Genomic DNA, 115343 nt, shown 5'->3' with positions numbered 1-115343 from the left:
CACGGCCCTGCCGGTGGCGAAGTCCGCCTGCTCGCCCACGCCGCGGGCGAGCACCTCGTCATCGATGTCGAGGACGACGGGCCCGGCATTCCTCCCGCGCAACGCGAGCGCATCTTCGACCGCTTCACCCGCGGCGGCAGCACCGACGACGGCGGCACCGGGCTCGGGCTCGCCATCGCCCGCTGGGTGGTCGACCTGCACCACGGCTCCATCGCGGTCGCCGACCCCGGCTCACGGATCCGCGTGATACTCCCGGCCACCGCGCCGCACCACCCCTGACATCCCGAATCTCACAGCCCGCCAGACCGATTCGGTCGCGGGCCGATACCGCACACCCTCAGGAGGACCAGCCGTGCCCGAAACACCCACATCCGACCCCACACCATCACCGGAACCGGTGGACTCCGCCGGACGCGAGCGTCCCCGGCACCCCGATGCCGCAGCGCAACCAGCGGAATCGGAGCGACCGGCACATCCAGCGGCATCGGACGACACCCTCGTTCCCGAAGCCCGGCCAGTTGCCGAAATTCCGGGCGGAGCGTCGCACGGCTGTCCCACTGCCGGCGCCTCGGCAACAGCCGGGCGCGACGAAGCGCCGGTGTGGTCACGTGACGCTGGGACGGCCGTGGTGGTGGTAGCCGACCCACCTCGCCGGGGCCCGGCGGACGATCGGCTCACCGCGGACGGCGGGGCGCCGATACCCGTCGATGCTCCCGGCACGGGGGTACATCCCGGGTCCGCGGCGACCGTTCCGGCCCGCGCGCGACGGGTCGTCTACCCGGCGGGCGTGCTGCCCGCCGCCGGGGTCGCCGGTCTGGTCGCGGCGGCCACCGTGCCCCTGGACCGGCCCGGAATCGGCTGGCTGCTGGCGGGTTCCGCCACCGCGGTCGCGGTCGGCACCGTCCATCGGCGCGCCACGAACCGGTCGGAAACACCCCCGGAACGCCGGATCCGGCCCGGCCGCTGGTGGGCGGCCGCCGCCCTCGCGCTGCTCGCGGTGGGCACCTTCCGGGCCGCGGGATGGTTGTTCGTCCTCTGCCTGATCGCGGCGGCCGTGTGCGGGTCGCTGGCAGTGGTCGGGCGGCCGTCGGCGCGCGGAGCGCTCCACGACGCGATCGCGGTCCCGCTCGCCTCGGCCGGCGCCCTCGCCTGGGTGTACGCGGCGCAGCGCAGGCGGCGGGGCAGCCCCGGAGCACGGCACTGGCGCCTCGGTGCGTCCGTGGTTGCCACGGTGGTGATCCTGGCGGTGTTCGTGCCGTTGCTCGCCGGCGCCGACGCTACCTTCGCCGCCATCGTCACCGGGTTGGTGCCGCGCATGGACGCCGCCACCACCACTCGATGGATCGTGGTGTTCCTGCTCGCCGGTACGGCAACCCTGAGCGCGTTGTACATGCTGGCCGGTCCCCTGGCTCCGGCCGACGCACGGACCCGACCCGCGAAACGCACACTGGCACGACTGGAATGGGCGCTGCCGGTCGGGGCGCTGACGGTGTTGTTCGCGTCGTTCCTCGGCGCGCAGCTGGTTGCCCTGTTCGGTGGCGACGACTATGTGCAGCGCACCGCCGGTCTGACCTACGCCGACTACGCGCGCAGCGGATTCTGGCAACTGGCCGCGGTCACCCTGCTCACACTCGCCGTCATCCTGCCCGTACTGCACCGGGCCACCAGGGATTCGGCGACCGACCGCATCTGGCTGCGCGGCCTGCTCTGCACGATCAGCGGACTCACCCTGGTGATCATCGCCTCCGCGCTCGGTCGCATGTGGACCTATCAGCAGGCATACGGGTTCACCGTGCTGCGTCTGCTGGTCGGAACCTGTGAACTCTGGCTCGGCGCCGTCTACCTGCTGGTGATCGTCGCGGTCCTGCGCCTGGAAACGGCGTGGCTACCGCGCACCACCCTCGCGACCGCGGTGGCCGCGCTGCTGGTGCTCGCCGTCGCGAATCCCGAGGCGCTGGTCGCGTCGGAGAACATCGACCGCTGGCAGCGCGGTGAAGAACTCGACGTCGACTATCTGTCCGGGCTGTCGGCCGATATCGTTCCCGTCCTCGATCGTCTCCCGGCACCGATCCGCCTCGACCTGCGGCAGCGGCTCACCCACGGAGCCGACGACGAAACCTGGAACAGCTGGAACCTGGCCCGGATGCGCGCGGGCGAATGACCGGGCGCACCGCGGTGACGCCGCTACTCAGATGCCGAAGTCTCGCAAGGCTTCCAGGACTTCGTCCGCCAGCTCCGGCCGGCAGATGAGCAGATCCGGGAGGTAGGGGTCGGGCTGGTTGTAGATCAGCGGTGAACCGTCCAGGCGCGAGGTGTGCAGGCCCGCGGCGGCGGCCACCGCGACGGGTGCGCAGGAGTCCCATTCGTATTGGCCGCCGGAGTGGGCGTAGATGTCGGCTTCGCCGCGCACGACCGCCATCGCTTTGGCGCCGGCCGAACCCATGGGGATGGTGTCGGCGCCGAGTGCGGCGGTGAGGTGGTGCACGCAGGCGGGTGGGCGGCTGCGGGAGACGACGATGCGCGGCGGGCCGTCGTGGGCGGGCGGAAGTACCGGCGGCGCACCGGTTTCCAGCACCAGCCCGGGCACCGGAAGCGCGACGGCACCGATTTCGGCGCGGCCGTCCACCGCCAGCGCCACGTGCACGGCCCAATCCGCCCGCGGCGGCTGCCCGTATTCGCGCGTGCCGTCGAGCGGGTCGACGATCCAGACCCGGCTGCGGGAGAGGCGAATCGGATCGTCGGTGCTCTCCTCCGAGAGAACCGCGTCGTCGGGCCGCAGCTCCGCCAGCCGCTTCAGCAGCAGTTCGTCGGAACGCCGGTCCCCGACCGCACCGCCCTGGTCACGAATCTCGAGCAGGAGCTCACCGGCTTCCCGGGCGAGCTCGGCGGCCACCGCGTGGTCGTCCATATTCGGTTCTCACTCTCCCGCCGGACGGCGAACCGACGCCGACCGGGCGCACCTGGCACGCCGGCGTTCGGCCGGCGCTCGCATCGCCCCGCGGTGATCGGCGGGACCCTTGCAGTGTGCCAGCCGGTGCCGGCCGCGGCGGTGTGCCCCCTGCCGCTGCGGGTCGATCAGGAGCCGGGAGCAACCGATCAGCAGGCGGGGGCGGTGCCGCCCTGCAACTTCAGCAGGGCGCAGAAGGTGGTGGCGGCGACCTTCCACTGTCCGTTCTCCTGCACGGCCTGCCCGGCCTGATCCGGAAGCACCGGATTGCCGCCCATCAGCAGCGTGTAGGTCACGTCGGCATGTCCGGCGTCGACGGTGGTGACCTTCGAGACCGTCGCGGAGGTGCCCTGTGCCTGCGGGTTGCCGGCCTGGGCGGTGAGCACCGGCGCGAACACGTCGCCCTTCTCCACGGCGGCGGCGCGCTTGTCGGCGGGCTGTTCGGCGTCGAAGAACAAGACGTAGGCGTCGGTGACCGCCTTGGTGGTCGCCGGATCGGCCGCCGACGATCCGGCGGCGGGCGCCGCCGCGGAGGTGGTCGCGGCCGCGGCCGTCGTGGTGGTGGCGGTGTCGTCGGACTTGTCGTCACTACAACCGGTGACGGTCGCCGCCGCGATCACCGCGATGCCGCACAGACCCGCCGCACCGCGAATCATCTTGTTGCGCATGGATATGCCCTTCACTCGATCTTCTGTTTCATCTCGTCCAGGTTCACCAGAATCGGATAACCGTTGACGCTGAGCGCATTGCCGTGCCCGGTCTGATGCACGTCGAACACCGACTGGATGGCCGCGTAGAAGCCCTGTACATCGAGGGTCTGATTGACCGCGCGCTTGGCCTGGCGCAGTCCGAACGGCGGCATCGCGGCGATGCGTTCGGCCAATGCCCGGGTCTGCGAGTCCAGTTCGTCGCGCGGGACGACGGTGTTGACCATGCCGACCTGTTCGGCTTCCCGCGCGGTGATCGGGCGCCCGGTGAACAGGATCTCCTTGGCCTTGCGCGGACCCAATTCCCAGGTGTGCCCGTGATATTCGACCCCGCCGATGCCCATCAGCACCACCGGGTCGGAGAATTGCGCGTCCTCGGCGGCCACGATCAGATCGCACGGCCAGCACAGCAGCAGTCCACCGGCGATGCAGCGGCCCTGGACCGCGGCGATCGACGGTTTGGGAGTGTTGCGCCAGCGCAGCGAGTACTCCAGATAGCGCCGCGACTCGAGGGCGTAGATGCGGTCGAGGGTGATCTTCGACGGGTCCGGCCACGACCGGTCCTTCAGATCGTGGCCGGCGGAGAAGTGTTTTCCGTTGGCGCGCAACACGATCACCGACACCTCGTCGTCGGTGGCGGCGCGGGTCCAGGCGGCGTCGAGTTCATCGAGCAGTTCGCCGTTCTGCGCGTTGGCCGCCTCCGGCCGGTTCAGGGTGATGGTCGCGATTTTGTCGGCGGCCTCGTAGGTGATGTACACGACGGCTCCTCAGCCTCGGGGCAGGCCGAGCACGCGCTCGGCGATGATGTTGCGCTGGATTTCGGATGTGCCGCCGGCGATCGTCCCGGCGAAACTGCGGGTGTAGCGCTCGAACCAGCCGGCGCCGAAGGCATCCAGATTCAGCGGGTTGAACGGCGTGGTCCGCGCCGGATGGATCAGGCCGCCGGCTCCCTGGGCGCGCAGGGCGTGTCCGGAGGCGGTCTGCACCGCTTCGGAGCCGAAGACCTTCAGCACCGACAGCGCCGCCACATCCTGTTCGCCGCGCGCGGCGCGGGCCAGCGCCGCCGAACCGAGCAGCCGCAGGGCGTAGCTGTCCATGATCAGCGTGGCGTAGTGATCGCGATCGAGCACCGTCTCCGGGGCGAAATCGGCGGCCAGTTCCTCGAGCCGGTCCGCGTAGGACAACCACAGCAGTGTGCGTTCGTGTCCGAGCGAGCCGTTCGCGACGCCCCATCCGCCGTGCAGCGGGCCGACCAGATTCTCCGCCGGCACCCGCGCACCTTCGAAGAACACCTCGTTGAAATCCAGATCGTGCGGACCGCAGACCGAGGCGAACGGTCGTCGCGTCACGCCGGGGGTATCGGTGGGAATCAGCAGCACGCTGATCCCCTTGTGTTTCGGCGCGTCGGGATCGGTGCGCACGAAGGTCAGCAGCACATCGGCGTCGTGGGCGCCGGAGGTCCACACCTTCTGCCCGTCGACGACGAATTCGTCACCGTCGCGCACGGCCCGGGTGCGCAGACCGGCCAGATCCGATCCCGCCCCGGGTTCGCTCATACCGAGCGCGGCGGTGATCTCCGCGCGCAGAATTCTTCTCGCCCACCGGGTTTTCTGCTCCTCGGTGCCGAACGACAGCAGCGACGCGGCGACGATTCCGACGCCCTGCGGATTGAAGCTGTGATAGATACGCCGGTCCGACAACTCCTGTAGATGGACGTACTGCTGCAGGATGCCGGCGTTGCGCCCGCCGAATTCGGGCGGGTTGCCGGGTAGCAGCCAGCCGTGATCGAACTGCAGCCGCTGCCAGTCGCGCGCCCATTCGGGGACGTCGGCGCTGGAATGCGACCGCCGCCGGCTCGCGGTGGCCGCATCGGGCAGATGGGCGTCGAGGAAGGCCACGAATTCGGCCCGGAACTCCTCGACGTCGTCGTCAAATCTCAGTTGCACGGCACTCCTCGGCGATCAGCGCCCGGTGTTCGGCCGCACCGCCGAGCATCAGCTCGCCGGCATGGGCTCGTTTGAGCGCGAACTGCAGGTCGTTCTCCCAGGTGAAACCCATGGCCCCGAACAGCTGTAAGCCGTTGCGGAACACCACGTTCTGACACTCCCCCGCGCCGGCCTTCGCCATCGAGGCCGCCAGCGCCCGGCGTGGGTCGTCCTCGGCGATGGTCAGCGCCGCGAAATAGGCCAGCGCCCGGGCCCGCTCGATCGCCACATGCATATCGGCGGCCTTGTGTTTGACCGCCTGCAGCGAGCCGATCGGCACACCGAACTGGTGGCGGGTGCGCACATGGTCCAGCACCAGGTCCAGAATCCGCTGACAGGCGCCGACGACGGTCAGAGCCATCCCGGTGGCGGCGAACTGGCGCGCCCGCGCCACATCCACCGTGCTGCGCCGATCGTGTCCGGCGCGCACGCCGTCGAAGCGCACCTCGGCGATGTGCAGCACCGGATCGAAGACCGCGCTGCGGCGCACCTGCACCTCGGCCGCCGGCACCACGAACACGCCCGCTTTGGTCACCACCGCGAACCGTTCGGCGCGGTCGCCGTCGAGGATGTGGTGGGCGGTGCCGCCGAGCACCCAGCCGTCGGCGTCGAGGACCGCGTCCACACCCTCGTACACGGCCGTGCCGGCCACCGCGGGATCGGTGAATTCCGTTGCCAGTGGGGCGAATTGGGTCATCGTGGCCAGATACGGCGTGGGATCGGTGGCCCGGCCCAGTTCCTCGAGGACGATCGCCAGCTCGACAGCGGCCGCGTCGCCGGTCAATTCGGTCCAGCCCAGCTCGATGTAGGTGCGCCACAACGGCATCGGGTCGCCGTCCTTGTCGGCGATCTCGCGGATCAGCGACGCCGGACACTGTTTGCCGACCGCCTCGCGCACGGTGTCGCGCCAGAGTCTTTGTTCGGAGTCGAACTCCACAAGCATCCCGGACCGCCTCTCTGGCCGCTAGACCGCCTACCGACGCGAGAATATCATTCTCCACAACAGAAAGTAACAGTCTCTCATGCCGTTCCCGAACACGCGCCCTCAGTGCCCGGGAACATGACATTCTCCGGTACAGTGCATTCATGTTCTGCACACATAACCAAGGACCGAGCCGACCGTGAGCAGCCCCAGCGAAGAGCCCGCCTGGAAGCAACGCGCCGTCGAGCGCTCGATCCGGACCGCGAAATTGCGTGCCGAACAGCGAGTGCAGCGCTTCCTCGACGCGGCCCAGGCCATCATCACCGAAAAGGGCACCACCGATTTCACCGTGCAGGAAGTGGTGGACCGCTCCAAGCAGTCGCTGCGCAGCTTCTACCTGCAGTTCGACGGTAAACACGAACTGCTGCTGGCCCTGTTCGAGGATGCGCTCGGCCGCACCGCGGACCAGCTCCGGGCGGCCGCCGACGGGCAGGACGATCCGATCGACCAGCTGCGGGTGACCATCGAGCTGCTGTTCGAACTGAGCCGTCCGGATCCGACCGCGCAGCGCCCGCTGTTCACGGATTTCGCTCCGCAGCTGCTGGTTTCGCATCCCGCGCAGGTGAAGGTGGCGCATGCGCCGCTGCTGAGCCTCATCACGGAGTTGATGGAGAAGGCCCAGGAGCAGGGCCGGTTGCGCAAGGAACTCAATGCCCGCCGGACCGCGGCGATGGTCATGCAGACGGTGATGTTCACCGCGCAGTCCACCGGCGGCATCGACGAGGAGACCACCCACCCGATCACCGCCGAGGAAGTTTGGAACTTCTGCGCTCACGGCTTTGCCCAAGGCTGAGAATTCCATTCTCCCGATAGAGAAGGTCGCTTACACTCGGACTCATGCCCGATCTGTGGAGCGACCTTCTCGCTTGTCTCGACCTGCGTTCGGTTCCGGCCGGCGACGACCGCGATACCGCGGTGTTCTCCGGCCCCAACCAGAGCCTGGGGTACTACCGGATCTTCGGCGGCCAGTTGCTGGCGCAATTCGTGCGCGCCGCGCAGCTGACCTGTCCGGACAAATCCGTCAAATCGCTGCACGCGCTGTTTCCCCGCGAGGGTAAACCGGACGAGGCGCTTCGATACCGTGTGCAGGTCCAGCATCAGGGGCGGACCTTCGCCTCGGTAACCGTGCTGGCCGAGCAGGCCTCGGGAATCGTTGCCACCGCGGCGATGTCGCTGCACGCCGCCGATGACGGTCCCGAACAGCAGGCGACCGCGCCGATCGGGCCGCTGCTCTCGGCCGAGCACAAGGCCGGCTTCGACATCATCCCGTGGGAGACACGGACGAACGTCGACCTCGACGACACCGGTTCGGCCGCACCGGAATTCGAGTTGTGGATGCGGACGCCGGCCGCCGACGCCGCGCTCGCGCCGGCGTTGACCGGCTACGCCACCGACCTCACGCTCATCGGTACCGCGCTGCGCCCGCTCGAGGGAGTGTGCCAGCGCGGCAACGGCACCGCGTTCCGCTCGGCGGTCACCAGCCACACCCTCTGGTTCCACCGGCCGTTCCGCACCGACGAGTGGCTGTTGCTGCGCCAGGACAGCCCGGTGATGGCGCAGGGCCGCTGCTTCGGCCGCGGGGACGTGTTCACCGAGAACGGTGCGCTGGTCGCCTCCTTCGCGCAGGAAGCCATGGTGCGATTCCCGTAGCCGAATACATTGCCGCACAGCCCATCCCGTGCGACGGCACACGAGGTGGTCACTTGCCGCACGGGGACAACTCGATCACCGGAATCCGCCGGGCCGTCCGCTTCTGATAGTCCGCGTAGCCCGGATAGGCCCGCACCACCTGCGGCCACCGCGCCTCGCGTTCGGCCGGGGTGAGTACGCGCGCGGTCATGGGACGTGCCGCCCCGTGCCGGAAGGACACCTCGACGCGCGGCTCGGCGCACAGGTTGTGGTACCAGGCGGGCGAGACGGCGTCCCCGCCCCGCGACGCTACGATCAGATAGCGCTCGCCGTCCACGATCGGGACGGTGAGTACCACGGTGTGCGGGCGCCCGCTGCGTCGGCCGACGGTGGTCAGGGTCAGCGTGGGCATGTTCTTGAAGCGGGTACCGATGCGGCCACCGGTCACGTCGAGCAGTGTGCGGTGCAGGCTGGTCACGGTCTTCAAGCGCAGGTCGGTGGCGATACGGCGGGTGTCGGGCACGGGAGCTCCTCGGGTCGGAAGGCGGTCGGGTACCGACGATCCGGATCCTGCTTGTGAGCGACCAGTGACCGATCAGTGGTCGAGACGCGCGCGAGCGGCGTCGATCCACCCCTGGTTCACGCAAGCCTCGGCGATGCGCAGGGCGGCGCGGTGGTGTCCGGCGGCGAGATCCGGATCGCCGCACCGCGTTGCCAGGTCTCCCAGCACGAGATCGACCGGGCCGACGGTGAACGACCCGGTGTCGGCGCCACCGAGTCGATCGCGGTATCGCACCAGGTCCCGGTAGATCGCGGCGGCCTCCTCGGCCGTGCCGAGCGCCGCGATCACCATGCCGCGCAGGGTGAGGAACAGCGAGCGGAACAGGTCTTCGGGAACCGGTCGTGCGCGGCGCCGGATGCGGGCCGCCGCAGCCCGGTCACCGGCGGCGAGCAGGACGAGCGCGTGGAAGTCGACGGTCGCGTCCGCGGTGTCCGCCGAGGCGCTTCGGATGAATTCCTCGATCGCCTCGGCCAGTTCCCCGGCCCGGCCCTGATACAGGCGGACCGTGAACAGCGCCATGAGCGGGAGCGTACCGGCATTGAAAATGCCTGTGCGGGCGAGCAATTCGGCGGCCTCCAGGTAACGTCGCTCGGCGTCGTCGGCGTCGCCGCCCACCAGTGCCAGCAGTCCCCGGGCCATCGCGTTCGCCGCCTGGGCTTGCCGCCACTGATATCGGTCGGCCGGCACGGTGGCCGCCTCGAGATGTGCGCGGGCCGCCTCGAGGTCGCCGGCGAAGGCGGCGGCCTGCAGCGCGACGGTGTGGCCCAGCAGCAGGTAGGCATGGTGATCGTTGCGCTGCCCGATCTCGATCAGTTCGGCGCCGAGCGCACCGCGATCCGGACTGTCGTAGAGCGAAGCCCGGGCCTGCAGCGCCGGTGCGAGCAGTGTGTCGTCGCCGAGGTCGCGGGCGAGGGCCTCGGCGTCACCGGCCACCCGGCGCGCCCGGTCGAGTTCGGCGCCACCGATCTCCTCCACCAGCGCGACCGACAGCCGGCACCGGTCGGCGGATGCCAGCCCCGGATACCGCAGCGCGGTCTCGAGGCGGGCGACCACGGCATGGTCGACGACACCGTAGCGCCGGTTCATCCAGGGCGTCGGGGCGTCCCAGGCGGTGAACGCCCGCACCAGCAGGTCCGGCCGGTCGGCGTCCTCGGCCAGCGTCGCGGCGCGGTCACGGGCGGCGCGCGCGGCGACGCCGGCGCCGCAGACGAGGTGGCTGCGTCCGGCTCGGCACAGCAATGCCACCCGCTCGTCGACGGTGTCGCCGCCGGGATGGCGTTCGAGCGCGTGGGCCGCGCGTTCGTATCCGGCGGCGGCGACGTCGTGGGCGAAGCGCTGCTCGGCGCGCTGCGCCGCGGCCACCGCGTAGTCGGCGGCTCGCCGCGCGGTCTGCGGTGTCACCGATTCCCCGTAGTGGTAGGCGAGGGCGGTGAGATCGGCCGGGTCGAGCTCCTCGACGGCGGCGCCGATGCGGCGATGCCAGCGGTCGCGGCGGATCCGCGACAGATCCCCCAGCAGCGTGTCCCGCACCAGGACATGGGCGAAACGCGCTCGCCCGCTGCCGGGTTCGTGCAGGAGCCCGGCGACCACTCCGGCCTCGACCGCGTCCAGCACCTCCTCCTCGCCTACCTCGGCGGCCCGCACCAGAACCTCGAGGTCGAATTCGCGGCCGATCACCGCGGCCAGGCGCAACACGGCCACGGCCGTCTCCGGAAGCCGGGACAGCCTGCGGCGCAACACATCTCGGACACCGTCGGGGACCTCGGACGCGGCGACCAGCTCGCCCTCGCTCTGCAACAGGCGCGCGATCTCGATGAGGTAGAAGGGATTGCCGCCGGTGCGATCGTGCAATGTCGCCACCACCGAATCCGCGGGTGCGCGTCCGATGAGTGCGCCGACGAGCCGGGCGCTGTCGGCTGTCCCGAGGCCGCGCAACCGGATTCGCGCACGGACGGTGGTCGCCGAACTCGCCAGCGCATCGGCCAGCGCGGGCGGCACCTCGTCGGGCCGGTAACCGATCACCGTGAAGACCGGCGCCCGGATGGCCACCGCTGCGAGCAGCGCGGCGGTCTCGGCATCACACCGATGGGCGTCATCGAGCAGAATCGCCAGCGGCCGCACGTGCGCGACCGCGGTGAGATAGTCGATCACCGCCCGGTGCAGCAGGAAACGGCCGTGCGCGCGGTCGGCCCGATCGGGCCCCGCGCCGTCGGTGAGCAGCGGAGCGAGGGTGGGCGCCAGTTCCCCGGGATCGTGTTCGCCGGCCAGGGCACGCAGGATCTCGACCCACGGCCACGCCGACGGGGCGGCCTCGTCCTCCGGGCAGCGACCGATCACCACGCGATATCCCGCGCCGCACAACTCGTCGCGAAGACGGTGCAGCAGAGCGGTTTTCCCGCTGCCCGCCTCACCAGTCACCGTCGCCGTCCGTGGTCCGTCGCCCCGGGCTGCCGCATGTAGCGCGGCGAGTTCGGCGTCGCGGCCGAACAGTAGCGTCGCCGTGGACGCCGCGGCCGGGCGCGGCGGGAGCGACTCCGCGATCACCTTCTCCTGCACCGGGATTCGCTGGGCGAGGATGTCGGATTCCAACCGCGTCAGGGCAGGTCCCGGATCGATGCCGAGTTCGTCGGCGAGGATCTCGCGCGCCTGCCGCAGTGCGGCGAGTGCGTCCGCTTGGCGTCCGGCCCGGTAGCGCGCCAGCGCGGTGAGCCGCCAGGCCTCCTCACGCAACGGATGCTCGCGGGTCAGGACTTCGGCTTCGGCCGCCGCCAGCGCGGGTTCGTCCTGGTCGAGCAGGGCCTCCGCCAGCTGTTCGCGCGCACTGAGCCGCAATTCCTCGAGTCGCGCCGCCTCCGCGGTCGCCCAGGCCTCCTGCGCATAGGCTCCGTACGCCGGCCCCTGCCAGCGTGCCAGCGCCTGCTCGAGGGCGCCCCGCCGCCGCTGTGGATCCATCTGTCGCGCGGCCAGATCCAGCTCCGCGCCGAACAACCAGGCATCCACCGCCTCGGTGTCGAGCCGCAGCGCGTATCCGGGGGCGCGGCTGACCAGGACCGCTGCCGGTGCACGCGGCGCCCGCTCCGGCTCCAGCAGCCGCCGCAGATTGGATACGTAGGCCTGCAGCGAGCCCAGCGCCCGCGGCGGCGGCTCGCCGCGCCACAGGTCGTCGATCAGTCGGTCGACCGGCACCACCTCGCCCCGGGCGACCAGTAGCCGGGCCAGCACGCCGCGCTGTCGCGGACCGCCGAGATCGAGTTCACCGCGCTCGTCCGACGCGGTCAGTGCTCCGAGGACCCGAATCCGAACCATGATGCGCAAAGTCTAGGACGGCGGCCGCCAAGTGCGTCTCGAGTCGGCTGCAAGCGGCACGCGTCACCCTCATCGCAGTTCTCGACACCGACAGGAGCCGCCATGCCCACCGCCGTCGCACCCCTCCGCCCCGACACCTTCGACATGCTCGTCGTGCACAACGCCTTTCGCAGTCACTTCCGCGCGCTTCCCGGCCTCGTCGCCCGGGTCGACGCCGGCGAGGTCGAGCGCGCCCGGCAGCTCGCGGCATTCCTGGACGAGCTGTGCACCGGGCTGCACGAGCATCACACCGGCGAGGACGAGCTGATGTGGCCGCTGCTGCTCGAACGCGCCCCGATGCATGCCGGCGCGGTACTGCGCATGGAGGAACAGCACGAACGCATCGCGGAGCTGGTCCGGCGCGCGCGGCGTGATGCGGGCGAATTCGTCACGGCCGCATCGACTTCGGTGCGCGATCGGCTCGCCGAAACGCTACGGGCGCTCGCCGCCGCGCTGGACGAGCACCTGGCCGAGGAAGAACACCAAGTCCTGTCCGTGGTCGAGGAGGTCATGACCGTCGCGGAGTGGCGGGCTCTCGGCGAACGCGGCCGCGCGCACATGCCGAGGAACCGCCAACTGGTCTTCCTCGGCTTCATGATGCACACGGCGTCCGAATCCCAGCGACGCAAACTTCTCGCGGAGATGCCGCCGGCGGCACGCCTGGCCTGGCGGGTGCTCGGGCGGCGCAGCTTCGCCCGGGAGTACCGCGCGATCTACCGCCGCGATCCCGAATGGTGAGCGACCACCCGCGGCGCGCTCACCACCGAATGGCCGGCGCCGGAACGGCGGCGGACCGTGGCACCAGCCGTTGCGCGGCGGTGTAGGCATCCAACGTCCCCGCGGCGACGTCCGCGGCGAGGCGGTCCAGATCCGGATGGGCTCGCACCCGGGTGTGCACCAGCGACAGGATCTGCACGCGGGCGCGGGCGATGCGGCGTTCCGGGTCGTCGCTGCGCTGGTGCGCGTCGATGGCCCGGGCCAGTTCGGGTATTCCGGTGCCGTTCTCGGCGACGAGGGTGAGGATGGGGGCCGGCGATTCGCCGCGCAGTTCCCGCACCGTCCGGTCCGCGCCGGGCCGGTCGGCCTTGTTCACCACGAGGATGTCGGCGACCTCCAGCAGCCCCGCCTTGGCGGCTTGAATCGCGTCTCCCGCACCGGGATTCAGGATGACCACGGTCGGATCGGCGACCGCGGCGACCTCGATCTCCGACTGCCCGACCCCGACCGTCTCGACCACGATCCGGTCGTAGCCGAGGTCGGTCAGCAGCCGGATCGCGGCCGGCACCACCGCGGCCAGGCCGCCGATATGCCCACGGGTGGCCACCGAGCGGATCAGCACACCGGGGTCACCGACGTGGGCCGACATCCGGATACGGTCACCGAGCAGGGCGCCGCCACTGTAGGGCGAGGACGGATCCACCGCCAAGACGGCCACTCGCGCCCCCTGCGCCCGGTAGGTGCCGACCAGCGCCGCCACCGTGGTCGATTTCCCGGCGCCCGGCGGCCCGGTCACACCCAGGACCCTAGGCGTGGCGGCCGAGCCGAGCAGCGCGAGAACCTCGTCGCGGCTACCGTTCTCGACCATGCTCAGCAGCCGCCCGGTGGCTCGCAGCGAACCGTCCCGGGCGGCGGCGAGCAGCCGCTTGGCCTCCCGCCCGGCGGTGGTCACGGGGCCGGCACCTCGACCACGGTCGCCGACCCCATTCCACCACCGGCACACAGCGCCGCGATACCGAATCCCCCACCGCGACGGCGCAATTCGTGAACCAGGGTGACGATCATACGCGCGCCGGTGGCTGCCACGGGATGTCCCAGCGAGCAACCGCTCCCGCTGTAGTTCACCCGCTCGGGATCCAGGTCCAGCGCCTTGACCGCGGCCAGCGGGACCGAGGCGAAGGCCTCGTTGATTTCGATCAGCTTCACCTCCGACAGTGAGATACCCGCCCGCGCAACAGCTTTGGTGATCGCCTCGATCGGCGCCAGGCCCGTGTCGGCCGGGTCCACTCCCACCGAGGCCCACGCGCGGATGACACCCAGCGCCGGCAGGCCCAGCCGATCCGAGGCGATCGCCAGCGCGGCGGCGCCGTCGTTGGATCCGGAGGCGTTACCCGCGGTGACGGAGAACCCCTCGATCTCCGGATGCAGCACCTTCAGTCCGGCGAGGCGTTCCAGGCTGGTGTCGCGGCGCGGATGTTCGTCGACGCAGAATTCGCCGTGCGGCGTCTCGATCGGGACGATCTCCTCCTCGAACCGGCCCTCGTCGATGGCCGCGATCGCGTTGCGGTGCGAACGCAAGGCCCAGGCGTCCATCTCCGCGCGCGAAATTCCGGCCTTGACGGCGGTGTTCCAGCCCACGGTGATCGACATGTCCAGATTCGGCGCGTCCGGGCGGTTCGGATGCGACGGCGAGACCCACGGGTCGATCCATTCGTCGGCACCGACCCGGAACCGCACCCGCGGCCCGGTGGAATCGGAATTCACGCCGCCGGCGATGACGAGTTCGTCCATCCCCGCCCGGATTCCGGCTGCCGCGCTCTGCACCGCGGCCATTCCCGCCGCGCAGTGCCGGTTGGCGGCCAGACCCGGCACCGTGGTGAGCCCCGCCGTGACCGCCGCGTGGCGAGCCAGCACCCCGCCACCGTAGCGGCCCTCGCCGAGGACGACGTCGCCCACCATGCTCGGGTCGATATCGCGCGCGACCGCCGCGACCACGTGGTGGGCGAGGTCGAAGGCGTTGGTGTCGCGCAGCGTGCCCTTGCGCGCGGTGCCGATGGGGGTCCGCACGGCGGAGACGATGACGGCTTCAGGCATGGGAGCTCTCCGATTCGGCGACGAGATTGCGGCGCAACAGTTTTCCGGTTTCGGTCTTGGGCAGTTCGGCGCGGAACACGATCGTGTCGGGGGTCTTCGAGGACCGCATCCGCTCGCGCACCCACCGCTTGATCTCTTCGGGATCACCGGCGCCCACCACGACCGCGACCAGCCGCTGCCCCCATTCCGGGTCGGGCACCCCGATCACCGCGGCCTCGCTGATCCCGGGATGGGTCAGGAGCACGTCCTCGATTTCGGCCGGCGCGATGTTCTCCCCGCCGCGGATGATCGTGTCGTCGGCTCGGCCCTCGATGAACAGATAGCCGTCGTCGTCCAGCCTGCCCAGGTCGCGGGTGCCGAACCAGCCGTCCGCGTCGAGTGCGGTGCGCGCACCGTACTCCCCCGAGATCTGCTCGCCGCGCACGAACACGAGGCCGGTCTGCCCGATGGGCAGCGATTCTCCCGCGGCGCTGCGGATGTCGAATTCGACGCCGGGCAGCGCCCGGCCGACGGAGCCGAGCCGCTCGCGGATGGCGGGATCGGTCGCGGCCAGCGCGGCGCGGTGATCCTCCGGGCCGAGCACCGCCACCGAGGAGGCGGTTTCGGTGAGGCCGTAGGCATTGGCGAAACCGGTGCCGGGGAACATCGCCAGCGCTCGTTCCAGCACCGGTCGCGGCATCCGCGAACCGCCGTAGGCCAGGCTCGCCAGTGTCGGTGTGTCCGCGGTGGCACCGTCGGCCGCGGTGACGATACGGGCCAGCATGGTCGGCACCAGCATGGCGTGCGTGATCCGTTCGGCCCGAACGGTATCCAGCCAGCGCTGCGGATCGAACGCGGGCAGATACACCACCCGGCGGCCGCTGTAGAGATTGGACAGCAGGTTGGTGAGGCCGGCGATGTGATAGGGCGGCACCGACACCAGGGCGGCGTCGGATTCCGCGGCCGCGCCGAATTCCATCGTGTTCAGCAGGTAGGCCATCAGATGGCGGTGCCGCAGCAGCGCCGCCTTGGGTTCGGAAGTGGTGCCGCTGGTGTAGATGATCGCGGCCACCGCCGCACCGTCCCACGGCGCCGGCCGCGGTTCCGGATCCGGCTGTGCCGCATCGGTTTCCACCAGGGCGTCCAGATCCTCGGGCCGCAGCACCCGCGCACCCGGATGCCGTGCCAGCAGTGCCGACAGCTGGTGTTCGCCGAGTCGATAGTTCAGCGGCACGAACGGCACCGCGGCCAGGACCGCGCCGAACAGCGCCACCGGATAGGCCAGGTGGTTCGCGCCCAGATACAGCACCGCCGAACTGTCGGCGAAGTCCGCGGCCGCGCGGCGCGCCAGCCGGAGCAGCTGCGCCGCCGTGAGGGATCGGCCGTCGACGGTGATCACCGGCCGGCTTCCGGCCGAGGCCGCCATCTCGAGGATCATGCTAATGTTCATGAGAACATTATTCTCTCAGTAAGAGAGTGTTGATTTCAAGAGAGGGCAGCGTCATGGAGATCAGCGGTAGCTCCGCGATCGTGGTGGGCGGAACGGGCGGACTGGGCGAGGCGACCGTGCGGAGGCTGCACGCCGCGGGAGCCAAGGTGGTGGTGGCCGACGTCGCCGACGACAAGGGCAAGGAGCTGGCCGCCGAACTCGGTATCCGCTATGTGCATACCGACGCCACCAGCGAGGAGTCGGTGCAGGCGGCGATCGCCGAGGCGCAATCGCTGGGCCCGCTGCGCATCTCGGTGGACGCGCACGGCGGGCCGGCCAGCGGTGGCCGATTGGTCGGCAAGGATGGCAGCCCGCTCGCGTTGGACGGCTTCCGCACCACGATCGAGTTCTATCTCACCGCCGTGTTCAACGTGCTGCGGCTCTCGGCCGCGGCGATCGCGCAGTCGGAGCCGGGTGAGGAGGGCCGGCGCGGTGTCATCGTCAACACCGCCTCGATCGCCGCCTACGAGGGCCAGATCGGGCAGTTGCCGTATTCGGCGGCCAAAGGCGGCGTGGTCGGCATGACGCTGGTCGCCGCGCGCGACCTGTCGCCGCTGGGCATCCGGGTGGTGACCATCGCACCCGGCACGTTCAACACCCCGGCCTACGGTAAGGCCGCCGATCAGCTGGAAACCTATTGGGGCAAACAGGTTCCGCATCCCAAGCGGATGGGCCGCTCCCCGGAATACGCGCAATTGGTGCAGTCCATCGTGGAGAACGATTACCTCAACGGTGAGGTGATCCGCCTCGACGGCGCGCTGCGGTTCCCGCCCAAATGACCGCTCTGACGGGCAAAGTCGCGTTCGTGGCGGGTGCCGGCCGCGGTATCGGCGCCCCTCCGGGCGCTACGGCCGCGCGGCCCGCAGGCCACCGATGACCGCGTCACCGAATTCGGCGAGAGTCCGCGGCTGCGCGAAATCGGTGAACCAGACGTAGAACCGTTCGACGCCCTCATCGACAGCATCGGCGAAGTGGGCGATCAGCTCCTCGGCGTCCCCGCACACCAAACCGCTTGCCAGATGACCGAATCGGCGCAGGCTCAGCGCACGCACCCGGTCGGGATCGGCACCGCGCCCCGCGAAACCCACCAACTGCTGGGTGGACACGCGCGCCGACCCCGCGTTCGCCCGCAGTCGCGGCAGCCGGTCCAGCTGGTTGGCCGGCAGATTCCACCAGTCCGCGTAGCGGCGCACCAGCGCCATGGTGGCGGGACCGGACCCGCCGATCACGATCGGAATCCGCGAGGTGGGCGCGGGTGCCAGGGCGAGTTCCCCCGCACCCGCCCAATACCGCGGCAGCAGCGCCAGTGTGTGTTCCAGCCGGGCCCGGCGGGCGGGGCCGTCCTCGTGGTTGATGTCGAAGTCGGCCAATTCCTTCGGCACCGATCCGGAACCGAGTCCGAGTTCGAACCGGCCACCGCTGGCTTCCTGCAGCGCCACCGCCTGTTTCGCCAGCATCGCGGGATGGCGCAGCGCGTCACAGAGCACCAGGTGACCGATGCGCAACCGTTCGGTGCGCGCGGCCACCCAGGCGGCCACCGTCATCGCCTCCCACAGCGGCTGCTGTTCGGCGCCGGGCGCCCGCACGTGATCGATGAAGGCGATACCGTCGAATCCGCCGGCCTCCGCCGCCCGGGCCCGCGCCACGATATCGGCCATATCGAGCCGGATCTGCGGGAGGAACAGATACCACTGCGGATCGCCCTTCTGTACCACGGCTACTTCTTCGCGCCGTTCTTCGGCGCCGACAACCGGGCCAGATTGGCGCGGAGATCCTCCGATTGGAAGGTCAGATCCTCGGCGGTGAGCGCGAAGTCGAGCGTGGCCAGCACCGCTCGCTCGAGGTGCAGGTTCAATATCCGTTTGGTGGACTCGACTGCCTGCCTGGGCAATCGGAGGATCCGCTCGGCGCAGGCGTGTGCCTCGGCGACCGGATCGGCGACCACGTGATTGACCAAGCCCATCTCCCGCGCCCGCTCGGCCGGGATTCGGTCGCCGGTCAGCGCGTACTCCTTGGCCAGCAGCAGGCTGGTGTGCAGCGGCCAGGTCAGTGGGCCACCGTCGGCGGCCACCAGACCTACCTGCACGTGCGGATCGGCCAGATAGGCCTGTTCGGCGATGTAGACGATATCGCTGAGGGCGACCAGGCTGCAGCCCAAGCCCACGGCGGGCCCGTTCACGGCGGCCACGATCGGCACCCGGCATCGCGCCATCCCGAGCACGATATCGCGGCCGTGCGCAATGGTTTTCGCGCGCAACTCGGCGTCGCGGCTCAGTTCGCCGAGGTAGGAGAAGTCGCCGCCGGCGGAGAAAGCGCGCCCGGCGCCGGTGAGCACCGCGACGCGGGCCTCCCGATCCTCGCCGAGCCGGGGCCACAGCCGGGCCAGCCCGGTGTGCAGTGCGTCGTCGACCGCGTTGAGCGCGTCGGGACGGTTCAGCGTGACGATGCGAATCGGGCCCTCGGCCCGGACGTCGACTTCGGCGGGCAGGTCGTACATGTCAGGCTCCCAATCCGAGTATGCGGGCGGCGATGATGTTCTTCTGAATCTGCGAGGTGCCGCCCATGACGCTCTGGGCGCGGCTGTAGAGGTAGGTGCCGAACATGTCGGCGTCGTCGGTGCCGGCGATGGTCAACGCGGCATGACCGACGGCCTGATCCACCCAGGTCATGAGCAATTTGTCGAGTGAGCCGCCGGGGCCGTGCGAGACACCGTCCAGCTGTTCGGACAAACGCCGCCGCACATGCAGCCGCAGCATCTCCGATTGCACCGCCGCCCAGGTCAATTCGTCGGGCACCGGCCCGTCGACGCGGTCGGCCAGCACGCGGACCGTCTTGGCGTAGCGAGCCGAATAACCGAGTGTCGACGGTTCCCGTTCGTGACCGACCACGGTCATCGCCAGCTTCCAGCCGTCACCCGGCGCGCCGACCATCCGGTCGGCGGGCACGATCGCGCCGTCGAAACCGACCTGCCCGAATTCGGTGGTGATACCGCTGATCATGCGCAGCGGCCGCTGCTGCACACCCGGCTGCTTCATCGACACGATGAAGGCCGAAATCCCTTTGTGCCGTGGCGCTTGCGGATCGGTGCGGGCCAGTAGCAGGCACCAGTCCGCGACATCGGAGTAACTGGTCCAGATCTTGTGGCCGTGGATCACATAGTGGTCGCCGTCGAGGGTGGCGGTGGTGGTGAGTGCGGCGAGATCCGATCCGGCGCCCGGTTCACTGAAGCCCTGGCACCAGCGTTCGGTGCCGTCGATCATGCCGGGCAGGAATCGCCGCTGCAGTTCCTCGCTGCCGTGGCGGCCCAGCCCCTGGATCAGATACCCCAGACTCGGCCGGGGCGGGGCGCCCGCACGGGCCAGTTCCTCATCGACGATCACGTCGTAGACCGGCGGCAGATCGTGTCCGCCGAACTCCTTCGGCCACGACGAGCCGAAGAAACCGGCCCCGTACAGGGCACGATGCCACTCCCCCTGACGGGCCCAGTATTCGTCCCCGGAGGTCGGGAAGTCACCGGCGACCTCGGACAGCCAGCGGCGCAACCGATCCCGGAATTCGGCCTCGGCCGGTGAGTCACGAAAGTCCACGGGCGATCTCCTCCAGACGGACGGGAAACAGTTCGGTCGAGACCAGGACGCGGCGAAGATAGATGTGCGCCAGGCATTCCCAGGTGTTGCCGATGCCGCCGTGCACCTGGATAGCGGTTTCGCAGACCGTCCGGGCGGCGCGGGCGCAATAGATCTTGGCGACGCGGGCGGCATGCACCGCCTCGCCGGGCGCCAGTTCGTCCACTCCCCAGGCGGCGTAGCGCAGCACGCTGACCGAACCTTCGAGCAGCGCCTGCGATTCGGCGAGCAGATGCGCGACGGCTTGGTACGAGCCGATCGGCTTGCCGTACTGCGCACGGACTTTCGCGTAGTCGACGGCCAGCCGCTGCGCGCCCCGGGCGGCGCCGAGCAGATCCGCGGTGGTGCCGACCAGCGCGAGCGCGAACCATTGCGACGCCTGATCGTCCGACAGTTCCCCGATGTGTTCGAGCCGTCCGTCGAGGTCGGCCGCCGTCCGGGTCGGATCCGCCAGCGGTGCGGCGGGCCCCAGCCGGGCGGCCAGCACCTGGCCGTCGGCGAGCACCACCGCCCGATCGCATCCGGCCGCGTCGACGGCGCGGCCGCGCACCCCCAGGGTCCAGCGCCCCTCGTCTCCGGCCGGGTGACCACGCAGATCGTCGGCCAGCACCGGTCCCAGAAACGCCACATCGACCAGTCCCCGCGCGAACTCCTCGGCCACCAGCGCCACTTCCACACCCGACGCGCCGTCGGAGCGCAGGGCGCGCCATCCGGTCAGCTCGACGGTCTTGTCCAGCCGCGTGATCCGCTCCCGATCGGCCAGGTCCGTCACCGAGCCGGGGCCCAGATCGTCGGCCAATTTTGCTGCGGCATCACGCAATTGGCGCTGTTCACTGGTCAGACGGACGTCCATAGCGCTCCTCGAGAACTCGGCGCAGCACCTTGCCGGACGGCAGGCGCGGGATTTCGGGGACGAAGACCACCCGGCGCAACCGCTTGTATCCGGCCAGGCGATCGGCGACCAGCGCGGACAACTCCTCCGCGGTGACCGGCGCTGCGGCCGACACCGCGGCGACGATCGCCTCGCCGTCGGTGCCGTCGGCCACACCGAAGACCGCGCAGTCGGCGACCGCCGGATGCCCGTGCAGGACGGATTCGATTTCGGCGGGCGCGACCTGGAAGCCGCGGACCTTGATCATCTCCTTCACCCGGTCGGTGATGCGGACCCAGCCGTCGGCGTCGATCCAGCCGACGTCGCCGGTGCGGTACCAGCCGTCCACCACGGCTCCCGCGTCCGCGCCGGCGGGCAGATACCCCGCCATCAGCGACGGCGACCGTGCCTGGATCTCCCCGATCTCCCCGGGCGGCAACGGTTTTCCGTCATCGAGCGACGCCGTCCGCAGGCACACCCCGGGCGCGGCTCGTCCCACGGTGTCCAGCCGGGCGCCCTCGATCGGATTGCAGGCCAGTACCGGGAGTTCGGTGGCGCCGTAGGCCGGCAGCCAGCGCACGCCCGTGCGGCGGGTGACGGTTTCGGCCACGCTGACCGTCACCGGCGTCGCGCCCCACATGATGTAGCGCAGCGAGGACAGATCGAACGATTCCAGCTCCGGATGCGAGGCGATGGCCAGTGCGATCGGCGCCACCGCCATCTCCACGGTGATCCGGTCGCGTTCGATGCTGCGCAGCATCGACTCCGGATCGAAGCGGCGATGCAGCCGCATCCAGGCGCCGACGCGCAACGCGGTGACGATGTTGAGCAGGCCGAGGATATGGGACGGCGGGGTCAGGATCTGGATTCGGTCAGCGCTACTCAGCTCGAGCACCTGCTGCCAGTCGCGCACCGCGGCGTCGAAGGAGGCGTGGGTGTGGCGCACCGCCTTCGGCAAGCCGGTCGTGCCGGAGCTGAACACCAGCACCGCATCCGATTCCGGATCCGGCGGGTCGAATTCCTCGCCGCTGGGCGTGATCGGTTCGTCGAGATCGAGCATGGGCATCAGTTCGGCCAGTACGGGATGGTCGCCGATCGCGAATCCCGGGGTGGTGATCGCGAGCGCGTGCTCGGCCTCGGCGCGCCGCCACGCGGGGCTCAGCAGGACCACGGCCGCGCCGAGCTTCCACGCGGCCAGCACCGCGAGGACGAATTCCGGGCGATTGGACGACATCACGGCGATCCGGCTGCCCGCCCGGACGCCACGATGGCGCAACGTCCGCGCCAGTCCGCCGGCCAGCTCGTCGAGCTGCGACAGGCTGTAGTGCCGATCGTCGAACACGATCGCCGTCGGCTCGGTCATGAGAAAATCCCATCTCGTTCAGGAGAACGCTATTCTCTTTGTATAAGAATCTTAATACCAGGAGAGGCGTCCCATGGCGAGTCCCCCGATGTTCCGGCCCGCGACCGTGACCCGGATCGTGAAGGAGTGCGCCGATGCGCGGACCTTCGTGCTGGCCCCGCACGACGGCCCGCTCACCTATCGCGCCGGACAGTTCTGCACCTTCCGGGTACGGGTCGACGGCACCGAGCTGTACCGGTCCTATTCGATGTCCAGCGCACCGGAAACCGACGCCGAACTGATGACGACGGTCAAACGGGTTCCGGGCGGCAAGGTCTCGAACTGGTTGCTGGACACCGTGTCCGAGGGCGACGAGATCGACATGGGCCGGCCCACCGGCCGATTCTGCCTGCGCGACACCGAGGTTCCGCTCCTGGGGTTCAGCGGCGGCAGCGGCATCACGCCGGTGTTGTCGCTGGCCAAGAGCGCGCTGGCCACCACCGCGCGGCGGGTGCGGCTGCTGTGCGCGGACCGCGACGCCGAATCGGTCATCTTCGGCACCACGCTGCTCGAACTGGCGGAGCGCTACCGCGGCCGGCTGCAGGTGGTCCGGCATCTCGACAGCGTGGCCGGACTACTCGATCCGGCGGCGGTGCGTGAGTTCGTCGGCGCGGACGGTCATGCCGACAGCTATGTGTGCGGGCCGGAGAAGTTCATGGAAATGGTGGAGGGGGCGCTCCCCGGCCCAGGGGCGATCTTCAGCGAACGCTTCGGCGCACCGGTTCCCGAACTCGCCGACTCGACGATCGAGGCAGCCGTGACCGAATCCGGCGCCAGCCGTGGCACCGTCACGATCTTCCTCAACCGCAAGAAGGCCACGGTCCCGCGCCACGCCGGCGAGACACTGCTGGAGAGCGCCCGCCGCGCGGGCCTGACCCCGCCGTTCTCCTGCGAATCGGGTAACTGCGCCACGTGTATGGCCCGGCTCAGCGAGGGCAGTGCCACGATGCGGGTGAACGACGCCCTCGCCGACGACGAGGTCGAGGACGGATACGTCCTCACCTGCCAAGCGGTACCGGAGACCGAGTCGGTGACCGTGCATTACGAATGAGCGGCCGACGCCGGCGGTCGTCCCCGGGCGACCGCCCCGGTTTCCGCCCGGTGGCGAGGGCGATGTAGCGGACGGTACCGTCGGCCCGCTACCGGCTCGAGGCAACGGCTACGGACCGTCGTGCTCGCCCAGCCCGGGCGGCGGGCCGTATTCCGGTGTGTAACCGTCGATTCGGATGGGCGAGGCCACCAGGCGGTACGTCCCCGCCGCAGCCACCACGTCGGGAGTGGCGTCGAGCGCTTCGGGCAGCGTGCGCACCGCCGCGGCGGGAATGCCCAGCGGACGCAGTCGCGCCTCCCAGCTCCGGGCATCGTCGCGGGCCAGCGCGGCGGTCACCGCGGCGAGCACCTCGGCTCGGCGGGATACGCGTTCGGCCATGGTGTCGAATCCCGTCACCCCGGCCTCGGCGGCGAAGGTCTTCCAGAAGCGATCATGCGTGACGAACAACGCCAGGTAACCGTCGGCGGTCGGAAAGAGCTGCGCCGGAACGTAATACGAGTGCGCGCCGAACGGTCGCCGCTGTGGGCGCTTCTGCTCGTTGAGATAGGCCGCCGCGTGATAGTTCAACTGCGACAACATCACATCGCGCAGGCAGACGTCCACCTGACCGCCGCGTCCGGCCACGATCTGCGCGAGCAGACCCAGCGCCGCGGTCAGCCCGGTCGAGTTGTCGGCGGAGGAATAGCCGGGCAGTGTGGGTGGTCCGTCCGGATCGCCGGTGAGCGCCGCGACCCCCGTGGCGGCCTGCACGATGTAGTCGAAGGCCGGATCGTCGCCGCCGTAGAGGCCGAATCCGGTGATCGCGACGCAGACGATGGCCGGGTTGAATTCCCGCAGCGACGCATAGGTCAGGCCGAGCCGGTGGATCGCGGACGGTTTCAAATTCACCAGTAGCGCATGCGAATTCGCGACCAGCTCGCCCAGGCGATCCCGGCCGTCCACACTGCCGGGATCGAGCCGGATACTGCGTTTGCCGCGGTTCAGACTCGCGAAGTAGCTGTCGCCGACCTGCCGGGAGATGTCGCCGCCGGCCGGCTCCAGCTTGGTGACCTCGGCGCCCAGGTCCGCGAGCATCATCGTCGCGTACGGACCGGCGAGCATGGTTCCGACCTCGAGAATGCGAATCCCCGCCAGCGGGCCGGAGCTGTGCTGCGGTGAAGCTACGGTCCGCCGGTCCGAGCCGGGGTCCGGAGAAGCGTTGGTGCTCATCGTAATTCCCGGGCCAGTCCCGCGATCATCTCCCGGGTGCGGCGCTTCGATGCGATCAGTTCGTCGCGGCTGTCGCCGATCGGCAGCAGCCGGATCGAGACATCGGTGGCGCCCGCCTCCGCGAAACGGCGCAATCCGGCGGCGATGGCGGCCTCGTCACCGGCGACACAGATGTCGCCGACGTCGCGGGCGTCTCCCTGTTCGAGCAGGCGCTGATAGTTGGGCGAGATCTCCGCCTCGCCGAGAATGCGATTGGCCCGTGCCTTCGCCTCGTCGACCTCTCCGGCCCGGCACAGGCAGACCGGCAGTCCCGCCACGATGCGCGGCGGTTTCCGGCCCGCATCGGCCGCGGCCCGGGTGATCTTGGGCGTCACATGATCGGCGATCGCGCGTTCGTCGGCCATCCACAGAATCGTTCCGTCGGCCTGCTCCCCGGCGATGCGCAACATCACCGGTCCGAGCGCGGCGACCAGCACCGGCACCGGAGCGACCGGGCCCAGATCGAGCGGATTGTGCACGGTGAACGTGTCGTTCTCCACGTCGACGGCGCCCGGGCCGGTCAGTCCCGCCGCCAGCACGTCCAGATAGTCACGGGTGTAGGCCGCCGGCCGCTCGTACGGCAAGCCGAGCATGTCCCGCACGATCCAGTGATGCGACGGACCCACCCCCAGCGCCAGTCGCCCACCCGCGGCGGCCTGCGCCGACAACGCCTGGCGGGCCAGCGCTATCGGGTGTTGCGCCTGCAGCGGAACCACGGCGGTGCCCAATTCGATGCGGCGAGTCCGCAATCCCATTGCCGCCACCGTGATCAGCGCGTCGAAATCGCTGGGAATCTGCGGAATCCACGCGGTGTCGAGCCCGGCGTCCTCGGCCCAGGCGATGTCGTCGAGCATCCGGCTCAGCTTGCGCGCGGAATCCCCCTTCTCCGGTCCGATCATCACTCCGACACGCACGAAGACCTCCAACCCGCCGCTACGCCGGGCGACTACGTCACCCGCTGATGAATACGGTACTTGCGAAAAAAGAGAATGCCAATACCGCTACGGCGGCCACTCGTTACCGGCGGTCATCGAATGCGCCGCCGACCCATCACCTCGCGCGGCGACTACGAGCGACTTCCGACCGGCCTTCCGCCCAGGTCACGACAGGTGCGAACCCGTACGGCATATCCGCCCGCCACATGGGTCCGCGCGGGCACCGAACAGCGCTCCCGCCGCGTCGCCGAGCGATGAGTTCCGGCATAAGTTCCATACGCCGCCAGGGCAGCGGAACCGACCGTGGCCACGACGACAATCACCAGATACAGCAACACCGCGTCTCCTCCCGTCCGAGAGCGTGTTACCCACGATCGACGGCTACCGACCGTGGATCCAGCAGGTCGCCGGAGCAACCCGCACACCTTGTCGATCGGAGTACCCCGCCGAATAGTTACGTGAGTTAAGCAACCGCTGGTGGGTGGGAGCGCCCTGTGAAAACCGTTGCCACCGACCTGATTCGACCGTCCGATCGGCGCGCGATGCCGGGCCGGGAGGCAACTCGCCGGCGGGAGGCGTCCGCGCCCTCGGAACCCGCCATCGACTCGGCCGCAGATCCTGAGTGCAGACTGAGAACAACAGACGAAATACCGGATAACAGAAGCGTCACGCTAGCATCGGCGACCGTGGTCGACACGATGGTGAGGGCGGACGGTGCGCCTACTGCAGGCGCGACACCCAGGACCTCGGGTAGACAGCGCGGCGATTGGGCCGGACCGATAGCCTTCCTCGCCGGGCTGCTGGGCGCGTTGTGCGCCGTCGCGGTGCCGTTGCTGCCGGTGAAGGTGGACCACACCACGCTGTCGTGGCCGCAACGGGACTCGGCCCGCAGTGTCGACGCGCCGCTGGTCACCTACGCGCCGCTGACCTTCGATGCCACCATTCCCGGCCGGTCGATGGCGCAACTGAGCGCACATGGCGGAGTACTGGCATCGACGCTGCCCGCCGGTGCGCCGCAACTGGAGAAGTACGGGTTCGTCGCGCGTGTGCGACCGGCACAGGACGGTAAGCCCGCGCAACTCGAGGTCGTGTTGCGCAATCAGTCGCTACTCACCACATCGATCGATGCGATCGCCGACGGCACCTTGACCGTGCACGCCGATATGTCGTCGACCAAGGTCGGTATCACCGGATCGGATATCGAGGCCGCCACCTTGCCGCCGGGTGACTGGCGGCCACAAGTGGTCGGCATCTTCAGCGATCTCCCCAGGGCCGAGGGCGCCAAGGTCGTCGCGCAGGTCGACAGCCGGTTCTCGGTGACGCCGACCGTCGGCAAGCGCGCGGCCGAAGTCCTGGCGGTCGTGTTCACGCTGATCGCGCTGGCGGCGCTGTACCGGCTGGACCGCACCGACGGCCGGCGTTCGAGGCGGCTGCTTCCGCAGCGATGGCGCACGTTCACCGGCGTCGACCTCGTCGTCTTCGCCACGCTGCTGGTATGGCATTTCATCGGGGCCACCACCTCCGACGACGGTTATCAGTTCGGGATGGCACGGACCTCGCTGGTGTCCGGATATATGGCCAACTACTTCCGGTTCTTCGGCGTTCCGGAGAATCCGGTCGGCACGCCGCCGTACGACATCATCGCGCACATGTCGGAGATCAGCGTCGCGAGCCCGTGGATGCGGTTGCCGACGCTGCTGGCGGCCGTGGTCACCTGGCTGGCGCTGAGCCGGGAGGTGATCCCGCGGCTCGGTGTGGCCGTGCGCCACGACAAGGTGGCGGTGTGGACCGGCGCGCTGGCGTTCCTGGCCGTGTGGCTGCCCTACAACAACGGGCTGCGGCCCGAGCCGGTGGTCGCCGTCTGCGTGTTGCTCACCTGGTGCCTCGTCGAGCGCGCCATCGCGACGCACCGACTGCTGCCGTATGCCCTCGCGATCCTGATCGCCGCGTTCAGTTTCACCGCCGCGCCCTCGGGCATCATCTGTCTGGCTCCGCTGCTGGCGGGACTGCGTTCGGCCGTGGGATTCGGTGTTCCGCGAGCGCGTGAACTCGCCCGTGCCCGGCGCGGCACCCCGGTGCCGGCCGGCGCCTGGGTCCGGGCGTACGGGGCGCTGCTGGCGCCGCTGGCCGCGGCGGGAATGCTGGTGCTGGCCTTCGCTTTCGCCGTCGAACCGCTCTCGGCGATGTTCGAGATGCAGCGCGTGCACAACATCGTCGGCCCCTCGGACCCCTGGTACAACGACTACCTGAACTACCAGTGGCTGTTCATGCCGTCGGCCGACGGTTCCATCGCCCGCCGCTTCGGCATGGTCGCGATGTGGCTGAGCCTGCTGGTCTGCGTCTTCGTCCTGCTGCGCAAGGGCGGCCGCATTCCGTTCACCGCGCCCGGACCGGCACGGCGGCTGCTCGGTGTGACCTTCGGGGCCATGGTGCTGATGGCGACCTGCCCGACGAAATTCACCCATCACAACGGGGTGTACGCCGGCCTGGCGGGATCGGTGGCCGTCCTCACCGCGGTCGCGGTGGGGCCCCGGGTGATGCGCTCACCACGCAACCGCGCCCTGTTCGCGGCGGTGGTGGCGCTGGCGATGGCGCAGATCTTCACCAGCGTCAACCAGTGGTGGTGGGTCTCGAGTTTCGGTGTCCCGTGGTGGAACGAGCCCCCCGCCGTTCTCGGTGTCGGCTTCAGCAAGATCTTCCTGATCATCGCCGCGCTGTGCCTGCTGCTGGCGATCTGGTGGCATGTGCGGGCGCCCAAACCCGGCATCCCGCACCGGGTTTCACCGCGCGCGTGGCGTCTGGCGAAGTTCCCGCCGCTGATGGCGGCCGCGGCGATCCTGGTGGTGTTCGAGGTGTTCTCGTTCACCGCGGGCGCGGTGGCGCAATATCCGGGATTCTCGCTGGCATCCTCGAATATCCATGCGGTAGTGGGCAATCCGTGCGGGCTGGCCAACAAGGTCCTGGTCGAAACCGATCCCAACGCCTCGATGATGCAGCCGCTGGTCGGCGACCAGTTCTCCACCTTCACCTCCGGTGCGCGCGGATTCGTGCCGAACGGCGTCGGTGACGTCATGTCTCCCGATGAGAAGGAGGAGACCAGCAGCATCGCCAAATCCTTCGGCGACAAACCCGGCACCGGCGAGTCGGCCACCCAAACCGGCGGCGCCCCATTACCGTACGGGCTCGACGCGGCGACCACGCCGGAACTCGGCACCTACGGCGAGGAGCAGCCCGCCGATCTCGTCACCGGCTGGTACCGTCTGCCCGCCCAGCACGACCGCAGCGACATCGTCTCGATCGCCGCGGCGGGGCGCATCCAGGCGGTGGGTCCTAACAACGGATATGTCGGCGGTGAACCGGTGGAGATCGAATACGGCAGCACCGACTCCCCGACCAGCGCACACGCACTCGGACGGGTGACCCCGATCGACATCGGCCCGGCGCCGTCGTGGCGGAACCTGCGCGTCCCCTTGGACCGGATTCCCGCCACCGCCAACGTGATCCGCATCGTGGCCAAGGATCACAACCTCGATCCGCAGCGCTGGGTGGCGCTGACGCCCCCGCGCATACCGAAGACGCACACCCTCAACGACCTGGTCGCTTCGAAGCAACCGGTACTCCTGGACTGGGCCGTGGGCCTGCAGTTCCCCTGCCAGCGCCCCTTCGACCACAAGGACGGCATCGCCCAGGTGCCGGACTGGCGCATCCTGCCCAACCGTCTGGGCGCGGCCGACACCACGATGTGGGAAAGCCACGCGGGCGGCGGTCCGCTGGGCTGGAGTCAGCAATTGCTGCGCTCGCAGACCCTGGCCACCTACCTCGCCTTCGACTGGGACCAGGATTGGGGCGAACTGCAACGCCTCAGCCCGATCGACCCCTCGGCCGTCCCGGCGACTCCGACGATCACCCAGGAGACTCACAGCGGTATGTGGTCACCCGGGCATATCTACACCTGGTAACCGCGTCGGCGCCGCCCGGGTGCGATCGGATTCCTCGGCGTCTGGCACCGCCGCGGGCCGGGCAGCCCAGCGCGTCGCGCCCCCGAGCAGGACGACAATGGCCCCATGACCGCAAGTGTCGAGCTGCGGGTGTATGCCGAGCTGAACGACTTCGTGCCGCCGGGCGCACGGTACGTCGCGCAGCGGCGGCCGATCCGTCCGCATCAGACCGTGAAAGACATCGTCGAGGCCGCCGGCATCCCGCATTCCGAGGTCGACCTCATGCTGGTGAACGGTGAATCCGTCGACTTCGGTCACCACCCGCGGCCGGGCGATCGGCTCGCCGCCTACCCGGTGTTCGAAACCCTCGACATCGGGCCGTCCACCCGGGTCCGTCCCCGCCCGCTGCGCGATCCGCGTTTCATCGTGGACGTCAATCTCGGCGGGCTCGCCCGGCTCATGCGGTTGATGGGCCTCGACGCCCGAGTCCCCGCGGACACCGACGATGGCGCGCTGGCCACGGCCGCCGCGGACGAACACCGGATCATCCTCACCCGCGACCGCGGACTCCTGAAGCGACGCACCGTGACCCACGGAGTCTTCGTGCGTTCGAACCGGCCCTTCGATCAACTCCTCGAGGTGATCCGCCGGCTCGATCTGGCCGATCGGCTGATGCCGTTCAGCCGCTGCCTGCCCTGTGGGGGCCTCCTGACCGACGTGGCCGAACAGGACGTCATCGACAGGCTCGAACCTCTCACCCGCAAGTACTACGACACCTTCAGAGAATGCCGGGACTGCCGCCGGATCTACTGGGAGGGCTCGCACCAGCGGCGACTCGACGACCTCGTCACCAGAATTCGAGCCGCGGTCGGATCCGATGGAGAGGTGCATCCCACTCCGGAGTAGATGCGACGGACTTTTCAGGACCACAAGGGCGACAGGCTTTTACCGGCACCGGCGCAGCCGGTGCCGGGCACCCGTGTCACGCTAGACGCAGAAGCTGACGCTCGCCGATCCGAGAGGTAGGTTCAGGCAAACGGAGAGCCACTGAATCTGCGTCGCCTGAGCAGCTGTGTCACTGGTCGCCGGTGGGGCGGTCGCAGGCGCCGCGGCCGAGGCGATCGCGGGGGCGGCGGCTCCCAAGGTCAACGTGGTGACAGCTGTGGCGACGGCAAGACCAATCCTTCGAGACATCACAATTTCTTTCGCCGGAGTTCGGACTACCACTCACCGATTCTCCGCCCGGCGCCGCATCGATCACAAGGGTCGCTCCGCCCGCCGCACGGTACCGGGGCATGTTTCATCTCGGTCGCTGCCCCCGGTACGCCCCCGTGCCGCGAGTAGACTGCAGCTTGCTCGCAGATGTCCACAAGGTGAACTCAAGGGAGTGACGATGGACCTTCTCGAGGGTGGGGTAAAAGCGATTTCGTGGACGGCCGATGCGACGACATCCGCGGCCGGGGCGGTGGGCGGCGCTGCGGTCAACGGTGTTCTCGGCGGTATGCAGGGCGTCATGTCCGGCGTGCGCAGCGGACTGAGCAGCGGCAGTCATTCGACGCCGGCGGCCGCACTCACGCTGGCCGCGATCGGAGCCACCGGAGTCGTGGACTGGCCCGTGCTGTTGGGCGTGGGCGGCACCGCACTCGTGATCCGGAAGCTCATGTCGCACCCGGACCAGCAACCGACATCCGCCACCGATGCTCCTGCCGCGCGCGACGAGCAGCAGGCATCCGGTGAGCGGCCGGCCCTCCCCAGCGACGACGAGGGGAAGACGACCGCCGGGAACACCGCGACGGGATCGCGGCACGCATCGAGCAAGGCTTAGGCCGCAGCGGTGTCGCCTCACGGCGTAGCGTGGGCCGATCAGCGTGATGATTCGCCGACGACGTCGATGACTCCCAGGCGCCACAACACCGCGTACAACTCGCGCAGCGGAACGGTCAGCACCTGCGTCAGTGCGCCCGTCAACGGATCACGGCCGCCTACATCAGATGTCCTCACGACGGACATTGTGCCGAACCCAGGCGTCGAGACCCCGAATATCACATGACCGGGAGGCAACATATGGCCGACGAAACGCACACCAGCCACCGGAACGCGGTCGACAAGGTCATGGCCGCGCACAGTTTCGCGGTGGAACTTCCACTGCTCGGCCGAGTACCGGTCCCCCGCCCCGAGCAGCTGGCCTACTACGGCGCACTCGGCGCACTGGCCGCCGCGGAGATCATCGAATGGCCGGTCGCGCTGGTTCTGGCCGGCGGACATTGGCTCGCGGAGAACCAACACAACCGCGTGGCACACGAGATCGGCGAAGCCCTCGAAGACGCCTGACACCGGGCAATCGGGCTACCCGGGGCGGCTGCGCGGCGCATAACGAGCGGGATGTATCCGCCCCGCGAGAGACCCGACGGCCAGGCCGCGCTCGGCGCACTCGTCCACGATTCGCGGGATCGCGCCGAGGGTCGCGCGCCACGCGCCGGATGCGGATGTGCAGTCGGAGTCGTGTAGCAGCACGGTGGCACCGGGCCGAAGTTCGCGAACCACCCGGCGTGCCACGGTGTCCGGCGTGGCGGTCCGGACCCAGTCCTTCCCGCACGCCGTCCACAGCACCGGCGTCAGTTCCAGCCGCCGGGCCGTGGCCAGCGCCGCGGCCGAGAGAATCCCGTACGGCGGTCGATAGTGCCGTGGCCTGCTCCCCGTCGTCTCCGTGATCAGGTCATACCCGCGGGCGATGTCGCGGTAGGCCGATACGGGCCCGCGCGCCAGCAGGCAGCGGTGACTCCACCCGTGCACCGCCACCTCGTGCCCGGCGGCGACGATCTCCGCACCGAGCGCGGGTGCCCGCTCGAGCATCGAGCCGAGCAGAAAGAATGTCGCGTGCACGCGCGCGGCGGCCAGTGCGTCGAGGATGGCCGGCGTCGATTCCGGATCCGGGCCGTCGTCGAAGGTCAATGCGACTGTGCCGGTGTCGGAGTATCCGGACAGGCCGGGGGTCAGGCGGGTGCGAACCGTCGAGATCGCCGTGACCGAGGGGAGAGCATTCAGCACGACCGCAGCGGCACCGGCGGTCGTCACGTGCGCGACAGCGGATTTCATGTGCCCGTCAGCCCGCCTCGCACACCACACCGGGCTTCCCATTCGCTGCCCAGCATCTCCGCCAGTCCCAGCTGCGCCCGCCACCCCAGTTCGTCGCCGATCCGTGCGATGTCGGCGATCACACGGGGCGGATCCCCCGGCCGTCGGTCGCCGACGATATGGCGGAACCGTTCGCCGGTCACCGCGCGGGCGGCATCGAGAATTTCGAATACCGAGTATCCGCGCCCGGTTCCGACGTTGTAGACCGACGTACCCGGCTGTCCGCACTCGAGCCGTTCGGCCGCGCTGACGTGTGCGTGCGCGACGTCGAGCACGTGCACGTAGTCGCGGACACAGGATCCGTCCGGCGTCGGGTAGTCGGCACCGAAGACGATCGGGGGGCGACCGGACGAAATCGCTTGCAGGACATTGGGTACCAACCCGGTCGCATTCCGGTCACCGAGCCCGGGGCCGCCCGCCCCGGCGACGTTGAAATAGCGCAGAACGGTCGAGTTCAGCCTGTCGAATTCCGCGGCGGCGTCGGCGACGATCCACTCGCAGGCGAGTTTGCTGCGCCCGTACGGGTTGATCGGGCGCGGCGGTGCCTGTTCGCCGACCGATCCGTCGCCGGTCTGCGAACCGTATACCGCTGCGCTGGAGGAGAATACGAGATGTTCGACGCCGGCGGCACGCATCGCGGCGAGCAGGGTGCGCGTTCCACCCGTGTTCTGCTCGTAGTACTCGAGCGGATGGGTCACCGAGTCCACGGCGGATTTCCGGCCGGCGAGGTGGGCGACACCGGTGATCTCGTAGTCGCGCAGGACGGCGGTCACGGCCGCGAAGTCGGTGATCGACGCCGCGACCGTCGCGACGTCGTCGGGGATCACCGTACGGCGGCCGGTCGAGAAGTCGTCGAGGACGACCACGGGCCTTCCGGCCGCGAGCAGAGCGCGTACCACGTGCGATCCGATATAACCGCCGCCGCCGGTCACGAGCCAGGTCACCCGGTACTCCTCGTGGTCAGGTCGGTGTCCGCCTCGATCCCGCGCGCGGCCGCGGCGCGGTCGCGACCGAGACAGGTCACACCGACGGATATCGCCACCAACGCGACCGCGAAGGCGGCGCCCGCCCGGCCACCCGGTACCTCGTCGCCGAGCACGGCGATCCCGAGCACGACGGGAACGAGCGAGGACACGACGCTGGTGACCGGGAAGGTGAGCACGGCCGCGCCAGCCTGCAGCCCGCGCTGGAGCAGGCTGATCGCGAGCAGCGAGCACACTGCCAGCACATACGGTGTCGGGGTGGCGAGCAGCCGCCAGGGGTCGTGGACATCGAAGGTCAATCCGAACTGTCGTGTCGCGACCGTCGCGATGCCGTAGGCGATTCCTGCCGCGGCGCCGAAACCGAGCGCGGCGACCCATGCCCGGCCGGTTCTCGACCCGAGATCCCCGGCAACCGCCCCGGCTCCCGCGGCCACCACGCCCACGACGGCGAACAGCACCATCTGTGCGTCCGAAGCCGGGGAACCGAGGGATGATTCGCCGGCGAACGCATACGCCATCAGACCGGTGCCGAGCACCATCGCGACGATCCCGTACCGGCCCACGACGGCCAACCGCTCACCGAGCCCGCGCCGGGCCAGCACGACCAGGAACACCATATCCAGGGTCAGCAAGGGCGCGACCAGCGTCGCCGGCGCGATCGAGAACGCGTATGCCTCGGCCGCGAAACCGCCTATCTCACAACCCAACCCGAGCAGCCACAGGGGCCGCACGGCCAGCCGGGCCAACAGCGCGAGCCCCAGGCCGCCGCCCGGGGCGGTCTGCCGCGCCGCCGCGGCCTGCACCACCGGCGCGCAACCGTACAGCGCCGCGGCCACGACCACCGCGGGTAATCCGTAGGCCAGCGACTGATTCACGGCGCGGGCGCCGCCCAGCCGGCCGGCCCGACCCGTTCCAGCATGGCGCCGAACGCTTCCTCCCACGCCGTGGGCTCGCCGGCGACCCGAGCCGACGATGGTTCCACCCGCCGCAGGCACGCCGAAACGGAACGCCGGATCGCCTCCGGCTGCGCGGACGTGACCGCGGCGCCGCCGCGCACGAGCTCCTGGTGCAGGTTTTCCCGGCCGTGTCCGGGCACGACGTCGAGCAGCAGCAGGTCCCGGCCGATGACTCTCGCCTCCGCGCAGGTGTCGCCCGACGAGGTGACGACGAGATCGGCAGCGGCCATCAGCGTGGGGATCTCGTCGGTGAAACCGAACGGGACGACCCGGTCCGTCGCCGCGGCCAGCGATCGCAACCGCGATTCCAGTCCGGCATTGCGGCCCGCCACCGCGAGCACATGGACACCTGCGCGCGCGATCGACTCGGCCGCCTCGACCAGCGGGCCGACACCCCAGGCCCCCGATATGAGCAGCACGCACTCCGCGTCCGGAGGCACGCCCAGCGCCTCCCGCGCCGCGGCCTGCGACGGCGCCAGGTAGAACTGCGGGCGCACCGGCGCGGGCACCACCGTGATCTCCGCGTCCGGGTCGAAGCGCCGGATGTAGCGGGCCGCCGGATCCGAGGTGACCAGGTACAGATCGGTGTTGTCGTGGACCCACAAGCGGTGGGGACAGGTGTCGGTGCAGAACACCGCGTTCACGACATCGGGATGGCGCTCCTTGATGCGGCTGGCAGCGGCGGCGCCGGTCGCGAACACCGACACCAGCAGCTCGACCGGCCGGTCACGCAGCCGTTCGTCGAGGGCGGGCACGAGGTAACGGCAGGATGCCGCGTCGATGAACCGCGCCAGCCGGCCTCCGGAACGCAGTTGCCCGAAGTGGAAGGCGTCGTACAGGCCCGGCACCGCGAGCATGCCGCGAAACACCCCTTCCCCGAGCCCACCTCGGCGGTGCCCCATCATGCGCATGCTGTCGACGGTGTCGGTCGTCCAGCCACGCCGGCGCAGCGACACCGCGCACGCTTCGGCCATCACGTCGTGTCCCATGCCGAGCGAGCCGGACAGCAGCAACGCGGAGGGCGTCGCCATGGCTACCCGTTTCCGGGTGCGGCTGCCGAGTCGGGATGCTCCGCCAGATACCACTCGACGTACCGGCGGACACCGTCCTGGAACGAGGTCGTGGGCCGCCATCCGACCAGTGTCCGCGCCAGTGCGTTCGACACATCGATGCCCCGGAAGTCGCCGGGCCGCGCCGGAACATGTTCGATCGTGGTACCGGGGAACCGCGCCTGGACCGCCTCCGCCATGTCGAGGACACTCACGCGCTCGTTTCCCTCCAGCGCTATCACCTGGTTCTCGGCAGCGTCGTCGAGCACCAGCGCATGCGCGTCGGCGAGGTCCTCGACGAATACGTAGTTGCGGAACTGTTTGCCGTCTCCGGCGATGGTCAGGGGTTCACCCGCGAGGGCTTTGCGGACGAATCGGGCCAGTACGAGTTCGTCTCGCATGCCGGGCCCGTACGGCACGCCGTAGCGCAGGATCGTGAACGGCACCTCGTAGGTCTCGGCGTAGCTGTGGATCAGCATTTCCGCCGCGATCTTCGTCGAGGTGTAGATGTGGCCGGCCTTGGCCAGCGCCATCGGCGCCGCCTCCGTCAGCGGCTCGGTCCCGCCGGAGGTGTCGTACGCGGCGCCGTACACCCAGACCGTGCTCGCGAACACCATTCGGCGCAGGCCGTGGACACGCACCGCTTCCAGAACATTGGCCGTGCCGTCCACGTTCAACCGGACCGTCCGCAGCGGATCATGTTGCGCGACATCGACATTCGACATCCCGGCCAAGTGGAAGATCACCTCGAGATCCGACGACGCGTCGAGCACGGCAGCCGGGTCGAGGACGTCGAGCCGGCGGAACTGCGCACGCGGGTCCGGCGTCGGCGGCGCCACCGTATCCAGGGCGTACACGGTATGCCCGGACTCGGCGAGCCGGCGAATCACGTGGGCTCCGATGAAGCCGGAGCCGCCTGTCACTCCGATCCGCATAAGTGTTCAGCCTCCCGTCAGCGTGTCTCGGACCTCGCGCAGCGCCGCCAGCACATGGTCGACCTCGGCATCGGTCATGTCCGAATGCAGCGGCAGGCAGATGTGGCGGGCACAGATGTCGTCGGCGACCTCGAGCCGGCGGCGGGCGTAGCGCTCGAACACCGGTTGCCGGTGCAGCGGCGCCTCGTACACCTCACCGCTCAACGACACGTCGAACCGCTCCTTGACCGCCTTCTTGAACTGCGCCCGGTCGATGTCGTCGGTGGGCAGCACGATGTATTTGTAATAGTTGCTGCGCCCTTCGGGGCCGACGACGAGCCGCTCGAATCCGTCCATGGCGTCGATCGCCGCGTCGTAGCGTCGCGCCGCGGCGTGGCGCACCCGGAGAAAGTCGGGAAGGTGACGCAGGTGGACCAGACCGACCGCGGCGTGGAGCTCGCTCATCCGCCATGCGTAGCCCTCGCGGATGTGGACGTTGCCGAGAAAGCCGGCCTTCCCCTGATCCCGGTGGATCACCGCTTCGTCGCGGATACGCTCGTCCCCGGTCACGATCATGCCGCCCTCGCCGCTGGTGAGCACCTTGGTCGGGTAGAACGAGAACGCGCCCGCCACTCCGAACGAACCGGCGAACCGGCCACCGTAGCCGCAGCCGTGCGCATGCGCCGCGTCCTCGACCAGGGCGATCCCGCGCTCGTCACACAGCGCCCGCAGTGCCGCCGCATCGGGCGAGACCAGTCCGCCGATATGGACCAACACGACGGCCGCGGTGTCGGGAGTCAGGGCAGCCGCCACGGTGTCGGGCGACAGCGCGAAGGTATCGCGGTCGACGTCGGCGAAGATCGGGTTGCCACCGGCACGCAGCACCGAAAATCCCGTGGCCGCGAAAGTATTCGCCGGCACGACGACGTCACGGCCGGCCACATCGATACTGCGCAGGATGATCTCCAGCGCGGCGGTTCCGCTGCTCACGGCGACGGCGTAGGGCGCCCCGTGCGCAGCGGCGAAATCGGATTCGAACTCTCTCGTATTGGGCCCGAGAGTCAATGCGCCGGTACTCAGCGCCGTGGAGACGCGACGGGCGATTTCGTCTCGGTCATCGTCGGTGAACAGGATTCGCGCGGCCGGTATCTGCATGCGAGCCTTCCCTCGTCAGCGAAATATCCGTCGTCAGCACGGCCGGACTCCGGCCGCGGCACCACACATATCGACCAATCAGTACGCCATCCTACATGGACAGCGCCTCTACCAGCGATTATTCGAGCGGTTCCGGCCGCGGTCGCGCGGGTCGCCGGAGCGACTTCGCGAATCGACCCACGTGTGCCTGATGTCATCGACGGCGATCGTGGGCGTCATGCCCACGCGCGCAACGGCAGATCAGGCCCTGTAGTTGGATGGCCAGCAATTCACGGACCGCGCCGGTCGTCTCGACGGGGAACGTCGGCTGGTTCGACCATGCCGACACCGCGGTGACGACGGCGTGGAATCCCGCGACCAGCTATGCCTGGTCGCGGGCGCGTAGTTCGACGCCGAGGGCGGCGGTGAGGATGCGCGCCAGCTCGGCCTGGTCGTGACGTCCCTGCTCGCGGCACCGCTCGCATGCCGCCTGCGGCATCGGGTACTGCAGCAATTCCACCGAGGCGGCGATGAGCCGCGTGAGGATCGGGCGCTCGGCGAGCTCGCCGGCGACGATCGCCGCCACCTGATCGACGTCGAGTGGTCCGCGATGCTCTCGCAGTGTTGTTTCCAGATGCGGGGTCCACGCGCGGTACTCCACGTCCATCAGGTCGAGCAGCAACGCTTCGCGAGAACCGAAGTAGCGCAACATGTTCGAGCTCGCCAAGTTCGCTTCGCGCGAGATCGCCCCCAACGACAGCGATGTCACGTCGACAGTTGCGAGCAGTGCACGAGCCGCCGCCAACACGGCGTGCACTCGCTCGGCACGCTGCGCAGCGGTACGCGCCGTGGAAGCGGTTCCTGCTCCGGTTCCTCGGAGGTCTGGCCGAGAACCTCTTCTCCGCGGCAGCCGAACCCCGCCCTCGATGAACAGCGCCACCCGGGCCCGGGTCCCGGCGGAGCGCCGATCACGCATAACGCTCGACATGCCCGACGGTGACGAAGCCGAGGCGTCGGTAGATCCCTTCACCGTCCGGCGAGGCGGTGAGTACGACCCGGCGAGCACCCGCTTCGAGCGCCAGGACAAGGGCGTGCCGCGTGAGCGCGCTGCCGATGCCCTGTCCACGACGATCGGCTCGGGTCACGATGTGTTCGAGCGATGCGCCCGCGGCGCAGCTCACGACCGCGGCACAGCCGAGCACCTCGCCGCCTTCACGCCAGAGCAGGTAGCGGGTGGAGCCTCGCTCCATACCTTGGCGCAGACCGGCCACGAGGGCAGCGGTGTCGGTCGCACCCGACCAGAGACCTGCCCACTCGGCGAGGCCGGCATCATCGGTCACGGCCTCGATCCGCTCCGGCTCTTCGCCCTCCCCGTGCGTGATCCGGCCCGGATCGGCGAGCATCATCAGCGGTTCGGTCTCGAACAGCGCCAACCCCTTCCGGCGCAGAAGGTCGGCAATCTCCGGCGAATCGACGTCTCGCCAGACATGCCAGCTCGCGGGCACTCCGTCCAACAGCGTTCGCAACCGCTCGATCTCGTGCGGACTCGCATCGCCCACCCGGAGCACGCCGTTGAGTTCCTCGCTGGGCGCGCCGGTACGAAACCAGCTCGACAGTGCGCCACCGCTCGACCGGTCCGCTCGCACCACATGTGTTGCGGCAAAGATGGTTACGGCCTCATGGCACAGTCGGGGGTGGCTCGTTCGTCGGGTCACGGCCTCCTCCTCGTGCCCGGTGTCGCGCGGTCGCCGAGATCAGCCACGATCCGGCGATTCCGGAGGGAGCAGCGATTCGTATTCCGCGCGGAGGGAAGTGAACTTCGGCCAGAACGCATCGGGTGGAGATGTCGCGAGTCTGGCTTGCAGGATGTCCAGATGGGTATGCCAGCCTGTGGCGATATCGAGCATTTCGCCGCGAGTCGGGATCCGGCGGTGGGTGACGGTCAGCCGGACCTTGTCGGCGACCTGCTCGAGCAGGCCGCCGGCCAGCCAGGTCGCGCGCTTGTCGACGTCGGTCAGGTAGGCCCACACCCGTTCGATCGGTCCGGGCAGTAATCGTTCGATGCGGACCGTGCCCGGCTCGACGACCTCGCCGTAGTCACTCATCTCGCGGATCCTCCTGTAGCAGTGCGGCTTCCAGAGCGTCGAGACTCTCACCCCAGAAGCGCTCGTAGAAGTTCACCCATTCGGCACACTCTCGCAGCGGGCGCGGATCGAGCCGGCACAGATGTGTGCGCCCGCGCACGCTGCGTCGCACCAGCCCCGCCCGCTCGAGCACCTTGATGTGCTTGGACGCGGCCGCGAGTGAGATGTCGAACGGGGCCGCGAGCTCCCCCACACTGCACTGGCGCCGCGCCAGGGTGCGCAGCATCGAGCGGCGCGTGGAGTCCGACAGCGCATGGAACACCACGTCGAGCTGTTCCGAGGAATTCTCAACCACATGGTTGACTATCCCGCCTCCGGACGCCTACTGTCAACCCATCGGTTGAATATCACGGCCGATTCACCCATCCTTCCGGGAGAACCCATGACCGACCAGCATTTCTCGACGACCTTCGCCGTCGACCGGACCCCCGAAACCGTCTTCGACGCCGTGCGCGACGTGCGTGGCTGGTGGTCGAGAACTCTCACCGGACGCAGCGAAAAGCCCGGAGACGTCTTCACGTACGAGGTCCCGGGCATACATCGCGCCACCATCGAGGTCACCGAGGTCATCCCCTGCGAACGCGTCGTCTGGCGCGTCCTCGATGCCCGGCTCACCCTCGTCGACGACCGAACCGAATGGAACGGCACCACGATTCGTTTCGAGATCACCCGCCGCACCGAACTCCGCTTCACGCACGTCGGTCTCACGCCCGCCTTCGAATGCTTCGACGCCTGCCGCAAGGGCTGGTCGTTCTACATCGGCACGAGCCTGCACGACCTGATCGCCACCGGCACCGGCCAACCCGATGAGGACCCCCAAGCCCTCGCCCTGGCGAACGAGAATGTGGCAGCGACGCCGCACTGAGCAACCAGCGCTGACATCGGGCAATGCTGCTCAGGCAACCGCCCTCAGGTCTGGTCGAGCACGCTGGCGGGGACGCCGTAGGGCAGGAATCGCACCTTACGGCGTTCGTCGGTGTTGTCGCGGTGCGCGCGCAACGCCTCGAGCTCGGTCGGGAATACCTGCTCGACCCGGGCCTCGCCGCTGTCGTCGACGCTGTAGACGGCCCACACGCCGCTGCCGGTCTCCCCGGTCGTCGCGTCGTCCGGTTCCGGCGCTCGCGTGCGGTCCGGCTGAACGAACTGACCGAACAGCGACGTCAGCGAATTCACGGTGGTGCGGTCGAGGTATCCGGCGGCCTTTCCGAGCAGGTCGCGAACCTCGATTTCGGCCTCGCGCAAGGCGCGCTCGAATTCTTCCGGATCGATCCCGAAGGGCCCGTTGGTTGCCATCTCGATACTCCCGAAGTCGGCGCTGTATCTCCAGTATGCCGCGCGCGGGCATCGAGGGGGTGGACCAGTTCATGACCAGCAGGTCCGATATCCGCGCTGGTCCGACTCGGTGAGACAGAGGTGCGTTCGACCGGTCTCCGGTGTGTTTTCCGGACGGATGGGCCCCTGCGGTATTACGTTCGTCTGCAAAGAAATTCGCTTGCTGTAGCCGAACGGGGGCGTGGGTGGCATCGTCTCGGAGGTTCGACCGGCGCACACTTCTGCGCGGTGCGGCGGCGGCCGGGGCGGCAGCGGCCGCCTCCTCGATGACCGGCTGCGGTGACCACGACGACGACGCGCTCACCTTCTTCTTCCAGGCCAAACCCGATGAGGCGAAGGTCCGGCTGACGATCATCGACGAGTTCCGCAAGCTGCATCCGGACATCAAGATCCGGACTCAGATGTCCGGCCCCGATCCGCAGACCCAGATCCTCACCTACTGCGCGGGCGGCAAGTGTCCGGACGTGCTGATGTCGTGGGATCTGTCCTATTCCTTCCTCGCCGAACGCGGCATCTTCGAAAACCTCGACACGATCCTCGACAAGGACCCGGCGTATGCGGCCGAGCTGAAGAAGGACAGCTCGACGGCGTTGTACAACACCTTCCGTTACAAGAACGCGCAGCATGCGCTGCCCGAGCAGTGGGCCGGAATCTTCCTGTACTACAACAAGAAACTCTTCGCCGACGCGAAGCTCCCACCACCGCCCGCGCGCTGGGAGGACGCCTGGAGTTTCGACGAATTCCTCGACGCCGCACAGGCGCTGACCAAACGCGACAGCGACGGCGACGTCACCCAATGGGGATTCGTGGATCCTTGGACCGTCTATTACTCCGCCAGTTGTTTCGGCATGAACAACGGCGTGGAATGGTTCACCCCGTCCATCGACCCCCGCCGCACCAATATCGACGACGACTCCTTCATCGAGGGCGTCCAGTTCTACACCGACCTGTCCACCCGGCACCGGGTGATGCCGAAAATCGAATTCCAGCAATCGCTTTCGTCCTCGGATATGTTCGCCCAGGGCAAGGCCGCGATGGCGTTGTCCGGGCACTGGATGTACAGCGCCTACACCGCTCAGCCAGACCTCGACTTCGACGTCACGGTGCTGCCGGTCGGCCCGCGCGGTACCGCCGCTCGCTCCGATATCGGCACCACCGGCCTGTCCATCGCGGCCGACAGCCCGCGCAAGGAACAGGCCTGGGAATTCGTCAAATTCGCCACCGGGCCCGTCGGTCAGGCGGTCATCGCGAAGTCGGGATTGTTCGTCCCCGCGTTGAAATCGGCCCTCGCCTCCGACGGGTTCGCACAGGCGCACGAGAGAGTGCACAACCTCGAGGTGTTCCACGGCGGCGATCACGCCAACAACCTGCCGGTCACGCCCGCGTGGCCCCGCGTCGACGCGGTCATCGAACAGGGATACGACCACGTGTTCCGCGGCGCCGCCTCCGCGGAGTGGTTCAAGCAGGGCCTCGCCGGACAGATCAACGATCTCTTGGAGGCGCAGTGAGCGACAATCGCGCAGCGGCTCGCTGTGCCGACCGGGCGCGGGTGTCCCGCACATCACCGGGCGCAGTGAGCGACAATCGCGCAGCAGTTCGCGGGTGCCGACCGGGTGCCGCTATGACGACACTCGGCACACCACGACGTTCCGCGCTGCGCCGGCGCAAGGCTGCCGCGGGCCGAATGTTCATCGCGCCCAACCTGATCGCGGTGGCGGTGTTCATGGCTTTCCCGTTGGTGTTCACGCTGTATCTGAGCCTGCACCGATGGGATCTGTTCAGTTCGCCGACGTTCATCGGTTTCGACAATTTCCGCCGGCTCTTCGCGCACGACCCGCTGTTCTGGGTGGCCCTGCGCAATACGGTGATCTTCACCGCGGGCACACTGATTCCCACCATCGTGATCGGTCTCGTCGTCGCGGCGGCGCTGAACCGGAAACTGAAGGGTATCGGCATCTTTCGCAGCATCATGTTCATGCCGCTGGTCGCCTCGACGGTCGCGATGGCGGTGGTGTGGCGGCTCACCTTCAGCACCGACTACGGTGTACTCAACACCGCCCTCGGCTGGATCGGCATCGGACCGGTCCCGTGGCTCACCGACCCCGCGTGGTCGATGTTCTCATTGTGCCTGGTCAGCGTGTGGAAAAGCGTTCCCTTCGCCACCATCGTGCTGCTCGCCGCGATGCAGGGCATCCCGACCGATGTCTACGAGGCGGCCCGGATCGACGGCGCCGGAGCGGTGCGCCGGTTCCGCTCGATCACCGTGCCGCTGATCCGGCCCGCGCTCGTGTTCTCCTTCGTCATCACCTTCATCAACTCGTTCCAGGTATTCGATCAGGCCTACGTGCTCACCGGCGGTAAGGGCGGTCCCGAAACCGGCACCTATGTGCTCGGAATCATGCTGTACCAGAACGCTTTCTCCTTCGACGACATCGGCTACGCGTGCGCCCTCGCCTGGGTGATCTTCGCGATCCTGCTGGTGCTGACGCTGCTGCAACTGCGATTCACCCGCGGCAACGCCTACGAAAGCGAGGCCTAGGTGGCGACAGCGACCGCGAATCGTGCCGTCCTCCGCCGTACCGGGCGCGGCATACTGCTCTACCTGGCGCTCGTCGTGATGGCATGGTGCGCACTGTTCCCGCTGCTGTGGGCACTGTCGAGTTCGCTGAAGAAACAGGGCAACATCTCCGACACCAGCATCGTCCCGGCCCACCTGGCGTGGTCGAACTACCGCGACATCTTCGACCTGATGCCGTTCGGGCGGATCTTCTTCAACACCGTGCTCTACGCCGGCTGCGTGACGGCGGGCCAGGTGTTCTTCTGTTCACTGGCCGGATATGCCTTCGCCCGCTTGCCGTTCAAGGGCCGCGACGTCCTGTTCGTCGCCTACCTCGCCACCCTGATGGTGCCGACGACCGTCACCGTCATCCCTCAGTTCATCCTCATGCGCACCTTCGGCTGGGTGGACAGTCCTCTGGCCATGATCGTGCCGGGCCTGTTCGGCAGCGCGTTCGGCACCTACCTGATGCGCCAGTTCTTCATCACCCTGCCGGTCGAATTGGAGGAGGCGGCCATCCTCGACGGGTGCTCCATCTGGCAGACGTACTGGCGGGTGCTGCTGCCACACGCCCGGCCCGCGGTGATGGTGCTCGCCGTACTCACCTGGGTGACGGTCTGGAACGATTTCCTGTGGCCCTTGGTGATGATCCAGCGCGACGAAATCTCCACGCTCACATTGGGATTGGTGCGCCTACAGGGACAGTACGAAACCAACTGGCCGATCCTCATGGCGACGTCCATTCTGATGGTGGCCCCGATGCTGGTGATCTACGCGTTCGCACAGAAATCGTTCGTGCGTGGGATCGCGATGTCGGGGATGGGTGGTCGGTGACGCGGTCTCGGCCGCGTTCCAGCGGCGACCGATGAATTCGCGGGACCGGCGTCGTCTGCACTGTGGATCCACGAATGTGGTGCGGCAGTGCCATGGCCGGTGCAGCTACGTCATCGGTGTGCCCGGCCGGCTCGAATGGAGGTTTTGGTGTCGGATGTCATCTCTCGCGACGCTCTCTGGGCCATGGCCCACGCCGAACGGGCAGCTCTGGCGGACGATCTCGCCGAGCTGGACGATCACCAGTGGGCCCGGCAATCACTGTGCGGTCGCTGGACGGTCGAGGAGGTCGTCGCGCACCTGACCGCGGCCGCGAGCATCGGCCGGTTGCGCTGGCTGGTCAGTGTCGTCGGCGCGCGCTTCGACTTCGACGAACACAACACTCGACGACTGGCCGAGCATCGCGGCAGAACGCCAGCCGAGACCTTGGAGCGGTTCCGGAGAATCGTCACCAGCACCATTGCCCCGTCCGGACATACCGCGGCATGGCTCGGAGAGGTGGTCGTCCACGCCCAGGACATCCGGCGACCGCTGGGAATACTGCGCGAGCCGTCTGTCGAGGCGGCCACCGAAGTCGCGAAGTTCTACGCTCGCCGCGACTTCGCGGTTCCCAGCCGCAGCAGGATCGACGGGCTCCGCCTCGAAGCGACCGACGGGCCGTTCACTGCCGGAACCGGCCCCCTGGTCACCGGAACGACGATCGCGTTGACCATGGCAATGGCCGGCCGCACCGCCTATCTCGATGACCTGAGCGGGCCCGGCGTGCTCGCGCTACGCCAACGGGAGGTGCCGTGAACGTTATTCCGGTGTGGGAGACGGTTGGCTGCGGGCATAGTCGTGCCAATAAGCCGCGATCGCCGCGGTCTGCCGCACCACTCGGTCCGGCTCGGGCGGAGCGGGCCAGAACTGCAGAAGGTACCGGTCCAGCAGGGGCTCGTCATCGAGTCTGGTGTCCTTCTGGTGCGCCCGGTCCATACCCTGCGCGCAGTACCGCACCCGGTAGTCGATCTCCTCCAAGTCCAGTTCCCAGGAAGCCTCGCCTGCCCACTGCATCAGACAACTCTGAGCCGAGACCGGGCGGAACGAGACCTCGACGACGTCCTCCCATGCCGGATCGAGCGGTGGAGCCTGGCCGCGCACTTCGGCGGTGAAGCCGACGTTGCCGGTATGCAGCCCGGTCATCAGCCACAAAGCGCCGGGTATCGCAGCACCGCACAGTCCTGCGCTCTGCCCGGCGAACGCTTCCTGCAGGTCCGGGCCGAAGCTCTCGGGGTCGCTCTCCACGTAGATCTGGCTGTAGTGCACATGCACCTCGCCATCGAGCCTGCGCACTGCTCACACGCTCCCCACCGACGAGGGCCTACCGGCGGGCAGCGGCGCCCCGGGCAGCGTGCCGCCGGATGACGGCCGAGTGTTCACGCCACCGGGATCGGTGCCGGCCTGCTCGAGCCAGAGAAGACCGGCAGGTGCGCGGAGGCGTTCGCGCAGGCGCGTCCAGGAACGAATCATGCACGCAGCGTAGGGAACACCTCTGACACATTCGCTCTCCCGAACGCTCCCAGCCTGAGCACTCTCGACCGGCTCTCGCGGACCCATCGGCCGACGGCGATGAAGGACCTGGTCCCCCATCGCCCACTGTGGCAGCCTTGAACGTATCCATCCGCCCGGATGCGAAGGACACATCATGTTCACGAATATCATCCAGCCACTCCAGCAACTCGCCGAACAAAACCGCGATGTCATCGGATACGTGGTCATCAATACCGGCAATGCCATCCTCGGCGCCGTACGGTGGGGCTTCGACGCCGCCACACCCTGGCTCCAACAGTTCTTCTCCGAATACCCGCCCGGCGGAAACTACTGACGAAAGCCCGGCTCGCCTTCAGCCGGAACGGCCTGCTCACCGCCCCGACGACGTTCAGGGAGGGCAGCCGCTGCCGGGCGGCTCCCCCTGTTCACGCGCAACCCGGACGACTTCAAGGGACTGGAGGCATTGCTGACCGTGGTCGCCGTCTGAACAGCAGGGCGCCTATTCGTGCTCAGGTCCGCACCGGCCAACGCCATGATTTGCGACGGCGGAATCGAAACTGTTGTGGGCGTAGGCTTCACGTTCCGGATCAGCGCTTACCGTCACCGATTGACTCGGCTTCATCACCGAGACGGGCGTGGAGCCGGTCTCGCACCTGATCCGGGGTATAGGCACGGCGTTTGCGCTCGGACCGCACGATCACCACACCGGTCGCCGCGACACCCGCGGCCCCTGCCAAGCCGAGTACTTTCCACCACCGCATACGGCTTAGGCTAGTCGCTGTGCCACGCGAAGCGCCCTCGAGTATCGGTTTGGATGAAGCAGTGGAACTCACGCGGACGGGCGACTTGTGGCTGTTCCGTGGACATTCCGGCGCCGACCGCGCAATCCGTGGGCTGACCAACAGCCCGGTCAACCACGTCGGTATGGCGGTGGTCGTCGACGACCTGCCGGCACTGATCTGGCATGCCGAACTCGGCCGCGCGCTGCCCGATGTCTGGTCGGGCAACCACCATCGCGGCGCCCAGCTGCACGACCTGCAGGCCGCGGTCCTGCGCTGGACCAACGACTACGGTCAGCAAGCGTGGCTGCGCCAGCTGGATCGGCCGGTGACACGCGAGATGGAGGACGCGGCGCTGCGGACTGTGGCACGGCTGGACGGCATGCCCTTTCCGTCCACAAGTGCGCTGGCGGGCAGATGGTTTCGGGGCCGGATACCGCTGCCGAAGCGTTCGAAAACCCGCGAGACCGAGGCCGGTCTGGAGAACGCCTACTGCGCGGAAATCGTCGCCATGACCTACCAGGCGATGGGATTACTGCCGGAGAAGCGCCCGAATTGGTATGACCCGGGCAGATTTTGGAGTGGTGACAATCTGCATCTGTCCGCCGACTATCACCTCGGCGGGGAAATCGCGGTCGACGTCTTCGGACGCTGACGCGCGGAAAGTACGTGCCGCGTCACGCATCGACCGGATGCGCGCGACTTCCGTGATGCGGATGCGGGACGAGCATCAGGACCTGCCGCGGGTGGTGGTGACGGTCGCGAGCAGCGGCCGATCGGCGTCGAGGACCCGGGGAACCGGACGGGGTCGTGGACCTCGGCACCCCTCGACTCGAGCGGAATTATCAGGTGCCCTCGACCACCGGATAGATCCTGTCGGGCACGAGGCCGTGCGCCTCGCGGTGCACGGTGATTGCGGTGTCCGCGTCCGGGGCGTCGACCAGGCAGAACGCCGTGTGGCTCGATTCGTCGACCCAGTAGCGTTGGTACGTCACGCCGTAGTCTCCCTGGATCGCCTGGTCGGCGGCATGGGCGGCGGCCACGTCCTGCGCCGTCGTGCCTTCGGGTAAATGTTCGTGCACGTCGATGAAGAGGGCCATCACGATTCCTTGGTCAGGTGGGCGATGTGAGCTGCAGCCGGCGACATATGCTCCATTGGCTGGAGCAGCCCATGCGTAGATTACTCCGCAGGAGCCCCCTTCTACCAGGGCGATGCACGCGATCGAGAACCGGGACATTTGATCATTCGATAATCGAGAAAATGCAAGATCAAATGGTGTTACCTCCGCACAATGTGCAGTTCGCCAGTTGTTAACGGTGACCATTCACACAGTAACGAAAGTGGCCTCACAGATTTCTCCTTCATATATTTGATGGCACGCCGTGATGGCGTCGTTATCCATCTGTGAAAGGAACGCCCGTATATGATCTCCCGCAAGATCCTCGCTGCCGCCACCCTCTCCGCCGCCGCCCTGTTCGCAGGCCCGGTAGCCATGGCCTCCGCGGCCGCCCCGTCCGCCGACTCCGCCACTCCCGCCCCCGCGCAGCTGAGCTCGGGATCAGCCGATACCGGCTCCTCCTCCGGCTCCGCAGGATCATCGTCGGGCTCGGCCACGCTCGACTCCGGTAGCTCCGCCCTCGATGAGGGCACCTCCACCATCGACAACATCATCACGGCGATCACCGGCATCAGGGACCTCTCCCAGCCCAAGTCGGCCTCCTGATCCCGCGTCGGCGGACCCCCGCTTCGCGTACCGACCCGCGGATCCGCCTTCGTTTACGCGCTACCGTCGGCGCTGAATTACGGGCCATTGCCGTGAATTCGCCATATTCGCTCCGCCCGGTCTCAGCGTCGAGCGCTGTAGCGGACGAACTCTGTCCACTCCCTTCATATTTCAAAAGATCAGCGTCGCGAGGCGGCCTGGTTGCTTCGCCGCCTCGTTTCGCGCCGTTCACAGAGATCGTCGAAAGGCCCGGAAATCTCCGGGCATTCGATACCTTTCGCCGGGCCCGCGGTGCCGGTCGACCGAGGCGAACCCCTCGGGTCGGGCCACGGGTTCGCCGGAACACAGCCGGCATGACGAGCGCGGCGCGGCCGAGTCGGGCGCGGATCGCTCGATGCGGCCGATGCCATGCCCCGGCCTGGACCAATTCTGAGCCGCGACAACACATCGGTGCTGTCATGCCTGACTTCGAGCAGGGAATCCGCGCCGGGGCGCAAGCCCCGTGATACTGGACATCACGCCGTCGATCGACGAGGAGGATGTCCGTGCCCGCACTGTTCTTACTCGAAGGCCATGGCCCCGAGGTGGCACTGCAAGGGTTCCTGCGCCGACACCCGTGGGTCCGGATGACTACCGACCCGCTGTTCGTGCACCACGATCGCGGTGCACCGACACGGCGGGTCGCCCTCGTCTCCGGCGGCGGTTCCGGCCACGAGCCGATGCATATCGGATTCGTCGGCACGGGAATGCTCGACGCGGCCGTACCGGGGAAGATCTTCGCCTCGCCGCACAATCGCCAGGTCTACGAGGCGAGCAAGGCCGTCGTTCGTGAGGGCGGGGTGCTGCACATCGTCAAGAACTACACCGGAGACAAGATCAATTTCGGTATCGCCGCGGAACGGCTCGCCGCCGACGGCATCGAGGTCGAGCGCGTACTCGTCGACGACGACGTCGCCACCGAATCCGACGAGACGGCGACAGGACGGCGCGGGACAGCCGCGACCATCGTCGTCGAAAAGATCCTCGGCGCCGCCGCGGACCGCGGTGACTCTCTCCCCTCGCTGGCCACGCTCGGCCGCGAGGTGGCCGGGCACAGTCGCAGTATCGCGGTGGCCACCGAGGCGCTCACGTCACCGAATTCCGGGGTGCGCGCCTTCGAACTCGAACCGGATCAGCTCGAATACGGTGTGGGAATTCACGGCGAACGCGCCTCGACCTCGATCACCAGGCCACCACTCGCAGAACTCGTCGACCGGATGCTCACCGATATTCTCACATCACTGCCCGGTGATGATCGAAAGCCGTTGTTGCTGTTGGTCAATGGGCTCGGTGCGACGACGGAACTCGAGCTCTGCACAGTTCTCGAACTCGCGGCGCGCACCCTCACCGCCCGAGGCCGCGAAATCTCGGCGGTTCAGGTCGGCACATTCGTTGCGGCACTGGACATGCGCGGCTTCTCGATCACCCTCACCCAACTCGCCGACGGCTGGCTCGATCTCTGGCATGCCCCCACCGACGCACCCGCATGGAAGGACGCCGCACGATGACCAGTGAGGCGATGACGACGCTCGACAGCCTCGTGATCCGACTGCAGGAGGTGTTCGTCGCGGCCGAGCCCGCGCTGACAAGGCTGGACGAGATCACCGGCGACGGAGATTTCGGCGTCAATCTGCGCGAGGGTTTCGCGGAGGTCGCCGACCGCCTTGCCGCACCGGACTCCCCCGCACCGTGGGATACGGTGCGAGCGGTCTTCCTCGACGAGGTCGGAGGCACGAGCGGCCCGCTGTTCGGACTGCTGTTCCAATCACTCGGAATCCGCGCGGCACAGGCGGATTCCTACATCGACGCCCTCCGTATCGGTATCGGCGAGGGTCTCGCCGCAATCCAGCGCGTCGGCGAGGCACAAGTCGGCGACCGCACCCTGGTAGACGCGCTCGCCCCCGCCGTCGAGGCACTGAATGGCGATGGCGATATCGCCGCGATGGTGCGTGCCGCAGTGGACGGAGCGCTCGCCACCGCGACCCTGCGAGCACGCCGCGGTCGCGCCAGTTACCTCGGCGAGCGCGCCGTCGGCCACCCGGACCCGGGCGCGGTAGGTGTGGCGCTGCTGCTGTGCGTGCTCGTGGAGCCGGTGTACGGAACGGAAGTTTCCGACAGGGAGCGCGCGCGTCTGCTCGATGCGGTATCCGGCTCGACATCGGGCAATGATTGAGGCGGATGCCATGAACTTTTCGTGCAAAGCCGCACATCCCGATCCGGACGCCGGCGGTGCTCGCCTGGCCCCGGGTTACGGCACCAACCTTTCCGACGCAGCGCTAGTCGTCCGGGGAGATTCGGCGGTTACGTTTGGTGATGCCGCGCCGCTTCTTCGCGGCGATGCGGCGTTCCTCGGCACCGCGCGACGGCTTGGTGGCGCGGCGAACGGGCAGCGGGGCGGCAGCGGCGTCACGCAGTATCGAGGCCAGGCGTTCGCGGGCGGTAGCGCGGTTCCGCAACTGCGCGCGCTCCTCAGATGCGGCGACGGTAATCACGCCGTTGACCAGCCGGGCGGCCAGGCGGTCGAGCATCCGGGTGCGCAGCCACTCCGGCACCGAGGGCGAGCCGGCGAGGTCGAAAGACAGCTCCACCCGGCTGTCGGTGGTGTTGATGTGCTGCCCTCCGGGACCGGACGATCGTGAGAACCGCTCGCGCAACTCGGATGCGGGTATCACCAGCATCCCGGTCACGGTCAGATCCTCAGCCATGCTCCGACACCGCGCCTTTCCATCCCCGAAGCGATCGAGCCACGCCGGTCAGGTTGCGGCTGAACAGCAAACTTGTCGTTCACGATAGCGACGATCTCGTCAACGGGTGACAAGCATGCCGTCCGTGGCAGTCGACGGTACCGAATCGCCGAGAATTCCTTCCATTGGGAAATATGCCCCGGTGTGCATACGCTTTCGGGAATTGTTCTGCAGTGCAGTGAAAGCGAGAAGCTCGGTGTCCATCCCCAAGAGAAGTGCCCGCCGGCTATCGATCGTGGGCGCGGTGATATCCGGTCTCGCGGCCGTGACGGTGTCGACAACCGTCGGCGCAGGATCTGCTCAGGCGCTGCGGCCCCGTGAGGCGTTCTGCTCATCGGTTCCGGTGGACAGTCGCGTCGACATCGAATGCACGAATACCGATGTGGGCCCGGCGACCGCCGGAATATTCGTCCTGTGCAGCGACCTCCGTCCGCTCGTCCAGGAGGTACGGATCCGCCCCGAATCGACAATCCGGTTGAGTCAGGACTGCGGCCCCGGCGCACACCCGATCTCATGGAACGTGAACGCCGAATCCGACCATGAGCGCGACCGCGAACGCGACGCCGAAATCGACCACGAACGCCTCTCCGGCCACGACCACATCTGACGCCGTCGGTTCCCGCACCCTCGGACATTCGATAGGTCGACGCGACGCTCGGCAGCGGTGGTTCCGGCCAGATATGCCGGTCGGCAGCGGGAGACCCGAACCGGCTCCGGGCATCGTCTCATCCAATATCGTTGTGCCACTGCGCCGCCCACTGCGTCAATGGCGCGAGCCGCTCGACGAGTGCGCGGCCGGCGCGGGTCAGCCGGTACCCCTCCTCGTGTTCGACGAGGCGCGCCTCGGTGAGTTCGGCCAGCCGACGGGTCAGCACGCTGGAGGAGACGTCGCCGCATGCGGTGCGCAGTTCACGGAAGGTGAGCGGGCCCGGGGCCTGATCGAGTTCCCAGATCACCCGCAGTACCCAACGGCGCCCGAGCAGATCGAACAGGGCCATGATCGGGCGCCCGGTGGTCGATCCGCGAACCGGCCGTCCCGGGCGTGGCGTTTCGTCCGCCACGATCAGGCCGCCTGCGGCGGAGGTGAATCTTCCAGTCGCCGTGCCATTTCCGCGATGGCCGCGCGCAGCACCCGGTACGGCCGCAGGAACAACGTCACGTGGGACAGCCTGCCGGTCTCGGAGAGCTCTTCCCTCAGTGCCCCTTCGAGTTCCTGACCATCGAATCGTGCGGTGAACGCGAACATCCGCTGCTGCCCGTCAGTCCACTGCCGGGTCTGACGTACCGAGTCGAGTACCGATGCGATCGTCGCCAGCAGGTGTGCCGCACGGGCCCGGCCGTGGTAATCGGCGACCGGGCTCGAGAAGGTCGCCTCCTCGGCAAGCAATCCCGGCAGGTGGGTGGAGTCTTTCGATTGCCACACCTGCAGTATGAGACTCTCAGTCATGCCTCTATATTAGAGGCACGCTGGCATCCCCGCCCGCCTTCGCCCTGTGCGACCCCCGCATCGAGGCGTGGCCGCCCGACGGCGAACGGCGTACCCGATCTCCCCCTCGGCGACAAGGTCCGTGACACCCTGTGGAATGACAGCACCGCGATAATCGGCCTCACGACGGGTAGTCGCAGGGTGTTGTCGCCCGGTCGAGTCCTGGCACCATCGACGAGGGAGCTGATATGGCATCCACCACCGCGCAGCAGTCGGGCAAGCTCGATCGCAGCGTCATCGTCACAGGACTCGTCATCGTGTCCGGCATGATCATGGTGGTTCTCGACACCACCATCGTGAACGTCGCCCTGGATTCGTTGAGCACCGAACTCGGCGCGACCCTGTCCACGACGCAGTGGGTGGTGACCGGTTATCTGCTGGCGGTGGCGCTGGTCATCCCGGTGACCGGCTGGGCGATGGATCGCTTCGGGCCCAGACCGGTCTGGCTCACCGCAGTGAGTCTGTTCGTAGCAGGGTCGGCTCTGTGCGCGGCCGCCTGGTCGATCGAAAGCCTGATCGCCTTCCGCGTCCTGCAGGGACTCGGCGGCGGCATGCTGCTGCCCGCCGGGCAGGCGATCATCACCCGGGCCGCGGGCCCGCAACGCCTCGGGAGGGCCATGGCCATCCTCGGCATCCCCATGCTGCTGGGGCCGGTTTTCGGTCCGGTGATCGGCGGCCTGCTGGTCCAGTACACGAGCTGGCACTGGATCTTCCTCGTCAACGTCCCGGTCGGTGCCGTCGCCCTGACGCTCGCGGTCTGGAAGCTCCCACCCGGTGACACCGTGCCCGAGCACGGCCGTCTCGACCTGCGGGGGCTGATCCTGCTTTCCGGCAGCCTCGTCTGCCTGCTCTACGGGCTGTCGCAGGCCAGCTCGCACGGCGGATTCACCGAGTGGGGTGTGCTCGGCTGGCTCATCGCCGGCGTCGTCGGCCTGGCCCTCTATACCTGGCACAGCCTGCACAAGGGAGCCGACTCGATCGTCGACGTCCGCCTGCTCACCAACCGGGTCTTCGCCAGCGGAACCATCGCGGTCTTTCTCGTCGCCATCGGATTGTTCGGCGGCATGCTGTTGCTCCCGCTGTACTACCAGACCGTGCGCGGACAGGGCCCGCTCGACGCCGGCCTGCTGCTCGCGCCCCAGGGATTGGGCGCGATCGTGGCGGTGGTGATCGGCGGCCGGCTCACCGACCGTATCGGCGCCGGCTACGTGGTTCCCGTCGGCGTAGTGCTCGGCCTCATCGGCACCCTCCCGTTCACGCACGTGGGCACCGACACCTCATACCTCTGGCTCTGTGTGGCCTTGTTCGTGCGCGGTATGGGCCTCGGTGCGGTGATGATGCCGACCATTTCGGCTGCCTACACCGATCTGGGCAAGGACGCCGTGACACGGGCGGCACCCACGCTCTCGGCCATTCAGCAGGTCGGCGCGTCGCTCGGGAGCGCCTTGCTGGTAACCGCGCTGACGCAGCACCTCTCCGGACAGCTGACCGAGCACGGAATGCCCGCCGGCAGTGGCGGTTCCGGCCAGATCAGCTCCGTCCCGCCCCAACTCATGCCGGTAATCGGACCGCTGCTCGCCGACTCCTTCGGCTTCGCGTTCTGGGTGGCGTTCGGGCTCACCGCGGTGATCATCGTCCCGGCCATGTTCCTGCCTAGACATGCCGCACGGGAGCGCGAGGAGACACCTGTAGCGCCAGGCATCTGATCGAATCGGATCAGAAGACTCGCACGGCCCCCACCGCTCTCGCAAAATACACATACTTGTGTCGCAAATTGAACACTCAGCCCTCGCGCTGTCCAGGCACCGCGGTCGGTGATTTGTAATGGTTTGTTCGGTGTTCGGTACTTCCGAACACCGAACATCACTGTCGAGGACAGGTGTATTCGACGGTCACGACTGCGGGCTCATCACGCGGGGCTGGAGCGTCATCCAGAGTCATCGATCACTTCCTGTTCAGAATCGTTCCGGCGCAGTGATTCCCATCCAGACGCCGACAACAGCCCGGTCAGCCACTCCTGCTCGACCCTCGAAACTATCCGCGGAGTGCCCGCCGCAGAGCCCATCGTCGACGCCGCCGTAGGTATAGTCGAACAGGTGGAAAAAGAGCGAGAGGTACAGCGCGCCGAGGGGAAAGTCTGGCGCTGGAACGAGAAGCGCGCCACCGGAATTATCGAGACCGAAGACGGTGCGCATGTCTGGTTCGGCCTCGACTCGCTGGGAGAGCACAAGAATTTCGGTGATGTTGCCCTCAACGACTCGGTTGAAGTGGAATACGGGGCAGCTCAACAGGATTCACACGATCTTCGAGCCACAAAGGTTACCTGGCCCTGAACCTCGCCACCATAAACAGAGGCTCCGCTCGAACCATTATGCGAGCACAGCCCTCAAAATTTCGTAACCACCGGAAATCAGGCGCTGAAATCGATCGATCGCCGGCACAACATTCGACGACGTTGGGACCAGTATCCGTCATAATGTTGCCTCCCCGACAACACGGGGTCGTGAAACCGATTGCTCCACAATGTGCCCCCCCAAGCGCCTACAGCGCTCGCCAGTCACGACGCGGTGACGACCAAGACGGTTCCCACCGTGCAACTCGATTTATGTCTCTCCGAAAACGGCAGTGACCGCGAGAGAGATTCAGCCGCCGATCACGGAAGAGCCCACAGCCGCTCGCACGGCAGTCGGCGCCGATCCTTCACCGGCACTTCGAAGGTCACGCTCACGGCCAGGTAGTCAGCCGAGCAGTGCATGACGAATCGCATCGCGGCCGATACGCACGCAACGAACCTCAGCTCATGTTCGCTGGGGACCGTGATCAAAACACAGAGGCCGATATCCGGCTCGTCCGGCCGCGGCCATTCGCGTCGAGTTCCAGTGGGTTCGGCGAAGCTCATCGCGACCCGCTGAGAATACTCCGTTGGACCGCGTTCGCGATCAGCCGCATGGAGATCGCGTCAGGTGCTGCGCAGCACGATTCTTCGGGTCACGTCGAGATGCCGGTGGACGGTGAACTGGGCGATGGTGCCGACGACGGGCGGTGGACCGGACCAGGGGAGGACGGACCGGAGGCCGTCGAATGCGACGGTGTATTCGCGGTTGCCGGGGAAGACGCCGGTGATTTCGGCGGTGACTTCGGACCCGACGGGGTGGCGGTTTTTGGCGGTGCACCAATCGGACTCGCTGAGGGCGGGAAAGATTGCTCTGTTCGATCGGAAGGCGGCATCGAGGGGCCAGAGGCGAACCTGACCGCGGGTGTGCTGGAGAATTTCGAACTTGGTGACTGTGCCGACGGTGGGCCAATGGTCGGAGGCAAGCGGCAAGCTCAGCAGGTCGACGAACCCAGTAGGTGGATGGCCCAAGTCGACGAACAGTCCGACCACGCCTGGACGTGGAACCAGCGTGACCACTCCGGTCACGTGGTCGCCGATCGGATAAAGACTGCGCGCGGCGTCGAGTTCCTGTTCGAGTTGGGGGTCGGGTTCGATCATCGCCGCAGTATTACAACGATCGCTTCGTCCGGTTGTCAATGGTCGGAACTTGGGGGGAGAGCGATCGCGACCGTTGTCGGCAGCGCCCTGCGACGGTGGGGCTCGGGAGTGAAGGGGCTGTCGAGTATCGAGTGACCGAGGTGACCTGAAGTCATGTTCGGGCTCGGTAATCGGCGTTGCGGAGTCAGCTGCCGTACAGAGCTTCTCGCACCCGGCCATAGGCGCTGCGGATCTCCGTGCCCACCGCACGGTCGTCGGGCGCTGGAATCTCGACGGTCGAGGCCGCCGGCCACCGCGGTGGTTCGGCACCGCCTCGCAAAGCCCACGCGGCCTGCCGTGCGGCACCCAGCGCGACATACTCCTCCGGCTCCGGCACGGTCACCGCCGCGCCGAAGATCTGTGCGGCGGTCTCGGCGACGAACGCGGAACGTGAAGCGCCGCCGATCAGCAGTACTCGCCGGGGTGTCGCGCCGGCGGCGCGCAGCCGGTCGAGCGCGTCGGCCATGTTGCACAGCATTCCCTCGACTGCGGCGCGGGCCAGGTGTGCGGGTCGCATTGTCTCCGAACGCAATCCGTGCAGGCTGCCCGCCGCGTGTGGCAGGTTTGGGGTTCGTTCGCCGGATAGGTACGGCAGCAAAACGAGTCCGTCGGCGCCGAGTGGGGCCTGGCGGGCGAGTGCGTCGAGTTCGTTTATGCGGATTCCCAGGGCTGTGGCCATCGCCTCGAGCACACGAGCGGCGTTGAGCGTGCACACCAACGGCAGGAATTGTCCTGTCGCGTCGGCGAATCCGTTGACGAACGGATCGGTGTTCAGCTGCGGGGTGCGTGCGAACGCGGTACCGCTGGTGCCCAGCGAGATCACCACGTCGCCGTCACCGATTCCGAGCCCGAGCGCCGCCGCCGCGTTGTCCCCTGCGCCGGCAGCTATGACCGCGCCTGAGGCGGTGCGTCCGGCACTCTCGAGCGGTTCCAGCACCGTCGGAACTTCCGGGGTTCGGCCGCGGAAAGCACTGGCCAACAGGTCTTCTCGGTACCGGCCTCCCACCGCGGACCAGTACCCGGTACCCGAGGCGTCGCTCCGATCGGTCGTCGGCGCAGCGTCACCACCACCGCGTAATCGCCAGGTCAGGTAGTCGTGCGGCAGCATCACCCTGGTCACCCGGTCCGCGAGTTCGGGCTCGTGATCGGCCATCCAGCGCAGTTTCGCGGCGGTGAATGCGGCAACCGGTACGCTGCCGACCGCGTCCAGCCAGGCCTGCGGTCCGCCCAGTTCCGCGACGAGGTCGTCGGCTGCCTCGGCGGAGCGGACATCGTTCCACAGCAAGGCATCTCGTACCGGTCGGTGTGAGTCGTCCAGCGCCACCAGTCCGTGCTGCTGGCCGGCGATCGATACGGCATCGACGCTGTCGAGCAGCCCCTCCCCTGCCTGCCGCAATGCGGTCCACCATGCCTCGGGCGGGACCTCGGTGCCGTCGGGGTGCGGTGCGTGTCCGCGCGCCAGGACCTCACCGGTGTCCGCGTCGCACACCACGACCTTGCAGGATTGGGTGGAGCTGTCCACTCCGGCGACGGTGGCCATCTATCCGCGCGGCGCGATCTGGATCTTGCGGCCGATGCCGTCGCGGAACGCCTGCAGCGCTTCGGAGAACTGGTCGAGGCCGAAGGTGTGGGTGACCATGGTGTCGGCGTCGATCGCGCCCTTGCAGACGAGGTCGACGGCGCGGCCGAAGCTGTGCACCACCGCCATCGAGCCGACGACCGTGATCTCGTCGTTGTAGATGCGGAAGGGTGAGAACGATGCCGTCGCGTCACCGGGGGCGACGCCGAACTGCTGGTAGGTGCCGCCGCGGCGGACTCGAGTGAGGCCGTCCTCGATCGCCGGGATCGCTCCGGTGCAGTCGATGACGACTTCCCAGCCTTGTGGGCGGTCGAACTCGTCGGCATTCGTGGCGACCGCGTCCGCGCCGAGTGTGCGGGCGACCTGCAAGCGGTCGGTGTTGAGGTCCACCACCGAGATCGAAGCCGCGCCCGCGGCGACGGCGAGTTGCAGCATCATCAGGCCCATCGTGCCGGCGCCGTAGATCAGGTAGTGCGAGCCCAGCATTCGTGGCAGGCCGTCGAATCCATGGACGGCGCACGACAGCGGTTCCACCAGGGCGCCGTGGGAGGCGGGCAGGTCATCGGGCAGGCGGTGGCAGTTGGCGGCCGGGACTGCGACGTATTCGGCCATTGCGCCGTTCACCGTGTCGCCGATTGCGCCCCAGCGTTCGCAGAGGTTGCCGCGGCCGATTCGGCAGTAGTGGCAGGCGCCGCAGAACAGTGACGGGTCCACGGCTACCTTCTCGCCGGTGCCCGGGCCGTCGACGATTTCGCCGCAGAACTCGTGGCCGGGGACGATCGGGTAGGGCGTGGGCGGGAATTCGCCTTCGACGATATGGATGTCGGTTCCGCAGATCCCCACCGCGGCCACCTGGACGACCACTTCGCCGGGGCCGGGAATCGGGTCGGGAATCGTCTGCACCGAGTACTCGCCGGGTTTCTCGATCACCAGCGCGCGCATCTACCTTCCCCTTTCCTGGTACCACCATGCGGTGGTGGCGATATCGGCGTCGGCCAGCGGCAGATACCGCCCGCCGTCTTGCCAGCCCAGCGCTTGCAGCGTGACGCGTAGCTCCTCATGGAAGCGGATCGGGTCGCGGACGTGCCAGCGATACATGCCGAATCGTTGTTGCGGCGTGTAGATCTCGTCGTGCGGAAGTACTTGGTGCAGACCGAGATACGGGCTGGAATAGTCGCGGTAGGCGCCGTCCAGGTCGAAGTTCCAGGCGCCACCGAAATAGTCTTCGGTGCCAGTGCCGCAGATGGTCGGGAATTCGTCGTCTCCATCGAGGTGGAACTTGATTTCGCCCTCGCCCCACCAGCCGGGCGCATTCGGTGCGATCGCCAAATAGGTGCCGACATAGCGTCCGCGGCCTCGGATATCATCGACGATGGTGTGCACCGCCGGTGTTCCGAGCGGATTACTTTGCCGCCGTCGGCAATGCAGGTAGCCTGCATCCTCGCCTACCTCGGTCTCGTCGTAGGTGAGTTGGTAGTAGACCGGCACCGATCGTTCGGTCGGGTTGTGCAAGGTGACGCGGGCGCGCTCTCGAAAAGGCATGGGCCAGAAGCTGTTCAGACCGCCGGCGGGTGCGACCACCACCATTTCCGAACTCACCAGCGCCAGTTCGTCCCAGCCGTTGCAGAAGAAGTCGCCCAGCGGCACGTCGATCGACGGACGCGACTCGTCGTCCCAGGTGAGGTTCAGTGTCAATTGACGCAGCACCGTGCGGTCGGTGGTCAGCCAGAAGTGCCGGATGACGCCTGGTCCGGACACGTCGGCCAGTGTCGCTGTGGATTCCGCTGCCAGGTCGATCGACGGGGACACCTTCCAGCCGACACCGAGATCGCGTGCCGCACCCGCACCGGTGCCGGTTTCCGCCCGTGCGCCCGCGCCCGGCTCGCCGGTCGGGTTCTCGGGGCTGATCGAGCGGGTGCGCGCCCGATCGAGTCGCCAGAGTTCAGCCATGGTCCGCCGTCCGATGTTGTTCTGCGGCAAGAAAATGCGCGATATCCGCGGTCGATTCGTAGAGTTCGCGATAGCGCCGGTAGCACTGGTCGTAGATCGCTTGCCGTTCCGAGTCCGGCTCGACAACCGACGTCACCGGGTTCCACCCGGACGTGTCGACGCCAGCGGCTTCCGCGGCCAGCAGGGCATCACCGAGGCAGGCCCCGACCGTCTCCGCCGGCAACTCCTGCGGCAGACCGGTCACGTCGGACACGATCTGGGTCCACAGACCGCCTTTGGTGCCACCACCGACCGCGACCAGGCGTCGAGCGCGGCCACCGGCGTCGGACATGGCCGCCAGGTTGTGCCGCACCCCGAATCCGGTTGCCTCCAAAGCCGCGCGGTACAACTCGGCGCGGCCGTGACTGGTGGTGAGGCCGGCGATGATGCCGCGAGCGTCGGGATCGAACAGCGGTGTTCGTTCACCGGCGAAGTACGGCAGCATCAACAGCCCCCGGCTACCTGCCGGAACCTTGCCTGCCTCCTCGATCAGGTCGCCGAATTCTCCGCCGACCAGGCGGCGCAGCCAATCGGTGACCGCACCCGAGGTGGCCATTCCCGCTGCCAGCGAATAGGTTTCGGGCCACGCACCGCAGGTTCCCCACAGCCCCGGGTGTGGACGCGGCTGGGTGAGGATCTGGACCAGGAACATCGTGGTGCCGTACATGACCATCGCATCACCGGGTGCGCGCACGCCGACACTGGCGGCTTCGGCCCACGCGTCGACGGTGCCGGTGGTGACCGGCAGACCCGCCGGAAGTCCGGTCGCGGCGGCACCTTCCGCAGTCACCCGACCCACTACCTCGGTGGGCCACGCGAGTTCGGGCAACCGCAGCCCGGGGGCGCAGCGCTCGGCCCACTCCGACCACTCTCGCTTGCGCAGGTCGTACATGGGCACGCACTGACTCGCCGACTGATGGTCGAGGACGTATCGCCCGGTCAATCTGTGCACGAGAAAGGAACTCGCCATCAGCAGCATGCGGGTGCGCTCATAGACGTCGGGCTCGTGCCGCGCCAGCCACCGCAGCTTCGGGCCGACGGCCTGGCTGGTCAGCGGCGAACCAGCCCGTTCGAGGACCGCCGCCTCGCCCAATTCTTCGGCCAGCTCCGCGATTTCGACGGTCGCCCGGGTGTCGACGCCGTACAGAATGGCCGGCCGCAGCGGATCCCCCTCTGCGTCGGCGGGCAGCAGGCACGGGCCGATACCGCTGATCCCGAGCCCTTCCAGCTGGGCACCGGCGGCGGCGTCGACCAACTCGCGGGCGATCGCGACGAAGTCCGCCCACCACACCGATTCGGCGTCGTGCTCGACCCAGCCCGGTCGCGGCATCGACACCTCGTGCGGACGCTCGGACCGGGCGAGAACCGTGCCGTCGGCGTCGGTCAGCACGCCCTTGGAACCGGATGTGCCGATGTCGATTCCGATGAACATGGTCACCGACTGAATTCGTCCACGGTGACGCCCAGCAGATCGCACGCGGCCCGCACGGTCGCGCGATGGTCACCGGGTACGGCGTGAATGTGATTGGCGCCGAACCGCGACAGGAAATCCTCGGCCCGAGCATCCAGCCGCGCGAACGCGTGCGGCCATTCACGGGTCGACCGGCTCATCAACTCGTCGTTGGTGGCGTCGTCGTAGGTTTCGAAATCACCGAGCATCAACTGCATGCGGTAGTTGCCGTCGTTGCGCGTCAGCCGGCCGAGGGTCATCTGCCCCGGCGCCGCGAGATGATGGACCGACGCACCGCCGGCGGGGAAGAAGAACACCTCGGGGAACAGATGTACCCGGGACAGGTTCTCGGCCGGATCGTCGCTGCGGGCGGCGAACCAGGTGGCGTGCTGGCCGGAGTTGCACAGATCCCAGATATCGCGGTCGGCGTGGTAGTGGCGGACGTCGGCGAACAACACCGGTGTCTTCGAGATCTGTTTCAGCAGTTGCATGGTCAGCGCGCCGTCCATGTCGGCCTCGGTGGCACACACATGCGTCGGCTTGGGGCCGTTCCAGTCGTAGGGGTCGTTGAGGAACGCCTCGGTGATATCCATCGTGGCGAAGTACTGGGTGAGTTCGGGCTGCCCCTTGATACCGGAGAAGTCGAGATTCCATTCGTCGATCAGCTCGCGCACCGCGAGGTAGGAGCGGATCTGGCGCTCCAGCAACTCCGGAGTGAGTTTGTCACCGTCGTAGTGCACGCCGGCGGTGGTTTCCTCCAGCCAAGTCCGGGCCTTCGATACCTCGGCCGCGTCGGCCAGCTCGGCGCGGCGGACGATCTCCCACTGGTCGATCTCTTCGACGTCGACACCGAAAATACGTTGCCACTGATCGGTATTCGCGACGGCGGTGTTCATCCCCATCGGCCGGCCGCCGAACCGGCCGAACGTCGAGCCCCGCAGGCTCGACACCGCCGCTGCGGCGCAAGCCTGCACACCGATCTTCTCGATCAGGTCCGGGTCGGCCGGGTCGCCCCACAGCCGGGTGTGCGTACGGCCGATCTGATCCAGCGCTCCTCCGGCCGCCAGCATCCCGACCATTCCGGGCTGCACCGGGTCGATATTGGACAGCAACAGCAGCGCTCCCGGCGTGGCGCCCTGGACGAGCATCGTGAAGTGCGGGAACGCCCACACCGCGTAGTGGAGCACGGTGAGATCGACTCCCGCCGAGGCGACTTCGCGGGCCACCGAGACGGCGATGGTGTTGGTGCTGACGGGAGCGGAGCCGCGCACCACCTCGTGTCCGGCGGCGGTCAGTTCGGCGACGAGCCGGTCCTCGTTGGTACGGATGAACTCGGCTATGCCCTCGTGCACATAGTCGCGTCCGTCGGAAATGCTGATTACACCGATACGTGCCACGCCGGATCCCTCCAAGAGACGAACGGTCGGACTACTCGCCTAGAGATATCACTCAGGGCGCGGTTTCCGGTGGGGTTCTCCCGATCTCGAGGGCTGCCAACGACACTCCGCCCTGTCCCCAGCCGCAACTGGTGATCCACAGGTCGCCGTCGTCGATCACCTCGGCGGCATGGGCGGCGATGTGGCCGACGCGGTCGCCGATCCGGAAGTGGTAGGGATTGTCGCTGCGGAACACGTCGGTGCCGAGGTAGTCGGGCCGCGGGCCGATGAACAGATACCAGGAACCGTTGTGGCACAGGATGAACGGAGATTCGGTGTTGCCGGCCTCGGTGCCCGCAGTGGGGTCGGTGAACGCGATTCGCCGCTCGCTCCACGTGCGCAGGTCGGTGCTCGTGCGGTAGGCGACCACATAGTTGCCGCCCGTCGGCGAACTCGTCGCGGCGTAGTACATCACCCAGCGGCCGTCGATCCACGCGACCATGGGATCGCGGGCGTCGTACCCGTCGCGGAAGACCGGTCCGGACGGTTCGCGGGTCCACTCGAACAGGTCGTCGGAGGTGGCCGCGCAGATCAACGCGGCAGTGCGGTCCTCGCCGCCGCCAGCGTAGAACATGTGGTAGCGCCCCTCGACCCGGATCACGTACGGCGCCCACAGATGTGTCTCGCCGTAGTCGCGGTCCACAACCAACACGGAAGGGTGTTTGGTCCATGGGCCGTGCAGGTCGTCGGCGGTGGCATGGGCGAATTCGATCTCGTCGAACGGATCCGCCGGTTCGGTATGGGTGATGCCGAACAGGTGCCAGCGGCCCGATTCGTCGCGAATGATGGTGTGGTCGTTGATGTACCACGGCTGCGGCTCGCCGACGCTCGGGTCGTAGATCGTGTGGAAATGCTCGGCCCGGACGCGCACTGCGGGTCCTGCAGGTCGATCATCGAGGCCGGGTCGATCGGCGGCCGGTCCTTCTCGAGACTCGATCTCGGGCTCGGCCATCCGGCACCTCTCTCCTCGGTCTCGTTCGCCGTCCCGATGCACTTCTGCCCGGGTGACGACAGCCACCTACCGACGCCATGCGCTGGGCAGAATTCAACCACGCACTCCCCCGCTGCCGGCAGAAATCCGGCCCAATCGGCCTCAGCGGCGAATTCCGCGCGAATACCGACGATCAGCGGAATCGCTTCCACCATCCCCATCGGTGGCGGAAACCGGTATCGCCCACCGAATAGACTGCGCCCCATGCGGACAGCGATGACGCTCGACAGTGGCCAAGTCGTCAGCTACATCGACCACGGCGGCTCCGGCCCGGCCGTCCTGCTCTTGCACAGCTACCTGATGGACGCGGACATGTTCGCCCCACAGGTTCGTTCGCTCGGCCGGACCTACCGGTTGATCGCCATGGACGAACGCGGTCACGGCCAAACCCCCGCCGACGGTCCCTTCACCTATTGGGACGTGGCCCGCGACGCACTCGAACTGCTCCACCACCTCGGGGTCGCCCGGTGCGGGGTGCTGGGGACCAGCCAGGGCGGATTCATCGGTATGCGGATGGCCCTCCTGGAGCCGGATCGGGTGGCCGCGCTCGCGTTGCTCGGAACGTCGGGCGCCGCGGAGGACCCGCAGGTCGCCGCCGCCTACCGGCAGGCCGCCGCCGCATGGCGCGAACTCGGGCCGACCCAGGATCTGCTCGACATGAACGCCGCCATCTGCCTGGGTCAGCACGATGCGACCGAGTGGCAGGCCAGATGGCGCAAGCTTTCCGGAGATCACATCGACCGTGTCCTGACCCCACTGGTCGAGCGGGACAGCGTCCTCGATCGAGCGTCCGAGATCGACTGCCCCGCTTTGGTCCTGCACGGCTCGGCGGACGCCGCCTATCCGGTCGACCGGGCCGTCGAGTTGGCCGCAGCGCTGCCCAATGCGGGACCGCCGGTGATCATCGACGGCGGCGCGCACTTCCTCTCGCTCACCGACGCGGAGGCGGTCGAACCGCACCTGCTGGCATTCTTCGCGCAGTCGCTGCCGGGCTGAGGTCGACATCCTGATCACCGCCGGTGCCGGGGCAGATCAGTCGTCGATGGAGACCTTGTTCTTGTAGAAGGCGACGTGCCCCTCGATGTTGGCTGCCGCCCGCTTCGTCTCGGGGTAGTACCACGCGGCGTCGACGAGGGGGTTTCCGTCACCGACATCCACGGTGTAATAGCTCGCTCGGCCCTTCCACGGGCAGATGCTGTGAGTCTCGGTGGGCGTGAAGTACTCCTTCTTGATCGACTCCGGCGGAAAGTAGATATTGCCTTCCACTGTCTCGTAGTGGTCGGACTCCGCGATGGTGACGCCGTTGACCGTTGCCTTTGCCATGCGTCCATTCTGCCCCGACCAGCGAGCGAGCCCCAGCGCCGGACAATGGCGGTCGGCGCACTCTACGATCGCCCGGTGACGCTTTCCCCCGCAGGCCTGATCGGCTATGTCGCCAGTGGCCTCGACGCCGACCTGAGCCGCTGGTTCCCCGACGCCGAACCTGTGGTCGTTCCCGCACAAACCCGTTCGGCGACATCGTTTTCTCGCGCGACTGGCGCCGACGGACGCGGCCGCCCTCGCGGCCCTGGACGCCCGGGTGCGCTCGGGGGTGATGCCACAGTTCCTCGACATATTCGACTGGTCCTACGGTTTCGACTTCGCCGGTAACGACTGCGGAATTCTCGATGCGGACTACACCACCGAGCTCACCGACGCCGACGTCTTCTCCGTCGGTGCCGACGGCGGCGGAAATCTGTTCTGCGTACTCACCAATGGTCAAGTGGCGCTGTGGTTACACGAGGAGGAGGTTCTCGAGGGCGGCACTCGCTTCGACCATCTCGATGTGTTCATATGGTCGTTCCTGCGCTACCGCGCGGTGCGCGCGGGCCGTCTCGAGGTCGAGGCCGTGGAGGCCGATTTCCGTGCCCTCGGCCAGGACGGCGCACTGGAACCGGAGCTGGGCCTGCTGAGCCACATGTCGCGACCGACTTCCCACGCGGTGGAGTAGCCGGTCGAGTTCGTTCACGGTCGTGCGGTGTGCTCCGGCCGTCCGTGCGTACGGCGACGTTCCTTCATCTCCGCCTCGTCGACGTGGCGCCGGCCTTGAACAAGCTGGTCGCGAACCATGCGTTCCATGTCGGCGAATGCGGCGTAGTACCCGTCGTCGTACTCCTCCATGATCTGAAATGTCCATCGCCCCGGCAGCACGTTGCGGCCGATCAACTCGCCACGCACGCGCCCGGCCAAATCCGGGCGACCAGCGGCGCGAAGCTGGTCGACAACGCTGTCCAGCAGCAGATCGGCATGCCCGGTCAACCGGTGGAACGCATACAGACTCCCGCGCGCCTGTTCGATCGTTTCCAGCGCTTCGGACAAGGTTCCGGCCGCGCGGACCGCGTCGTCGCCGGCGTCGTCCGGACGACGATGCCGGATCCCGGGCCGCTCCTCGGTGGCCGCGCCGCGGTCTGCGAGTTCTGATGTATCGGTGTCGTTGGTCATGCACTGGTTGTACCCAGCCCCACCGATTCGATGCACAATCGATGCATCGCATCGATCGGTGAAGCACTGCGGGCGCTGACCGCCCGAATCGCGGTCGCGCGCACTACCCGGGGCGGGGTGGTGCCAGCCCTACCTGTATGCGCCTGGTTGCCGACAGGTCGTTTCTCGCCCACTGCTGAACCGCAGGTCAGCGATAGTCGGCACGACATGAGGCAGTGGATCGAGGCTGCCGACAAGCAGCGATTTGACGGACCCATTACCGCTGCGAAGCCGTCCACCGTTATGCAGCCTGCGGCGTAGCAGTGGCGGTTCGGCGGCATCGTCGGCGCCGGTTAGCCGACCATCTGCTTCGCTGAGAGCCGGTAACTACGCGTACTCGATTTCCCAGGGGACCGAGACGTGGCTAGGGACGACACCGTTTCGACGGCCTCATTCGCCCGAAAGGCGTTGCGCTCGGCGATAACTCGATCCGAAGGAACTTCGACAGGCCCCGGCGACACGGTGACCGGCGGCGAGCCGCCGAAGTATGCTCTCACCCCGCCCGGCACTCAGCGGCTCGCCGCAGTCGCGTTGTTTTTCGCGCGTTCGCCGTAGTGCGATTACTGCGGCCGTGTCTCCCGAGGCTGATCCTCGGCTCTGCGCACGCCACCGTGATGTCCTCCCTCGGCTCCTTCGGCGGTGGGCTCGGTTTCGGGTGCCTGCGTCGCGGGTTGCTCTTCGGCCGGGGACGCGGTGGTCCCGCCGGGGGTCTCGTCTGGGGCCGGAGCCTTGAAATTCGGGTCGGTCACGGGGTGGGTCGCGCCCGCTGTTCTGGCGCCGCCCCCTCCTTCTGTGGTGTCGCCTACCTCGTCCGCGCTTGTTCGCCGGCCTTCATAGGGCGGAACAGCCGATTCGACGTCGGCGGGTGGGAGCGTCCCGGTCGTGGCGACGTCGTCTTCGGACTGGTTCTGATCACGGGCTGAAGTAACTTCTTCGTGGTCGAAGGTGCCGGCCGGGCGATCGGCCGAGCCGCCGCCCGCTGTATTCGACCCGGTGTCTCGCGAGCCTTCGGCTCCTCGCTGCGATTGAGGCTCTTCGGACAGATGTTCGCTGGACATAGCTCCATCGTCTCCTCGAGTAGAGCGCTGGATTATAACCTCTGCGTTCAAGCGTGGTGCCCGATTCGACTGCAGTCAAGCAAACCCGTGATGCGGAATTTCGCGACATTTTCGGCATTGGTCGACGGGACGATGTGGACCGTGCCATCGCGGCCCGGTCAGCGTCCGACGTGGGCTGATCCGTCCGCGAGGAGGGCCTCATGACAGTCTCGAACTATGAGCCCGACGTTGACAGCGGCAGCAAACGTCGGCGATCGACAGCGGTGCGACCGACCGATGACACCTTGCTCGACGGCGTTGTCGCGGTATTCGGTGAACGTGGGTTCGACGGAGTCACCATGGACGAACTGGCAGTCGCCGCCGATACTTCGAAGCCGACGTTGTATGCGCATTTCGGCGGCAAGGAGCGTTTGTTCGAAGCGTGTGCACGCCGAGAAGCCGAAAGACGGTTCGTTCGGCGGCCGACCGAGCCCCCGGTCAGTGGGAACGGTTGTGGTGGGTGTGCTTCGCCGCACAGTTGATCTTCCTGCCCTCCGTCTGGCTGCTCGCCGGAAGGTGGAGCGCCACAGCCGCCCGCGCGGACGCTGATCGACGTCGGGCGGCCATCGCGGACACACCGGAGGCAACGGGCAGCGACTGAGGAATTCCATGTGAGGAGGTTCGAAAACGTTGTCGCCGCGACAAACGCCGCCCCTGATCCTCCCGCTCGCGCGGTCGGGCCAGCCACAAAAGTCAAGCCTCCGCTAACCGGTTGGTAAACGGCGCTCCGGTCCCGGCCGCCACAGTCGCCGAACTACTCCGATAGCGCGTACTGCGCTCGAGGGGCGAACTCGCGTTTTCACTATCCGCGTAGGGCGGAGGCGACGATCCCAGGAAGCTTGGCCCAGCCGGGGCGGGCAGCGAACTCCGCGAGTCTGCGGCCTGTGGTGACGGCCGTTCGGTTGGTGACGAACCACGGTGGGCGTGGGGAGAGTGTGAACTCTCCGGTAAGTATCGAGCGTGGGAACGGCCGGAATGGTCCGCGAACCACGGTTCGTTCGGTGTGGTCGAGCAGGACGCCGTTGTGTACGACCCCGATTCCGCTCTGCGCGTCGTCGATCGTGTGGCCGGGGAAAGCGCCCCAGGTGGCGCGGGCGGTGAGGTAGCCGACGCCGGTCCATGCGTTGATCGCGATGGTGCCGTAGTGCAGGTCCGTGATCGCTTCGGTGAACAGGGTGCCGAGCCGGCGTGCCGTGCGCGGATGGATGACGATATTGGCACCGAGAGTGCCGGCCAATCGGGTGTTGGCGAATTCGACTGCGCTGTTGACGAATTGGCTATCCCGGCCGGACAAGTACGTGATGGCGAGCACGGGGCCGAAATATTCTTCGGTGAATGCGACATCGTCGGCGGCGAGGTCGTCCAGCAGGAGCCTTCCCTGGTCGTTGAGATGTTCCGCGCCAGGATGCGAGGCGGCCGCGCTCGCGCATCGATCGTCGCTGCCGGGGTAATACGCTTGCCGGGCAGGCGCGTTCGCGAGGGCCTTGCGCAGTGCGGCCACAAAGGCGTCCTTCTGGTCCCAGTCGCTACTGAGCACCAGCACTTGCGTGGCAACGCAGTTGTACCCGTTGTTGTGCAGCTTCTGGGTGGCGATGTGCTCGGCCTGGTAAGCGAGGTCCCGCACCGACCACTTGCCGGGAACCACGATGGTGGGCGATACCCCGCCGAGTTCGCTCGTGATCGGCTTGTCCAGCAGCGTATCACCGCGTTGTTTGCGGGCCTGCCCCTCCGCACCGGGCCCGAACACGATGGCGTCGTGGGATTTCATGCTGCGGCAAAAATGCGCTGCTGGTCCTCGATGACGCCGACGTCGGCAAAGCGGTCGACGGCGCGCTGCGGGCCTGCTTCTCCAACACCGGGCAATTGTGCATATCGATGGAGCGCATGTTCGTCCCGGCAACACTGTGGGACGAGTTCGTCCCCCGCTTCGCCGCCGCAGCCAAGGCGATGAAACTCTCCCCCGCGCTGGACTATTCGGCCGACATGGGTTCACTCATCTCGCGCAAGCAACTCGACACCATCACCCGCCATGTCGAGGACGCGGTCGGTAAAGGTGCCACGGTCCTCGCCGGCGGCAACGCCCGCCCCGATCTCGGTCCGTTCTTCTACGAACCCACCGTGCTGACCGACGTCACCGAGGACATGACCGCATGCGAGATTGCGGGTGATCGCGGCTGCTACCTGCTGTGGTGCATGAGCGAAGGGGGGATGCGTGCGTTCTGTGTGGATGGACTGTGACAGCGGATTCGACGACGCGCTTGCATTGATGGTGCTGGCGCGGGCACCCGAAATCGAGCTTGTCGGGGTCTCGACCGTGGTAGGCAATACCAGTCTGGAGGCTCGGCCGACAACTGCTTTACTCATTTGCGCACGTCGGTAATTCCTCTGCAGGACTGGTGCTTTCACTAGATTTCGATGAAAAGCGTTGGGAGGCACACATGGATCGTTATCGCTGTGTCGTTGATGTGCATCTGGTGTTGGTCCGCGGAGGTGAGTTGTTGTGGTCGCGCAGGGCCGACACCGGGTATGCCGACGACCGTCTCGGGCTGGTGTCGGGCCACCTCGAAGAGGGTGAGGATGTCATCGACGCGGCGATCCGTGAAGCGAATGAAGAGGTCGGAATCTGTTTGCGGCGTGAGGATCTCAGCTGCGCGCACGTGATGCACCACCGCAACGGCAGCGACATCGCCCGCGTGGGATTCTTCTTCAGGGCCGAGCGATGGGATGGCGACATCGTCAACCGTGAGCCACGCAAGTGCTCCGAACTGGTCTGGCGCGACTTCTCCGATATCCCGGCAGATGCTGTGCCTTACCCTGCCGCAGCGATCCGTCGGATACTCGCAGGCGAGACCTTCAGCGTCCACGGCTGGGGGGATCCGGCGGTGGAAGTGATCGAATACCGTCCACAACAATAGTTTTCGCAACTGGATCGGCGATTGTATGCGTCATCGGCTGCCAGGGTCGTCCTCTCCGAACATGATGACGGCCGAGCATCGGCAGGGCGTGCCGCACAGCGGGCACGAGCCCTGATAGTCCACCGCCTTGGACCAATAATTCGGGATCACACCCAGGGCGGTGAATCGGTTCCGCTTCAACTGGCCCTCGGACTAGACCGGTCCCGGACACCCACGACACCGCGTAGGTGGTCCGGCATCCTGTCTTCCGGAGGAACTCCAGTCCGGCCTTCACACTCTTCTGCCGGCTACACCATGCCGTCCAAAGCTGCCGCGGCAGCGAAACCTGGATCTTGGAATGTCCTTCGACGTTCGATATCGAGCAATGCCTCACGAACAGCTGCTGGAACGGGCGACGCGGGCTCGACGGGGCGTCGAGGATGCTATCCGGTTCTTGTGCGCGTCGATGATCGATCGCGGGCTGTGGGATGTAGCCATGTCGCCAGGTTGCGGACGTAGGTCTTGTAGATAGCCAGGCGTGACGGGTCCGTCGTGATCTGCGTTCCCGGTGTTTCGCTGACGAACGACGGTTTACCGTGGTCGAGATCCCAGTTGTAGTCGGCGAAATGGTGGAACGTGGATTCGGCGACGGCCCTGCCCATATCGCGACCGTCGCGCCCGACTTCACCGTCGAGTACGACGGCGAGGTTGAATCGGCGGCCCGAGACGGTACTGCGGCCCTGCGCGAGAACACTCGCGCCCGGCACGCACGCCGACACCGCACCTTCGTGCGGATGAGCCGGGAACCACTCGATCCGTCCGCTCGCGGTCTCACCGGTGCGGAGCAGTGGATGAATCGGTTCGACGGCGAAAACCGGTTGGTAGTCGCCGTTGGCTCCGGAATGATAGTTGGGCCACGAGATCTCCGGGGTGTCCTGATCGTCACGCCGGCGGGCGGGGTCCGGGTTGTTGAGATGGAAGTGGTTGACCTCGCCCAGCGAGCCGAGCCCGAGCAGGCAACTGCCCAGGTCCTGGTGATCACGCGCGGTGAGAACCCCACCGCCACGCTCGCGGAATCGGACGATGGCCTCGGATTCGTCATCGGTGAGACCGTCTCCGGTATCGACGGCCAGCAGCCAGAGTTGCTCGAAGTCGGAGGTATCGAGCCGGCTGAGAATCGGGTCGTTCTCGCCTTGGACCAGCCGGTTGCGGGCGGTGACGTCGTGGCCGGCGGCCCGCAATTCAGCTGTCACCAGGGAGAATCGGGCGATGCTCCAGTCGTCGGGCTGCTCGGTGATGGTGGTCTGCAGCAGGATTTTCGACACGAGATACTCTCCCCGCTCAGGCTTTCGGCTCGACGGAGGCGCGGCGGCCGATGCGGGCACGCAACTCCGTGTCATCGACCAGCTCGAGCATGGGTTGATTCGGATCGCAGATCATCGTGACGACGAAACGCAGTCCGATGTCGCTGCGGTGGTTGCCGTCCGAGTAGTGGATGACATCGCCGCCGGGTTCCCAGAAGCCTTCGCCTGCGCGGATCACCCGCGGCGGTTCACCTTCCAGTTCGAACAGCATTTCGCCTTCGATCACGTAGCCGAAGGCGGGGCCGCCCGGGTGCCGGTGCGGCGGCGCGCCCGGATCGCCGGGCGGGTAGGCGATGACGACGGTCATCGCGTGTGCTCCCGCGGGTATGAACGGCGGTGTCGCCTCCTGCACGACGGTCAACGCCGTCTCCCAGGAGCCGCTGCGGGTCGCCGGTGGTGTCGATCCGTCGGTCATCTCGTTCCTCCGGGCTTGTCGTTCGTGGAATTCACAGCAAGGACAATCGCGAACCCGGGTATGTGACAACAGCGCACCGGTGGGGATTCAGCTGTCCAGGGCCGCCCGTAGCTCTTTGCGGGAGGTGAGGTCCAGCTTCGTGAATACCTTGCGCAGATGCCATTCCACGGTGCGGGGGCTGATGAACAGCTCCGCCGCGATTTCGGGGTTGGTCAGGCCATTGCTCGCGAGCCCGGCGATCTGAACCTCCTGCGCGGTGAGGACCTCTCCGGCTTTGATACCGGTCCGGCGGACGGACGAGCCCGCGGCGAGCAATTCGCGGCGTGCCCGCTCGGCGAAGGCATCGGCACCGAACCCGCGCAACATGTCGTAGGCGACGCGAAGCTGCTCGCGGGCGTCGCTACGCCGGTTCTCGCGCAGCAGCCACTCACCGTATACCAGATGCGTACGAGCGAGATACACCGCGACGCGGGTCCGCGATAGTCGTTCCAGCGCTTCGCGATACGACGCTTCGGCCTCCTCGCCGGCACTGAGCAGCGCCTGAGATCGGGACAGCATGCCCAGAGCCCAGTCGGTGCCGCTGGCGCGTGCCCGCCGCTCGAGCCGGCTCAACGCTCGGCGAGCAGCACCGTGGTCGTCGGCGCGTACTCCGGCTTCGACCAACTCGGCGAGCGCATGCCCGACGGCCGCGAGATCGTCGTGCTCACATGCCTTTTCCGCACTTTCCAGGGCGGCCTGGTATCGGCCTTGACCGTTGAGCAGCACCGCGAGCAGATAGCCGCCGGTGCCCAGCGTGCGACCTTCGCCCCACTCGGCGGCCAATCCGACCTTCGTCTCGATCGCCACCGATGCCTGAGGATCTGTGCCGCGCCAAGCATCGAGGAGGAGCGCCGTGTACCCGAGCGGTGAATTGCCTGTTGCGGCCGTGAGCGTTTCGGCCTCCTCCACCAGTGTGGCGGCGGTGTCGAACTCGCCGGCGTGCATGCGCACCGCCGCGAGGTAGGTCAATGCCAATGGCAGGACATTGAGTGCACCAGCTTCGCGTGCCGTTCGGACCGCCCGCTCGGATAATTCGTACCAAGCCTGGTCGTCCCAGAGGTCGGCGGCGGCGGGCCAGGTCAGCCAGAGCCAGCGCATGATCTCGTCATCGTCGGCCGCCGCACTGCGAAATACCTGCAGCGCCTGACGCATCGGCTCCGCGCCCGCGACGTAACCGTCGGCGAAGCGCGCCACGAGCCCGTGAAGCAGGACGTCGACCGCCCGGGGTTCCGCACTCGGCAACGAGGTGCGCGCGAGCCTGGCCACCGGGCGAACCCCGTCGCGTCCGTTCAACCGGCCCGCGAAAACCGCTGAACCGATTGCCTCCAGGTAGGTCTCGCGTGCCTGTGCCGGCGCCGCCGCCCGCATGTGGCGGGCTGCGTCGAGCAAGAGGGGTAATGCCTCACCACCGCGCCTGCGCGCGAAGACGATCTGGGCACGCAGCCGCGCCAGCTGAGCCCGGTGCACATCATCGAGCGGGCCCATCTCGGCAGCGGCCAGAAGTTCGAGCGCATCGTCGGTGCTGCCGGCCTCGAACGCGAACTGCGCCGCCGCTACCGCTCTCGTTCCCCGGATCTGCGGATCTGGCGTCAGGCCGGTCGCGCGCCGCAGGAACGCGGCCGCCGCCGCGACGCCGCCACGTGCTCGGGCGCGAGCTGCGGAACGCTCCAGCTCGACAGCCACCTCCTCGTCGGGTTCGACCGTAGCGCCGGCCCGATGCCACGCTCTCCGATCGGGGTCGGTCACCGAATCGGTCTCCGCGGCCAGCGCCTGATGGACATCCCGGCGCTCCGCGGGATCAGCGCCGCGATAGGCCGCCGAACGGACCAACGGATGCCGGAACCGGACCTGTGCCCCGATCTCGATGAGACCGGCCCGCTCGGCGACTACGGCACCGTCCGCCGCGATGCCGAGCCGGGCGACGACGCGCCGCAGCAGCGCCACGTCCCCGGACGGTTCGGCCGCCGCCACCACCAGCGTCCGGCGAGCATCGTGGGGCAGGGCATCGATGCGCCGCAGGAAGCTCTGTTCGATCTGGGTGACCACCGGCCGGATGTCCGGTCTCGCATACCCGCCCGCGAGTTCGGCGCTGGTCAGCCCTCGCGGCAATTCGAGCAGGGCCAGTGGATTTCCCCGCGCCTCGGCCACGATCCGGGTGATGACGTCTTCATCGACGCGTCCAGGGATAGCCGATTCCAACAGCGCGCGGGCATCGCCTTCGCGCAGGCCTCGAAGAACGAGTTCGGGCAGTCCGGCGAGTCGATCCACGAAGGAACCATTCGCGGGCGTGCGTTCGGAGAACACCAGCGCGATCCGCTCTGCCAGTAGTCGCCGTGCGACGAAAGCCAGGGTCTGGGCGGATACCTGGTCGAGCCACTGCGCGTCGTCGATGACACAGATCAGAGCCTGATCTTCGGCGTACTCGGCCAGCAGGCTGAGCACCGCCAGCCCGACGAGGAATCGATCGGGCACCTCACCGGTACTCAGCCCGAAGGCAACCGACAGCGCGTCACGCTGCGGGGGCGGGAGGCGATCGAGCCGATCCATCATCGGCGCGCACAGCTGGTGCAGACCGGCGAAGGCCAACTCCATTTGAGACTCGACACCGGCGGCGCGCGCGATCCGGCAACCCACGGCGTTCGAGACCAGAAATTCGATCAACGCCGTTTTGCCGATACCCGCCTCACCACGCAGAACCAATACCCGGCTCGCACCGGAACCTACGTCCGCGAGCAACCGGTCCAGCTGCTCGCACTCGTTGCGCCTCCCGCGCAGGGTACGCGGCCGATCGCGATCTGACATCACCACCACCGAACGAAGATCCGGCCCCGGTCAGTAAGGGGCCAGCACATCTTCCCACTGCGTAGTGACATTCCGATGGTCCGCCCATGCTGCGGACATACCCGGGGACCTCACCGCCGGCCCGACCGTGCTTGTCCGGGGCTCTGGGTTCGGAGCAGCTCCGACGAAAGGGGCGGCGGCGGGCGCACGGGGCGCAGAGCTCAGGGTGGGTCCCAGGGCGAGTGCGTGCCCGACCATCGGGACCGGGAAGGTATCCGGCCGTCACGCGGCGGCGAGATGCCTTGTCCAAGTTGTCGACACACATCTGGACGACTTGCCGAGAAGAGGTTCGACCATGGGCATCGCCGACCCCATCGAGACGCTGGAAGACCTGCGTCGTCATCTGCAATGGGCGATCGAGCTGGAACACGCGACCATCCCGCCATACCTGTGTGCGCTGTACTCGCTGGACGCGACCGCCAATGCCGAAGCGGCACAGGTCATCGGGAGCGTCTTCGTGGAGGAGATGTTGCATCTGGCCCTGGCGGCGAATCTGCTCAATGCCGTGGGCGGCGCGCCCAAGCTGGACGCGCCCGAGTTGCTGCCGAGCTACCCGCATCCGCTGCCGCACAGTGACCCGTCCGTACAACTGAACCTTGTGCCGTTCGGGCCCGAAGCGCTGGAGCTGTTCTTGAACATCGAGCGTCCCGCTCCGAACGGAGCCGCCGCCGAAAGCGACCGCTACCACACGATCGGGCAGTTCTACGCGGCCATCGAGACCGGCTTGCGCAGCCTGGTCGACACCTTGGGTGAGGACACGGTCTTCTGTGGCGATCCGACGCGACAGCTCGAGGAAATGCACTTCAGCAGCGGTGGCGGGCAGGTGATTCCGGTGCGCGACCTGAAGTCCGCACTCGCCGCGTTGACCGAGATCGTCGAGCAGGGCGAAGGCGCCTCCGCCACCGAGGTATGGGACGGCGACAAGGACGTCTTCCACCCCGAGCGCGATCAGGTCGCCCACTACTACCGTTTCGTCGAATTGAAGGAAGGCCGGCACTTCCGCCCCGGAGACACCCCCGCGTCGGGGCCGACCGGGGAACCGATCCAGCTCGACTACGCCAAGGTGCAGCCGATGCGCCGCAATCCGCGCAGCACCGACTATCCCGAGGACAGCCCCGTCCGGGCCGCGCAGCGGGAATTCGACAACACCTACTGCCTGCTGCTCTACCTGCTGGAAGACACCTTCAACGGCAGTCCGTCACAGATGCGTGACGCGTTGGGAGCGATGTACGCGCTGAAAGCCCAGGCACAGGCTCTGATGAAGATGCCCAGCGGTGACGGACGGACCACGGCGGGACCGACATTCGAATACGTGGCGCCCGAGGACCGGGAGTAGCGCCGGTGCTGAACGGTATCGGCCACAACGTCGCGCTGGAGGACACAGCCGCGTTCGGCCGGGCCATCCTCGAGGCGGACGGGCTCGCCGCCACCGACGCTGTCACGAGTTCACCGTCCGCCTTGTCCTCGATACGGGGCACTTTCACCGCCCCCACGGCGGAACTCCGATGGAAGGATCGAGCATGAAAATCGTCGTTATCGGCGGCACCGGGTTGATCGGCTCGCAGGTCGTCACCCGGTTGAACGACCATGGCCACCACGCGGTTGCGGCCGCACCCAACACCGGGGTGAACACCCTGACCGGCGAAGGCGTGAAGGAGGTGCTGCAGGACGCCGAGGTCGTGGTCGATGTCTCCAACTCGCCGTCGTTCGCCGACGACGACGTCATGGCCTTCTTCCGCACGTCCACCACCAACCTGCTGCAGGCCGCCGCGGAAGCGGGAGTAGGTCACTATGTCGCGCTGTCGGTGGTGGGCACCGACCGCCTGCCCGAGTCCGGGTATCTCCGGGCGAAGGTGGCGCAGGAGGAATTGATCAAGGGTTCGGGCGTGCCGTATTCGCTCGTCCACTCGACACAGTTCTTCGAATTCGCCGGGGGCATAGCCGATTCCGCGACCGTCGACGGCAGGGTGCGACTCCCCGGGGCGGGCGTCCAGCCGATCGCCGCCGCGGACGTGGCGCCCGTTGTCGGGGCGACCGCGGCGGGCACACCCCTCAACGGCGTCCTCGAGATCGGCGGACCCGAGGTGTTCGGCATGGACCAGTGGATCGCCACGGTGCTGAAGGCGCGTTCGGATGTGCGCGAGGTGGTCACCGACCCGCAGGCCCGGTACTTCGGTGCCGTTCTGCAGCACGACAGCCTGTTGCCCGGCCCGGGTGCGCACCTGGCGCAGACGCGGCTGTCGGAGTGGCTCGCCCGCCAGTGAGCGGAATGCGCGGGCGGCGGTTCGCCGCCCGCACATCGCTTCCATTCGAAGGGAATGAACGATGGTTACTTCCGACGAACGCCGGTTCGCGACGTCCGTGCTCGTCATCGGCACCGGCGGGGCCGGATTGCGGGCGGCGATCGAACTGGCCGAACGCGGCGTGGATGTGATCGTGGTCGGCAAACGGCCGAAGGCCGACGCCCACACCACCCTGGCCGCGGGCGGCATCAATGCCGCGCTGTCGACCATGGACGCCGAGGACAGCTGGCAGCAGCACGCGGCGGACACCATCACCGAAAGCTATCTGCTGGCTCGCCCCGACACCGTCCGGGTGGTCGCCGCGAACGCCGCGCGCGGCATCGAGGACCTGGAACGGTGGGGCATGCCGTTCGCGCGCGAAGCCGACGGACGGATCTCGCAGCGGTTCTTCGGCGCGCACACCTACCGGCGCACCGCCTTCGCCGGCGACTACACCGGTCTCGAGATCCAGCGGACCCTGGTGAATCGGGCCGCCCTGCTCGGCATCCCGATCGTCGACACCTGCTATGTGACCCGAATCCTGGTGCGCGACAACGTGGTATTCGGTGCGTACGGGTTCGATCTCGATACCGGCGCGCGCTATGTGTTCCACGCGGACGCGGTGATCCTGGCCGCGGGCGGGCACACCCGTATCTGGCGGCGCACCTCCTCGCGACGCGACGAGAACACCGGCGACTCCTTCCGCCTCGCCGTGCTCGCCGGGGCTCGCATCCGGGATCCGGAGCTGGTGCAATTCCATCCCTCCGGACTCATCGAGCCCGAAAACGCCGCGGGCACACTGGTTTCCGAGGCCGCCCGCGGCGAGGGCGGAATTCTCCGCAATGCCGCCGGAGAACGGTTCATGAAGCGTTACGACCCGGAACGGATGGAACTCTCTACTCGCGACCGGGTCGCGCTGGCCGCCTACACCGAAATCAAGGAAGGTCGGGGAACGCCGAACGGTGGTGTGTGGCTGGATGTTTCGCACCTGCCTCGGGAAACCATCATGCGGCGACTGCCCCGGGTCTACCAGACGATGCTGGAACTGCAGATGCTCGACATCACCCGCGATCCCATCGAAATCGCGCCCACGGCCCACTACTCGATGGGCGGGGTATGGGTTCGGTCCGAAGATCACGGCACCGGCGTCGAGGGCCTCTACGCCGTCGGCGAGGCATCCAGCGGACTGCACGGCGCGAATCGACTCGGCGGGAATTCGCTGATCGAACTGCTCGTCTACGGGCGGATCGTCGGCGAGGCGGCGGCCCGGTATTCGAGCGAACTGTCCGCGCAACAGCGTTCGGTCGCCGCGGTCGAGGAGGCCCGCGACGAGGTCGACGCCCTGCTCGCGGCCGACGGGCCGGAGAACGTGCGGGCCCTGCAACGCGCACTGCGCAACACCATGACCGAGCATGCCGGCGTCGTGCGTGACGAGACCGGACTCCAGCAGGGGCTGTCCGAACTCGAGGAGGTGCGGGAACGCTCGGCGAGCATCGGCGTGCACCCCGATGCCGCGGGATTCCAGGATCTGGCGCACGCCTTCGACCTGAAATCCTCGATCCTCGCGGCCCGCGCCACCCTCGACGCCGCCCTCGAACGCCGGGAAACCCGTGGTTGTCACAACCGTTCGGACTATCCGAACCTGGATCCGGCGCTGCGAGTCAACCTGGTGTGGTCGGGTCCCGGTCAGCTCGAACGGGAGCCGATCCCCGAGGTGCCGGAGGATATCGCGCGGCTCATGCGTGACGTCTCCACCGCCGGGAAGCTGGTCGAATAATCCGGGGTACGGGCACGTCGAGTGCCCGTACCCCACCCTCACGCGGGCGAGCCGCACAACGAGGCGGCCACGGCACCGGTGGCGACGAGTGCGATCACCGGCACCGTCGCCACCGGGAACCCTGCGGTGAGGATCGGTGCGGCGAGAATCAGTGCCGCCGTGGTGATCAGCACGCGCGGGCGGACCCGTGGCGCGACCGGGAGCCCGGCGTGCGCCGCCCACAACAGGATCGAGAACAGCGCCGCCGGAATCGCCACGGCGAAGCCACCGACCAGCGGCGGAACTCCCCGGCCGTAACTTTCGCGTACGGCGACCTCGAGGCCGGCACCGAGCGCGGCCAGCGCGGCGAAGATCGCGTAATGGCTGTAACCCCACAGGAACGACCAGTTTCGGCGTTCCGCCAGCCCCGGACCGCCGGGGAGCAGGTCGTACAGCCACCACAGTGCGAACAACAGCACCAGCCCCGACAGCGCGATCACCACCAGCGCCGGCTGGAACCCGTCGTCGAGCGCGTCCGCCACCCCCGACGACACCGCGAGCACGCTCTCGCCGAGCAGAATGATCGTGAAAAGCGTGTAGCGCTCGGCAATGTGGTGCGGATGCCAGGCAGTGCCGCGTTCCCGTTCCGCCCATACCGGCACCGTGAGTTCCGCCGCGACCAGGATTATGAAAACCGGTCGGGCCACGAGATCCGGCAGCACGCCGGCGGCTGCGAGGCCCAGCCGGCTCAGCCACAACACCTCCAGCACCGCGATACCCGTCGCATAGCGCAGCGCGGTCGGGCGGCCCGCCCGATCTCCGTGCGCCGCGCGGAGCCATTGCGCCACAAGGCAACTGCGCATCACCAGATAGCCGATGGTGATGGCCGTGTAGTCGTCGTGCTCGAACGCGGCGGGGACACCGGCCGCCAGGACGAGCACGCCCGCCATCTGAAGCAGGGTCAGCAGCCGGTACGGCACGTCGTCGGTGTCATAGGAGGAGGCGAACCAGGTGAAGTTCATCCACGCCCACCAGATGGCGAAGAACACCTGCAGGAACGGCGCGAGCGCCGACCACAGGTGACCCGTCCCGATAGCGTGGCCGAGTTGCGCCACGATTCCGGCGACCGCGACCACGAAGGTCAGATCGAACAGCAACTCCAGTTGCGTGGCTGCCCGATACGGCTCGTCGACGGATCGGCTGCGCATCCGGATCCGCAGTGGCCCAGCGTCTCTGCCGTCGGCAGAGGGAGATTTCAAGGTCATGAGGCGATGCTTCCGTGTCAGTTCCGAGAGTTGGGCCGCTCGAACGCACTGAGCCGCAGCCGGTTTCGACCGACTGCGGCTCAGCGGCTCGATGGCTGACGGTCAGGCGGCCGCGGGGGCCGTAGCGTGCACGGCGTCGAGGATCGCCGCGGTCACCGCATCCGGCTGGGAGACCGACAGCGCATGCGAGGCGCCGGGCACCTCGCGTACGCCCGCGGCTTCGGCACGGTCGGCCATGAAACGGTGCAGTGCCACCGGGATATTGAGGTCGGAATCGCTGAAGACGAACCAGGATGGCAGTGACTTCCAGGCCGGGGTGTCCGACGGCAATCCTGTGGTCAGAGCCGCCTCGGTGACGGGGCGCTGGGCCGCGCCCATGACGGCGGCCGTTGTCGCCGGCACGTCGGCGGCGAACTGGTGATGGAACGCGTCGGGGCGAATGGCGAATTCGTTGCCGCCGCCGGTGATCGGGTAGGAGGTCAGGGCGTGCCCGAGCGTGCCGCCGGGGAACTTGCCCGACAGCTCCAGGGCGGACTCACCGTGTGCGGGCGCGAACGCGCAGACGTAGACGAGGCCGGCGACCTTGTCATTGCCCGCGGCGGCCTCGGTGATGACCATGCCGCCGTAGGAATGGCCGACCAGCACCACGGGCGAGTCGATGCTGTCGAGCACGTCGCGTAGGTAGGCGGCGTCGCCGGGCAGTGTACGCAACGGGTTGGCGACCGCGACGACGTCGACGGACCTGGCTTGCAGGCGTTCCACGACACCGGACCAGCTCGCGGACTCGGCGAACGCGCCGTGGACGAGGACGACGGTGGGCTTTCGATGGGTCATTGCATTTCTCCCTGTGTCGGATGGTCGGGTTTCGGATCAGTGCAGAGCGGACCGCAGTACGCGGATGGCCTGATCGATCGCGGCGCTCGAGGCCGCCGTCCGGCGCACCGGGTCGAGCATCATGAAGTCGTGCAGGGTGCCGTTGTAGCGAGCGCTCGTGGTCCGCACTCCGGCCTGGGTGAGCTTGCGGCCGTAGGCTTCTCCCTCATCGCGCAGGACGTCGTTCTCGTCCACGATCAGGAAGGCCTCGGGCAGTCCGGCCAGCTCGTCGAGGCTCGCCCGCAACGGTGAGACGGTGATCTCGTCACGCCGTTCGGGCTCCGGCAGATACGCGTCCCAGAACCACGCCATCGCCTTGGCCGTGAGGTAGGGTCCGTCGGCGAATTCGCGGTAGCTCGCGGTGTCCTGACCGGCATCGGTGACCGGGTAGTACAGCGATTGGTGGGTGAACCGAACATCGCCGCGCCGTTTGGCGAGGATCGTCACGGCCGCGGCCATATTGCCGCCCACCGAATCTCCGGCCACCGCGAGCCGGGACGCATCGAGTCCCTCGCTCGCACCGTGCGCTGTGATCCACCGCGCGGTGGCGTAGGCCTGTTCGATTGCGACCGGATAGCGGGCTTCGGGTGAGCGGTCGTACTCCACGAAGACGACCGCGGCGTGTGTGCCGACGGCCAACTCCCGCACCAGCCGGTCGTGGGTGCCGGCATTTCCGAGCACCCAGCCACCGCCGTGGATGTACAGGATCGCGGGCAGGTCCGCCTCCGCGTCAACGGGTTTGACGATGCGCACCCGCACGTCGCCGACCTCGGCGGACACCGTGATCCAGGTGTCGCGCACGGGCAGCTTGTCGATCGTTGCGGCAGCCTGAACGTCGTCGAGCACCTTGCGGGCACTGTAGGTTCCGAGTTCGTACAGAAGCGGGGGCCGCGCGGTAGCGTCGGCGAACTGCTGCGCTGATGGTTCGAGGATGGGTCTCATCGAGGTGTGCCTTTCTCGGGTGTGCTGAAACCAAGGACCGGGTGGCCGTGCCCTCCGTGACGAGCCGGCTCGAATGCGCTGTCCGGCCTACGGTCTCGCCGCGAGGATGTCGTCGGTGAGCAGCCGTTCCAGGTGCACCACGGCGCCGTCCTGCGCGGCTGTGCGGAAGGCGCTCAGCAACCGATCCCGGGCCGCTCGATGCACGGGTTCCCGGCGCGGCCCGGCCATGTGCGCCCGGGCACGCCGCCCGAGCTGGCGGGCGTTGGCTTCGCTGATCTGCAGGCGCTCGGCGATGTCGCGGAACGGATAGTCGAACGCCTCACGGAGTACGAACACCGCTCGCTCCGTCGGTGACAGACGTTGCAGCAGTAACAGCACCGCTTGCTCGAGCTCGGCTGATCGTTCGGTCGCCTGCGCCGGGTCCTCTGCCGCGAGCACCTGTCCCGGCAACCAGTGATCGACCGAGATCTCCCGGCGGGCCCTGGCCGAGCCGGCGGCATTGAGGCTCAGCCGGGTGGTGATCGTGACCAAGAACGCGACCCGGTCCCGGACCACCGTGCGGTCGGTGCCCTGCCAGCGCAACCACACATCCTGGACGACGTCTTCGGCGTCGGGCGCCCGCCTCAGCATGCGGTAGGCGATCCCGAACAACCGTGGCCGCAAGCCCTGGAAGTCCGCCGCGTATCCGGTCGCCTCCGGCGTGAGCGGCCCACGTGCGGAATCCGGTTCGGGCATGACGGTGAGGGTGCTCGAGGCGCACATGAGGTCGTCCTTTCGTCCGGGCTCGATCGCCCTCAGGCTCGGCGATCGTGAGGAACGGCTGCTGAGCCGCACTTCCACCGTCGTTCCAGGCGGGTTTCGATCGCGCCCGTGGCAGTCCCGGGCCAACCCCCGGGGCTGCCCGGGCCAGGGACACGTGTGCCTGCTGTGCCCGGCCCCGGGGTGCGGGGGTGGGGTCACTCGCGAACCCACCGGGCCGAGGCGGCCGCTGTCGATTCGGCGGACGTGGGGGGACACTGGTGAGCAGCGGTCGCTCGAACAGGGCGGCACGGTGACTGTCGATCTCCGAGCAGGGCGACTATGACCACCGGCGCGCAGGATCCGAAGACGACGGGTGTCTTTCGTTCGATTTCGGCGCGTTCACCGTGTGGGTCGGCGAGTTCGCGGGGTCGCGCCGCGGCGCGAGGACAGATCATGCCGTGCGGCGTTGTCTTCGGCGTGGTGTGGAGACGCCCGGCGGCGGGTGGGACCAGCCACGCTCTGCTTGACGCATACTCCGGCGAGCCGTCTGAAACCCGGTGTTCCGCGCTCTTACCTCGTGACTCGACCGGGCGCCTTCCGAGAACAAGGACCGCACGGCCCACGCGGGTGTGACATCCGCTCGGCAGCCGGCTACCAGAGCTGGCCGCCCGGCCTGACGACGATCTCGTTGACGGCGACCCGGCGATCGCGCGTGACGATATAGGCGATCGAATCCGAGATGTCTTCCGGCCGGAGTCGTTCCGGTCGGGCCGTACTCTCCCGCACTGTGTCCCGGGCCGTGGCGCCCACCGAGCCGGGAGCCACCACACTGACCCGCACGCCTTCGGAAATCAGTTCCTGGCGCAGTGATTCGGTGAACCCGTTGAGGCCGAACTTGGTGAGGTGATAGACGCTGCCCGCTGGGCGAGCGACTCGTCCGGCGGCGGAGCCCACGTTCACCAGATCCGCCACGCGCCGCGGCGAGGTCGCGGCCGCATCGATCAGATAGGGCACGGCGGCATGCGTAATGTGCAGCAGCCCGGACACATTGAGCGAAACCATCCTGTCCCATTCCCCGATGGGTGTATGCAGCGCCGTCTCGAGCACCATGGTGCTGGCACTGTTCACCACCACGTCCAGTCGTCCCAGCCGATCACGGGCGTCCTCCACCGCCCGGTATGCCTCGGCCGCGACGGTGAGATCGGCCGGCACCGCGACGGCGCGTCCGCCCCGGGCCGTGAGGTCCGCCGCGATTCGGGTCAATCGATCGGCCCGGCGCGCGACCAGGGCGACCGCCGCGCCCTCGCGGGCCAGCCGATACGCGGTCGCGGCCCCGATGCCACCGCTGGCGCCGGTGACGAGCGCGACGGCTCCGTGCAACGGCTGATCTGACATCACTGCCTCATTTCCCTGGGCCGAAGACAACCGGCGCGATGAGCCGGTGCGACAAGACTCGGTGGCCGGGAAAGTTCGCCGCCCCCGGGAAACTCACTGGTTCACACAGACCAGGGACCACAACCGGGTCGGACTGCCATGGCGCACGAGCCGACAATCATCCCGTGCGCGGGCGGTGGGTCACACGTCGTGCGGCAACGCTCCACGCAACTGCCGCCGTGAAGTGATCGACAGCTTCGTGAAGATCTTGCGCAGGTGCCATTCGACGGTGCGTGGACTGAGGAACAGGCGCGCGCCCACCTCGGGGTTGGACAGTCCCTCGCCGACCAGCACCGCGATCTGTCTTTCCTGCGGTGTCAGCTCCTCACTCGTGTCCTCGACGGTTCGCTTCTGGACCTTCTCGCCACTGGCGAGCAGTTCTCGTCGGGCGCGTTCGGCGAAGGCCGCCATGCCGATGGCGTCGAACAGGTCGTAGGCCGTGCGCAAATGGTGTCGGGCATCGACCCTGCGGGACTGCCTGCGCAACCATTCGCCGTAGAGCAGGTGCGCCCGCCCCAGCTCCGGGCGCATGAGCGTCCGTCCGAGCCGATCGACAGCCTCCTGGTACTGAACCTCGGCCGTGGCGCCGTCGCTGAGCAGCGCCCGACACCGCGCCAGAATCCCCTGTGCCCAATCGGTCTCAGCTGCCTCCGCGGCATCCACCAGACGCTCCAGCGCCTCGTTCGCGGCCCGGTCGTCACCCACCCGCACCGCCGCCTCGATGAGCTCCGGCAGCACCCACACCGATACCACCAGCTGGGCGATCCGAGTGCTGGCCTGGGCCGCGGACAAAGCATCGTGGTACCGGGACAGGCCGTTGTAGAGGACAGCGGCCGCCCACTGCGCGGTGGTGACGCCGGTCAGCTGACCGTCCGCCGCGGTCTGTTCGATGGTGGCGCTGATCAGCGCCGCCGCCTCGGACTCCTTGCCCTGCATGGCGGTCAGGATGAGCGTGGTGTACGGCGCGAGCGGGATGCCTGTCGCGGCGGCGATGCTCTCGGATTCGGCGACGATTTCCGCTGCCGTGGTGAAATCGCCGATCAACGAAGTCGCCGCGCCCAACGACGCGAGGTAGATGGGAAGCTCGGTGAGGATGCCGGCGGTGCGCACCACTTCCGCTGCGCGGGTGTAGGTTTCGATCATCACCTGCTCGTCCCAGACGGCCGGGCTCAATCCGCACGCGGCCCAACCCCATTTCAGCAAATCCGCGACGGGCAGGTCGACGAGCGCGGTCATCGCTCGCCGCAGCGGGCCGATCGCGGTCCCCCGGCCCGCGGTGCCCAGCAACGCGCACCCCGCCAGCACCAGATCGATCGGCCTAGGATTCTCCTGCACCGGAAGTTCCGCGATGACCTCGGAGATCGCGGTGAGGTTCACGCTGTCGGCGGCGCCCCACGCGGCGGCACCCCAGGCCAGCAGATAGGTCTCGCGGGCGAGGTCGCGGTCGAATGGTTCCAGTCGTCGGGCCGCGGCCAGCAGGATCGGAGGCGCTTGATCGTTGAAGCCGGCCGCCTGGGCGATGCGCCCGCGCACCAGTTGCGCTCGCGCACGCAGCAATTCGCTGCTCGCCTCCAGTTCGGCGAGATCGACCAGGCCGCGTGCGATATCGAGATCACCGGCTCTGGCGCTGGCATCGGCGGCCGCCACCGCCCGCTCGGCACGGCGGGAGGCATCGGCGGTCAGGGCCACCGACCGCTGCAGGAATGCGGCCGCGGCGGCCAGACCACCGCGAGCCTGCGCTCGATCGGCGGACCGGCCCAACTCCGCGGCGACGGTCTCATCGGGTTCGGCGGCCGCCGCGGCCAGGTGCCAAGCCCGCCGATCCGGATCGAGCTGCGGGTCGGTGACCTCGGCCAAGGCGCGATGCACCGCACGCCGATCCTCGTCTCGGGCAGCGCGATACACCGCCGAACGGACGAGCGGATGCCGGAACGTGACACGAATGTCGAACGACAGCAGCTCGTCGGTCTGTTCATCGACGGCCGCGGCGGGCGTGATCCCGAGCCGTTCGGCGGCCCGCCACACGAGTGCGGGATCACCGACCGGCTCGGCGGCCGCGATCAACAGCAGCAGTCTGCTCGGCCCGGACAACTCTTCGATCCGCGTCAAGAAGCTCTGCTCGATGCGGCCCGGCACGGTGTCGGTCTGCAACAGGCCGTAACCGCCCGCGAACTGGGTGGCGGTCTGCTCGCGAGGAAGTTCGAGGAGCGCGAGGGGATTGCCCCGAGCCTCGGCCACGATGCGGTCGCGGATGCGGTGGTCGAGCCGAGAAGGGGTCGCCGTATCGAGCAGGATGCGGGCGTCGGTGTCGTTGAGGCCGCTGACCTCCAGCTCCGGCAGCCCGAGCAGTTCCTGCGTCCGCTGCCGGGCGGCGAAGATCAGCGCGACAGATTCGGCCAGCAGCCGCCGGGCAACGAAACCGAGCACCTGCGCCGAGGCTCGATCCATCCATTGCGCATCGTCGATGACGCACAGCACCGGACCGTTCTCCGAAGCATCCGAGAGCAGGCTCAGCACCGCCAACCCGACCAGAAACCGTTCGGGTGGGACGCCGGCCCGTATTCCGAAAACGGTCTCCAGGGCATGGCTCTGCGGCTCGGGCAGCGCTTCCAGCCGACTCAGCAATGGAGCGCACAATTGATGCAAGGTGGCGTAGGCCAGCTCCATCTCCGACTCGACTCCGACTGCCCGCAAGAGCCGCAGGTCCGCGGCGGCGTCCTTCATCCGGTCGAGCAGCGCTGACTTCCCGACCCCGGCCGCGCCGTGCACGACCAGCACCCTGCTCTCACCCGTGCGAACGGCTGCGATCGTCTGAGCCAGCGCAGCCGATTCCGGGCCTCGTCCGACCAACTCGACCTGCCCACGCATCCTCACCCTCGCCTGCCTTCACCACGGTAGATCTGAGCCGGTTGGTCCCAGCTATCACAGAGTGATCATCCTGTCGTGGAAAGTTCCGCTGTGGAAGTGGGGGTCCGTGTGGTTGTCGGCGACGTCACCTCGACCGGGGTCGGTGTGGCCTGGAGTGTTCGCCGAGCATCGAAATCCGCCGGCTCGGTCGGAGCCAGCACGATATTGGGCCCGGCCGCATCCCACAGCGGCCCCGCCCCCCAGATCGGGGCCGTGACCACAGTGATGATCGCCATCATGACGAACGCAATGGCCCATCGAGGATCCCTGAACATCATTCTCTCCGCTCTGAACTCGACATCCGCTGCCCTGAAATCCGGACTGCGACCTCGACCAGAGTTGCTCGCCTTCACCATGGTTCGCGCCAGGGAATCCCCCTGGCCACCCCCTGGGCTGGATCACCACCACGACATGTGGGAGAGCGCGGCTTCGAATCCCGCCTCCGTGGCCCCGACTGCACCGTGATGACGGGCTGCTCACAAAGCTGTTCGGGTCGAGCAGCCTCCTCCCCGCAAAGCTATCTCGAAGACGGCGCCGCGAGCGTCCAGTGCATGGTTCATGCATTCCGTCCATTCGGAAATACAGACACATCACGAGGACGACCACCGAGCCGAGGGCGTAGCTCGGGTCGTCGTCGGATGATCTTCGCCATCGTGTGGACCGGTCCGGCACGTTCGACGGCGCGGACATCGAGGAACTACCATCGACCCGTGCCCGTGGATGTCACCACCACGATCGAGATCGGGCGACATCGGCAGCAGGTCGCCGACTACGCGATGGATCCGGCCAACGCCACCGCGTGGTATCGGAACATCGACTCGGCCCGGCTGCTCACACCCGGTCCGCTGGCGGTCGGCTCGGCCATGGCCTTCAAGGCCCGTTTTCTCGGCCGATCTCTCGCCTACACCTACACCATCCTCGTTCTGGTGCCGGGCAGACGGCTCGTGATGGCGACCACCGACGGCCCATTTCCCATGGAGACGACCTACACGTTCGAGGACACCCCGACCGGCTCGACGATCATGACACTGCGCAATCGTGGCGAGCCCGCCGGATTCTCCCGGCTCGTCGCACCGCTGATCACGCCGGCGATGAGGTCTGCGAACCGCAAAGACCTGCAGCAGCTGAAGGCGGTCATCGAGGCCGCACCCGCCGAATAGTTACGGAGGGTCCCCGGTCATGCGCGGCGACCAGGCTGGTGGCGGCCGTAGCGGTCACCCGCCGGGATGTCGGCGATGTCATGCCCGGGGTGGCGATCGCGATCTCGCTGGTGCCGCCGCTCGGCGTGGTCGGGGTCTGCCTCGGATCCGGCGCCCGCCGTACTGGCCCTGGCGTTGATCCTGGTCGCCGTCCCCATGACGGTCAACTCCCTCTCGACGCTGTAGGCCGGGCAGATCTCCGACGCCGCGCGAAACTGGTTGCCACCGATTCATCGCCGACGAACTCCCCGGCGGTGGCCAGGCCGCGCGGCGAGATGTTCGATATCGTGGCGGCCAGCGCGGCGGCGATCGCCTGATCGTCGACTACCGGCCCGCGGCATCCCTGCCGGCGAGAACCGGGTCGCCAGTTTGCAGGACAGCGCAACTGGGCCCGGATAGTTGGGCATGTCCGGAGAGCGCAACCGTTTCGTGGAGCTCCAGCTCCTGCGCACGCACGAACTCCATCCTCGGCCAGGTACTCGGCGCCGCCCGATACTGCGGGCCGATGATCCAGGTCCGGCCGGGCGGCCGCGATGTGTACGCCAGCGGCCGGACTGCGGCACTCCGCGAGGCAGGCGACAACCCTCGCCTGATCGTCCGGGTGTCGGTGCACGCTTACCACCGTTCCGGTGCGAGGGAGCGCGTCCGGGTGATCCTGTTCGAGACCACGAGACCAAGCCCCAATGAGACCCACACCACACCGTAAATAGTACGGTTGCGTTTCTCCCGCACCCGTGCGAGGGTTACATATAGAACGGATTCGTACTATATGGGAGCCGTGGCTCACGCCCGAGTTCCAGTCATGACGAAGAGGAGTGTCCATGTGGGACCCCACGAACATGTTTCTCAACGGCCCCTATGCACCATGGCGAGAGGAAGGCGAGGCCTTCGATCTGGAGATCGAGGGCCAGCTCCCGCAGGAGCTGAGTGGCGCGCTGTACCGGGTGAGCAGCAGCCAGGCTTACCGCCCGAGCGATCCCAGCCGGCATCACTGGTTCGATGGCGACGGGATGATCAACGCCATCTTCCTGCGCGAGGGCAGAGCAACCTATCGCAACCGGTATGTCGCGACTGCGGGGCTGCAACTGGAAAGGCAACGGGGCCAAGCGATCTTCGGCAGCTTTATGCACGGGTCGGACGTCGCGCTGCCCGCGGGCACATTCCCGAAGAACCCCGCGAACACGCACGTGACTCTCTACGACAATCGATTGCTGGTGCTCTGCGAAGCCGCCGTTCCGCACGAGCTGCGACCGGACACTTTGGAGACGGTCAGCCAGTGCTACGACTTCGGCGGTGAGATCGTCGGGCCGATGACGGCCCATTTCAAGGTCGACCCGACCAACGGTGACTTCCTGTTCTTCGGCAACATCAACGGCGCCCTCACCTGGTACCGGGCCGACCGGCACGGCAAGATCGTCGATCGTCACCACATCGACCTGGGCGCTTCCATTTTCGTCCACGATTACGCCGTCACCACCGACTATGCGATCTTCCTGGCCTATCCGGCGATGGTCCATATCGAGAACGTCTTCAAAGGCCAGCCGTCGACAATCTGGGAACCGGAGACATTGTCAACCTGCCGATGGGCCGTCCTGCATCGGAAAACCGGCGACGTTCGCTGGATCGACTCCCCCGATGTCTTCGCGCCCACTCACTTCCTCAACGCCTATCAGGATGGCACCCGAATCGTGGTCGATGGGCACCGCACGCCGCGCTTCGGCCCCACCCGCAAGGAGCTCGAATCCCCGCCGCCGGGTGGGGATTGGAATTGGTGGTTCAAGAAGCTGGTCGCCACACCCTGGCGGTGGGAACTCGACCTCGCGACGGGGACGGTGAAGGACAGCCAGACCACCGACATCCTCGGCGAGTTCCCGCAGATCAACGAGCAGCGCACCGGGTTGTCGCATCGGTATGGCTACTACGCCACGACTCGAGGGGTCGGAGACTGGTTCACCGATGGTGTGGCCAAACACGACTACCGCACGGGCCAGACGGCCGTCCAGCCCCTCGACGGTTCGCTGGCCTCGCCCAGCGAACCCCAATTCGTGCCACGCCCCGGTGCCACGGCCGAGGACGACGGTTGGCTGCTATCCATTTGGTGGGACCCCGCCGTCGACCGCAGCGAGGTCGTCGTCCAGGACGCGCAGGACTTCACCGCCGCACCCATCGCCCGGATCAAGCTGAACCATCGGGTTCCCATGGGATTCCACGGCAGCTGGGCCGATGCCGCGGAACTCGATATCGCTCTACGCAGAGCCTGAGCCGTCCATCGCAGTCCGATAGAGTGCGCCGGGGCGCGGCGGTCCCCGTCGATCCCGACGCACCCTTCAACAGGTGAGGTCCAACATTGCTGCCATGAGCCCGAAGTCAGGGCCGAAGTCTTGCATCCTTCCCCTGCGCAGCCGTCGGAACGCACTTGAATGCGCTCGCAGAACAGGCTGATCGCCTCGCCGGACAACGAAGCACCCAACACCATGTGGGTGCGGAGAAATCGGTCGGAGCGATTGACCAACCGGTCGAGGTTCTGGAACAGCAGCGGCGCGACAGCACGAGCCGCTCGTGTTCACCAAGTTCGCCAGCTGCCTGGCCAGTGCGACCGGTTCCCCCAACCGCACCGGCGAGCTAACCTCTCCGCGCGGCCGGACGCGCTCGCTCATCGGCAGGACAGTGCGTGGGTGGGGTGTGAACGCGTATGGCCGCGTTTGTCGGTGGTGAGTGTTGCGACCGGTGGTTACAGCAGGTCGAGGGCGGCGCGCAGGATGCTGTCGGCGTCAATGCCGTGGTGGCGGTAGACATCGTCGAGGGAGCCGGACTGGCCGAAGCGGGAGACGCCGAGGGCGGCGTGGCGGACGCGGTTGATTCCGGAAAGGAATGCGAGGGTATGCGGGTGGCCGTCGAGGACTGTGAGGAGCGGGGTGGCGCGGTCGGTGGGGAAGAGTTGATCGAGGATCCAGGTTTCGCCGGAGTCGAGGGCGCGGCGGGCTTGGAGCGCCCGGAACAGCAGGCCGGGGCTGGTGATGCAGAGGACGTCGGTGGGAATGCCCGTCTGCGTGAGGCGTTCGGCGGCGGCGAGGGCTTCGGTCATCACCGCGCCCATTGCCGCGATGGTCACCTTCGCGTTGTCGTGGCGGATCAATGGGTATCCACCTGCGACGACCTGTCGGCGGCGGCGTTCGCGGGCCGCGGGATCCGAGGGGACCGCTGCCAGTTGCTGGTCGACGGGGCGGGTCGACAGGCGTAGGTAGGCCGAGGAGCCGTTCGGTCGGGCGAGGCGGGACAGGCAGGCGAGCAGGGTCCACTCGACATCGATGGAGAAGGCGGGTTCGTAGCTGACACAGCCCGGTTGTTCCAGACCGATCGAGGGTGTCTTGATGGATTGGTGTGCTCCGCCTTCGGCAGCCAGGGTGACACCGGATGGTGTGCCGACCAGGATCGATTGCCCGCCGGCATAAATGCCGTAGGACCACGGCTCGAGGGCTCGCTCGACGAACGGATCGTAGAGGACTCCGATGGGGAGCAGCGGCTGCCCCCATCGGCTCCAGGTGGCGCCGAGTTCACCGATCAGGCCGACGAGATTGGTTTCGGCGATACCCAGTTCCATGTGCTGGCCGGTTGGCTTTTCGCGCCAATGCAGGATCGTCTCGGTGTCGTCGGCGAACCAGTTGTGGCGTTCCGCCGATGACCACACCCCGACCTTGTTCACCCATCCGGCGAGGTTGGTCGTCGAACTCACGTCCGGACTCACGGTGACAACACGTTTGGACGCGTCGGGCGCCGCGCGAGTCAAGTCGAGCAAGACCCGCCCGAGAGCTGATTGTGTTGTCGCGGTGCCCTTGGGGGTGCGGCCGAAGTCGGAAGGAATCGGCGCGGGGCCGGCCGGGACGATCGGGTCGCGGTGTAGTCGTTCCGCGACCATCGCGCAGATCTGCCCGGGTGCGGTGGCGTCGTCGAATCGCTGCCATGGCCGATTGCGGTCCATACCCAATTCGCTTGCCAGTTCGGCGTATTCGTCGATGCTCAGTAGTGACGAGTGATTTTGGGGATGGCCTTGGATGGGCAGTCCGTACCCCTTGATGGTGTAGGCGAAGATGATGGTCGGCCGCGTGTCGTCGATCCGACGGTACGCCGCCGACAATGCGGAGAGGTCGTGGCCGCCGAGGTTGCCGATCGCCGTGGTCAGCGTCGGGTTGTCGATCCCGGCGATCAGCTGCGCGATTTCCGCGCTCCCTTTCCCGTTGCCGGGCAGCCGATTACGCAGTTCGTCGGCGTCGCAGCGCAGCAGCCGCTGGTATTCCGGGTTCGGCATCTCCAGGATCCGATCGCGGAGCTCGGCTCCCCCGGGCCGGGTGAACAGCGTCTCGAGCAGCTTCCCGAATTTGACGGTGATCACCTGCCAGCCCGCGGCATCGAACATCTTCTCCAGCCGGCGGGCGGCGATGTTGGGGACGACGCGGTCGAGGGATTGCCGGTTGAGGTCGACGATCCAGACCACCTCGCCCAAATCGACGATGCCGGGATCGAGGATGGCCTCCCAGACCGCGCCTTCGTCGAGTTCGGCGTCACCGACCAGAGAGTACTGGCGACCGGTACCGGCGTCGCCGCCGATGGTATTGACATACCGCCTGGCCATCGCCCCCCAAATCGGTGCTGTCGCACCGATTCCCACCGAGCCGGTCGAGTAGTCGACGGGGTCGGGGTCTTTGGCCCGGCTGGGGTAGGACTGCAACCCACCGAACTCGCGCAAAGTTGTCAAGTTGGACTCGTCGAGTTCGCCCAGCAGATAGTTGATGCTGTGCAGCACCGGCGACGCGTGCGGCTTGACCGAGACCCGATCACCCGATTGCAGGTGTTCGAACCACAGTGACGTCATGATCGACACCATCGACGCGCACGACGCCTGATGACCCCCGACCTTGAGCCCGCTCGGATTGGGACGTATCCGATTGGCGTGGTGGATCATCGATGTGGACAGCCACAGCACTCGTTGCTGGATTGCCTCGAGCGGGTGGCTCGGCATGGCGGCGCAGGTCTCGACGGGGGCTTTCATTCGGTGGTCGCCTGCGCGAGGTGGCTTTTGGCGGCCTGTTCCATATGCATCAAGTCGTTGGCGATGCTGACGTAGTGGAAGCCCTCGGCCAGGCGGCGTGCGGCGGTGGCACCGTTCGGGCAATGGATGCCCACGGCTTTTCCGGCCGCGACGGCGGCCTTGCGCACCACGCGAAGCGCCTCCTCGAACTCGGCGTCGACCGCGGGGTCGGTGGGGCCGGCGCCGCCGAGTGCGATGCGCAGGTCCGAGGGCCCGATGTAGAGCGCGTCGACTCCGGGAACCGACACGATCTCGGCGACGTTGCGCAAGCCGTCGACAGTTTCGATCATCACCACGCAAGCGACCTCGGCGTTGGCCTCGGCCAGGGACGGACCGATCCGCAGTCCCGCACGCAACGCGCCATTACTGCGACGGCCCACCGGCGGAAAACGACACGCCGCCACCGCCGCTGCCGCCTCGCCCGCGGTGTCGACCATCGGCACGATGACTCCGCGGGCGCCCGCGTCGAGTGCCTGGCCGATCCAGAACGGGTCGTTGAGTTGCACCCGGACCAGGGCCGCAATCCCCGCGGCATCGATCGCGGTGATTCCGGCGAGCATGCCCCGGTATTCGATCAGGCCGTGCTGCGCGTCGATGCAGACGTAGTCGTAACCCAGCATCGCGATCCGTTCGGTCGCCACCGGGTTGTCGCACACCACCCAGTAGCCCACAGCCTTCGACCCGGACCGCAACCGCTCGGCGAATCGGTTCACGCTTGTCTTCGAATTGTTCGTCATTGTGCCTCTTTTGCGGGCCGGCGCGGCGGCCTCTCAGTGGGAGTGGTTCATTCGGTGTTCGGCAAGAGCGTCGAATCCGAAGTCAGCGGACAGATCCCGCCATACGGCGTGCGCGTGATTGGCCCGGCGCTGCGTGTTGTCGTACTCGATGAGCAGATCCGGGCCTTGTATCCGGTAGTAGTGCGGATCATCGGATGCCATGCCTCCCGCCCACCCGAACCACGTGACGTCAAGGACCGCAGCGGTGGTGTAGCGCGCGGCATGCAGCTCTGCCAGGGCGGTCGGCGCGCGGCCGGTGTACAGCGCGATCAATCGGCGGAGTTCGTCCCGTTGCGCGGAATCGAGGCTTCGTGCGCAGATTCCTTTGGGCGGCACCGTGATTGCCAGCGCCGCGTGATCCGCCTCGGTGTATCCGCTCGCCGCTTCCGCACGGCGATCGATGTCATCGACGAGTTTGTTCAGCGCGGGTTCGGCGAACTGGCCGCGCCACAGGTCCTGCATATGCATCATGTTGTCGCCGTTGGACACCCGGGCCCGGTTGCCGGACACGATGTCGGAGATGGCCGACTCGTGCAGTACGGCATGCTCGCGCTGTTCGGCGGTGAAGGACCGCGCCAGATTCCTTGCCACCTCCTCGATCCCGCCGAGCGGCCGCAGCGGTGAGCCACCCAGCAGCGCCGTGCTCGCGGGGTCGGCGCCGATGAAGCACGGGGTCGTCGACACGAGACAGCCGTCGACGATGAGGTAGTTGAGCGAGATGTGATGGCCGCCGAAGCGCCAACCCCACACCGAGTCGCCCGGCGTGCCGAACAGCCTGATCCAGTACAGCTCCGGATCGCGCCCTCGCTCCCGAGCCCAATCTGCCTGCCAGCCTTCGACTCGGTCCAGGATGTTCTCCAGACCGACCACGGTGGCGACGGTGGCGTACCCCGCCTCGGACAACCCGGACGCGACCAGTTTCATCGCCAGCCTCTGCTGGGCCGCGGACTGATCACGCAGTGCCAGCCCGCCGTGATCGGTCGGGGTGTAATACCACCGCACTCGTTCCGCGTCGGCTGCGGCGACCAGCGGGGAATCGAAGAGCGCGGCGGAACGCTGGCGGTCGGTCAGGGTGTCCAGCCACGCCGTGACGGCGGTGGCCATCACGGCGGCGACTGCCCGCCGCGGTCCGGTCTCGGCAGCCTGCGTGGGTACTTCACCGATCATGGGCCGCGTCCTGGTCGTCGGACACATCCAGCATCACCTTGATGGCATCGCCGCGGCGTTCGGCGTAGGTGTCGAACGCTTCACCGATGTCGGCCAGCGGGAAATGGTGTGTCACAAGTGCGTTGGTGTTCAGTCTCCCCCGGCTCGCCAGGGAGACGGCCCGCGCCACGGAACCTGTCCCTTCGCCACGGACCGTTTGCAGCGAAATGCCGTTCATAACGGCATGATTGAGGTCGGCCGTCACCGGCTGTTCGAAAAAGCCCACCAGCACAACCTTTCCGGAGCGTTTGGCCATCCGGATCGCTTGATCGACCGCGGGCGCGGCGCCCGAGCACTCGAGGACGATATCGGCGCCGCGCCCGCCGGTAAGGTCGCGCACGGCGGCCACGGCGTCATCGACACGCGAGTTGAGCACCGAGTCGGCGCCGAACTGCTTGCCGAGGTCCAATCGGCTCGCCCGCGTACCTACCAGGGCGATCGGTTCCGCGCCGAGTTCACGTGCCACCTGGACTGCCAGCAGTCCGATGGGTCCGGGGCCGATCACGGCGACACTCGCGCCGACAACGAGGGAACCGAGCGCATCGAAGGCGTGCATGACCGAGCCGACCGTGGTGAGGATGACCGCCGCGTCGAAATCGACGGTCTCCGGCAGCAGATGCAGCGTGGAAACATGATTGACGACGTATTCGGCGAATCCGCCGTTGACCGTCATGCCCTGTGTCCGATGGCCTTTGTTCAGCTTGCCGTAGTTCAGGCAGTCGGTATAGGCCCCGGACAGGCAGTTGACGCAGCGCATACACCCGCGGTGTGCCTCGGTCACCACTCGATCGCCGACCATGAACTCGTCGACGCTGCTGCCCACCGCGACTACAACACCCGCGTATTCGTGTCCGGGGACGAAGGCTTTCGACGGCGGGCGGTCGCCGCCGAAGAATTTCTGACTTCGAATTTTCAGGTCCGAGCCGCACAGCGATGCGCGGCGGACCTGGACCAGGACGTCGTCCGGGCCGACCTCGGGGACGGGCAACCGCGTCGTGGTGATCGTCCCCGGCTCGCCGAGTACCGCGGCCAACATCGTTTCAGGGGGCATCTGCGCCCTTTCTGGTGAAGTTCGGAATACGCACGGAATTCGGCAGGCACGGCTGGGAGAACAGACCCTGGCACGGCATGGCCGGATAGCTCTGGTCCACGCGATCATCGACTGCGACGGTGCGGGCCCAGCCTCCCTCGACGGCCTCCCGCGCGAAGGTGATGGCAGCCTCGTGGGAGGCAAGGAAATGCAATGGTGAACCGGTGCCGAAATCGACGGTCAGGTGCCACGACATTGCATTTCCAAGGTCAAACTGTCGGCACGGCAGGAATTTCGACGGCGGGCGACATCAACGCGGCCTGGGCACTGACGATGTCCCCCATGTCGGTCGTGGCGATGGAGGCGACGTATCCATCGGGCCGGATCAACAGCAGAGTGGGGTCGGTGACGCCATACGCGCGAGCGAACGACGCGGCGATATCGGCAAGCACCACATCGGTATTCGCGTCTTCCCCGCTATCGATGGCGATCTTCTTCAGCCCCGCGCCCGCAGTGGGCCAGGACATAGCCGCCAGTTCCTCGACCGCCGCGCGGCCGTAGGCGATCGCGGTGAAGTGCGCTCCGGCGAATAGCTCGAAAAGGCGTCGCGCGCCGCCGTTCGCGTCCAGCAGTTTCGCGTCCGGAGCGCGGTCGCCGACGTGCAGCGTCGCGGTATGTTCGGCGCCGGCCGCCGCCAGAGGGCCGCCCCGGTAGTTCAGGGCGAGCTGGCGTTCGTCGTTGCCGCGCTTGATCGCCGACGGGTCGAGCTTGGACAGGCCCTCGTACTTCTTGGTCGCCAAACCCAGGACCCCGGCGGCGATCGGTTGCCGCTCGGCCTCATAGGTGTCGAGCAGAGCCTCCGGTGCGCCCGCGAGCACCTGGCCGAGCTTCCAGCCCAGGTTGTAGGCGTCTTGCAGGCCGGTGTTGAGTCCTTGCGCACCCGCGGGCGGGTGCACATGAGCGGCGTCGCCGGCGATGAACACCCGTCCTGACCGGTAGTGCTCCGCGAGGCGAATGTTGGGGCGGAACACCGATTTCCAGCCGATGTCCGACAGCCGCAGTTTCCTGTCCCCGGTCTGCTTACGGAAGCGCGCGTTCAGGCTCTCCTCGTCGAGCGTGGGCTCCTCGCCGCGGTTCAGGCGAATCATCACCTGAAACCGATCGGAGTGCGGCAGCGGGCACGCGCCGACGAATCGGCCACCGGGCCGCGGCCATACATGCCACCGGTCTCGGGAAAGGCCGTCGACCGCGGCGTCGACGATGATCATTCGATCGGCTTCGTCGGTCGAGCCCTCGAAGCCGACGTCGGCGGCCCGACGAACCATGCTCGCGCCTCCGTCGGCGGCGACAAGGTAGCGAGCACTGATCTCGGTGACACCGCCGGGGCTCGCGATGGTGGCCACCACCGCATCCGGGTGTTGGTCGAATCCGAGAAATTCACACTCGGTTTCGACGTCCACTCCCCTGCGCTGCAATCCGGCGCGCAGGGCGGCGTCGGTGCGGAACTGCGGAATCAGCCACGTATTCGGGTACGGCACATCGGATGTCGTGTCGTTGCGGGACACCATGTGCCAGGGAATCGTCAGCGGGCCGGCGTGGATGCCCAGGGGCGGGTAGATGGCTCCGCCGGCGAGGATGTCGTCGAGGACGCCGAGGTCCTCGAGGACTTCCAGGCTGCGCGGCTGAATTCCCTTGGCGCGCGAGCCGTCGAAGGCGTCGGCGGCCTTGTCGATGATCCGCACCGTCACGCCGCGGCGGACCAGGTCGATCGCCAAGGCGGTGCCGGTCGGGCCGCCGCCGACGACGAGGACGTCGACTGTTTCGGTCTTCGGCTTGGTGTTCATCGTGACGACTCTTTCCTCGCATTGACGAATGCGGTGATCCGGAGACACATCTCGGCGGGTTCTTCGAAGGGCACCATGTGCCCGCACGGGGAGACGATGTGTGACTCGACCGGTGCCAACAGCGCGGTCACCTCGTCGAAGCTCGTGATCGGGGTGACCGTGTCCTCGTCGCCCCACAGCAACAATTTCGGGATCGGTGAGCGCCCGGTCTGCCGGTAGAGCGCTTGGCGCCCGCCCAGGGGGAAGTCGGCGATCGTGGCGGCCAGGGCGTAGATCGATCCTTCGAATCGGTAGGACTCGCGCACCATCGCCGTGAGTTCCGCGGACCGCTCGGGGTCGCGCACGTTGTGGGACAGATGCCGGTCGAGCATCTTGCTGCCCAGCTTCTTCGCCAGGAAGGTGCCCGCCGTCTCGTTGCGCAGCACGGCGGCGAAGGCGGGCGCGGGCTGCAGCCCGGCCGGACCGGCCAAGGTCAAGGTGGCGACCTGGGCGGTGTGCTGCTGGGCGAAAGCCATTGCCACCAAAGCACCCATCGACGCTCCGACGAGGTGGAAAGGTCTGACCAGGTCCAGACGCTGGGTCAGATCGGCGAGTTGCCCGACCAGCAGGGCCTCGTCATAGGTGGCCTGGACGCGGTCGGAATAGCCGCGGCCGTAGGGGCTGTAGGTGAGTGTCCGGAACCCGCGCGCATGCAGTTCGCTCACCAGCTGATCCCAATAGAACAGCGGGGTTGTCAGACTGCCCGCACAGACGACGACCTCGCCGTCTTCGGGGCCTGTCAGCTCGTAATGTGTTATACCGGCACTGCATTCGAGGAAATTACCGCGCAGTTCCGCACGGGTGAGTTGATCGACGCGGCGGGTTTCGCCGCGCACCACGAAATACTTCATCGTCGGCTCCTTTTCGGCGCGACCGGCTCGGCGGGCAGAAAGTTCCGCAGCGCACTCGCCACCCATTCCGGATCCTCGTCGGGAAGCAGATGACCACCGCTGGGGTGCACTCGTTCGAGGCTGCCGGGGATATCGCGGCCGAAATGCTGTCCGTCGATCGACGCGCTGCGCAGCACCAGCGTGGGTACCGTGATGGCCGGGATCTCGGCGGTGCGGTCGATCTGTTCGGTATTGGCAAAGTCAATGAACGCCTGCTGGTTGCCCGGCCGGGTCAACATCGCGTGGACTCGGTCCACCATCGCGTCGTCCACCACCGACTTGCGAGATCCCACGGCCGATACCAGATTTCGTTCGGTGGCCGATCGCGACGATAGCCGACGGATCAGCTCGCGACCGATCGGGTTGCGGGCCAGGCGCAGAGCCAGCGGCAACGACTTGCCCGGATAGCCGGTGGCGTTGATCAGTACGAGGCGGTCCACGCGGTGCGGGTAGTCCAACGTGAAGTTCCAGGCGATATTGCCGCCCAGCGAATTGCCCACCACCGACGCCTTGGCGACGCCGATCGAGTCCAGGAATGCGGCCACCGTCTCGGTGAAGGCCGCGATCCGGTAGTCCCGGTCGCCGCGTGGACCGGTGAGACCGAAGCCGGGCAGGTCCGGACGGATCACATCGAACGCGGGCAAACCCGCGGCCACCCGGTCGAAGCAGTGCAGCGAGGATCCGCTGCCGTGTAGAAGCAGCACCGGAGCTCCGGCGCCAGCGCGCTTGTAGTGGATATTGCGGCCCTCGACGATCGCGTAGCGCGAATCGGGGTCGATGTAATCCTCGGCTGCTCGTCTACTCATAATGGATACAGTGTTGCCGATATGCAGATGGAGGTCAAGTGAAATCGGCAACGTCGTGACCGATATGCCGATCGAGTGTCCAGCCCTGCCGTCACTCCAACGACGAACGTGTGACCATCCGTCCCCGGGTGCGTAGACCGGAGCCGACGGTCTCGGAGAAGTTCGCGCGCACGAGCCGCAAAGCGGACGAGTCACACTGTGCCCCAGAGGAATTAGATGGCAGAGTCACAACAGTCGATCGTTCGCTCGCGACGGGTCGCTCGGGTGTCCCAGTGCGCACAGCACCTGCTGGGCCAGGGTCTCGATCGATTCGGTCGTCACCGCGGCGGGGTTGCGCTGTGAGGTTCGCAGCAGCGCCCAGACGACTTCGCCCAGGAGATCCAGGGCGGCCTCGACGTCGTGGACGCAAAAGCACCCCGTCGAAATCCCCGCATGGATGCCGAACGACAGGCGCGAGCGGATGCCTGGATGCTCGAGCACGCGGTATCGCGCGACCACGACAATCGCGGCGGTGCCGGGATCGGCGAGGCCGATCGCTACGAGTGCACCTATTTGCGCCCGGACGTACTCGGCGGGCTCGTCTATGCCGGCGACAGCGTCGTCGAGGATGCGGGCGAGCCCATCGACCACCTCGGCAACAACCACGGCGAACAGTTCGTCCTCGCAGGCGAAGTGGTTGTAGAAGGATCCGGTCGCGACACCTGCGTTGCGCGCCAGATCGGCGATGCCGAGCCGCGCGGCCCGGCCGCTGACAAGAGCCTGTCGCCCGGTCAGAAACGTCGTTGCCGTTATCGTTTTCGCTGCTCCGACTACCCCGGAGCTAGTCAGGAAGCAGAGTATTCGTCCAGCAATGGTCGGAGCGTCGTCTCGACATCGAGCGTGGGGTCGAGCGCGGCAGCCGAGCGCAATGCCGAGGCAGCCAGGTGCATCAGGCATTCGACGACGACGTCGACATCGAAGGGTTCGTCGTTCTGGAGCCAGTAGGCGGCGGCCTCGTCGATCGCGCCGACGACCGACCGGATCATCATGCGCAGAGCCTTGTTCTGCGGGTCCATCCCAAGCAGCGATATCCAGCCCTCGATGGTCTGCCACCGGCCGGCCTCGAGCACTTCCCACGCCTCGGGATCGGCACCCCGGCCGCCCAGCACCAAGCGCAACGCGAGACCGCGATGCGCGGCCAGGTACCGGAATTGCGCGGTGAACGCTCCCCGAATCTGCTCGACGGGCGATACGCCGGGACGCATGACATGGGTCTGCAAGATGCGATCGGACGTCTCCCGTATCGCCTCCATGTAGATGCCGCGCTTGTTGCCGAAGTAATGGAACAGCAACCCGTGCGCCGCCCCGGCGGCCTGACAAATATCCGCCACGGCCACTTCGTCGTAACTGCGCTCGGCGAACAGCTCGACCGCGGCATCCACCAAACGCTGCCGCGTTTCAGCGGCCTGTGCGGCGCGCGAACTCGGTCGGCCCACCTTGGTCGTCTCAGTCATCGCACCCTTCCCTCACCGGTCCATCTACCCGATAGTGCCCTCGCGACCAGGCAGAAACAAGTTGATTTCAAGTCATTGACATGAAATCAACGAAATGGTTACGCTGCTCGGCAAGGCCGGGAAGTGGCCTGGCTCACCCGCCCACCGCCGCGGTATCGCAACCCACGTGTCGCGTGCTGCCGCGCAAACCGGGGGCGGATCGCGCGAAGGGACGCCCACAAGCGGTCCCGCGCGACAAAGATCAGGAGTTGTTCGATGAACAAAAGCTTCGAGACCGACGTCTCGCCGACCTCTTTGACAGCGCCCAGCGGCCCGGACCACCTGCGCCTCACCTTCGGCTGCTTCCCCACCGGAGTGATCGCTGTCTGCGCCGAGCGGTATGGGCGACCCGTTGGCATGCTGGTCAGCTCGTTCACCTCGGTGTCGTTGGACCCCGCGCTCGTATCGATCTGCATCATGAACAGCTCGCGGACCTGGGCGGCGTTACGCGAGGCGCCCCGACTAGGGCTCAGCATCCTCGGCGACGAGCAGGAGTCGATGTGTCGGCAATTGGCATCCCGCGCGGCCGACCGGTTCGCCGGTGTCGAATACGAACGCACCGCCCAAGGCGCCGTGTTGGTACCCGGTGCGACGGCATGGCTGGACTGCGCGCCGCACGAGGAGTTTCGCGCGGGTGATCACACGATCGTCGTGCTCGCCATCCGCGGCATCCGAGCGCAGCCCGGTGCACACCCCTTGGTCTTCCACGGCTCACGATATCGCCGACTCGTCGCGTGACAGCCGACCTGAATCACACTGTGACACATCATTTTTCACACAACGCACCACCGAATTCCGACCATCACGAGCATTTTGGAGCACCCATGACCGCCGTAGAGAACAACCGGACCGAGACCACCGAGGATGTGCTGGCGCGCATCAAGGATTCAGCTCCGCTGATTCGAAAGAATGCCGCCGACGGCGAATCGGCCCGACGCGTCTCCGACGAGACGATCGACGCGCTGAAGCAAGCCGGAGCGTTTCGAATGCTGGTGCCGCGACGCCTGGGCGGGCTCGAGTCCAGCTCGCGGGCATTGCTGGATGTCACGTCGGCGATCGCCGAGGCCGACGGCGGTGCGGCATGGGTTGTCATGCTTTCCAACACCAATGCCTGGCTGGCCGCGCTCAAGGGCGGCAGCGACCTCGAGGAGATGTACGCCGCGAGCCCGGATCTGATAGTCGCCGGTGTGCTGGCGCCGTCCGGGAAGGTCCGCAAGGTCCCCGGCGGCTACCGGGTGAGCGGGCGCTGGCCCTACGCTTCGGCCAGCTTGCACGCCGACTGGGCCACCAACGGGGCGCTCCTGGTCGACGATGACGATCAGGTGCTCGACCAGGTCGCGATCGCCGTTCCCCGCGCGGACTTCCGGGTCGAGGACACCTGGTACGTCGCGGGTATGCGCGCGTCCGGCAGCAATACCGTCGTCGTCGAAGACGCGTTCGTTCCCGAAAGCCGGGTTGTCCCGCTCGTTCCGATCCTGATGGGCGAGTACATCTCCGAACATCCCGAGGCGCCGCTCTACCGATCGGCCATGACCTCGTTCCTGAACGTCGCGGTCCTGGGACCGCAACTGGGCCTCGGTCGCGCGGCGCTGGAGCTGGTTCGCACCAAGGCGGCGGAGAAGGCGTTGGCGTACACCACGATCACCCGGCAAGCGGACTCCGTCGCGTTCCAATTGCTCGTCGCCGAGGCCGCGATGAAGATCGAAACCGCGCACCTGCACGCCTATCGAGCGGCTGACGATATCCAGGCCCACGCCGAAGCCGGCGTCTATCCGGAGCTCGTCGACCGCGCACGGATTCGAGGGGATGTCGCGATCGCGCTGCGCAGCATCAACGAGGCGTTGACCATCCTGCTCGACGCCCACGGGGCCGGAGCGTTCGCCGAAGTCAATGCCATGCAGCGGATTTGGCGCGATTCCAATATCGCCGCCCGGCACGCGGTGACCTTGCCCCAGGTTTCGATGGAAACCTACGGCAAGGCCTTGCTCGGCATTTCCGAGCACATCACCCCGCTTATCTGAGTGCCCGTAACAATTTTGCCGGGGGCGTGCGTGTCACGCCCCCGGCGTTGTGGCCTCCGGCCGCGAGAACAAGACCGTGGTCGCCGGAGGCCCGAACCGCGCCTTCGACGGCTGGAATTCGATGCGCATCCGCGGATGGGCGGCGCGACCGAGAGCCTCGAACGCCGAATCACTGTAGGCGCGCAATCCGCTGATCACGGCATCGTGCACGAACGGGCGGACCGCCGGGGCCAGCATTGCCGCTGCCAGTAGGGGGAAACCCAGAATCGGCCCCAGCGCGAGCCCCGTCGGCGACTGCCGCTTGATATCGATGACCAGAAATTGCTTTCCCACCCGGGTCGCTTCAGCGATCGCCTTATAGGCGATCGCGGGCGGCAGGTGATGAAACGACATCGCGAACACGACGAGGTCGTAGCTGTCGTCCGGGGCGGCTATCGTGGTCGCGTCGATCACCTGCGTCCGCACCCGCGGATGCGTACCCAACTCCCCCGCGGCGATATTGGCGACCGAAGTGGGATCCAGGTCGCTCACCGTCACCGTGGCCGTGGGGTGGTACTCCACGATTTTCGCCGACAGCTTCCCGTGGCCCGCACCGATCTCGAGGATGCGCGGCGCCGGTATGTCGGCCACCACCTGCAATGCCGCACGCGCGTTCTTCTCGTGCATCCGGCCCAGGGTCCCCAGCCGATCGAGACTCGTGATGACCTTCTGCTTCAGCTCGTCCGGGACGTCGTAGCGATCGGTGTACTCCAATACATCGCGGTCGCCGATTGTCTGCCCGCACAAAGGCTCGAAGACGAGTTCGCCTTCGGCCTGGACATGATCATCGAAGGGCTCGCCCTTCACCACGACACCGAGTCGCAGTGACTCGGCCGTCGCCGAGCGAAGCCACCGATATCAGGAGATCAGCGCTCCGGCCTTCTTCAGCGACTTGTTCAGCGCGCTGACGATGGAACCCTTGAAGATCGCCCCCATCGGGCCGTCGATCATTCCACCGTTGATGCTCACCCGCAGGTCTACATGGGTGGCCTGACCGTCGTCTCGACGAAGGCGGATGTCGAGGGCGAGCGTGACGCCCACCGGCGTCGTGCCACCCATGGTGATCGATCGGGGCACATCGACCTTTTCGAAGGTCCAGTCGATGGTGACCGGCATATTCATGACGTTGGCGGCCGCCGTGGCCGTCTCACCCTCGGTGATCCGATCGGACACAGGCGTCTTCCATGACTTGTGAATGGCCAGCCATTCGCCCCATCGCGCAGGGTTGCCGATGACTTCCCAGACTTGATCGGGTTGAGCTTGGAAACTGGCGGTGGTCTCAACGGTGCGCATCAACTTCTCCTAGCCTGCACAGATATTTCGGCTACAGCGTAGCCGGAATAGCCCACTTTCGGCAACGGTGTAGCCGAAATGCATCGCCGGGTGGATATCGGAGACATTGGTGCGGCCCGCCCCTGACGACCGCTGCGGAGCTCGACGACTATCGTCGAGTACAGAACCGTACTATTCCCGAGGAGTCGCGGTGCCCGAGCTCGAACGCATTCGCCGACCTCGCATGACCCCCGCCCGCGAGTACGAGTTGCTGAGCGCGGCGCTGGACCTGTTGCGCGAGGTCGGCTATGAGGCGATGACCATGGATACCCTTGCGACGCAGGCACATTGCAGCAAGGCAACCCTGTATCGCATGTGGCCGACCAAGCCGGAACTGATCGCCGCGGCACTTCGCCTCACCGGACCGACCGATGCGCAGGACATCGACACCGGAAGCCTGCGGGGCGATTTGGTGGCCATGACCGACCGGTTCGCACCGCGGGCGCAGCAGGACACGGCGCTGATCGCCGCCCTCGATCACGCCGTGCTCACCAACCCCGACCTGGCGGCGACGCTTCGGTCCGTCATACTCGAGCCCGACACGGCCGTTCTGGGGCGCTTTCTCGATCGGGCCGTCGAACGAGGAGAACTGCGCGAACAGCATCCCGGCGCAGACCTGTTGTCCCACTTGTTCTTCGCCGTCTTCGTCACCCGGCCGATCTTCGACGGTTCGCTGGCCGATACCGACTACATGATCCGACTCATCGACGAGCTGGTCCTGCCTGCATTCCAGGCGCCACTGCACACGTAGCACGATCGCCGCCGAGCACCACACCCACCGCGAGAGTGAATGCGATCGGCTTGACAATCGGATTGTCGACCCAGATGAAGGCCACGAAAACCGCAAACATGATGAGCGCCGCGGCGGTCACCACCCTGGCCGAATGCGCGGCACCGTTCTGCACCGAGGTGATGGCCTGCCCGGTGCGGCTGTATTCCTCTTTGATGCTCGAATACGGGCCAGGCCGAAGACGGTGTTGGCCGAGACGACCGGGCCGGTGCCGATCGAGGTTCCCCGCGACCGCGATGGCAGCTTCGAACCGCAGATCGCGAAGAAGCGGCAACGCCGGTTGACCGGGGTCGACGAGATCGTGCTATCGCTGTATGCGAAAGGCCTGACCACTGGGGAGATCTCGATGAGGTTCCCCGCTTTCTCCGAGAGCTCTGAGTGTGGTCCGACAGGGCCGGAAGGAGTCATTCGTAGCAGCACCGAAGAAGTACCCCGATGAGTTGAAAGCGCGGGCCGTGCGGCTGTATCGGGAGTCGGATCCCAAACCGACGATCCGGAAGTTGGCCGAGCAGCTCGGGGTGCATCACGAGGCGTTGCGGAACTGGATCCGCCAGGCCGAGACCGATGCCGGCGAACGCGACGACAGGCCGACCACCGACATGCTCGCCGAGAACCGCGCGTTGAAGCACCACTCCGGCGCCGGATCTGGTGGAGCGCAACTTCACCGCCACCGAACCGAACCGGTTGCGGGTGGCCGATGCCACCCCCATTCGGTGCGGTCAGGGCGCGTTCTGGCTGGCCGCGGTGCGCGAACATCATCGCTCTACCTGTTCGGTGTCGGCCAACAGGTCGATCTCACCCAATCGCGGGCTGCTCAGATCGGAGTACCACCGGATCGTGGCGATTTCCTCGGGTGGCGGCGCCAGTGCAGCGATCCGCCCGGCGAGTTCCGGGGAGGCGTGATGCCAGATTTCCTGAGAGCGGGCGTTCAAAATAGTCGCAGCCGGGTGGTTCAACACTTCGGTGCGGCGTTCCAGAACTGTGCTGGGGATACCGTAGCGGGACAGTAGCAGGGCCAGGGTACAGCCGGTCGAGCCCGCGCCGACGATGGTCACCTCGGGCATGCGGACGTTTCGATTTTGCTCGCCTCGTATCCTGTCTGCTGAGCCATTCCGGGCCGGCGGGGTGATCTGAGGCATCTTTGTTCTTCCAGTCCTCTGGGGCAGCACTCGGTGTTTACTTCGCGCCGAGGTCGCGTACACCGTCGGTACGGATCGGCGGCATCGTGAGCGGTGTGGGCGGCGGTGTACGGGCAGGGTGGAGGCGGCCTCGGGCCACGAGGGCGACATCGGGGCGGACAACACCGAATCGCGGCCCGATGCCGTACGCAGACAAATCGATTCGCACAGCCGTAGCGGCGACGAGCCCGGGGCCTTCCCGTGTGAGCGAGACATCGAGTTGCATCTCGGCGGTGGTGTCGCGAACGGTAAGCAGCCCTTGCACCTCGAGCCTCATGCGGCGCTGATCGATGACGCGGCCATGAAACAAAATCACCGGATGGTTTCGCGTGTCCAAGAATTCGCGGCCGCACAGATGGCGGTCCCGCATCGCCATACCGGTCGTGACACTGTCGGCACGAACTGCCACCAGTACCACTGCGGTCCCATCTGGATGCCAGACAATCGATCCCGTCGCTTGCCCGAAGCTGCCGGAGACCGGCAGCAGACCCCAGAGACCGCGGGCGGAAAACCTGATGTCCGCGCTGACCGGGTCGAGCTGCCAGGCACCTGCCCTGTCCGTTGTTCCGTTTCGGAAAGGATCGCCGGTATCCACGCCGCCCTCCTATCCACCGAATTCGGTTCTGAGATCCACCAGCAATATCGGTAACACTGTATCCGTTATCATTGGCGAGGTCAACGGCGCGAATCACAGGGAGAAGCTTCTCCATAATTACCGATCGCAACCAAGCCGCCCCGGCGGTGCTCCCACGGGCTCGGCTCACGAGCGATTCGGTCGTCTATGGCAGCCGCACTGATTCCGACCGCCGCGAGCGCCCGCGTCAAGTGCTTGGGCAATCCAGAACGGATCGTTGGGTGTAGCCGCTGGCCGCCTCCGCCCGCCGGTCGATGTCATCGGCAAGTTGGTTCAAGGCGGGATCCGAGAAGCTGCCCCGCCACCACTCCTGCATATGCGTCATCGTGTCGCCGGGTCGGACCCGGGCTCGGTTGCCGGAGACGGATGTCCGAAATCGCGGACGCATGAAACAGCGCGACTCTGCCGCGCTCCGCATCCAAGGACGTGATCAGATTTCGGGCGATGTCCTCGATTCCGGCGAGCGGCCTGAGCGGAGAACCACCCAGCAGCACGGTGCTCGCCGGGTCGGCGCCGATGAGCATGGCAGCCCGGTGAGTTTTCCACCCCTCGACCCGGTCCAGGACGTTCTCGAGACCCATCACGGTCGCGACGGTGGCGTACCCGGCCTCGGAAAGCCCCGAAGCTTCGCGGCGAAGCAGTGTTGACACCCGCCATAATATCGGCGACACTGTTACCTATATTAGGAGGTGGTCATGACATCCGAAGGCCGGATGCTTCTCCGGGGCGGAATCGTCCTCACGATGGACGACACGGTGGGCGATCATCAATGCGCCGACGTCCTCATCGAGAATGGCGAAATCGTCCGCGTCGGAGTGGATCTCACGACCGACGCAGTTACGGTCGACTGCACGGGACAGATCGTGCTCCCCGGCTTCGTGAACTCCCACCATCACATGTTCCAGACCGCGTTGCGTTCATACTGGTCCGACGGGCTCGAATCCGATTATTTCCTCCAGTCCAGGTTCGGCGAGGAAGCTCTTTTCCACCGATATACGCCCGAGGACGTCTACTGGGGCGAGTTCGGCGGCGCTCTCGAGAATCTTGCCGCGGGCACAACGACAGTCGTCGACACCTCCCAATGCTCATATACGCCCGAACACTCCGACGCCGCACTGGAAGCAATCCGACGATCCGGGATCCGGTGTGTATTCAGCTTCTCGCCGGCTATGGGGGATCACGAGCCCGATCCTTCGTACGCTCACCCTGCAGACATTCATCGACTGCTCGAGAAGTTCGGCACGACCGAAGACGAGTCTCTCCTACGGCTGGCATTGGGCTATCACGTCGATGAGGACCTCTTCGAATTGGCCCGCGAGCTCGGCATTCCCGTGTTCGCTCACGTCAATGACGTCAATTGGGGTCGAGCGCTCGAGCAGTTCGAACAGGAGGGCCTACTCGGACCCTGGATCACCTATATCCACTGTCTGGATCTCGCAGATTCCACGTGGCACGCCATCAAGCGAACCGGCGGAAAGGTGTCGGTCTCCACCATCGCCGAACAATCCCTGGCAATGGGCGAGCCCGCATTACAGGCGGCCCTCAGCCACGGGATTCCGGTGAGCTTCGGAACCGATGCCGTGAGCATCGGCCCGGTCGACTTCTTTTCGCAAATGCGCGCAGCATATGCGTTGCAGCGCAGCAATATTCAAGCCGCCGCACGGCGCGGGACGGCGCCGATCGAAGCCGTCGGCGTGCGTGACATTCTCCGAATGGCCACACTCGGAGGAGCCGAGGCAGCGCATATCGACCATCTCGTCGGCTCCCTGACACCGGGCAAGCGCGCGGATGTCGTTGTATTGAACACGCGGGCACTCAATGCCGGGCCGGTGAACCACGCGCCCGGATCGGTTGTTCAGCTGATGGATACGAGCAACGTCGACACGGTGATCGTGGACGGGCGTGTCGTCAAGCGGCGCGGCCAACTGCTCGGCGTGGATGTGGACCACGTTCTGGAGAAGCTCGAGCGTTCTGCAGCCGATCTGATCGGCCGATCCGGAGTGGCCGACATTCTACTCAAAGGCTGTCGGCAACGATGACCTCGTCGAAGCTCGGATAAGCCGAACTCCGACGGTACGACATTCCTCGCGTACAGTTCCGCTCGGCACGGGTCGAGTTTTCATGGATACACCCCCGAGTTCGGTCGCTGGTCCGACATTCTCGGACGCCGCCCCGGAATCAGTCCCTGCATGTGCACAACAAGGCTGCTGCCGGCGTCGTGGTCTCCCTCGTTTTCGCCTCGTCCTCGGTCGCCCAGAGACTCACCCGGAGTTTGACCGCCTCAGCGGCTCTGGTCTCAGGGTGCACCGCGCTGGTGCTCAGCGCTGTCCTGATCGCGGTGGCGCTGGACACCGAGTCTGTGCCAACCTTCGTCGTCGCCGCAGTGGTCGCGGGCATCGGCCAAGGCATGAGTTTCAACAAGGGCCATGGAGCGGTAGTCGACAGCGCCCCGTCAGGGCAGAGCGGCGAGATCTCGTCCGCCTATTTCGTGGTGGCCTACGTCGGGGTGTCCTTGCCCGTCGTGGGTCTAGGGTTCGCTGCCTAGCACTGGAGTATGTCGAGTATCGGTAACGTTTTCGGCGCGACCGTCAGCGGCCTGGCGATGGTTTCGCCAATCGGCACGATGCTGGCCGGTCGGTCACGTACCTTGCCCTCGGATCCGGGAGAATGAGCGAATGGGTACCAGTAAATCCGAGCGCGACGGAACTCCCGCGCGCCGTTCCCCCGGGCGTCCCCGGGTGCCTTTCGACAAGATCGTCACCGCCGCACTGCAACTTGTGGACGACGAAGGCGCACAAGCCTTGTCGATGCGCACGCTGGCGCAACGCATGGAGACCAGTACCGCTGTGCTGTATCGGGCTTTCAGCAACCGGGCCGAGCTGGTGGGTCACGTTGTCGACTGGGTGTTCGGCGAGGTCGATTTCGATACGACCGAGGGCAGTTGGCAGGATATGGCCCGGTCCGCCGCGCAGGCTATCTTCGACGCGCTCTACAGTCATCGCGGCATCGCGCCGCTGCTGATCGAGCAGGTCCCGGTCGGCTCGAATGCGCTCGCCCTCCGCGAACGCGTACTCGCGGTACTGCTGGAGAACAACTTTTCACCCGCGGCAGCGTCCCGCGCCTACGCCGTGATCGCGCGGTACACCTTGGGATTCGCGGCGCAGCTGCGTCAACCCGAGGCCGAGGAGTCCGAGGCGAAACGACTCAGCTCGCTGTTTCATGGGCTCGATATCTCCCAATTTCCCGCCACCATTGCCGTTGCCGACGTCCTGCCCCTCCAGACCTTGGAGGAAGAGTTCCGCTTCGGTCTGGAGATGATTATCGATGGTTTGGCCCGCCTACGCGATGCGGCCGAGCCGGCACGCAAAGTGTGAGGGTGACAATCCCGAAGCCGAGCACTACCGACAGATCTTCCTACATCGCGGTAGTGGGCTGCGGAAAGGTGCCGACCTCGGCCATCGCCGATACCGCGTATCGCAGCGGCGTCACATCACTCGCGGCCCGCAGCGGAGCCGCCATCTGCTCACGCGGCCAGATCAGCCCGCACAGCAGCACCTGAGGAAAAACCACCATCGGCGCGAATTGCAGCGCCTCGAATTCGGAACGTGCGAACGCGCTGGTGAACAGGCCGGCACAGGAGCCAAGGATGGCCGTGGCAACTGCCAGGACCAGCACCGTCGGCACGGCACCTTGACTCCGCAGACCGAGCAGGCCAAAGGCAACAACGGTCGCCACACACGCCTGCACGACGGCCGAGGTAGCGAATGCGACCGCATAGCCGAACAACAGATCCAGCTTGTGAAACGGGGTGCTCAGCAGACGTTCCAGGGTGCCGCTCACCCCTTCCCGCAGCATGGTCTTTCCAGAACCGCTCGGGCCGAGTAGTCCGATCACGGTGCCAGGACAAACCGTGAAACTCATACCGTTCACTACCGGACGGCGACCACGGTGGACTACTAGCCCTGACACCTCGACGGCAGGCACGGTCACTTCGAATCTCCCTGTGTCATCGACATTTTCGGCGATACCGCGCTGGCTTCGATGTCGAGTTCCCCTCCGCCCGGGAAGCTCAGTGCGATCCGGACCGGAAGATGGATGCCGTACACCTAGACCCAGATTGTCAAGGCGGCGTCACTTCGAACCGAGGGCATCAGCGCTGTGAGGATGCCGGCCGGCAGTGGCAGGCGCGTCGCACCCGGACGTGCGGTATATAGCGATCCACCGGTCTCGATGAAACGGACCGTGCGGTCCTGTGCAGTCATCCCCCGGTTGACACATGCAGATAGATCTGTCCAAGTATGGCATCGGGTATCGTTCCGGTGCCGCCCGTACCGATGTCGGCATCGCGACCCGAGGGAGCCTCATCCCCCCTCCCGAGCCCCCGCCCACGCCGCGCACTGTCCAGCAGTCGGACCACGATCGCGCCACACTTCCGCGGTAAGGATGGGCGACAGCCATCGACGCCGCGACCGAAACATAGTCACCGCCGGCTTGACCGCTACGGAGACAGCCAAGCCGCCGAAATCTGCGTCCGGCGACTCGAGAGCTTCGAGCGCATACACATCACGAGCGACGTCCGGCGAATGGTCTATTGCGCCGGGGCGCGCACCAGGTCTCCAGCGGATCCCGACCTCCAGGGCTACGAGTGACCCACACTCCGAACGATCCGGAAGCCGGCGCCGGCGACATCAGACAACGAGCTGTAACGGCAACAGAGTCGTTGAACCGCACCCAGAAGGGAACTATTTCGGTTACGCTGTGTCCGTTATTTTCGATGAGCCGTTGTCGCCCGCGAGGCGATAGCAACGATGCCCGTTTCTGCCTGGAGATTCACCGATGATTTCCCCCATTCGCGCTGCGTTCAGCACGCTGATCAGTCTCGCCGCCGTGGCGATGAGCAGCTGCTCGTCGATACCCAACCCCATGGCGCAGCCTGTCCACATCACGGCCGACTTTCGCAATATCGCCGGAGTCTTCGAGGGCAACCCGATCACGGTGCTCGGTCTCGAAGTCGGCAAAGTGGACAAAATCGTCCCGCATAGTGAATACATCGAAGTCCACATGAGTGTCGACCGCGAGGTCCAGATTCCGAAAGACGTTACCGCGGCGCTGATTTCGCCCTCGATCGTGACCGACCGACACATCGAGCTGACCCCCCGTTACACAGGCGGCCCTACCTTGCCGGACAATGCCCACCTGACCGTCGAGCACACCCGCACACCGGTAGAGATGGACACACTCATAAAAACGATCGACCAGTTCGCCGCAGCATTGAAACCGAAACCGGGCAGTGCCGTCGGCCCGCTGTCAGGAACGACACTCTACGATATGGTCGACGGCCAGGGCGAGAAAATCCGCGACACTCTCAACGCTTTGTCCGGAGCACTGAAGCTGGGGGTGAACGACAAAGACGCGATGTCGAACATCATTGTCAAGCTGAACGAGCTGACCTCGATGCTGGCCGACAACGACCAGTCGGTGCGCACCTTCAGTGACCAAATGACTCAGCTGTCTCGATTGCTGGCCGAGCAAGCTCCCGGGTTGCAGGCCACATTGACTCAGATGAACAGTTTCCTGGCCAATACCAGCAGTACCTTCGGTCAATATCAGGATCAGCTGGCGAGCACCTTGACTCGGCTGACAACCGTAACCAATCAATTGCGCGAGAACGCAGCCGGCGTCACAGAAGTCGTGGACGTCGCGCCGTTGCTGCTGCAAAATATCGACGCCTCGATGGATCGCAATGGACAGTATTTTCGATCACACGTCGTCTTGGGCGTGCCCATGACCGGCGAGGTGGTGAGCCTGTTTTGTCAGCGCATCCAAATGCGCGCCGATGGCTGCCGAACAGGCAAGCTGGAGGACTTCGGGCCGGACCTGGGCTTGACAGCAGCGTTGCTAGGGCTCACCAAATGATCGGAGACGGAACAGCACATTCGGCGCGGGTTCATGCCGCGAGCTCCGACTGGGCCGGGCCCCTGTCGGCAAAAGCCGCCGCTTCACGATTACGGGCCGAGAAACAACCGCTCACACGGCAGACGAGGAAGTACCGAGCAGTGGCCTTCGGCATTTTCGCGTATCAATTCGATCGCGTACCAATTTCTCAGACACCAATCGTGAATGAGATTGCGTGCCGCGGCCGCGGTGGCCAGGTAATCGAAGGCCGTGGTGCCCAGCCAGATTCGCACGTGCACATCATTCTCGAACAGAAACCATGGTTCATGATGCATAGGCGAAAAGTCCGATGGAGTCGAGCATGTAGACCTGATTCCAGCGGCGCCTGTCGGCGCAGCCAAGCAGCATAGCGTGCGCGTTTCGCCGGTGATCCGCACCCACTTCCGGATAACGGCAACACCGTATCCGATAAATAGCTGGTCGTCAAGGCGATTAGATTCACCTCCCGCCCGCGGGATCCACCCCGTTCGCGAGACCGATCGGAACGCCTTGGACAGCAACCCAGCGGCGGGATCTCGAGCTACGCGACTGCTCGACAACAACTCTGCAATCGATCGGAAAGTAGTTGCGCCGCATTGACCGCCACGCCGGGACACGGTGAACATTCCACCGCCTGCGAGCTTCTCGCCACCCGTCGCAAACTCGACAATTCGGTGACATGTCGCCGAAACGAGTTGCCCAAGTCTGCAATATCGGTTACACTGTTGCCTATACTGCGATGGCTCTCACATCTGAGGTGAACGCATGTCCCGCACAGTGATTCGGGGCGCTCGAGTCGTGACGATGACGCCTGGCCGCCCTGATTGTGAGTACATCGATCTACTGATCGACAATGCTCACATAGTCGAGCTCGGCGCCGGCCTGCCGGGCGAGGGCGCAGAGGTTATCGATATGACCGGACGGATCATTGTGCCCGGCCTGGTCAATACTCACCTGCATACATGGCAGACCGCACTGCGCTCGACCGGGGCCGACAGCCGTTCGCTCGGCCATCTGATGAACGTTCACGGCTACACGGCCGACCGCTTCAGAGCCGATGATCTCCGGATCGGCGCGCTGACCGGTGCGCTGAATCAAATCAATTGCGGGACAACAAGTATAGGCGACTGCTGTCATAACAATCCGACTCCCGAACACACCGATGCTGCCATCCAAGGCCTCATCGAATCGGGTATCAGGGCAGTGTTCATGCACGGTACGCCGAAACGCCCACCGGATGTGCCGCACTCCCGATCGGAGATCGAGCGACTGCTCAGTGGTCCGCTCTCCGATCGCGAGGCGTTGGTTCGTCCCGGTATGGCGATCAATGGGCCGGACTATTCCGATCCGATAGTCGCACTCATGGACTTCAGGTTGGCCGCCGAGCACAATTTGATGGTGTCGATGCATCTGGCCGGTGGATCGGCAACGGAGGCGGAGGGATGGGAGGCGATTGATTGGGCCGGATTGTTCAGCCCAAGAACCAATATCGTGCACGGCGCAGGGTTGACTCATGCTAGGCTTCGCCGACTCGTCGACTATGGCGCCAGCTTTACCTGCATCCGCGAGAAGGAGCTGGGGCAGCACCACAGCCATTCAATCCTCGGACGTCTGTTGAAACTCAGCGCTGCGCCGTCACTGGCGACCGACAACGAATGCGTCGTCTTCCGCGATATTCTTGACGTAACTCGGATGTCTGTGGCGCACCAGGGAATTCACGAGCGAGATGCTTCTCGTGCGGCCGCCGGAGTGCGCGGGCAAGTTCCACTCGTGTCGGCCGGCACAAGCAAACAAGCACTGAGTTGGGCGACTGTGT

The 115343-nt window shown here is 67.1% G+C and carries 113 protein-coding genes and 4 pseudogenes (1 of these 117 running past the window's edge); 47 read left to right on the top strand and 70 right to left on the bottom strand.

Annotation, left to right across the window (positions count from 1 at the left end; all coding sequences use genetic code 11):
- Together NK1_RS12045 and NK1_RS12040 are read left to right on the top strand one after the other, a co-directional pair.
- Positions 1–279, top strand: partial view of a HAMP domain-containing sensor histidine kinase gene (locus tag NK1_RS12045; RefSeq protein ID WP_063008672.1) — the end only. Its footprint begins 744 nt before the window's first position; the window shows 279 of its 1023 coding nt (coding positions 745–1023); its start codon lies beyond the left edge, outside the window; it ends in the stop codon at positions 277–279.
- A 346-nt stretch (positions 280–625) separates the two neighbouring features.
- The gene (locus NK1_RS12040) at positions 626–2161 is read left to right on the top strand and encodes a DUF4153 domain-containing protein (RefSeq protein WP_245660455.1); all 1536 of its coding nucleotides are present in this window, start codon (positions 626–628) and stop codon (positions 2159–2161) included.
- A gap of 27 nt (positions 2162–2188) precedes the next feature.
- Here NK1_RS12040 and NK1_RS12035 read toward each other — a convergent pair whose 3' ends face one another.
- From NK1_RS12035 to NK1_RS12015, 5 genes are all read right to left on the bottom strand, one after another.
- On the bottom strand, positions 2189–2908 hold the full coding sequence (locus NK1_RS12035; protein ID WP_030516349.1) for a 3'(2'),5'-bisphosphate nucleotidase CysQ: 720 nt from the start codon (positions 2906–2908) through the stop codon (positions 2189–2191).
- Positions 2909–3096: 188 nt separating this feature from the next.
- Positions 3097–3615, bottom strand: coding sequence for an MTB12 C-terminal domain-containing protein (locus NK1_RS12030; protein ID WP_063905976.1), 519 nt, complete (start codon positions 3613–3615; stop codon positions 3097–3099).
- A gap of 11 nt (positions 3616–3626) precedes the next feature.
- Positions 3627–4412: an enoyl-CoA hydratase gene (locus tag NK1_RS12025; RefSeq protein ID WP_063008606.1), complete on the bottom strand. Its 786-nt coding sequence runs from the start codon at positions 4410–4412 to the stop codon at positions 3627–3629.
- 9 nt (positions 4413–4421) lie between these two features.
- Positions 4422–5600 carry an acyl-CoA dehydrogenase family protein gene (locus NK1_RS12020; RefSeq protein WP_063008605.1) on the bottom strand — a complete coding sequence of 393 codons (1179 nt, stop codon included), beginning with the start codon at positions 5598–5600 and terminating at the stop codon, positions 4422–4424.
- Entirely contained in the window at positions 5584–6582 is a 999-nt protein-coding gene (locus NK1_RS12015; protein ID WP_063008669.1) for an acyl-CoA dehydrogenase family protein, read from the bottom strand. The genes NK1_RS12020 and NK1_RS12015 overlap by 17 nt, the downstream gene beginning before the upstream one ends.
- Positions 6583–6760: 178 nt before the next feature.
- On the opposite strand from NK1_RS12015, the gene NK1_RS12010 reads away from it, so the two are divergent.
- The gene (locus NK1_RS12010) at positions 6761–7414 is read left to right on the top strand and encodes a TetR/AcrR family transcriptional regulator (protein WP_063008604.1); all 654 of its coding nucleotides are present in this window, start codon (positions 6761–6763) and stop codon (positions 7412–7414) included.
- Positions 7415–7458: 44 nt separating this feature from the next.
- Positions 7459–8271 carry an acyl-CoA thioesterase gene (locus tag NK1_RS12005; protein ID WP_063008603.1) on the top strand — a complete coding sequence of 271 codons (813 nt, stop codon included), beginning with the start codon at positions 7459–7461 and terminating at the stop codon, positions 8269–8271.
- A gap of 49 nt (positions 8272–8320) precedes the next feature.
- Here the strand turns inward: NK1_RS12005 and NK1_RS12000 are convergent, their stop codons facing one another.
- A complete protein-coding gene (locus NK1_RS12000; RefSeq protein WP_245660454.1) occupies positions 8321–8773 on the bottom strand; it encodes a nitroreductase/quinone reductase family protein in 453 nt (150 codons plus the stop codon).
- 72 nt (positions 8774–8845) lie between these two features.
- Positions 8846–12118: an ATP-binding protein gene (locus NK1_RS11995; protein WP_063008667.1), complete on the bottom strand. Its 3273-nt coding sequence runs from the start codon at positions 12116–12118 to the stop codon at positions 8846–8848.
- 102 nt (positions 12119–12220) lie between these two features.
- Between NK1_RS11995 and NK1_RS11990 the strand changes: the two genes are divergently transcribed.
- Complete coding sequence (locus tag NK1_RS11990; protein WP_245660453.1) at positions 12221–12895, top strand: hemerythrin domain-containing protein; 675 nt, start codon at positions 12221–12223, stop codon at positions 12893–12895.
- 19 nt (positions 12896–12914) lie between these two features.
- Here the strand turns inward: NK1_RS11990 and NK1_RS11985 are convergent, their stop codons facing one another.
- From NK1_RS11985 to NK1_RS11975, 3 genes are read right to left on the bottom strand one after another with little or no spacing between them, the layout of a single operon-like run.
- The gene (locus tag NK1_RS11985; protein WP_063008602.1) at positions 12915–13826 is read right to left on the bottom strand and encodes an ArgK/MeaB family GTPase; all 912 of its coding nucleotides are present in this window, start codon (positions 13824–13826) and stop codon (positions 12915–12917) included.
- Positions 13823–14968 carry a thiolase family protein gene (locus NK1_RS11980; RefSeq protein WP_063008601.1) on the bottom strand — a complete coding sequence of 382 codons (1146 nt, stop codon included), beginning with the start codon at positions 14966–14968 and terminating at the stop codon, positions 13823–13825. Before NK1_RS11980 ends, NK1_RS11985 begins: the two co-directional genes overlap by 4 nt.
- Positions 14961–16397 (bottom strand): class I adenylate-forming enzyme family protein, encoded by a 1437-nt coding sequence (locus NK1_RS11975; protein WP_063008600.1) that lies wholly within the window; start codon positions 16395–16397, stop codon positions 14961–14963. Before NK1_RS11975 ends, NK1_RS11980 begins: the two co-directional genes overlap by 8 nt.
- A gap of 53 nt (positions 16398–16450) precedes the next feature.
- Between NK1_RS11975 and NK1_RS11970 the strand changes: the two genes are divergently transcribed.
- Positions 16451–17215 (top strand): SDR family NAD(P)-dependent oxidoreductase, encoded by a 765-nt coding sequence (locus tag NK1_RS11970; protein ID WP_039782600.1) that lies wholly within the window; start codon positions 16451–16453, stop codon positions 17213–17215.
- Between the two features lie 66 nt (positions 17216–17281).
- Here NK1_RS11970 and NK1_RS11965 read toward each other — a convergent pair whose 3' ends face one another.
- The 5 genes from NK1_RS11965 to NK1_RS11945 are packed head-to-tail and all read right to left on the bottom strand — an operon-like array spanning position 17282 to position 22296.
- Positions 17282–18094 carry an LLM class flavin-dependent oxidoreductase gene (locus tag NK1_RS11965; RefSeq protein WP_063008665.1) on the bottom strand — a complete coding sequence of 271 codons (813 nt, stop codon included), beginning with the start codon at positions 18092–18094 and terminating at the stop codon, positions 17282–17284.
- 59 nt (positions 18095–18153) lie between these two features.
- Positions 18154–18933, bottom strand: a complete 780-nt coding sequence (locus tag NK1_RS11960) for an enoyl-CoA hydratase/isomerase family protein (protein ID WP_063008599.1) — start codon at positions 18931–18933, stop codon at positions 18154–18156.
- 1 nt (position 18934) lies between these two features.
- Positions 18935–20023 (bottom strand): acyl-CoA dehydrogenase family protein, encoded by a 1089-nt coding sequence (locus NK1_RS11955; RefSeq protein ID WP_063008598.1) that lies wholly within the window; start codon positions 20021–20023, stop codon positions 18935–18937.
- Entirely contained in the window at positions 20010–20915 is a 906-nt protein-coding gene (locus NK1_RS11950; protein ID WP_063008597.1) for an acyl-CoA dehydrogenase family protein, read from the bottom strand. The genes NK1_RS11955 and NK1_RS11950 overlap by 14 nt, the downstream gene beginning before the upstream one ends.
- Complete coding sequence (locus NK1_RS11945; protein WP_063008596.1) at positions 20893–22296, bottom strand: class I adenylate-forming enzyme family protein; 1404 nt, start codon at positions 22294–22296, stop codon at positions 20893–20895. The genes NK1_RS11950 and NK1_RS11945 overlap by 23 nt, the downstream gene beginning before the upstream one ends.
- Before the next feature lie 73 nt (positions 22297–22369).
- Here NK1_RS11945 and NK1_RS11940 point away from each other — a divergent pair, with 73 nt between their 5' ends.
- Positions 22370–23386: a ferredoxin--NADP reductase gene (locus NK1_RS11940; RefSeq protein WP_063008595.1), complete on the top strand. Its 1017-nt coding sequence runs from the start codon at positions 22370–22372 to the stop codon at positions 23384–23386.
- A gap of 108 nt (positions 23387–23494) precedes the next feature.
- Here NK1_RS11940 and NK1_RS11935 read toward each other — a convergent pair whose 3' ends face one another.
- Together NK1_RS11935 and NK1_RS11930 are read right to left on the bottom strand one after the other, a co-directional pair.
- Positions 23495–24595, bottom strand: a complete 1101-nt coding sequence (locus NK1_RS11935) for a CaiB/BaiF CoA transferase family protein (protein WP_084460796.1) — start codon at positions 24593–24595, stop codon at positions 23495–23497.
- Entirely contained in the window at positions 24592–25548 is a 957-nt protein-coding gene (locus NK1_RS11930) for a TIGR03564 family F420-dependent LLM class oxidoreductase (RefSeq protein ID WP_063008663.1), read from the bottom strand. Before NK1_RS11930 ends, NK1_RS11935 begins: the two co-directional genes overlap by 4 nt.
- Before the next feature lie 707 nt (positions 25549–26255).
- On the opposite strand from NK1_RS11930, the gene NK1_RS11925 reads away from it, so the two are divergent.
- From NK1_RS11925 to NK1_RS35675, 3 genes are all read left to right on the top strand, one after another.
- A complete protein-coding gene (locus NK1_RS11925) occupies positions 26256–29528 on the top strand; it encodes an arabinosyltransferase domain-containing protein (protein ID WP_063008594.1) in 3273 nt (1090 codons plus the stop codon).
- A 105-nt stretch (positions 29529–29633) separates the two neighbouring features.
- Complete coding sequence (locus tag NK1_RS11920; protein WP_063008593.1) at positions 29634–30413, top strand: Mut7-C RNAse domain-containing protein; 780 nt, start codon at positions 29634–29636, stop codon at positions 30411–30413.
- A gap of 487 nt (positions 30414–30900) precedes the next feature.
- Positions 30901–31332, top strand: a complete 432-nt coding sequence (locus tag NK1_RS35675) for a hypothetical protein (protein ID WP_063008592.1) — start codon at positions 30901–30903, stop codon at positions 31330–31332.
- 38 nt (positions 31333–31370) lie between these two features.
- Here the strand turns inward: NK1_RS35675 and NK1_RS34460 are convergent, their stop codons facing one another.
- Positions 31371–31508 carry an Rv1535 domain-containing protein gene (locus NK1_RS34460; protein ID WP_157104230.1) on the bottom strand — a complete coding sequence of 46 codons (138 nt, stop codon included), beginning with the start codon at positions 31506–31508 and terminating at the stop codon, positions 31371–31373.
- A gap of 63 nt (positions 31509–31571) precedes the next feature.
- On the opposite strand from NK1_RS34460, the gene NK1_RS11910 reads away from it, so the two are divergent.
- Entirely contained in the window at positions 31572–31838 is a 267-nt protein-coding gene (locus NK1_RS11910) for a hypothetical protein (RefSeq protein ID WP_036510052.1), read from the top strand.
- A 15-nt stretch (positions 31839–31853) separates the two neighbouring features.
- Here NK1_RS11910 and NK1_RS11905 read toward each other — a convergent pair whose 3' ends face one another.
- From NK1_RS11905 to NK1_RS11860, 10 genes are all read right to left on the bottom strand, one after another.
- Entirely contained in the window at positions 31854–32603 is a 750-nt protein-coding gene (locus tag NK1_RS11905; RefSeq protein WP_063008591.1) for a polysaccharide deacetylase family protein, read from the bottom strand.
- The gene (gene galE, locus NK1_RS11900) at positions 32600–33586 is read right to left on the bottom strand and encodes a UDP-glucose 4-epimerase GalE (RefSeq protein ID WP_063008590.1); all 987 of its coding nucleotides are present in this window, start codon (positions 33584–33586) and stop codon (positions 32600–32602) included. Before galE ends, NK1_RS11905 begins: the two co-directional genes overlap by 4 nt.
- Positions 33583–34500, bottom strand: coding sequence for a DMT family transporter (locus NK1_RS11895; RefSeq protein ID WP_063008589.1), 918 nt, complete (start codon positions 34498–34500; stop codon positions 33583–33585). Before NK1_RS11895 ends, galE begins: the two co-directional genes overlap by 4 nt.
- Positions 34497–35612 (bottom strand): MGDG synthase family glycosyltransferase, encoded by a 1116-nt coding sequence (locus tag NK1_RS11890; RefSeq protein ID WP_063008588.1) that lies wholly within the window; start codon positions 35610–35612, stop codon positions 34497–34499. The genes NK1_RS11895 and NK1_RS11890 overlap by 4 nt, the downstream gene beginning before the upstream one ends.
- Before the next feature lie 2 nt (positions 35613–35614).
- The gene (locus NK1_RS11885; RefSeq protein ID WP_218023108.1) at positions 35615–36553 is read right to left on the bottom strand and encodes an NAD-dependent epimerase/dehydratase family protein; all 939 of its coding nucleotides are present in this window, start codon (positions 36551–36553) and stop codon (positions 35615–35617) included.
- A gap of 18 nt (positions 36554–36571) precedes the next feature.
- On the bottom strand, positions 36572–37699 hold the full coding sequence (locus NK1_RS11880) for a DegT/DnrJ/EryC1/StrS family aminotransferase (RefSeq protein WP_063008586.1): 1128 nt from the start codon (positions 37697–37699) through the stop codon (positions 36572–36574).
- Between the two features lie 361 nt (positions 37700–38060).
- Positions 38061–38654, bottom strand: a complete 594-nt coding sequence (locus NK1_RS34975) for a TetR family transcriptional regulator (RefSeq protein ID WP_218023107.1) — start codon at positions 38652–38654, stop codon at positions 38061–38063.
- Positions 38647–39183 (bottom strand): GNAT family N-acetyltransferase, encoded by a 537-nt coding sequence (locus NK1_RS11870; protein WP_157104228.1) that lies wholly within the window; start codon positions 39181–39183, stop codon positions 38647–38649. The genes NK1_RS34975 and NK1_RS11870 overlap by 8 nt, the downstream gene beginning before the upstream one ends.
- Positions 39184–39432: 249 nt before the next feature.
- A complete protein-coding gene (locus tag NK1_RS11865; RefSeq protein WP_063008583.1) occupies positions 39433–39783 on the bottom strand; it encodes an SRPBCC family protein in 351 nt (116 codons plus the stop codon).
- Positions 39776–40117: an ArsR/SmtB family transcription factor gene (locus NK1_RS11860; RefSeq protein WP_157104227.1), complete on the bottom strand. Its 342-nt coding sequence runs from the start codon at positions 40115–40117 to the stop codon at positions 39776–39778. The genes NK1_RS11865 and NK1_RS11860 overlap by 8 nt, the downstream gene beginning before the upstream one ends.
- A gap of 87 nt (positions 40118–40204) precedes the next feature.
- Between NK1_RS11860 and NK1_RS11855 the strand changes: the two genes are divergently transcribed.
- The gene (locus NK1_RS11855) at positions 40205–40687 is read left to right on the top strand and encodes an SRPBCC family protein (protein ID WP_063008581.1); all 483 of its coding nucleotides are present in this window, start codon (positions 40205–40207) and stop codon (positions 40685–40687) included.
- A gap of 44 nt (positions 40688–40731) precedes the next feature.
- Here the strand turns inward: NK1_RS11855 and NK1_RS11850 are convergent, their stop codons facing one another.
- On the bottom strand, positions 40732–41115 hold the full coding sequence (locus NK1_RS11850) for an Rv0313 family protein (protein ID WP_063008580.1): 384 nt from the start codon (positions 41113–41115) through the stop codon (positions 40732–40734).
- 305 nt (positions 41116–41420) lie between these two features.
- Between NK1_RS11850 and NK1_RS11845 the strand changes: the two genes are divergently transcribed.
- From NK1_RS11845 to NK1_RS11830, 4 genes are all read left to right on the top strand, one after another.
- Positions 41421–42662, top strand: coding sequence for an ABC transporter substrate-binding protein (locus NK1_RS11845; protein WP_084460807.1), 1242 nt, complete (start codon positions 41421–41423; stop codon positions 42660–42662).
- 113 nt (positions 42663–42775) lie between these two features.
- A complete protein-coding gene (locus NK1_RS11840; protein WP_063008578.1) occupies positions 42776–43693 on the top strand; it encodes a carbohydrate ABC transporter permease in 918 nt (305 codons plus the stop codon).
- Positions 43694–44545 carry a carbohydrate ABC transporter permease gene (locus NK1_RS11835; protein WP_245660452.1) on the top strand — a complete coding sequence of 284 codons (852 nt, stop codon included), beginning with the start codon at positions 43694–43696 and terminating at the stop codon, positions 44543–44545.
- 183 nt (positions 44546–44728) lie between these two features.
- Entirely contained in the window at positions 44729–45337 is a 609-nt protein-coding gene (locus tag NK1_RS11830; protein ID WP_218023111.1) for a maleylpyruvate isomerase family mycothiol-dependent enzyme, read from the top strand.
- Positions 45338–45340: 3 nt separating this feature from the next.
- On the opposite strand, the gene NK1_RS11825 is transcribed toward NK1_RS11830, so the two are convergent.
- Both NK1_RS11825 and NK1_RS34455 read right to left on the bottom strand, forming a co-directional pair.
- Entirely contained in the window at positions 45341–45874 is a 534-nt protein-coding gene (locus NK1_RS11825) for a hypothetical protein (protein ID WP_063008577.1), read from the bottom strand.
- 3 nt (positions 45875–45877) lie between these two features.
- The gene (locus NK1_RS34455; RefSeq protein ID WP_157104226.1) at positions 45878–46051 is read right to left on the bottom strand and encodes a hypothetical protein; all 174 of its coding nucleotides are present in this window, start codon (positions 46049–46051) and stop codon (positions 45878–45880) included.
- 175 nt (positions 46052–46226) lie between these two features.
- On the opposite strand from NK1_RS34455, the gene NK1_RS11820 reads away from it, so the two are divergent.
- Both NK1_RS11820 and NK1_RS11815 read left to right on the top strand, forming a co-directional pair.
- Positions 46227–46406 carry a hypothetical protein gene (locus NK1_RS11820; RefSeq protein WP_063008576.1) on the top strand — a complete coding sequence of 60 codons (180 nt, stop codon included), beginning with the start codon at positions 46227–46229 and terminating at the stop codon, positions 46404–46406.
- Positions 46407–46852: 446 nt separating this feature from the next.
- A complete protein-coding gene (locus NK1_RS11815; RefSeq protein ID WP_174552715.1) occupies positions 46853–47506 on the top strand; it encodes a hypothetical protein in 654 nt (217 codons plus the stop codon).
- A gap of 190 nt (positions 47507–47696) precedes the next feature.
- Here the strand turns inward: NK1_RS11815 and NK1_RS11810 are convergent, their stop codons facing one another.
- Entirely contained in the window at positions 47697–47951 is a 255-nt protein-coding gene (locus NK1_RS11810) for a nickel-binding protein (RefSeq protein WP_036509994.1), read from the bottom strand.
- A gap of 324 nt (positions 47952–48275) precedes the next feature.
- Between NK1_RS11810 and NK1_RS11805 the strand changes: the two genes are divergently transcribed.
- The 3 genes from NK1_RS11805 to dhaL all read left to right on the top strand — a co-directional run bounded on the left by NK1_RS11805 (position 48276) and on the right by dhaL (position 50787).
- The gene (locus tag NK1_RS11805; RefSeq protein WP_063008575.1) at positions 48276–48575 is read left to right on the top strand and encodes a hypothetical protein; all 300 of its coding nucleotides are present in this window, start codon (positions 48276–48278) and stop codon (positions 48573–48575) included.
- A 545-nt stretch (positions 48576–49120) separates the two neighbouring features.
- A complete protein-coding gene (locus tag NK1_RS11800) occupies positions 49121–50122 on the top strand; it encodes a dihydroxyacetone kinase subunit DhaK (protein WP_218023106.1) in 1002 nt (333 codons plus the stop codon).
- Positions 50119–50787: a dihydroxyacetone kinase subunit DhaL gene (gene dhaL / locus NK1_RS11795; protein ID WP_084460793.1), complete on the top strand. Its 669-nt coding sequence runs from the start codon at positions 50119–50121 to the stop codon at positions 50785–50787. Before NK1_RS11800 ends, dhaL begins: the two co-directional genes overlap by 4 nt.
- A gap of 103 nt (positions 50788–50890) precedes the next feature.
- Here the strand turns inward: dhaL and arfB are convergent, their stop codons facing one another.
- Positions 50891–51319 carry an alternative ribosome rescue aminoacyl-tRNA hydrolase ArfB gene (gene arfB, locus NK1_RS11790; protein WP_063008573.1) on the bottom strand — a complete coding sequence of 143 codons (429 nt, stop codon included), beginning with the start codon at positions 51317–51319 and terminating at the stop codon, positions 50891–50893.
- A gap of 304 nt (positions 51320–51623) precedes the next feature.
- On the opposite strand from arfB, the gene NK1_RS11785 reads away from it, so the two are divergent.
- Positions 51624–51965, top strand: a complete 342-nt coding sequence (locus NK1_RS11785) for a hypothetical protein (protein ID WP_157104225.1) — start codon at positions 51624–51626, stop codon at positions 51963–51965.
- A 118-nt stretch (positions 51966–52083) separates the two neighbouring features.
- On the opposite strand, the gene NK1_RS11780 is transcribed toward NK1_RS11785, so the two are convergent.
- Entirely contained in the window at positions 52084–52419 is a 336-nt protein-coding gene (locus NK1_RS11780; RefSeq protein WP_063008571.1) for a winged helix-turn-helix transcriptional regulator, read from the bottom strand.
- A gap of 2 nt (positions 52420–52421) precedes the next feature.
- A complete protein-coding gene (locus tag NK1_RS11775) occupies positions 52422–52805 on the bottom strand; it encodes a hypothetical protein (protein ID WP_157104224.1) in 384 nt (127 codons plus the stop codon).
- A gap of 227 nt (positions 52806–53032) precedes the next feature.
- Between NK1_RS11775 and NK1_RS11770 the strand changes: the two genes are divergently transcribed.
- From NK1_RS11770 to NK1_RS34440, 3 genes are all read left to right on the top strand, one after another.
- Positions 53033–54550, top strand: coding sequence for a DHA2 family efflux MFS transporter permease subunit (locus NK1_RS11770; RefSeq protein ID WP_063008569.1), 1518 nt, complete (start codon positions 53033–53035; stop codon positions 54548–54550).
- 339 nt (positions 54551–54889) lie between these two features.
- Positions 54890–55177, top strand: coding sequence for a hypothetical protein (locus NK1_RS34445; protein WP_157104223.1), 288 nt, complete (start codon positions 54890–54892; stop codon positions 55175–55177).
- 467 nt (positions 55178–55644) lie between these two features.
- Positions 55645–56472, top strand: a complete 828-nt coding sequence (locus NK1_RS34440) for a hypothetical protein (protein ID WP_157104222.1) — start codon at positions 55645–55647, stop codon at positions 56470–56472.
- 49 nt (positions 56473–56521) lie between these two features.
- On the opposite strand, the gene xylB is transcribed toward NK1_RS34440, so the two are convergent.
- Genes xylB through NK1_RS11725 form a run of 6 tightly spaced genes read right to left on the bottom strand, consistent with a single transcriptional unit; the run spans position 56522 to position 63701 of the window.
- Entirely contained in the window at positions 56522–57916 is a 1395-nt protein-coding gene (xylB, locus tag NK1_RS11750) for a xylulokinase (RefSeq protein WP_063008565.1), read from the bottom strand.
- Entirely contained in the window at positions 57917–58897 is a 981-nt protein-coding gene (locus NK1_RS11745; protein WP_063008564.1) for a zinc-dependent alcohol dehydrogenase family protein, read from the bottom strand.
- Positions 58898–59905, bottom strand: a complete 1008-nt coding sequence (locus NK1_RS11740; RefSeq protein ID WP_063008563.1) for a glycoside hydrolase family 172 protein — start codon at positions 59903–59905, stop codon at positions 58898–58900.
- On the bottom strand, positions 59898–61376 hold the full coding sequence (locus NK1_RS11735) for an FGGY-family carbohydrate kinase (RefSeq protein WP_063008562.1): 1479 nt from the start codon (positions 61374–61376) through the stop codon (positions 59898–59900). Before NK1_RS11735 ends, NK1_RS11740 begins: the two co-directional genes overlap by 8 nt.
- A 2-nt stretch (positions 61377–61378) precedes the next feature.
- Positions 61379–62791, bottom strand: coding sequence for an L-fucose/L-arabinose isomerase family protein (locus NK1_RS11730; protein WP_063008561.1), 1413 nt, complete (start codon positions 62789–62791; stop codon positions 61379–61381).
- Positions 62792–62843: 52 nt separating this feature from the next.
- Complete coding sequence (locus NK1_RS11725; protein WP_063008560.1) at positions 62844–63701, bottom strand: family 43 glycosylhydrolase; 858 nt, start codon at positions 63699–63701, stop codon at positions 62844–62846.
- A 324-nt stretch (positions 63702–64025) separates the two neighbouring features.
- On the opposite strand from NK1_RS11725, the gene NK1_RS11720 reads away from it, so the two are divergent.
- The gene (locus NK1_RS11720) at positions 64026–64817 is read left to right on the top strand and encodes an alpha/beta fold hydrolase (RefSeq protein ID WP_167354254.1); all 792 of its coding nucleotides are present in this window, start codon (positions 64026–64028) and stop codon (positions 64815–64817) included.
- A gap of 36 nt (positions 64818–64853) precedes the next feature.
- Here the strand turns inward: NK1_RS11720 and NK1_RS11715 are convergent, their stop codons facing one another.
- Positions 64854–65144 carry a DUF427 domain-containing protein gene (locus tag NK1_RS11715; RefSeq protein ID WP_063008558.1) on the bottom strand — a complete coding sequence of 97 codons (291 nt, stop codon included), beginning with the start codon at positions 65142–65144 and terminating at the stop codon, positions 64854–64856.
- A gap of 271 nt (positions 65145–65415) precedes the next feature.
- Here NK1_RS11715 and NK1_RS11710 point away from each other — a divergent pair, with 271 nt between their 5' ends.
- Positions 65416–65811: a hypothetical protein gene (locus tag NK1_RS11710; RefSeq protein WP_245660451.1), complete on the top strand. Its 396-nt coding sequence runs from the start codon at positions 65416–65418 to the stop codon at positions 65809–65811.
- Positions 65812–65825: 14 nt separating this feature from the next.
- Here NK1_RS11710 and NK1_RS11705 read toward each other — a convergent pair whose 3' ends face one another.
- Complete coding sequence (locus NK1_RS11705; RefSeq protein WP_063008557.1) at positions 65826–66302, bottom strand: hypothetical protein; 477 nt, start codon at positions 66300–66302, stop codon at positions 65826–65828.
- 1297 nt (positions 66303–67599) lie between these two features.
- On the opposite strand from NK1_RS11705, the gene NK1_RS33655 reads away from it, so the two are divergent.
- Positions 67600–67920: a TetR/AcrR family transcriptional regulator gene (locus tag NK1_RS33655; protein ID WP_084460790.1), complete on the top strand. Its 321-nt coding sequence runs from the start codon at positions 67600–67602 to the stop codon at positions 67918–67920.
- Between the two features lie 320 nt (positions 67921–68240).
- On the opposite strand, the gene NK1_RS11700 is transcribed toward NK1_RS33655, so the two are convergent.
- Positions 68241–69206, bottom strand: a complete 966-nt coding sequence (locus NK1_RS11700) for an aldehyde dehydrogenase family protein (protein WP_063008556.1) — start codon at positions 69204–69206, stop codon at positions 68241–68243.
- 5 nt (positions 69207–69211) lie between these two features.
- On the opposite strand from NK1_RS11700, the pseudogene NK1_RS11695 reads away from it, so the two are divergent.
- The 3 genes and pseudogenes from NK1_RS11695 to NK1_RS11690 all read left to right on the top strand — a co-directional run.
- Positions 69212–69583 (top strand): annotated as a pseudogene (locus NK1_RS11695) (aldehyde dehydrogenase family protein); the annotation flags it as partial.
- An 82-nt stretch (positions 69584–69665) separates the two neighbouring features.
- Positions 69666–69818, top strand: coding sequence for a nucleoside hydrolase (locus NK1_RS33650; RefSeq protein WP_084460788.1), 153 nt, complete (start codon positions 69666–69668; stop codon positions 69816–69818).
- Positions 69819–69876: 58 nt separating this feature from the next.
- Complete coding sequence (locus NK1_RS11690) at positions 69877–70353, top strand: NUDIX hydrolase (protein ID WP_063008554.1); 477 nt, start codon at positions 69877–69879, stop codon at positions 70351–70353.
- Positions 70354–70775: 422 nt separating this feature from the next.
- Here the strand turns inward: NK1_RS11690 and NK1_RS11685 are convergent, their stop codons facing one another.
- The 3 genes from NK1_RS11685 to NK1_RS11675 all read right to left on the bottom strand — a co-directional run bounded on the left by NK1_RS11685 (position 70776) and on the right by NK1_RS11675 (position 74952).
- Positions 70776–71657 carry a hypothetical protein gene (locus NK1_RS11685; protein ID WP_063008553.1) on the bottom strand — a complete coding sequence of 294 codons (882 nt, stop codon included), beginning with the start codon at positions 71655–71657 and terminating at the stop codon, positions 70776–70778.
- Between the two features lie 16 nt (positions 71658–71673).
- A complete protein-coding gene (locus NK1_RS11680) occupies positions 71674–72111 on the bottom strand; it encodes a cupin domain-containing protein (RefSeq protein ID WP_063008552.1) in 438 nt (145 codons plus the stop codon).
- 87 nt (positions 72112–72198) lie between these two features.
- Complete coding sequence (locus NK1_RS11675; protein WP_084460804.1) at positions 72199–74952, bottom strand: helix-turn-helix transcriptional regulator; 2754 nt, start codon at positions 74950–74952, stop codon at positions 72199–72201.
- Positions 74953–75286: 334 nt separating this feature from the next.
- On the opposite strand from NK1_RS11675, the gene NK1_RS11670 reads away from it, so the two are divergent.
- From NK1_RS11670 to NK1_RS11655, 3 genes are all read left to right on the top strand, one after another.
- Entirely contained in the window at positions 75287–76327 is a 1041-nt protein-coding gene (locus NK1_RS11670) for a ferritin-like domain-containing protein (protein ID WP_063008551.1), read from the top strand.
- Positions 76328–76511: 184 nt separating this feature from the next.
- A complete protein-coding gene (locus tag NK1_RS11660) occupies positions 76512–77255 on the top strand; it encodes an SDR family oxidoreductase (protein ID WP_063008549.1) in 744 nt (247 codons plus the stop codon).
- Positions 77256–77316: 61 nt separating this feature from the next.
- Complete coding sequence (locus NK1_RS11655) at positions 77317–79050, top strand: L-aspartate oxidase (protein ID WP_063008548.1); 1734 nt, start codon at positions 77317–77319, stop codon at positions 79048–79050.
- Positions 79051–79088: 38 nt separating this feature from the next.
- Here the strand turns inward: NK1_RS11655 and NK1_RS11650 are convergent, their stop codons facing one another.
- From NK1_RS11650 to NK1_RS11625, 6 genes are all read right to left on the bottom strand, one after another.
- Positions 79089–80237 carry a low temperature requirement protein A gene (locus NK1_RS11650; protein WP_063905974.1) on the bottom strand — a complete coding sequence of 383 codons (1149 nt, stop codon included), beginning with the start codon at positions 80235–80237 and terminating at the stop codon, positions 79089–79091.
- 159 nt (positions 80238–80396) lie between these two features.
- Positions 80397–81128 carry an alpha/beta fold hydrolase gene (locus NK1_RS11645; RefSeq protein WP_063008546.1) on the bottom strand — a complete coding sequence of 244 codons (732 nt, stop codon included), beginning with the start codon at positions 81126–81128 and terminating at the stop codon, positions 80397–80399.
- A gap of 36 nt (positions 81129–81164) precedes the next feature.
- Positions 81165–82109 (bottom strand): alpha/beta hydrolase, encoded by a 945-nt coding sequence (locus NK1_RS11640; RefSeq protein WP_063008545.1) that lies wholly within the window; start codon positions 82107–82109, stop codon positions 81165–81167.
- Between the two features lie 87 nt (positions 82110–82196).
- Entirely contained in the window at positions 82197–82871 is a 675-nt protein-coding gene (locus NK1_RS11635; RefSeq protein ID WP_063008544.1) for a sigma-70 family RNA polymerase sigma factor, read from the bottom strand.
- A 630-nt stretch (positions 82872–83501) separates the two neighbouring features.
- Positions 83502–84245, bottom strand: a complete 744-nt coding sequence (locus tag NK1_RS11630; RefSeq protein WP_063008543.1) for an SDR family oxidoreductase — start codon at positions 84243–84245, stop codon at positions 83502–83504.
- Positions 84246–84425: 180 nt separating this feature from the next.
- The gene (locus tag NK1_RS11625) at positions 84426–87152 is read right to left on the bottom strand and encodes a helix-turn-helix transcriptional regulator (RefSeq protein ID WP_063008542.1); all 2727 of its coding nucleotides are present in this window, start codon (positions 87150–87152) and stop codon (positions 84426–84428) included.
- 749 nt (positions 87153–87901) lie between these two features.
- Between NK1_RS11625 and NK1_RS34435 the strand changes: the two genes are divergently transcribed.
- The 3 genes and pseudogenes from NK1_RS34435 to NK1_RS11605 all read left to right on the top strand — a co-directional run bounded on the left by NK1_RS34435 (position 87902) and on the right by NK1_RS11605 (position 90651).
- Positions 87902–88351 (top strand): SRPBCC family protein, encoded by a 450-nt coding sequence (locus tag NK1_RS34435; RefSeq protein WP_063008657.1) that lies wholly within the window; start codon positions 87902–87904, stop codon positions 88349–88351.
- A 26-nt stretch (positions 88352–88377) separates the two neighbouring features.
- A pseudogene (locus NK1_RS34430) lies at positions 88378–88573 on the top strand (DUF389 domain-containing protein); the annotation flags it as partial.
- Positions 88574–89211: 638 nt separating this feature from the next.
- The gene (locus NK1_RS11605; RefSeq protein ID WP_063905973.1) at positions 89212–90651 is read left to right on the top strand and encodes a carotenoid oxygenase family protein; all 1440 of its coding nucleotides are present in this window, start codon (positions 89212–89214) and stop codon (positions 90649–90651) included.
- A gap of 470 nt (positions 90652–91121) precedes the next feature.
- Here the strand turns inward: NK1_RS11605 and NK1_RS11600 are convergent, their stop codons facing one another.
- The 10 genes from NK1_RS11600 to NK1_RS11555 form a co-directional block, all read right to left on the bottom strand.
- On the bottom strand, positions 91122–93437 hold the full coding sequence (locus NK1_RS11600; protein ID WP_063008538.1) for a thiamine pyrophosphate-binding protein: 2316 nt from the start codon (positions 93435–93437) through the stop codon (positions 91122–91124).
- A complete protein-coding gene (locus NK1_RS11595; protein WP_063008537.1) occupies positions 93434–94213 on the bottom strand; it encodes an HpcH/HpaI aldolase family protein in 780 nt (259 codons plus the stop codon). Before NK1_RS11595 ends, NK1_RS11600 begins: the two co-directional genes overlap by 4 nt.
- 33 nt (positions 94214–94246) lie before the next feature.
- The gene (locus NK1_RS11590; protein ID WP_063008536.1) at positions 94247–95419 is read right to left on the bottom strand and encodes a DUF3500 domain-containing protein; all 1173 of its coding nucleotides are present in this window, start codon (positions 95417–95419) and stop codon (positions 94247–94249) included.
- Positions 95409–96509 (bottom strand): zinc-dependent alcohol dehydrogenase, encoded by a 1101-nt coding sequence (locus tag NK1_RS11585; protein WP_063008535.1) that lies wholly within the window; start codon positions 96507–96509, stop codon positions 95409–95411. Before NK1_RS11585 ends, NK1_RS11590 begins: the two co-directional genes overlap by 11 nt.
- A complete protein-coding gene (locus NK1_RS34970; RefSeq protein WP_063008534.1) occupies positions 96499–96744 on the bottom strand; it encodes a hypothetical protein in 246 nt (81 codons plus the stop codon). The genes NK1_RS11585 and NK1_RS34970 overlap by 11 nt, the downstream gene beginning before the upstream one ends.
- A gap of 13 nt (positions 96745–96757) precedes the next feature.
- Positions 96758–98332, bottom strand: coding sequence for an FAD-dependent oxidoreductase (locus NK1_RS11575; RefSeq protein ID WP_063008533.1), 1575 nt, complete (start codon positions 98330–98332; stop codon positions 96758–96760).
- The gene (locus NK1_RS11570; RefSeq protein WP_063008532.1) at positions 98329–99222 is read right to left on the bottom strand and encodes an alpha/beta fold hydrolase; all 894 of its coding nucleotides are present in this window, start codon (positions 99220–99222) and stop codon (positions 98329–98331) included. The genes NK1_RS11575 and NK1_RS11570 overlap by 4 nt, the downstream gene beginning before the upstream one ends.
- Entirely contained in the window at positions 99219–100067 is an 849-nt protein-coding gene (locus NK1_RS11565) for an alpha/beta fold hydrolase (RefSeq protein ID WP_063008531.1), read from the bottom strand. Before NK1_RS11565 ends, NK1_RS11570 begins: the two co-directional genes overlap by 4 nt.
- A gap of 225 nt (positions 100068–100292) precedes the next feature.
- A complete protein-coding gene (locus NK1_RS35670) occupies positions 100293–100712 on the bottom strand; it encodes a hypothetical protein (protein WP_245660450.1) in 420 nt (139 codons plus the stop codon).
- A 179-nt stretch (positions 100713–100891) separates the two neighbouring features.
- A complete protein-coding gene (locus NK1_RS11555; protein ID WP_167354253.1) occupies positions 100892–101488 on the bottom strand; it encodes a TetR/AcrR family transcriptional regulator in 597 nt (198 codons plus the stop codon).
- A gap of 327 nt (positions 101489–101815) precedes the next feature.
- Between NK1_RS11555 and NK1_RS11550 the strand changes: the two genes are divergently transcribed.
- Both NK1_RS11550 and NK1_RS11545 read left to right on the top strand, forming a co-directional pair.
- Complete coding sequence (locus NK1_RS11550) at positions 101816–102337, top strand: flavin reductase family protein (RefSeq protein ID WP_063008528.1); 522 nt, start codon at positions 101816–101818, stop codon at positions 102335–102337.
- Between the two features lie 86 nt (positions 102338–102423).
- Positions 102424–103620 carry an acyl-CoA dehydrogenase family protein gene (locus NK1_RS11545; RefSeq protein ID WP_063008527.1) on the top strand — a complete coding sequence of 399 codons (1197 nt, stop codon included), beginning with the start codon at positions 102424–102426 and terminating at the stop codon, positions 103618–103620.
- Between the two features lie 33 nt (positions 103621–103653).
- On the opposite strand, the gene NK1_RS11540 is transcribed toward NK1_RS11545, so the two are convergent.
- Positions 103654–104406 (bottom strand): class I SAM-dependent methyltransferase, encoded by a 753-nt coding sequence (locus NK1_RS11540; RefSeq protein WP_245660457.1) that lies wholly within the window; start codon positions 104404–104406, stop codon positions 103654–103656.
- A gap of 111 nt (positions 104407–104517) precedes the next feature.
- Positions 104518–104952, bottom strand: coding sequence for a type II toxin-antitoxin system Rv0910 family toxin (locus tag NK1_RS11535; RefSeq protein ID WP_063008526.1), 435 nt, complete (start codon positions 104950–104952; stop codon positions 104518–104520).
- Between the two features lie 190 nt (positions 104953–105142).
- Here NK1_RS11535 and NK1_RS11530 point away from each other — a divergent pair, with 190 nt between their 5' ends.
- Complete coding sequence (locus tag NK1_RS11530; RefSeq protein ID WP_063008525.1) at positions 105143–105742, top strand: TetR/AcrR family transcriptional regulator; 600 nt, start codon at positions 105143–105145, stop codon at positions 105740–105742.
- Here NK1_RS11530 and NK1_RS35665 read toward each other — a convergent pair.
- Complete coding sequence (locus NK1_RS35665) at positions 105693–105896, bottom strand: MMPL family transporter (RefSeq protein ID WP_245660449.1); 204 nt, start codon at positions 105894–105896, stop codon at positions 105693–105695. The genes NK1_RS11530 and NK1_RS35665 overlap by 50 nt on opposite strands.
- 57 nt (positions 105897–105953) lie before the next feature.
- Here NK1_RS35665 and NK1_RS35660 point away from each other — a divergent pair.
- A pseudogene (locus NK1_RS35660) lies at positions 105954–106136 on the top strand (transposase); the annotation flags it as partial.
- Between the two features lie 25 nt (positions 106137–106161).
- Positions 106162–106350, top strand: a pseudogene (locus tag NK1_RS36205) (transposase); the annotation flags it as partial.
- A 186-nt stretch (positions 106351–106536) separates the two neighbouring features.
- Here NK1_RS36205 and NK1_RS35365 read toward each other — a convergent pair.
- The 3 genes from NK1_RS35365 to NK1_RS11505 form a co-directional block, all read right to left on the bottom strand.
- Complete coding sequence (locus NK1_RS35365) at positions 106537–106845, bottom strand: FAD-dependent oxidoreductase (RefSeq protein WP_063008522.1); 309 nt, start codon at positions 106843–106845, stop codon at positions 106537–106539.
- 112 nt (positions 106846–106957) lie between these two features.
- The gene (locus NK1_RS11510) at positions 106958–107554 is read right to left on the bottom strand and encodes a YceI family protein (RefSeq protein ID WP_084460783.1); all 597 of its coding nucleotides are present in this window, start codon (positions 107552–107554) and stop codon (positions 106958–106960) included.
- Positions 107555–107850: 296 nt separating this feature from the next.
- Positions 107851–108243, bottom strand: a complete 393-nt coding sequence (locus tag NK1_RS11505) for a hypothetical protein (RefSeq protein ID WP_063008520.1) — start codon at positions 108241–108243, stop codon at positions 107851–107853.
- A 45-nt stretch (positions 108244–108288) separates the two neighbouring features.
- Between NK1_RS11505 and NK1_RS11500 the strand changes: the two genes are divergently transcribed.
- From NK1_RS11500 to NK1_RS11490, 3 genes are all read left to right on the top strand, one after another.
- A complete protein-coding gene (locus NK1_RS11500; protein WP_245660448.1) occupies positions 108289–109632 on the top strand; it encodes an amidohydrolase family protein in 1344 nt (447 codons plus the stop codon).
- 152 nt (positions 109633–109784) lie between these two features.
- Entirely contained in the window at positions 109785–110138 is a 354-nt protein-coding gene (locus tag NK1_RS11495) for a PucC family protein (protein ID WP_063008519.1), read from the top strand.
- 130 nt (positions 110139–110268) lie between these two features.
- Entirely contained in the window at positions 110269–110967 is a 699-nt protein-coding gene (locus NK1_RS11490) for a TetR/AcrR family transcriptional regulator (RefSeq protein ID WP_063008518.1), read from the top strand.
- 40 nt (positions 110968–111007) lie between these two features.
- Here the strand turns inward: NK1_RS11490 and NK1_RS11485 are convergent, their stop codons facing one another.
- On the bottom strand, positions 111008–111583 hold the full coding sequence (locus NK1_RS11485) for an ABC transporter permease (protein ID WP_157104220.1): 576 nt from the start codon (positions 111581–111583) through the stop codon (positions 111008–111010).
- A gap of 846 nt (positions 111584–112429) precedes the next feature.
- Here NK1_RS11485 and NK1_RS11480 point away from each other — a divergent pair.
- A complete protein-coding gene (locus tag NK1_RS11480; protein ID WP_063008516.1) occupies positions 112430–113509 on the top strand; it encodes an MCE family protein in 1080 nt (359 codons plus the stop codon).
- A gap of 783 nt (positions 113510–114292) precedes the next feature.
- A partial coding sequence (locus tag NK1_RS34415) for an amidohydrolase family protein (protein WP_157104219.1) occupies positions 114293–115343 on the top strand: 1051 nt, incomplete at its 3' end.

The sequence above is a fragment of the Nocardia kruczakiae NBRC 101016 genome (assembly GCF_001612965.1).
Lineage (GTDB): Bacteria > Actinomycetota > Actinomycetes > Mycobacteriales > Mycobacteriaceae > Nocardia > Nocardia kruczakiae.
Note: the sequence above shows the minus strand (reverse complement) of the source record. Positions and strands in the feature narration are given on the sequence as shown.

Coding starts and splice junctions, on each gene's coding strand:
- NK1_RS12035 (WP_030516349.1), bottom strand. CDS start 2,908: ATGGACGACCACGCGGTGGCCGCCGAGCTCGCCCGGGAAGCCGGTGAG.
- NK1_RS12030 (WP_063905976.1), bottom strand. CDS start 3,615: ATGCGCAACAAGATGATTCGCGGTGCGGCGGGTCTGTGCGGCATCGCG.
- NK1_RS12015 (WP_063008669.1), bottom strand. CDS start 6,582: ATGCTTGTGGAGTTCGACTCCGAACAAAGACTCTGGCGCGACACCGTG.
- NK1_RS12005 (WP_063008603.1), top strand. CDS start 7,459: ATGCCCGATCTGTGGAGCGACCTTCTCGCTTGTCTCGACCTGCGTTCG.
- NK1_RS11995 (WP_063008667.1), bottom strand. CDS start 12,118: ATGGTTCGGATTCGGGTCCTCGGAGCACTGACCGCGTCGGACGAGCGC.
- NK1_RS11990 (WP_245660453.1), top strand. CDS start 12,221: ATGCCCACCGCCGTCGCACCCCTCCGCCCCGACACCTTCGACATGCTC.
- NK1_RS11980 (WP_063008601.1), bottom strand. CDS start 14,968: ATGCCTGAAGCCGTCATCGTCTCCGCCGTGCGGACCCCCATCGGCACC.
- NK1_RS11975 (WP_063008600.1), bottom strand. CDS start 16,397: ATGAACATTAGCATGATCCTCGAGATGGCGGCCTCGGCCGGAAGCCGG.
- NK1_RS11970 (WP_039782600.1), top strand. CDS start 16,451: ATGGAGATCAGCGGTAGCTCCGCGATCGTGGTGGGCGGAACGGGCGGA.
- NK1_RS11965 (WP_063008665.1), bottom strand. CDS start 18,094: ATGGCCGATATCGTGGCGCGGGCCCGGGCGGCGGAGGCCGGCGGATTC.
- NK1_RS11960 (WP_063008599.1), bottom strand. CDS start 18,933: ATGTACGACCTGCCCGCCGAAGTCGACGTCCGGGCCGAGGGCCCGATT.
- NK1_RS11950 (WP_063008597.1), bottom strand. CDS start 20,915: ATGGACGTCCGTCTGACCAGTGAACAGCGCCAATTGCGTGATGCCGCA.
- NK1_RS11945 (WP_063008596.1), bottom strand. CDS start 22,296: ATGACCGAGCCGACGGCGATCGTGTTCGACGATCGGCACTACAGCCTG.
- NK1_RS11940 (WP_063008595.1), top strand. CDS start 22,370: ATGGCGAGTCCCCCGATGTTCCGGCCCGCGACCGTGACCCGGATCGTG.
- NK1_RS11935 (WP_084460796.1), bottom strand. CDS start 24,595: ATGAGCACCAACGCTTCTCCGGACCCCGGCTCGGACCGGCGGACCGTA.
- NK1_RS11920 (WP_063008593.1), top strand. CDS start 29,634: ATGACCGCAAGTGTCGAGCTGCGGGTGTATGCCGAGCTGAACGACTTC.
- NK1_RS35675 (WP_063008592.1), top strand. CDS start 30,901: ATGGACCTTCTCGAGGGTGGGGTAAAAGCGATTTCGTGGACGGCCGAT.
- NK1_RS11910 (WP_036510052.1), top strand. CDS start 31,572: ATGGCCGACGAAACGCACACCAGCCACCGGAACGCGGTCGACAAGGTC.
- NK1_RS11905 (WP_063008591.1), bottom strand. CDS start 32,603: ATGAAATCCGCTGTCGCGCACGTGACGACCGCCGGTGCCGCTGCGGTC.
- NK1_RS11890 (WP_063008588.1), bottom strand. CDS start 35,612: ATGGCGACGCCCTCCGCGTTGCTGCTGTCCGGCTCGCTCGGCATGGGA.
- NK1_RS11880 (WP_063008586.1), bottom strand. CDS start 37,699: ATGCAGATACCGGCCGCGCGAATCCTGTTCACCGACGATGACCGAGAC.
- NK1_RS34975 (WP_218023107.1), bottom strand. CDS start 38,654: ATGCGTGATCGGCGCTCCGCCGGGACCCGGGCCCGGGTGGCGCTGTTC.
- NK1_RS11865 (WP_063008583.1), bottom strand. CDS start 39,783: ATGAGTGACTACGGCGAGGTCGTCGAGCCGGGCACGGTCCGCATCGAA.
- NK1_RS11855 (WP_063008581.1), top strand. CDS start 40,205: ATGACCGACCAGCATTTCTCGACGACCTTCGCCGTCGACCGGACCCCC.
- NK1_RS11850 (WP_063008580.1), bottom strand. CDS start 41,115: ATGGCAACCAACGGGCCCTTCGGGATCGATCCGGAAGAATTCGAGCGC.
- NK1_RS11845 (WP_084460807.1), top strand. CDS start 41,421: ATGACCGGCTGCGGTGACCACGACGACGACGCGCTCACCTTCTTCTTC.
- NK1_RS11840 (WP_063008578.1), top strand. CDS start 42,776: ATGACGACACTCGGCACACCACGACGTTCCGCGCTGCGCCGGCGCAAG.
- NK1_RS11830 (WP_218023111.1), top strand. CDS start 44,729: ATGGCCCACGCCGAACGGGCAGCTCTGGCGGACGATCTCGCCGAGCTG.
- NK1_RS34455 (WP_157104226.1), bottom strand. CDS start 46,051: ATGATTCGTTCCTGGACGCGCCTGCGCGAACGCCTCCGCGCACCTGCC.
- NK1_RS11820 (WP_063008576.1), top strand. CDS start 46,227: ATGTTCACGAATATCATCCAGCCACTCCAGCAACTCGCCGAACAAAAC.
- NK1_RS11810 (WP_036509994.1), bottom strand. CDS start 47,951: ATGGCCCTCTTCATCGACGTGCACGAACATTTACCCGAAGGCACGACG.
- NK1_RS11805 (WP_063008575.1), top strand. CDS start 48,276: ATGATCTCCCGCAAGATCCTCGCTGCCGCCACCCTCTCCGCCGCCGCC.
- dhaL (WP_084460793.1), top strand. CDS start 50,119: ATGACCAGTGAGGCGATGACGACGCTCGACAGCCTCGTGATCCGACTG.
- arfB (WP_063008573.1), bottom strand. CDS start 51,319: ATGGCTGAGGATCTGACCGTGACCGGGATGCTGGTGATACCCGCATCC.
- NK1_RS11775 (WP_157104224.1), bottom strand. CDS start 52,805: ATGACTGAGAGTCTCATACTGCAGGTGTGGCAATCGAAAGACTCCACC.
- NK1_RS11770 (WP_063008569.1), top strand. CDS start 53,033: ATGGCATCCACCACCGCGCAGCAGTCGGGCAAGCTCGATCGCAGCGTC.
- NK1_RS34440 (WP_157104222.1), top strand. CDS start 55,645: ATGTTCGCTGGGGACCGTGATCAAAACACAGAGGCCGATATCCGGCTC.
- xylB (WP_063008565.1), bottom strand. CDS start 57,916: ATGGCCACCGTCGCCGGAGTGGACAGCTCCACCCAATCCTGCAAGGTC.
- NK1_RS11745 (WP_063008564.1), bottom strand. CDS start 58,897: ATGCGCGCGCTGGTGATCGAGAAACCCGGCGAGTACTCGGTGCAGACG.
- NK1_RS11740 (WP_063008563.1), bottom strand. CDS start 59,905: ATGGCTGAACTCTGGCGACTCGATCGGGCGCGCACCCGCTCGATCAGC.
- NK1_RS11735 (WP_063008562.1), bottom strand. CDS start 61,376: ATGTTCATCGGAATCGACATCGGCACATCCGGTTCCAAGGGCGTGCTG.
- NK1_RS11720 (WP_167354254.1), top strand. CDS start 64,026: ATGCGGACAGCGATGACGCTCGACAGTGGCCAAGTCGTCAGCTACATC.
- NK1_RS11715 (WP_063008558.1), bottom strand. CDS start 65,144: ATGGCAAAGGCAACGGTCAACGGCGTCACCATCGCGGAGTCCGACCAC.
- NK1_RS11710 (WP_245660451.1), top strand. CDS start 65,416: ATGCCACAGTTCCTCGACATATTCGACTGGTCCTACGGTTTCGACTTC.
- NK1_RS11705 (WP_063008557.1), bottom strand. CDS start 66,302: ATGACCAACGACACCGATACATCAGAACTCGCAGACCGCGGCGCGGCC.
- NK1_RS33655 (WP_084460790.1), top strand. CDS start 67,600: ATGACAGTCTCGAACTATGAGCCCGACGTTGACAGCGGCAGCAAACGT.
- NK1_RS11700 (WP_063008556.1), bottom strand. CDS start 69,206: ATGAAATCCCACGACGCCATCGTGTTCGGGCCCGGTGCGGAGGGGCAG.
- NK1_RS33650 (WP_084460788.1), top strand. CDS start 69,666: ATGGACTGTGACAGCGGATTCGACGACGCGCTTGCATTGATGGTGCTG.
- NK1_RS11690 (WP_063008554.1), top strand. CDS start 69,877: ATGGATCGTTATCGCTGTGTCGTTGATGTGCATCTGGTGTTGGTCCGC.
- NK1_RS11680 (WP_063008552.1), bottom strand. CDS start 72,111: ATGACCGACGGATCGACACCACCGGCGACCCGCAGCGGCTCCTGGGAG.
- NK1_RS11675 (WP_084460804.1), bottom strand. CDS start 74,952: ATGTCAGATCGCGATCGGCCGCGTACCCTGCGCGGGAGGCGCAACGAG.
- NK1_RS11670 (WP_063008551.1), top strand. CDS start 75,287: ATGGGCATCGCCGACCCCATCGAGACGCTGGAAGACCTGCGTCGTCAT.
- NK1_RS11660 (WP_063008549.1), top strand. CDS start 76,512: ATGAAAATCGTCGTTATCGGCGGCACCGGGTTGATCGGCTCGCAGGTC.
- NK1_RS11655 (WP_063008548.1), top strand. CDS start 77,317: ATGGTTACTTCCGACGAACGCCGGTTCGCGACGTCCGTGCTCGTCATC.
- NK1_RS11650 (WP_063905974.1), bottom strand. CDS start 80,237: ATGCGCAGCCGATCCGTCGACGAGCCGTATCGGGCAGCCACGCAACTG.
- NK1_RS11645 (WP_063008546.1), bottom strand. CDS start 81,128: ATGACCCATCGAAAGCCCACCGTCGTCCTCGTCCACGGCGCGTTCGCC.
- NK1_RS11640 (WP_063008545.1), bottom strand. CDS start 82,109: ATGAGACCCATCCTCGAACCATCAGCGCAGCAGTTCGCCGACGCTACC.
- NK1_RS11635 (WP_063008544.1), bottom strand. CDS start 82,871: ATGTGCGCCTCGAGCACCCTCACCGTCATGCCCGAACCGGATTCCGCA.
- NK1_RS11630 (WP_063008543.1), bottom strand. CDS start 84,245: ATGTCAGATCAGCCGTTGCACGGAGCCGTCGCGCTCGTCACCGGCGCC.
- NK1_RS11625 (WP_063008542.1), bottom strand. CDS start 87,152: ATGCGTGGGCAGGTCGAGTTGGTCGGACGAGGCCCGGAATCGGCTGCG.
- NK1_RS11605 (WP_063905973.1), top strand. CDS start 89,212: ATGTGGGACCCCACGAACATGTTTCTCAACGGCCCCTATGCACCATGG.
- NK1_RS11600 (WP_063008538.1), bottom strand. CDS start 93,437: ATGAAAGCCCCCGTCGAGACCTGCGCCGCCATGCCGAGCCACCCGCTC.
- NK1_RS11595 (WP_063008537.1), bottom strand. CDS start 94,213: ATGACGAACAATTCGAAGACAAGCGTGAACCGATTCGCCGAGCGGTTG.
- NK1_RS11590 (WP_063008536.1), bottom strand. CDS start 95,419: ATGATCGGTGAAGTACCCACGCAGGCTGCCGAGACCGGACCGCGGCGG.
- NK1_RS11585 (WP_063008535.1), bottom strand. CDS start 96,509: ATGCCCCCTGAAACGATGTTGGCCGCGGTACTCGGCGAGCCGGGGACG.
- NK1_RS34970 (WP_063008534.1), bottom strand. CDS start 96,744: ATGTCGTGGCACCTGACCGTCGATTTCGGCACCGGTTCACCATTGCAT.
- NK1_RS11575 (WP_063008533.1), bottom strand. CDS start 98,332: ATGAACACCAAGCCGAAGACCGAAACAGTCGACGTCCTCGTCGTCGGC.
- NK1_RS11570 (WP_063008532.1), bottom strand. CDS start 99,222: ATGAAGTATTTCGTGGTGCGCGGCGAAACCCGCCGCGTCGATCAACTC.
- NK1_RS11565 (WP_063008531.1), bottom strand. CDS start 100,067: ATGAGTAGACGAGCAGCCGAGGATTACATCGACCCCGATTCGCGCTAC.
- NK1_RS11550 (WP_063008528.1), top strand. CDS start 101,816: ATGAACAAAAGCTTCGAGACCGACGTCTCGCCGACCTCTTTGACAGCG.
- NK1_RS11545 (WP_063008527.1), top strand. CDS start 102,424: ATGACCGCCGTAGAGAACAACCGGACCGAGACCACCGAGGATGTGCTG.
- NK1_RS11535 (WP_063008526.1), bottom strand. CDS start 104,952: ATGCGCACCGTTGAGACCACCGCCAGTTTCCAAGCTCAACCCGATCAA.
- NK1_RS35365 (WP_063008522.1), bottom strand. CDS start 106,845: ATGCCCGAGGTGACCATCGTCGGCGCGGGCTCGACCGGCTGTACCCTG.
- NK1_RS11500 (WP_245660448.1), top strand. CDS start 108,289: ATGACATCCGAAGGCCGGATGCTTCTCCGGGGCGGAATCGTCCTCACG.
- NK1_RS11490 (WP_063008518.1), top strand. CDS start 110,269: ATGGGTACCAGTAAATCCGAGCGCGACGGAACTCCCGCGCGCCGTTCC.
- NK1_RS11480 (WP_063008516.1), top strand. CDS start 112,430: ATGATTTCCCCCATTCGCGCTGCGTTCAGCACGCTGATCAGTCTCGCC.